This is a genomic window from Sphingobacterium sp. SGG-5, assembly GCF_011043525.1.
GTDB lineage: Bacteria > Bacteroidota > Bacteroidia > Sphingobacteriales > Sphingobacteriaceae > Sphingobacterium.
Window position 1 is genome coordinate 115,344 of sequence record NZ_JAAKGO010000005.1, and the last position, 115,343, is coordinate 230,686.

Sequence of the window (115,343 nt, forward strand, 5' to 3'; positions counted from 1 at the left end):
TAAACAGGGGCAAATGTACGTCCGAGATCACATGAAAAATCAAACAACTGCTCTTCGGACAGGCCCGTTTTTTCTGGTGTTAACTTATCGTAGAACACCCCGCCTATTCCTCGCGTTTCATTACGGTGCTTAATAAAGAAATAGCGGTCTGCCCAAGCTTTGAAGTCCGGATAGAAATCCGAATGATGCCTATCGCAAACGGCCTTCAAGGCAGTATGAAAATACCGGGCGTCTTCATCGACAACATAATGTGGTGTCAGATCTATACCTCCGCCAAACCATCGGATCTGTTCGTTCAGTTCGAAATAACGGATATTCATATGGATGATGGGTACATGTGGATTATGGGGATGGAGCACAATAGAAACCCCCGTTGCAAAAAATTCATCTTCGTCTACACCGAAAGACTTTTTAACGATCTCAGGGAGCTGACCGTGTACGGCCGAAAAGTTGACACCACCCTTTTCCAACACATCTCCACCCTGGATAACACGCGTACGCCCCCCGCCGCCGCCTTCACGTTCCCAAACTTCTTCCTTGAACTTTGCTTTACCATCAAGTGTTTCGAGGGCTGCACATATTTCATCCTGAATTCGCTGATATGCTTCTGCTATTCGTTCCTTATCTATCATCTTACGTAAAATTTTGAGCTAACAGAGCCACAGCTTCACCTGCCGGCTTCTGTTTATATAAAACGTCATACACCATGGTACAGATCGGCATATCCAGCTGCTGTTGTCGAATAATGGTCTGAATACATCCCGAAGCGTAATACCCTTCGGCAACCATATTCATTTCCAGCTGTGCCGACTGCACGGTATATCCCTTACCGATCATTTTGCCGAAAGTCCGGTTCCGGCTAAACTGCGAATAAGCTGTCACCAACAGATCTCCTAAGTAGGCGGAAGCTTTGATATCCCGATCGTGGGTTTCTATGACATGGACAAACTGTTCCATCTCCCGAACTGCATTGGACACCAATACGGCTTGAAAGTTGTCCCCGTATCCCAATCCGTGACATATCCCCCCCGCTAAGGCATAAATATTCTTCAACACCGCGCAATATTCAATACCAACAGCATCTTGGGAAAGAACAGATTGAATATAGTGTGTTTCATACAGATCAGCCACTGTAGCCGCATGTTTTTCCGTCGGGCAGGCGAAAGTCAGGTAAGATAATTTTTCCTGCGCCACTTCTTCGGCATGACAGGGTCCGCCAATAACAACAATCTGTTCAACCGGGACGCCAAATTCCTGCATGAGGTAATCGCCCACCAATAGATTTTCATCCGGGACAATACCTTTTATGGCCGAAACGATGATCTTTCCTTGGAGATCTTGTCGATCTATACCCGACAGCGCCGCTTTTAGATAAGCCGCAGGCGTATTGAGCACCACGATATCCGATTGTTGTACGATCCATTTGACATCCGAACGAATATGTGCTGGGTCGATTTTTACTTCGACGGCACGAAGATAAGCGGGATTATGTTTATATTTCTGAATGAAGTCAATGTCCTCTTTTTTACGTACCCACCAAAAGATTTGCTTGGGGTTGGCATTATCCGTCAGCATCTTTATCATCGCCGTGGCCCAACTGCCGCTACCGATTATGCCGATGTGTGCATGTCTCTTTTTCTCCATGTTGGCCAAAGATAATTAATAATAAATTAACGTATATTTCCGCCAGGATATAATTAAATAAAAATGACTTTTGTATTTTACTACATATTGAAACGGACATACCATGAAAAGTGAAAAAGAGAAAATGATAGCAGGGGAACCTTATTACGCCAATGAAAAAGAACTCACCGCTCTACGGCTACACGCACAGCGGTCCTGTCATCGGTATAACCAGATAGATCCCAAACACCATAAGGAACGTAAAGCCATAATTAGAGGGTTATTTGGCAGTACTGGAAAGATGTTTTGTATCGAGCAGCCCTTTTACTGTGATTATGGCTTTAACATCACCGTGGGGGAGAATTTCTTTTCGAATTATCACTTGACCATCTTGGATTGTGCTCCTGTTAAAATCGGAAACAATGTGATGTTCGGGCCGAACGTGGCCATTTATACAGTGGGGCATCCCATCCATGCGGATCTGCGCAATACCGGAATAGAGTATGCACTACCCGTTTCTATCGGCGACAATGTGTGGATCGGTGGAAATACAGTTATCAATCCGAATGTAACCATAGGCGAGAATACCGTTATCGGATCCGGATCCGTCGTGACGAAAGATATTCCAGCAAATGTCATCGCCGTCGGAAACCCTTGCCGGGTATTACGCGAAATTACAGAAGAAGATAAAATATGGGTTCGTAAATAATAAAAAGAGCGTCCGATTTTCTCTCGGACGCTCTTTTTTGGTCAGCCAATATGCAAAAAGCTTAGTTCTGCATCGCTTCTTTTACCTTATTCATTTTATCTTCTGCTTTCTGACCGGCTTCTTTCATTTCATTGACCGCATCTTCTCCTGCATCTTTTACCGCAGCACCAGTTTCCTTAGCGGCATCCTTTGTTGCGTCAATGGCATTGTTCACGCCTTCAGCAACTTTTGTACCTGCATGTTGTACAGCTTCTTTCGTGTTGTTCCAAGCTATTTCTGCGTTATCCAAAGCTTTACGGGCGGTCTCTTCCGCTTTCTTATCTCCTCGGGCAATCGCATCTTCCAGATCCGCTTTCGCTTGTTTGTAATCGGCCTCTGCTTTTGCTAAAGCATCCTGCGATGCTTGATCCACTTGATCGACAGCATGGTCCAAATGTTCTCCTACTGTGGTCAATGTGTCCGCATTGTTTTCAGTTTTAGTGGTATTACTGTTGCATGACGCAAAAACAAACGCCCCTGCAACGACACCTAATAATGCAATTCTCTTCATGTTAATATAGTTTTTGTTCCATGAATAGACGCAATATTTATGCCAAAACAATTTTTAACCTATGCGTATATTGTTCCCTTAGCCGCTTCAAGTGTATTTTTAAGTAGACCTACAATCGTCATTAAGCCGACACCGCCAGGTACGGGTGTGATCCAAGAGGCTTTCTTAGAAACCTCTTCAAAATCGACATCGCCATATAACTTATAACCGGATTTTGTTGCTGTCGATTCCTCTCTATTGATTCCCACATCAATGACAATAGCCCCTTCTTTCACCATATCGGCCGTCACGAAATTTTTCTTTCCGATAGCAGCGACGACGATATCTGCACGGAGGACTTCCGCTTTCAGATCTTTGGTCCGGCTATGCGTCAACGTTACGGTACAATTGCCCGGGTTACTGTTCCGCGCCAATAAAATGCTCATCGGCGAACCGACGATATTACTACGTCCCACCACCACAGCATGCAGTCCGGAAGTATCTATCCCATAATACTCCAGCATCAATAGAATACCATAAGGCGTAGCCGGGATAAAACACGGTAAGTTGCGCTGCATCCGCCCCAGATTAATCGGGTGAAAACCATCGACATCTTTCCGGTAATCGATAGCTTCCGTGATGCGTTCGGGATCGATATGTTTGGGTAAAGGAAGTTGTACAATCAGCCCATCGATACTATCATCCGCATTAATCTCCTGTATTTTGGCAATCAATTGCGCTTCGGTAATACTTTCATCATAGCGTATATTGGTAGAATCGAAGCCAACAAGTTCACAATTCCGCATCTTACTGGCAACGTATGTTTCGCTACCACCGTCGTTACCCACTAAAATCGCGACAAGATGGGGCTTACGACCCGATTTTGCTGTAAACTCGGCAGCATCTCTTTTAATATCCTCTTTTATGCGAGCAGAAACCTCTTTACCGTCTAATAATTTCATTCTTTTTCCTTTAATCCAATTTAAGTACAGCCATAAACGCAGACTGTGGTATTTCCACATTCCCGACCTGGCGCATCCGTTTCTTACCCTTCTTCTGCTTTTCCAACAATTTACGTTTACGGGAAATATCTCCGCCGTAACATTTTGCCGTTACATCTTTACGCAAAGCTGAAATCGTTTCCCGTGCGATAATTTTGGCACCGATGGAAGCCTGTATACGAATTTCAAATTGCTGACGCGGTAAAAGCTCTTTCAGCTTTTCACAGATCTTCTTTCCGAAATCATAAGCATTGCTGCGGTGTATCAGTGACGATAAAGCATCAACAGGTTCGTCATTAAGACGGATGTCCAATCGGACCAGATCTGACGTCCGATAGCCAATCTGGTGGTAGTCAAACGAAGCATAACCTTTGGAAATCGTCTTCAACTTATCGTAAAAGTCGAATACAATCTCACCCATCGGCATCTCAAAAACTAATTCTACACGGTCTGATGTTAAATACGATTGATTAACGATCGTTCCCCGCTTTTGAATACAGAGCGACATCACCGGACCTACAAATTCGGCTTTGGTGATAATATTAGCTTTGATATAAGGTTCTTCAATCGAATCCAACTTACTCGGATCGGGTAGGTCTGACGGATTGTGTACGACAACTTCTTCCTTGTTTTTTGTCATGAAAGCCCGATAAGAAACGTTCGGAACTGTCGTAATCACAGTCATGTCGAATTCGCGCTCCAGACGTTCCTGAATGATCTCCATGTGCAGCATCCCCAGGAAGCCACAACGGAAACCGAAGCCTAACGCCGCGGACGATTCAGGCTCAAATACCAGCGATGCATCATTCAATTGGAGCCGGTGCATCGATTCACGCAGTTCTTCGTAATCTTCCGTATCGACAGGATAAATTCCTGCAAATACCATCGGTTTAACTTCCTCAAAACCTTGGATAGCTTGTGTACAAGGACGGTCCTTATGGGTAATGGTATCTCCCACCTTCACCTCACGTGCTTCCTTGATGCCCGAAATAATATAACCGACATCACCCGTTTTAATCACCTCTTTCGGCACTTGGTTCAGCTTTAAAGTCCCGATCTCGTCCGCATAATACTCCTTACCTGTCGCCACAAACTTTACCCGATCCCCTTTGCGTATTTCGCCGTTTTCCACTTTGAAATAAGCCATAATTCCCCGAAACGAATTGAAAACAGAGTCGAATATCAGCGCTTGGAGCGGAGCCTCGGGATCCCCTACCGGCGCCGGAATACGCTCGACAATGGCACGCAGAATATCCGGTATTCCCAATCCCGTCTTGCCGGAAGCAGGGATAATATCTTCCCGCTTTCCACCGATCAGTTCGATGATCTGGTCTTTAACCTCCTCCGGCATAGCCCCCGGTAAGTCCATTTTATTCAAAATCGGAATAATTTCCAGATCATGCTCCAACGCCAGGTACAGGTTCGAGATCGTCTGCGCCTGAATACCTTGAGAGGCATCTACAATAAGCAATGCGCCCTCACATGCGGCTATGGAACGGGACACTTCATACGAAAAATCGACATGCCCGGGCGTGTCGATAAGATTCAACACAAAGGTTTGTCCATCTTGCACATATTCCATCTGAATAGCGTGGCTCTTGATCGTAATCCCCCGCTCGCGCTCCAGATCCATATTGTCCAGCAGCTGCGCCTGCGCCTCACGTTGGGAAATCGTGTTGGTATATTCTAATAATCTATCGGCCAGGGTACTCTTGCCATGATCGATGTGTGCGATGATACAAAAATTGCGTATATGCTTCATACAGGTGTGTTGCCTTCTACTCTAAACGGCAAAGATACACACTTCTTGTAAAAGAAAATTACTTTCTTTCAATTTGTATTGCATAATATCAACGATGTTCTTGGTACTGTAATTTAGGTAGCATCGAAAAATGCCCTTCGATGCGTTCATCCGCAATACCTGCCAGTTCCGTATGGCTCTGCAGGAGCTGTTCCAACTGCTCCATCGTCCTTATTCCAGACAACACACTGCTGATCGCAGGCTTGTCTAAACAATATTTCAAAACAATAGCTTGAGCGGATACACCAAGCTTCTTACCCACGTCATCGACGAGAGACTTTGCCTGCTGAATATCCGCAACAGTATGATCCAGATAATTCTTTGTCGAAACTTTATCCAATAATAGGCCTTGCGCCATACTGCCCCGGGCGATGACGCCAACTTCGTTGTCTACAAACTCACCGAAAAACTCCTCTGGTCGGGTATCCAAGATACTATATTGCATCATATTGGAGACAATAGCAGATTGCTGCAGATATTTTCGAAATACATTGGGACGGATCGAAGAAATACCGTAATATCGTATTTTGCCGTGCTGGACCAACAGTTCAAAGGTTTCGACAATTTCATCAAAATTGTCCGTCAAGGTTCCGCCGTGTAACTGATACAGGTCAATGTAGTCTGTATTCAGCCGCTTCAGCGATTGTTCAACAGCCTGCAAGATATAGCTCTTACGCGGATTCCACGTCCATCCTTCTATCCCATCCTGCCATTGATTGCCCACCTTCGTGGCCAGGATCACCTTATCACGCCATCCTTCGAGCACCTTACCGAACAAGATTTCATTCGCACCCCGACCATACAGATCCGCCGTGTCAAAATAATTTATCCCATAATCAAATGCCTTCCGGATGATCCGTTCACTCGTATCAATAGAATCATTGGGCAATGACATCCCACCCAATCCGATTTCAGCGATCAACAAATCCGAATTTCCCAGCCGGTTATACTTCATGAGGTTGTATAATATCCAACAATTCGATCTCGAAAATCAAGGCACTAAAGGCTGGGATAGTTCCCGTTTCCCGTTCGCCGTAAGCCAGATTATACGGCACGTATAGTTTATATTTTGACCCGACCTTCATCAGCGGTACGGCAATTTTCCATCCTTCGATGACCTGGTCAAGATGCAGGTTTATCGGTTCACCGCGATCGTATGAGCTATCAAACTTCTCGCCGTTGATCAGGTAGCCCGCATAATGTACTTTGATCTCGTCTGTGGCCTTGGGCTGGCTTCCTGTTCCCTCCACAAGCACTTCGTACAATACACCCTCCGGTGTTGCTTTTATGGTCGGTTTGCTCTTTAAAGCCGCTAAAAATTCTTCCCCTGGCTTTCTTAGTTCCGCCCCCCTCTTCTCCATCATCATTCGGATATTTCGTTGAATGACGGTAGCGACCAGCTCTTCATTAAACAAGACATCCTTCCCTTGATAGGCCGCTGTCAATGCTTTAGAAAGCACGTTCAGATCGATGTCAAAATTACTCGATTTCAAGGATCTTGCAATATCCACTCCCAAAGCGTAGGACAATGAATCTTGCGGAGTTGATAAGGCGACTGGCTTCTGCTCGGCGACCTGGGCTTGCGCAACCGTCATGAAGCAGAGTACCCCAAGGCCTATAAAGGCCATTTTTTTTGTATATATCATGGATGATTTTTTAGAATGTTTGCTATAATGTGAAATGTATTGTCCGGATAATCGACCTGGACCCGGCTGGACTCATTCAGCCAGAGTTCGATTTCAAACTCATATTTTCTTTTTAGACTTTTGATTACCGGCACGCCCATTTCTTTTAGCGCGGCCGCATTCAAATGCTGTTCGTACTGATTCTTCATGGGAATCACCAATAGCCTTTTTTTGAGATACAGCGCTTCCGCCGGCGTCTCAAAGCCCGCTCCGCACAATACCCCCTGCGATGTTGCCATACTCCGGATAAACTCCGCACTATTGATCGGATTTATCGTAATATTCTTGACTGTGATCGGTGCTACATTGTGTTTTGAAAACACCTCCCACTGTACATCCTTAAATCTGGAAAGATGACGAAGCAAATGGGCATCATCATAAGCCGGAAGGTAGACCGTATAATGGTCGCCTTCAGAGGCTTCAATTTCACGGATTTCTTTGCGTATTACCGGCGTAAACACAGTATCATGATAGGCTTTGAAATGAAAGCCATAGCCCGTTGTTACAGGCGCATAATTTTTCATAATAAACCGTCCCATAACATCTGTTTCTTCTGGCTTGGGACTATTCGGGTGCAACGCCCCTATCTGGTGGCTCAATCCAATACATGGTATTTCACGTGTATGGCAAGCCCAGGCTGTGATAGGCTCAAAGTCGTTTAATACAATATCGTACTTATCGACGGGAACGCTGTTGATTTCCTGGATGAATTTTCGGATAGTTGAACTCATGAAAGTTTTCCAGAAATCGACCCCACCGGATTTACCGAAAATAAAACTCATCCCATGGAGCCTGTACTTTATCGGAAAAGGAAGATCAATATCGGCCTGTATACCGCTGATGAGTACATCCACTTCCCCAAGCTGCTGCAAACAGGGAATTACGTCCATGGCCCGGCACAAATGACCGTTTCCTGTGCCTTGTATGGCATAAAGTATCTTCATATCTAAAACCAGTATCCGAAAGTAACAATTATTTATGAAGTACAAGTGTAGTGTATATAAATATTTTGTTAAGGTTGAGTTTATAAGTATAAATGGTGATATTAATTTTAGATTAATTATATTTACAAAATATATCAACAAAACATATGGTAAAAGCAAAAATATTCATATTGACAATTATTGTTTTCTTTATCTGTTCAGCTTGGGGCTTCTATGCCCACAAAAAAATTAACGAGACGGCGGTATTTCTATTACCGGCAGAAATGGCGGTCTTTTACAAAAAACATATCCGTACCATCACGGAGCGCGCAACAGATCCAGACAAGCGCTGTTATGTCGACACTGCAGAAGGTCCACGCCACTTTATTGATCTGGACCGATTTGAAGAAAATATCGATTCCATTCCCATCCATTGGTCCAAGGCCAAGGAAAAATATACCGAGCGACGTCTCCTAACACAAGGTGTAGTACCTTGGCAGATCTGGCGTTCGTATCAAAACCTTGTACAAGCGTTCATCAAACGTGATCAGAACAAGATTATCAAATATAGTGCGGATATCGGTCACTATATCGCCGATGCACATGTACCGTTGCACACCACAAGCAACTACAACGGACAGTTTACCGATCAGATCGGTATACATGCCTTTTGGGAAACCCGTTTACCGGAAATGTTCAGCGCACAATATGACTTGTTTATCGGTCCAGCCGTATATATTGCAGATCCATTACAGGCAGCCTGGGATATTGTCAAAGAAAGCCACGCACGCGTCGATTCGGTCTTACATGTGGAAAAAAGACTTTCCGAAGAATTAAAAGAAAGCGACCGCAAAACATACCTGACCCGAAACGGGCAGCTCATATTTACCTATTCCGACAGCTATGCTACAGCATATCATCATGCGCTAAACGGTATGGTGGAACGGCGGCTGCGATCGTCGATATACAACGTGGCTTCGTACTGGTATTCCGCTTGGATCGATGCCGGACAGCCGAAGCTGATACCTTCTTTGCCGGAAAATATAACGGTAGAAGAACCAACACCTGTTTCGGGACAAAAATCCCTGGGACGGGAAGAATGGCATTAGTATTTAAACCGCTCACGTTTAATCAGCACGGTCCCTTTCTCTACGATCGGTTTTTCGTTACCTCGTGTACCTTTAAAAATATAAAAATAAGTACCCTCGGGAAGATTTTCAGGCACAACCCAATCGTTATTATATTCCGAAGCGTAGAAAACCCGCTGACCAAACCTGTTGATAATTTCCAGTTCTGCCTGATCAAATTTGTAAATACCGATGATATGAAAGGTATCATTTTTCCCGTCCCCATTCGGTGTAATCGTGTTGGGGAAGAACAAACCGACAATTTCGATCGTCACCGTCGCTTCCGCTGACTCGTTGCCGTTCTTGTCGCCGATGACATATGTAAACGTATCGAAGCCACTATAATTAAAGTGTGGTTTATATTCAAACGCCCCATTACCCAACGCCTTCAGTTCCCCATGTGCGGGGTAAGACGTGACACGTAATGTTTCCCTGCGAAGTTCACTATGTTCGACATAATCGTTTTCATACGGCTTGAACGTAAACTGGTAATTATAACCCACATAATAACGATCATCTACCGCAACGGGAATCGTTCGCAGAATCGTAATTTTGACTTCCGCCGGTACACTCCTTAAACGGCTATTGTCCGAAAACCGATAGACCAGCCTATCTTCACCCCAGGTGAAATTATCGGTCGGTACATACAGCAGTTGTCCATTTTCGATCGTTACCGAACCACGTGTTGGCTGCTCCAGAATCTCGATTGAATGATTACTGAAAGTACTTGAACCCATATCATCGTTAGCCAGAACATCCATTAGCTTGGTATACCCTTGGTAGAGTTCGTAGCTATCCGGCACACCTTTTGGTCGTCGGGCAACTTCTACAATAGTTGGCTCGTCATCTTCAAAGGTTAAGCCACTGATATCGGTGAGCACATTGCCGTATTTTTGATCCCGCCCTGAAAGCGTAGCCGTGTTCACCACACGGCCAAGATCCACATCGCTCTCGGTGACGACATACTCCAACCGATACGAGAGAATCTGGTTGTCAACGACGTGCGGCGGAACAGCATAACTCGTAGAAGAAATAAGAGAATCCGTCAGCTGTATATCTTCTACAGGCATATCGCCCTCATGTTTGATATCAAACTGGTAGATCATCTTATCCCCGACCGTAAACTGCTTTCGCTCACCGGTACCCTGATTGATGATCTTCTTGATTACCGCAAAGGTCGGTTTCGCATTAATGTCTATGCGGGTGGGTATATCATTGTCGAACTGCGTCCCCGATATGTCTTTCACCTCAAAATGACGTGGATTTCGCCCGTGTACTATAGCCGTATTCTCCACATGTTTCCGTTCGGCATCAGCTTCGGTAATGGTATACCTTTGGATGGCAACGCCCTCCTCGCCCTGTAAAAGCACAGATTGAGCCGGTACAAAAGAGTAGTTATCCAATAGCGAATCCGTAATGGCGATATCGCTTACTGTGACTTTTCCCGTATTTCGAATGACAAACGTATATTCCAACACATCGCCCGCCTCCTGAAATCCAGATTGGTTCACATCAATATGTTTTACCGTTTTTAACAGTGCCAGCTGTCCCCGTTCATCGAAGGGCTCCAGTAAAAACACTTCGGCATTCACTTTTATATTATTACAATCGGTCCGACATTCATCAACCGCACTGCCCGGTGTTATCCGGGTGATATCCAAAGAAGTCGCATCCGGATCAGTCACTCCCGGCGGACGGACAATTCCGGCGACAGCCGGCACAAATCCATATGTCGACCCCGGAGCGGTGCGTCCTGTTGCTGCTTTAATTTCGTACACGATCGTGCATCCCGTTGGCAGATCAAGATAAGACCGCAGGGTGTTATCAACAATTTGAATATCCGTCACCCCACCACAGTTCGTCGCAAGGGATCTGGCTTGCTGTATAAAAAAACCCGCCGGCAAGTTATATTCAAACCGGCTACCCACCGCATCCGAAGGACCATTGTTGCGCACGGTAATCCGATAGGTCACCACCTCTTCCGGTTCTATCGTATCCTTGTCGGCCGTGATGCGCACGGTCTCCAAATCCGCACGCATCACGGTAATATTTTTTTCGACGACCTCCTGCATATCCGCAGCATAGGACCAGGTATCCATCGCCCGTTCGTTTCCAAAACTAAACACCCCATAATTTCCGTTGTAACTGCTTCCATATATGGCATAAAGTTCTCTATCCGCTGCGACAGTATCTATCGGCACATTTCGAGTATTTCTCCGATAAGTTCCCCATTTATGGCCATTGATATCACTCCTGATCCCTTCGAGGTTAACCAATGGATTAGTCTCTTCTCCTGGCGCACCTGGCGTAATCGCACTATCATCCCACCGTACCTTCGCATATTCCCTGAACGTGGCATCCCGATTCATACGTTCTATCAGAATTCCCTGTGGATTGATCTCCATATCAAAGTAAGGAAAATGTATCTCCCCTTCCACAAGCGCGACAGAAATGGAAACGGGATAATTCCCCACAGGCAGAAAATTTCCGGCACTATCCAAGCCATCCCATTTCACACGCGCCGCATCCGTGGTATCGCTTACGTTCACCAAATACCGCTTCTTTGGAAAAAAGGGAGCACCCGACTTTGGCGCGATAATCACTTCGTATCGCCCCTCATAGTTGGTTTCAAACTCCACAAATGCGCCTTTGGTCGTAATATAATTCTTTCCCCCGCCGGGATCTTCGGGATAAAGAACGGAAATATTCTGTATCTCCGCAATCTGTGTCTTCCGATAAAGCCAGGTACTGTCACCGGGAACCGCTCCCGTACTCCAGCTGGGCATAAGCGTATCCGGAAAGGTATAAAACATCTTATGGGTGACGTGCTGCTCACCGTCATCCGGTTCATTGGGGTTATGATAGGCGATATCCGTCTTTTTATGCGCAGCACCTATGCCTTTATTTGAACTTTTATAAGAGGGATTACCTTCTGCATCCAGCAGACCGGAACTATTCACAAAATAAAAGAAATTGATACCATTACTCCCATTACCATCAACCCGGTAAATGTACCCATCTTTCGTGAGTACATAGTTTTGTCCATAGAATGTCCCTTGATCGTCGGCCAGGCCGCTTGTACCTGGCCTACCTGCCTGCACATAGAGATTCAGCACAGGAGCAAATACCCTTCCCCTTATCCACTTTGTGTTGTTAATATCACGAACAGATACATCCCACGCTGCAATAAGATAGCTTGTATCTCTATCTGTGCGCGTCCAATCGGCATCTGCCTTTTGGTTCCCCGGCGGAGCATCTTGCTTACTCGCCTGACCCTCTACACGGGTAGGCATAAACTTCACTTTCCATATTCCCGCCTGTCCAGGCAATACCGGTACCTCATAAGGTTGGTACCCTATCCTAGGCCCGTTCAGCTCCGCGTTACGGTTGGGTATATATCCGAGATTACTTCCTGCTGTCGAATACTCATTTCCGTCCGGATCGATCACGACCATATGACCATTTCCGACTCCCTGAGCACTGGAAGCAACCGCAATCGTCTCTCCTGCACGCGCATACACATAATGCGCTGCGGAATTAAATAAAACATTACTCGTTCGGGCAGTTCTGGAAATCAGAAAGGCACGATTTCCCTTAACGCCTAAGGGATACATATCTTTTGATCCGTCGGCATAGCTCACCGTTATGCCCGCAAAAGCGGCAATCATGAAAACGACAATCCTGACCAACGATGCCATATTTAGTTTTATAATTGTAGAAAACAAAGTTAATATTTCCATTCAAAAATACAAGTACATTCCGAAGTTATCGGTACGCTATAATTTCGTACCTTTGCACCATAAAAGAGAAAGAATGTCCCATCAAGTTCCCGAAGACGGCTCGCGGCTTCCTTTAATGGAAGAATTCTACACCATCCAGGGTGAAGGATATCACACCGGTAAGGCGGCTTATTTTATCCGTCTCGGCGGTTGCGACATCGGTTGCCACTGGTGTGATGTGAAAGAGAGCTGGAATGCCGAGCTGCACCCCCTGACATCCGCGGAAACTATCGTCGAACATGCAGGCCGTTACCCGGCCAAAACGGTTGTCGTCACCGGTGGCGAACCTCTACTTTATAACCTGGATCTCCTCACGAGCCGTTTACAAGAGGAAGGAATAAAAACGTTCATGGAGACGTCTGGTGCATATCCACTTAGTGGCCACTGGGACTGGGTCTGTCTTTCACCAAAAAAGTTCAAAGCGCCCCGAAAAGATGTGTTGGATGTGGCCGGCGAACTCAAGGTTATTGTCTTTAATAAAAGTGATTTCGCCTGGGCAGAAGAACATGCGGCACGTGTCCGCCCGGACTGTAAGCTTTATCTGCAACCTGAATGGTCTAAAATGCAGGAAATGACGCCCCTCATCATTGAATATGTGAAGGCGCATCCGCAATGGGAAATATCGTTGCAAACGCATAAATATCTGAATATTCCGTAGCCTTTATGGGGTCGTTCTTAAGATGCCTTACCCCGTTTGGCTTTTGGGTTAGGCGTTTTAGAAAAATGGCTTAGGTCTTTTTGAAAAGTCGCCTAAGTGTGTTTATAAAATTGAGTACTCAATTTGGGTAAAATGAGTACTCATTTTATGCAAAACGAGTACTCGTTTTGGAAAAGTAAGCTAACCCATTTTCCAGACTCGGTTAATCGACTTATAGATAACGGTTAAGCAAAAATCCAGTATAACATAGATTTTTACAAAATCAACGATTTTGTCACAAAACTTTTCTACTTTTAAGGGGCAAAATGCTTCCCCATGAACCAAGTATTACGCATAGGACTGTTCTTCTGCTGCATCGGCATCTTCTTCACCCCGGCTTCGGGTCAGCAGAAATCGAGCAACAGAAAAGCCCAACAATACTATGAAAAGGGGCTTCAAAGTCTGCAGTTTCACGATTATGAGGCAGCTACGACGCTGCTCCGACAAGCTGTCTCCGAAGACCCTACATTCGCCACGGCTTATCAGCAGTTAGGGGATATACAGCGCAAACGACAACATTTCCGCGAAGCCGTTCCTTACTATGAGCACGTCATGCGACTCAACCCCAGTTTGACCACACTAACTATATTTGGTTTGGGCGAATCACTGTTACATGTCGGACGGTATGCCGAGGCGCTCCCTTATCTGAAGCGCTATCGGGAGGGAAATATTACAGAAAAGACAAAAAATCTTGTCGACAAATATATCACGGATTGCAATTTTGCCTTACGTATGGATCAGATTAACCCAATCGACAGGCATAAACTGCCCTCCTCGATCAATACGGCAAATGATGAATATTTTCCGAAGCTAACGGCCGATAACAGCACGATTATTTTTACGCGGAAGGAAAACAACCGGGAGAATTTTTACGAAAGCAGGCTGATCGAGTCGAACGATTGGACAGAAGCAAAAAAGCTTATCGGGGAGGTTAATTCAGAAAATTTCAATGAGGGTGCGCACTGTATTTCACCGGATGGCAAGTACCTTTTCTTTACGGGTTGTAATCGCCCCAACGGACAGGGCAGCTGTGACATTTATGTAGCCAAGAAAGAAAATGGCCTGTGGTCTACGCCGATGCAATTGGGCGCTCCTGTCAACACCAAAGGGTGGGAAGCCCAACCGGCGATCTCTGCCGATGGGCGGACACTTTATTTTGTGAGCAACCGTGCGGGCGGAATGGGCGGCAACGATATCTGGAAGAGTGAGCTGAATCATAACGGCCAATGGAAAGAACCGGTCAATCTGGGTAAAAATATCAACACGCCGTATGACGAGAGCGCACCTTATATCCATGCAGACAACAAGACGCTGTACTTCGCCTCGAACGGTTGGCCGGGTTATGGCGGGCAGGATCTTTATATGAGCAAAGTGGATAGCAGCGGTCGTTGGACAACACCGATAAATTTGGGCAAACCGATTAATGACAGCTATAACCAGACGGCCATACATGTGAGCATGAACGGGGCGATAGGATATTTCTCTTCGCAGGATACCGCAACATATCGGCTGGATATCTACACGTTCCAACTACCGGAGGCAATTAAGCCCCATCCCGTAGCATACATCGCAGGTACCGTACGTGACGCGGGCAGCAAACACCCTTTAGCGGCACGGGTATCAGTAACGAATACCACCTCTCAGGATATTGTATTTGAAGATCAGTCGGATGTACAGGATGGAAAGTTTATCGCCACGCTTCCTATCGGGCAAAATTATGCAGTACATGTACAACGTGAGGGATATCTCTTCGATTCACGACAATATGATCTCACTGATACGCTTTTGGCCAACGAAAGATTCCTCACGGAAATTCTGCTTTCGACGATCGCGCCCGGTAATACCACCCAACTGGGCAATGTCTATTTCGACACGAACAAATATAATCTGCTGCCAACGTCGAAAAGTGACCTTCATGTCTTATTAAAATTTTTGAAAATAAATCCAACGACCCGAGTCGAAGTTGGCGGCCACACGGACAACACGGGAAATAAGGAACTGAATGATAAGTTGTCGGAGAATCGGGCCAACGCGGTCAGGCAGTATCTGCTTCAACACGGCATCGCTTCATCACGGATAACGTATAAGGGATATGGTGATCGACTCCCTGTCGCCAACAACAATACCGCCGAAGGCAGGCAATTGAATCGTCGGACGGAAATCAAAATTATCCGATAGAATCGCGGTCTAAAGCCCTTTTGAAGGGATAAAAAATAAGTTATTAAATTTTTTTAAAATAAATTTGGAAGATGTGTCATAAATACACTATATTTGCAGTATCATAATTTAGGTTTATAATTGGTTAGTAAAGGTTTTCATTCTCCCCGTTTGAAAACCTTTTTTTATTGCCCTTTATTGATCTTTTTCCGATCCGATGTTCCAGCTTGGGAGGTATCTTAAGAAAGACATAATCTTTTCTTTATACACGTCCTTATCCAGTTTAAAGTAATAGGCCCCACGTTTGGAGCTTGTCTTATCTTTTTCCTGCAGTTTGATAAGAAGTCCCGAATGCAGTAACTTTCTATTGAAATTCCTTCTATCCAACACAATATCATAGGTTTTTTCGTAGAGCAACGCAATCTGTGGGAGTGTAAACTTCTCGGGAAGCAATTCAAATAACACCGGATAAAGGGCAGCCTTGGAGCGCAATTTACGTTTCGCGACTTCAATCATGTGCTGATGGTCAAAAATCAACGGCGGATAATCGCTTAATGGAAACCACTTTGCTTCATACTCATGGGTAATGATGTGTTCATATTTATGGATATCGATCAGCGCATAATAGGTGATGCTTACCACGCGTCTATAGGTCTCCCGATCGGGCGCTCCAAAAACCTGCGATTCCTCAATATAGATATCTGCTAATCCTGTTAGCTTTTTTAATACCCGTGCAGCAGCGGTCTCCGGCGATTCATCCGCCTGTACAAATCCACCCGGTAAGCTCCACTTGTTGATTTCCGGTTCTATCGCCCTTTTAAACAACAGAATGTTTAACGATTCACCATCAAAACCAAAAATAACACAGTCTACGGCTAATAATACGCTCGGCTCATTTTTGTAAAAATCCATACCTATATCCTTGCAACCCTCGCAAAGATAAAATTGTTTCCCTCATTTCACGAAAAATCACGTTATTTTCGGCCAGATCAGAAATCAAATTTGACCCGCGCACGCAGACCCCATTCCGACACGGAGGGATGATCCAGGTAATTCAGACGCTTGACCATATCGATACGCAGAATTTTGAAGATATTGGATAGTCCTACACTGGCTTCCATGTAAGGCTCTGTACCAAATGTAAATGAAGAAACTTCTCCCTTGGAGTTGGTCTGCCAGGCAAAAACATCGTCGTTGTAGCTCGGGTTATTCTCCCTACGCAGTCCACCGTACACCCCTTTTACACTAAACACCTCCCGCAGCTGCAGTCGTTTTAAGAGCGGGATTTTATTCAATAAGAACCCGTTCATATAATACTGGACATTTAGCGCCGCATGATGATCGGACACAAATTCCAAAAAATTCATCAGGTTATATGATTGCAATTGATAGGCATATGTTTGATTCGCCCGGTGTATCGTCAACAAAGGAAAAGGCAGGTTGCTCCCCAAAATATAAGCACCATCCAGATTGACATCCGCGTAGCCGAACTGCGACAGGTATACACGTTTGAAGACACCTGCGTTCAGGTTATGGTAACTGTACTGCCCGTCTAAAAACCCTTTGATACCTGCCGTATAATTCAGGGTGAAAATCGGGTATTTGTTAAAAAAAGGTTTACGGTATGATTTTCCCTGATAATATTCCTCGTGGGGTGCCCACCGTAGGCCTACTGAGGCTTCGGTCGTATGAAGATCGTGTACAAAAGACGGCATTCCTCCTTCTATACCCGGCAATTTATATTTTAATACACCGGCAGGCTGCTGTTTCCATTTGCTTAAACCTGCAGCGACGGAAAAGTTGTTTTTAAACTCCACCTTATAGTCGACGCGATAGATGTCGTTATAGAGGTAACTTTCATTTTCTCCCCGTTTCAGGGACAAGAATATATTATCTTCTTGTACAAACTCAAGATTTTGACCAGGTATCTTGGTGTCCCGCTGAAACGAAGCCCGGATGTAATGTTGTGGAAAGGTGTATATGGACTTGTTATTCAACGAGTAGGTACCGCTGAGGAAATATTTCCATTTTTGGTCCAAGAAACCATACGCGGCATAGGCTTCTGAATAAAAACGTGTACTTAGTACATCCGTTGTACGTCCGCCCACACGAAGACGAAATCCCTCGACAGGATTGTAACTGTAAAACGTGTTTACTGGCCCTATTTCTACAGGTCCGGCTTGCTTATAGCCCGCAAGCACCAACGAACCAATATCCATAATTCGACGGAAGGAGGACATCAGTTGCAAGGAGTCAATGTTACGATAGATGTTTTGTTCTTCCGGACTGAGCGGTTCAAATCTTAAATTTGCCCAATAGCTTTCATTACTTTCCTCAACAGCGGGGAGTGGCATTTTCACGACAGCTTCACCCGCATATATACTGTCGGGCTGCTGCTTTCCGCTGATATAATCTTTATAATAGACAATCCGATTTCCGCGAATACCTTTCCCTTTTTCTGTTAATGCAAAATCGATTCCCAGGCTGCTTTTATTCAGGTAGTATTTGTTCCGGTTATCTCTTGCAAAGGCAAGCTCGATCTGAAGATCCCGGACAAAATTGAGGTTGATATCCTCGTTGACCTCCATCTTGACTTCCTGCACCGCATACTGCCCGTCGAGCGTGATGTATAATTTACCTTGGAACAATAGATCTGCCTTATTCCGCGGGAAAAAACTCAGTTCCACCAGCTCCTGCGCTGCTGTCTTTATAGTATCCGTGATATAAAACCGATAAAAGGTAGGTGCTGAATTTGCGATAGGGCTCAAGAACTGATTCGTCAGTAAGGTGATATCATTATCATAAATATCAATGTGTTCATACAGTTTGTTGAAATAGTTGGATATTCCATTGTTGTCCACAAATTTCGGATCAAACTCGGCACGCTGCTCTGCCAGAATATATTGCTTCGTTTTTTGGGGGTCTTTGCGGTAGTAGATCTTTGAAACCTTCTCTTCGATATAAGCCGGCAAAATATATTTGTCCTCCGTCGACTCGCTGTCTTTTTTGAAAAGGAACTGGTATTTCTTAAAGATTTTCTTGTTTTTAAATGTTGAAGTCAGGTTACTCAAACCCAAGGAAATTTTTTCGTATTGTTCGTACTGGACAAATTCCTGCCCCGCCATTCTATTGGAGTCACGGTGAGCGATAACCTGCCGGATCAATTCTACAGCAGGATTATTTTTATTGGAATATTTCAGTCGCGGCTTTTTTACTACAACCTCCTCAATAACATTCTCGGATTGGAGTAGAATCTGAAAATTTGTGTTTTTTGGGGAGATGGCTAAATCCTGGCTGATATAGCCGACATATGAAACCCGCACCGTGGATTTGGAATCGGATATGACCAAGTTAAAATTACCATTGTCGTCGGTATAAGTGCTGTGACTACTACCTACAACAGCTACGGTCGCAAAGGAAATAGCCTCTTTTGTCTGTGCGTCCAATACGCGTCCTCGGATATCTAAGGTTTGGCCAAACGCTTGGGTACAAACAAATAGGGTTAATACATATAATACAGCACGTAAATTTATCTTCATACATCACCACCTTTTTACTTTTGACTATTACATGAAATAGTTCAAAAGTTGTGATGCAAAGTAAAAAGATATTTTGCATAAAATAAAATCCAAAAAAGCAGTTTGACTTTTACATGATAATAGTGGATGTGGTAATATTTGCGTAATTTTGAGTGTCCACTAAAGAGAAGCTATGTATATCATATTTGATACCGAAACTACAGGATTACCCAAACGCTGGGACGCGCCTATTACCGATACAGACAATTGGCCGAGATGTATTCAGATCGCCTGGCAGTTGCATGACGATATGGGACGTCTTATCGAACATCAGGATTACCTCATTAAACCTGACGGTTTTAATATCCCTTATGATTCAGAGAAAATACATGGCATTTCTACGGAATTAGCGCTTGAGCAAGGGGTGCCACTACCCGAAGTCCTGACAAAATTCAACGAAGCTTTAGCTAAGGCCAAGTTTGTCGTCGGCCAAAATATTGGCTTTGACCTCAACATCATGGGCTGCGAATTTTATCGCTATGGCGTGGAAAGCCCGATGGCTAAAATGCCTGTGCTGGACACCTGTACGGAAGTTACTGCTGAGCTGTTACAGTTGCCCGGCGGACGTGGGGGACGTTTTAAATTACCCAACCTGACGGAGCTCCACTCCTACCTGTTTGGGGTACCCTTCGCGGAAGCACACAATGCTACGGCCGACGTTGAAGCGACCACACGTTGTTTCTTCGAGCTTGTTCGCCGGGAGATTTTCACGCCCGAAGAGTTGCAGGTCGATACGGGTTATTTCATCACATTTAAAGAGCAAAACCCTGGGACGATAGCGACAGTAGGGCTGACACATATCAACCTCAAAGCGGCTTCTGATGCGATACGCAAGCGCGAGCAACCTGTAGACACAACGGTTGTTGATGATACGTTATTAGCCGCTTTACAAGATGCACCTTTTGCGCATTTACACAATCACTCCCAGTTTTCGGTATTGCAATCGACGATATCTATCGGTAGCCTGGTATCGGCTGCTATCGAATATAATATGCCCGCAGTGGCCTTAACCGATCATGGCAATATGATGGGTGCTTTTCAGTTCGTCAGCCGGATCATTGGTCACAATAAGGAAGTCGAGGCCAAGCAAAAAGAAGCCTTGGAGACGGGTGAAGCGTTTACAGAGCAGGTCATAAAACCCATCGTGGGGTGTGAATTCTACGTCTGTGAAGATAGAAAGGACAAGACAAGAAAGGACAATGGCTACCAAGTCGTATTCTTAGCGAAAAACAAAACCGGTTATCATAATCTCGCAAAGATGGCCTCTATTGCTTACACCGAAGGTTTTTATTACGTACCCCGTATCGACAAAGAGGTTATACAGCGGTATACGGAAGGGATTATCGTGCTGTCGGGAAACTTGTACGGGGAAATTCCGAACAAAGTGCTGAATATTGGTGAAAATCAAGCAGAAGAAGCTTTATTATGGTGGAAAGAAACTTTTGGAGGTGATTTCTACATGGAAATCATGCGACATGGCCAAGAGGATGAAAACCGTGTGAATGAAACCCTGGTACGATTGGCAGCGAAACATGATGTCAAACTGATTGCCACCAACAATACCTATTATGTCCGGAAGGCAGATGCCCATGCGCACGACATCCTTCTGTGCGTCAAAGATGGGGAGAAGCTGTCGACACCGATAGGTAGAGGACGAGGTTTTCGCTATGGGATGCCCAACCAAGAATATTACTTCAAATCTGCCGAAGAAATGAAAATGGCCTTTGCAGATCTCCCCGAAGCTGTTCTGAATATCCAGGAAGTTCTGGACAAAATCGAGATATATTCTTTAAACAGGGACGTCTTGCTTCCGAAGTTTGAAATTCCCGTAGAATTCCAGGATTCACAAGATGATGCCGATGGTGGCAAACGCGGTGAAAATGCTTATTTACGTCACTTGACATACGTTGGAGCAGAGAAGCGATATCCAGAAATAACGCCAGAAATCCGCGAAAGACTTGATTTTGAACTGGCAACCATCGAGCGTACAGGCTACCCGGGATATTTCTTGATTGTGCAGGATTTCATTGCCGCTGCTCGTGATATGGGGGTATCGGTAGGACCGGGACGTGGATCAGCAGCAGGATCAGCAGTAGCCTATTGTTTAGGGATAACCAACTTAGATCCCATCCAATATGATCTCCTGTTTGAGCGTTTCCTAAATCCGGATCGTGTATCGATGCCCGATATTGATATCGATTTTGACGATGAAGGACGGGGACGTGTCATGCAGTATGTGATCGATAAATACGGTGCATCACAGGTGGCACAGATTATCACGTACGGTACAATGGCCGCAAAATCTTCGATTAAAGACACGGCACGTGTCTTGGACTTACCTTTATCGGATGCTAACGAGATCGCTAAACTTATCCCCAACTTAAAACTGAGCAAGATCTTCAACATGGAGGAGAAGGCCTTGAAGGAAGTATTGCGGTCAGAAGAGATGGAATCCGTAAACCGGTTAAAATCGTTGGCGGATGGTGCCGGCCTGGAAGCGGAGACCATCAAGCAGGCTCGTGTGCTGGAGGGTTCGATGCGAAACACCGGTATACATGCCTGTGGGGTTATCATCACGCCGGATGACATCACCAATTTTGTACCCGTGTCTTTAGCGAAAGATTCGGATCTGTATGTCACCCAGTTCGACAACTCGGTGGTAGAAAGTGCGGGATTATTGAAAATGGACTTTCTGGGTCTGAAGACCTTGACTTTGATTAAGGATACTGTTGTAAATGTCAGATTACGTCATGGGATTGAACTCGATCCGGATAATTTTCCGATCGATGATACCTTGACCTACGAGCTTTTTCAACGTGGCGAAACGATAGGTGTGTTCCAATACGAGTCGCCCGGCATGCAAAAATACATGAAAGAGCTGAAGCCGACGGTTTTCGCCGACCTCATTGCGATGAACGCGTTATACCGCCCGGGGCCGATGGAATATATACCTTCTTTCGTTAAACGTAAACATGGCATAGAACCGATCACCTATGACCTAGATGCCTGTGAAGAATATTTAAAAGAAACGTACGGTATTACCGTCTATCAGGAGCAGGTCATGCTGCTGTCCCAAAAACTGGCAGGCTTCTCCAAAGGTGATGCCGACGTACTGCGTAAGGCGATGGGTAAGAAGCAGAAAGCAGTATTGGATAAGATGAAGCCTAAATTTGTCGGACAAGCGGCAGAAAATGGCCATGATCCGAAAATATTGGAGAAAATATGGACGGACTGGGAAGCGTTTGCGAGTTATGCTTTTAACAAGTCACACTCGACATGTTACGCTTGGGTAGCTTACCAGACGGCCTACTTAAAAGCACACTACCCGGCGGAATATATGGCGGCCGTGCTGTCCAACAATATGAACGACATCAAACAGGTGACTTTCTTTATGGAAGAATGTAAGCATATGGGATTGGAGGTATTGGGGCCTGACGTCAATGAGTCGCATTACAAATTCACCGTAAATGATAATGGGGCTATTCGTTTTGGAATAGGCGCTGTAAAGGGTGTGGGTGCCGGTGCGGTGGACACGATCGTACAAACACGTACAGCTGAACCCTACAAATCCATTTTCGATTTTGCAAAACGGGTAGATCTGCGTGCAGCAAACAAGAAAGCTTTTGAAAGCTTGGCCTATGCGGGCGGATTCGACAGTTTTAAAGATACACATCGGGCGCAGTACTTTTTTAAAGATAGTGATGGACTTACCGGCATTGAGAAAGCGGTCAGATTTGGACAACGTTTTAAAGAAAACGAGCAATCCGCACAAGCGAGTCTGTTCGGTGGTGGTGCGGCAGTTTCTTTGCCCGAGCCTTTGCTTCCCTCCTGTCCACCATGGGGATTGATCGAAAAGTTAAAATACGAAAAGGATGTTATCGGGATTTACCTCACGAGTCATCCTTTGGACAACTATAAGCTTGAAATTGACCACTTTTGTCCGAACAGGGTAGTCGACTTACAGCTCATCAATAAGGTCAAAGCGTCTGAAGTCGATGAAGAGGTGTTGAAGGATTTTAACCGCATCAAAAACAGGGAGATCACTATAGGTGGCATCATCTCGAATGTGGCCCATCGGATATCGAAGGCGGGCAAGCCATTCGGTTCATTCATAATAGAAGATTATTCTGATTCTTTTGATATTGCCATTTTTGGTGAAGATTATGTCAGATTTAAAGGCTATCTCCAAGAGGGATACTTTGTACAGATCAAAGGTTTGGTACAAGAGCGGTTCAAACAGGTGGGCAACTGGGGATTTGAACTGAAAAATATTCAGCTTTTGTCGGAACTGCGCGATAAGTTAGCCAAAAGCTTTACCATCCAGATTGCGCTGCAAAGGCTGGATGAAGAAGTTATCACACATATTGAAGAGTTGATCCAATCTACCCAGCAGGAAGGAGAACAAGCAAGCTGTGCTTTAAAATTCCAGGTCGTGGATGTGCAAGAGGAAATATCGGTCGAAATGCCTGCGAAGGCCACGAAAATTAGATTAACAAACGAACTGTTAGCGGGGCTGGAGGAGCTTGAAGGGATTAAATATAGATTAAATTGATAGCCCATAAATAATATCACATGGGAAGACAAATCCAATGTGGTAGGTTTTATTTATATTTGTGTAATTTACAAGAGAGGAAATAATTATGGCATTAGAAATTACAGATAGCACTTTTGATGAGGTTGTGCTAAAATCCGATAAACCCGTCTTGGTCGATTTTTGGGCCGAATGGTGCGGACCATGTCGTATGGTCGGTCCAATTGTCGAAGAAATTGCAAAAGAATATGAAGGTAAAGCCGTGGTCGGCAAAGTGAACGTGGACCATAACGCGGACATTTCGGTGAAATATGGAATCCGTAACATCCCTGCTTTACTTTTCTTCAAAAACGGTGAGATCGTGGACAAACAAATTGGTGCTGTACCTAAATCTGTTTTGGTAGATAAATTAGAAAAACAGTTGTAGAAGACATTACCGATGTATTAAAAAAGCCTTTGGATGGAAGTCCAAAGGCTTTTTTAATAGGGCTGTAGTATTTTAATAATAATCCTCATAATCCCCTCGCAGGAACAGCCATTGCAGAATAGGATATCCCTTGCTGTTGGTTGTTGCCGCCCATGGGTGAGACGGACCTAATTGCCAACCTAATATACTTTGGTAATTATTAATGTCGCTTAAGAAAGCTTTTGTCTTGGTTTCACCATCATAAGCCGTCTGCATGACCGTAACTTCTCCCGTGACGTAGCTTGAAGATGGTACTAACACACCATTTTTGTACACTTTGACGTCTTCAGAAGCCCAGCAGTTTTCACCCTGTGCGATAATTCCACCGACTTGCCCCATCGTCGATGCAATACGACCTGCAGTTCCTGTAGCTCCTGCATTGCTGATCGATGTGTTGAACGCTATCAGCCCCTTTATTTTGCTATCAGTCCACCCGACAACCCCACCTGCTCCTTTACCACTTCCCGTATTGGAAACGATATTACCTGTGGCAAAGCAATGATCCACCGCGCCACCATCGTAGATAATTCCGGCAATCCCTCCAACCCTGCTATTTCCACCGGTACTGGTTGCCGTTACGTCGGCTGTTGAAAAACAATTGACAATCGTGCTTACCACATTGCCGCTTGGCTTACCAACATTGCCTATCAACCCACCGACACCATCTGTACCCACAACTTTGCCCGTAGAAAAGCAATTCTCCAGGCGGCCTGTCTTGGCCGGAACGTCAGGCGTCTTAACACCCAGATATCCGCCAAAGGCTCCCCCACCATTTGACGATTCCATATCTACATTGACGAGCCCAAGATTTTTACACGATCCGACGAGTATTCCGAAGAAACTACCATAGGAAGTCTTAGCAACTTTTAAATTCTTAATGATATGTCCGTTGCCATCGAAATGCAAGAACCGTTCATAAGGATCTGCGCTGTTCAACGGTGTCCAGCTCCGGCCGATCATATCAATATCAGCCGTCAATTTAAAATAATAAGGATTGGTTTTGGTTCCACTCCAATTCAGACTATGCATATTTTGCAACTGATTAGCCGTGGAAATGAGGAACGGATTATTTTCCGTACCATCCCCACCTGCAAAGTCACCGTCACCGCTCTTCTTTTTCACCAGAATAAAAGTCCGCAATTTCCGTTGCCCATAATGATCTCTCTTTTCGTTATCCGTGGGGTAATTGACTACGCCTTTATATCCTTTATCTTTGATAAACATGGTTGTCGAACCGCCACCATCCATATTTAAGGCATATTGTGGTGCAAAATAATTGGCCATAAATTGTGTCACTTCCTTCGCCGTCATACCCGCCGACTCCGGAAATCTTCCGTCGATCGTAACCAACAAAAGCTTATTATTCTCCGTCAAGGCTACAGCTGTTCGCGGGTGACGCACACCCTGATGCCTTCTGTAATCCTCATAATCCAAGGTATTAAGGTTAATACCTGTTACATCGCCGATAAAGTCCTCTCCAACTTTCTTATAATCATCAATCAAGACGGGAGCACCTGAAAAAATGTTAAGGTAGGAAGAAGACTGATATCCCTCTTTGGTACCATAACCAATGGTGAGATCCTGCCCGGCATTATAGGATATCGCACCCTCATGTTTCCAAAACCGTAAATGTGGATCTGTCAGCGTAATGGGAGAAATAACATTTCCATTCACCTTAATAAAGCTGGCATCCATTTCGTAGGTACCGTTGATACCCGCAATTGCATCCCGATCGGCCGCTACGGCCGATAAAGTATCATTCGCTGCTAAAGAGACAAACTCCAATTCATAATCGGAATCAGTCAAATCCACCTCGACGACATTCACGAACTGATTAGCCGTCTGTGTCTGAATGTATTTTGAAAACTGATAATGTATTAAACCATTTTCCATCGTATCAATGGCCCAACCTTCCTTATCCTTTAGTGTTTCGTGGATTACGGGTGGAACTGGTTCTTTAATTTCCGGTAGCAGATGACCGTACTCCGAATTATCTAATAAGGTCTTGCTGCACCCCAGAATGGTAAATGACAGCAGCAAGAACCAAATATATGTTATACGAATGTTGTTCTTTTTCATGACTAATTCCAATAAGGGTTTTGTTCTAAAATCTCATTCGACAAATGAATCTCTTCCGAAGGTATGGGATACAGGTAATCCCTCTCCTCCCGAAAGCTCCGGGGGATATTACCATGGGCAACGACATTACCATGATCCCCTTCCGATAAAATAATATCCTGTCCGACCTCAAGGAAGAGGCTTGCGGATGAACTTGGCTTCGTACCCTGATATAAGCAGACATCAAGACTTCCGCTATTATCCAAATCATAATCGCCTAAACCTGCGAAATACATACCTAAAAATGGCTTTTCGAATAATTTCCCTACTTTCCAGCGCATGACATCGTAATACCGATGACCCTCCATCACAAGCTCCACAGCACGCTCTCTCCGTATTTCTAAGATCACTCCTTGATTTGGACCCGAAACATTCGGATATCCGGTTTCGGTACTCAATAAATAAGGATCCGGATTTGCGTTAGCTACGGCTAATTTCAAGTCAGGCATCTGTACTCTTCGGCGCAACATATTGACCGACTTATCCAGATCTTCTTGGGTCAGCACGGTCCCTAACTCAGCTTTTGCTTCTGCAAAGTTCAAATAGGTTTCGGCAATCCGGAACAGCGGTATATCTGTCATACTTTTCCCTGCTGCATCATATATCGGTTCCATGCTGTATTTCGTCAAATGATACCCCGTAATCGCATGGGTCAGATTGGGGGCTACCTTTGTCGAACTCCCGATCCGTGTGTAACCAGGTGTGCGGATAGTCTGAGCCATACGGGGATCCCTATTTTGGGTCTCTTCCGTAAACTCCTTCGTCGCATATCCGGGAAGGTCTGTGAACCTTCCTCCGTCTGCCCGCAAGTAGGTATTCACAAAAGTCTTCGAAAGTCCTGGCCGGCCCCGGGTACTGGTGTTCTCGTAATTCTGCACATCATGGAATAAGCCCAGATCAGCGTTATAGTCTCTCGCCAAAATAACCTCCTGACCGATCGCATTTGTATTCGCAAAAAGATCCCGGTATGGCGCGGAGCCTGCCGTATAGAGCGAATATCCGCCATCGTCTATCAGCTTTTCCGAAACCTCCACGCATAAAGTCAGGTATTTTTCAGCATCCGCCAAACCGTGGTATTTCCGGAAGGTTCCCTCAAAAAGCGTTGCTCGCGATTTGAGAGCCATGGCTGTCCATTTATTAACGCGATAAATATTCTTGTCGGTTGATAAATGGGCGATAGCAAAATCTAAATCCCGTACAATAGAGTCGGCAATAAGATCTCTGGAATCCCTCGGCTTGAACAATAATTCATCATTGGATCCGATTACCGTATTAAACCAAGGCACTCCTCCGAATCTTTTTAATTTCTCGAAATAAAAGTACGCACGAAAGAATTTCGCGACTGCATCATATTGATTACGCACCGCAATATCCTTCGTGTTGTGCGAATTGGCCAGCATATAATTAATACGCCGCAGTGCAGTCCACGACCAGCCACCACCGGTAGACGGCACGCTCCGTTGGCCAGAAACGGACTCATTTAAAGGCGTAATAATGATTACGTCGGCGTTGTCACTATAAACGCTCGGGCCGGTAGGCAATATATCCTGATAGAACTTATTGCTATACAGTTGCAATTCTTCTTCATTAGAAAAATACGTATCAGGCGACAACGCCGCCAACGGTATTTTATCCAAATCGCAGGACACCAGAAAGAATACACATCCTCCCAGTATCGTCATTATCATATTCAATTTCGTCATCATAACTATTAGATTTAAAGGCTAATATCTAATCCAAACATAAAAGTCTTTGCCCACGGATAAATTTTGGCATTACTCGTAGCGTCCTTGTATGTATTTTCTGTGGATGCTTGTTCAGGATCAATATATTTGCTTTTTAACTTGGTAAGTGTCAACATATTTTCTCCACTAAAATATAATCGCACCCGCGAAAGGCCTGCTTTGGAGGAAATATTAGCGGGAAGTGTGTACCCCACAGTAATATTCTTTAGCCGGGCATACATCAGGTTCTGTAAATACATCGAATTGGCAACGCCTAATGAACGGTTACCATCGTTTAAGGCAATGTACCCACGGGGCCTTGGAAGATAAGCATTCGGGTTTTCCTCACTCCAGACACGACTTAGGAAATCACTCGGTATAAAAGTAGCGTATGGTCTTGAATAGGGTCCCCAAAAATTCTCCGCATTTATCCCTGGATACCAATGTTGCCTTCCTACGCCTTGTACAAAGACAGCGAGATCAATATTATTCCAGCTTCCACCAAGGTGAATGTTGAAATTATAGCGTGGTAGTGAATTTCCGATTATTCGTCTGTCACCTGGATTATCGACGGTATTATCACCTTGGGATATTTTCTTATCGTCATCTAAATCTTCAAATTTTAGATCCCCAGCATGGAGCCCCTGATCGATAGCAGACGTATTGATAATGGAATTTACAGATTTTTGGTCTACGTCGTAATTGGTTGCTTCTTCATCCGAAAGGAAAAAACGATTCACTTCATAACCCCATATTTCACCAAGCTCCTGACCTTCGTAAAAGTTAGCTAAATTTCTATTAGGGTTATCAAAACGTGTAATTTTTGACGTATTGTCTCCCAATCCTACTCCAAAATAATAATTTAAAGGCTTGCCTGCGAGCCCCAGATTATCTTTCCAATTCACACTCATTTCCCAACCTTTCGTCAAGAGATCCGAAGCATTTTCCTTGGGTATGGATGCTCCATAATAAGCAGGAATAGCCTTGCCTGCGGTAAGCATATTTAAGGTTTCTCGTCGATAAATATCTCCGGTGAAACTTAATCGGTTATTTAATAATTCTAAATCTAACCCGAAGTTGGTCGTATTTACGGTCTCCCAGGTCAGCTTACTGGAATTGGGCGCACTTTCGGTTGCATACGATCCCACAGTACCCTCACCGAATGAATAGGAGAGCGTACCTCCCGCATTAATGGTCTGTAAATAATCATAGTACCCGACCTGTTGATTACCTAAAGACCCATAAGATGCTCTAATCTTTAAACCACTGATTAGCTGTTGATCAAGCTGTTGAAAGAAATCTTCCTTATCTATTCGCCAGGCTGCCGAAAAAGACGGAAAGAATCCAAACCGGCTACCTTTGGCAAAACGAGAAGTGCCGTCATAACGTCCAGCAGCTTCAACAAGATATTTATCTTTGTAGCCGTAATTTGCCCGATAAAAAACACCAAACAACGCATATTCATTCTGCCCACCGTTGATTTCCATCACATCACCCGTCGCTACCTCAAAGTCAGTTAACTGATCGCTTAATAGGCCTGTACGTGCAACTTTGATATCTTTTAAATATTTCGTCTCATAATTATATCCGCCCATTAATTTAATGTCATGTGTATCCTTCAAATTCTTGGTGTACGTCGCATACATATTAACCGCTTGATACTGATGATTTGTTTGAATCTCATATAAACGGTTATTTCCTATTCCGGACGTAATGCTGAGCTCCTCGCCGGGATATTTGGAATAGCCAATATTCGCCGATTTGTTCATCGTCTGATAATTATAATGAATAAACCGGTAACTCGCTCGTACATCAAATCCTTCAAATGGTTTGATAACAGCTTCGATAGTCGGACTAAATTCGCCGATCTTATCCAGATTTTTATGCAAATCCTGTGTCAACAGGGCAGAATAACCATCCATTAACGAATAATTGCTTATCGTGGTGGTATAGACGTTTGTTCCATCCGGATTTACCGGAACGATACTTGCAAGTCCATGTGTCACCGAGCTGTTGAATGTATTTTCGATGCCCCCTATTCCTGGATAAGCATAAGCAGAATTGAAATAAGAGATATTGGTATTGATATCCAACCAATCTTTCACTTTAAAATCAACCCGTGATCTTAAGTTATAGCGTTTGATATTATCGGTGTTTCGGCGAAAGATACCGTCCTGATCGAAGTAATTGCCCGAGAGGCTATAGCTGATCGCATCTGAAGATCCATTGATATTGATATTGTGGGTCTGCATGGGTCTCTTCGAATTAAACAGATAGTTGTACCAGTCGGTATTGCCGTAGTATACGTAACTATCACGACCATCTCTGTTATCGACAACCACCCATGGCCTCTCCGGATTCTCGGTTTTGTCATTCCGCCTTATCCATAATTGATAATAGTCATCATCGGTATATGTGGTATAGTTGGTTCCCGCGTAATGGGAAAAAAACAAGTCATTAATGGCTGCAGAATAATATCCACGTGTTTCAAAATCGGTAGAAGTTGTCGGCGCACTCACCGACATTTGTCCAGAATATGAAATGGAAGACGCATTTTTGCTACCTGTTTTGGTCGTAACCAAAATTACACCATAAGAGGCGCGTGCACCATATACTGCAGCAGCAGAGGCATCCTTCAACACGGTAATAGACGCCACATCGTTGGGATTTATCCGGTTGATATCTCCTTCAAAACCATCAATGATGACCAAAGGGGCAGCATTATTGGATATAGAATTAACCCCACGGATATTGAACCGGCCTGATGCACCTGGACGTCCGGAGGTAAACTTCACTTCCAGATTGGGCACAGTACCTTGCAGTAGCGATGACACATTTGCCGCAGGTCTACTCTGCAAGAGCTTCGAATCGACAACAGTCGTCGCTCCGGTCAGATTCTCCTTCTTTTGCGTCCCATACCCCACCACCACAATGTTGTCCATTTCTTGTATTGCCGGTGCTAAATGAACGTTAAGAGTAGTGTTGTCGCTTACGGATACTTCTTTAGTCTCGTATCCTAAAAAGGAAAAACGCAGTTTTGTATTTGTACCCTGTAATGTTATCGTGAATTTCCCAGCTCCATCGGTTATTGCACCATTGGCATATCCTACTTCGGTGATCGTTACGCCGGCCAGCGGCTGTCCATTTTCATCTGACACCTGGCCCGATACCATGCGCTGCTGTATGATTTCTTCACGAACCATATGAGCCGAAGCTGTTGCTGTTCGCTGCTTGCCAAGGATGATATTCTTATCGACAATTTTGTAAGTGAGCTGATATTTCGCTGTAACATCTTTCAAGACAGCAGCTAAGCTTTCCCCATCATAAGAGACATCCAGACGAGCGTGTACAGGAATCATCGATTCGTTGTAAAAAACATTATAGCCCGTCTGTCTATAGACTTCGTTAAATAACTGCTCTACCTTGATATTACGTTTTTGCAGGGTGACCGTCTGTCCAAAAGTCAGCGCACAGACGTGTAGATTAGCCACCAAGAGTAAAGGAACAACTAAAGACAATTTCATGAAAACTGAAATTTTAGGTGGAAAGCCCTCCTTATAAGAAAGGTACTTCCCGAGTTTTTTTTCATACATTTGTATTCGATTGATTATTAATTGATAACAGGTTATTTTCAATCCCAGGTCATTTTGACCAAAAATCAGGAGCGGTCGCAACGCTCCTGTTTTTTGCTCATAACGAATTCCGTGTACATATTACTTATCCACGATAATCCTCCTTCCTTCTATTTTAAAATGAACACTTCCGGTTAATTCGATCGATTTGAGTAACTTGTCAATTTGCTCAAATCGGGATATCGTTCCGGTAAAATAATCATTAGAAAAAGTATCTCTATAGTCAATTTCTACATCGTACCAGCGGGATATACTTTCCATCACTTCCCGTATGGTGGATCTATGAAACGAAAAATTCCCGTCTTTCCAAGCCGTGGCATATAACGGATCCACCTGATTGATTGCAAATGTCTGCTTATCATCACTAAAGATCGACTGCTCATTGGGTTTCAACACTACACTTTTCCCCGGATTATCCCATACGCCTAACCGTACTTTCCCTTCCACCAATGTCGTCTTGATCCGACTGTGATAGCTATCAATATTAAATATCGTCCCCAAAACCTCCAGTCTCTGGTTTCGTGCCTGCACAATAAAAGGTATAGACTTGCCTTCTTTTGTCCGTTTTGCAACTTCAAAATAACCTTCACCTTTCAATTCCACTTGCCGCATATCATCCTCAAAAAACACAGGATATTTTAAGCTACTTTCAGCATTCAACCACACGTGGGTACCATCTGGAAGCATAATTTGGTATTGTCCTCCTTTTGGTGTAATTATCGTGTTGTAGGCTAATGGCCTGTTGACAGTTTTCCGATGGTCGTATCTGTAATACACCGATCCATCGCTATTTTTTACGATAGCAAAGCCCTTCTCCTGAATGATTGTGTCCCCTTCTATTTGCTCCAGATCAATTGCCCGGCCGTCTTCAAGTACAATATGGGCACGATCTCCACCGGGAACAATAGCATATTGGAGGGAATCAGTTTGCGTTTGCTGAGCGATCTGAACATAAAATACTTCTTTATAGTAAATAAATGGGAGGGTCAATATCAAAATAACAGCAGCTGCAACCATCCACTGCCTCTTGAGTACGCGTGCAGCTACTTCCGTGGTATTATTTTCCGTACGTTGAATAATCCGTGGGTCATGTATAATTTGTTTATACAGATCTTCTTTACGGTTGGGTGAAGATATTATATTTTCTTCGGGAAGATCGTCATAGATATCTTCGAGGATATATTGGTTATCTGGGTCATGTAAGAGGGAACGTAACAACGTCACTTCTTCAACGCTACATCGTCCCTGATGATAACGTATTATTAACTCCTTCAACTGTTCGTGGTTACTCATATTAGGCTTTGTCTTCTATATAGATACACGCCTAAGCAGCCCGATAGTACTAATCAAAAGATATCTTTTATAAAAAAAAGCAGAAAAAATAGGTTATCCAGCTTGAAACGGACAATTTTTGATGCATTGGCGATGTGGTTGCGCACCGTATTCTTGGAAAGCCCCACGGCATCGGCAATTTCATGATATGATTTTTCGTCGAACTTGTTCATTTTGTAAACGAGACGTTGTTGGGTGGGTAGTTGGTCAATGATATCATAGATTACACGGGTGATATCCTTTCCTTCCATACTTTGCTGACTTTCGTCACTCTGTTCCTCCCATTGGTGACGCAAGTCTTCTCTGAATCGTTCGCGGGATATCTTTCGACGAAAATAAGAGATAGCTTGCCTTTTGGAAATGATATAAAGATAGGGGTATATTCCTGCTGCATCTCTCAGCTTCTCTTTATGTAAAAACAATTGCACAAAGGACTCCTGCACGATCTCTTCCGCAACTTCAATTTCCCGACATAGACGATATACTTTTTGGATAATCAGATCATAATAGACACCATAGACATATTTGAAAATATGTTCATCGCCCGATTGGAAGCTCAAAAACTCATCTGCCGTCAATTGTTTTATACTGGACTCCATCTTATGACTCTGTATGTCTTAATTTATTCCTTTTAAAGGGTTTGAACTTCTTAAAAAAAGCTAAAGGTTAGTATTCGCCAACTTTATTTTAAACACAAATAGAATTTAAATTCACAAACTGGTTTTACTAAGGTAGGGAAATTTTAGGAAAATCAAAAGAAATGTTGGGTGTATGCTATCGCCCCCGACCAAAACGCTTGATTTCAAGCTTCTTCGACCGTACTTTGAGCCGGAATGGTTGTAGTTTTATCGGTTCATTTTCTTTAACCGTGATTGATTGCAAATTATCTTCCATATAGATATTAGCGGATAAATCGCTTTCTCGTATAAAAACAGCGTATCTGCCTTGTGGAAGATGAAACTCAAATTCACCCGTCCGATCGCTACGCACTTCAAACAATCTTCCATTTTCGCTCCTTGCGACAACTGTATACCGGTCTAACGATAAATCTGCCGCAACGCTCAGTTTTTCATCAAAGTCGATCCATAAATATCCTTTGACGGAGCTTACTTTTTGCAAAGGAACAGCTATATCCATTGATCTACTGTGGATAGATACAGACCGCGAAACACCCCGGTATCCCTTGGATGCAGGTAAGAAAAGCATATAGTCACCATATGGTATCTTCTTAAAGGAAGATCGTCCGTTATGGTCGGTGACGAAGTGAATATTCCGCACCATAAAACCATACCCAGTGGCTACTTCATCTCCTTGATCGAATACTTCGTTATTATTGTTATCGTAATAACAAAATATCCGAAATGTACCGGTGGGCACGGACGGTTTATCTAAATTCTGACTTTTCAGATTTTGGCGTATGCCCAAACGCACATTGGCAAACTCATACGGATAACCCGTCGGCCCACTAGAATAATTGTATCTAAACGCACCTGTTATCAATGTATTTTTTGTTATCCGATAATTTGCGCCAATATTTGTCGTATAGGCGTTTCCGAAATTTGATGTCAGACTTGTCGATAGACCCGTGTTCCAAGAAAGTTTCTTTTGTATTAGCGCACCATTGTAAGATACGCCAAAGGAGGTTCTGGTATCAAAAGGCAAATCCAGCAGCTGACTATTAAGAATCTCAAATACCTGAAAAGCTCCACGTTGGAAGAGGCCAAATGCACCGAAAGAACCATAATTATATGAAAAGTTGCTTCTGAATATAAAATGATCTTTGTCTTCAGTATCGACCGTGATCACCCCTGACTCTACAGTCAGAAACATATTGTGTTTGTAATTTTTAGAACGGATATTAGCAGAACTCAATATTTGCCAGGAAGTAGTCGATAAATCCTGAAGTCCTTGCTGCATAAGATAACCTGCACCTTCGCGGTTATAACTGGGCTGTATATTGATTCCTATAAAAGATGATAACGGTTTGCTTATTGTCAGATCGATTTTTGTCTGTCTTGTATGATAAGGCGTTAATCGTGTGTTGATATATTCAGGCGTGTAGCTGGAATACATGAGGCCCATTCCATAACTTGCCGTCCCTTTTCTCCGGCTCAGGCGTTGTGTAAGCTGCAAGGCACCCCTCCTATTGCCGGGGTAATAAGCCGTACTGTAAAAGTTATCGCTTGAATAAGCCCATTGTGTACTGTGCCCTATTAATTTAATCCCCACGGCTGCCGAAGGTTGTGCTACACTGGGCTCCGTTTGATTTGCGATGGCATAATTTACACCCCCGCCGACATATCCTCTGAGCTGAATTTTGTCCGCCACTTGCGGTTTTAACAAATCGAACATATTCGTCCATAATAAGCTACCGGTGCTATCTATCTTATTATTATCAAAGTATACCTGCCCTTCATAGCGCTGACGGTCGACATCCTGATCTGCCATAACAAGCCTTATAAAGCCGGTCATACCTGGGGACCCAGCATTATAAAGCCCCAATAAATCGTTTGTCTTTTCTACAATTCCGGCAGAAAAGTGATTGCGGTTTACGGTATCCTGAAAACTGAACCGGAGTCCCCGGCCATAGAAGGGTGCTTCCAGATTTTCCTGAATATTGCCCAGGACAACTGCTTTATTATCTCGCTCGTATTCAATATAGGTGTTATTGATGTTTGGTCGATTCCATGTGGTACTCCATTGACTCGCATAGAGGCTGTACCTCAACTTGCCATCGGACAAGCGGTATGCACCTTCTGAACGCATATTATAGAGCTGGGTTCCTCCGATATTATGGTCCAGTTCCAGATCGATATAGTTTTTAGAATAACCGGACAAATAGTTGTCTACAGCGTACATCCGACTATAGTTACGACTGGAAGATACATTCGGAAAAACCAGCGTGGTATTACCAAAAACATCGTTATTTGCATATATACCACTTATACTTACTGTATATCGGGGCAAATGAAGCATATATTTTTCAACAAGAAATCCCATTTGCACCAACGTATCCCTGCCGGAACGTAAAGACAGCGATATCGATCGGAATTCGCGATCTCCTAGGCGGTCGGGCGATGAAAATATTAACCGGACCGGTTCATCTGTCGTACCGTTATTGAATATCCGCAATCGCATATATACCGAGTCGCCTACATGTTGTAGATATTGCAGTTCAGAATGGTCTTGTATGACTACCGATCTTTTCTCAGGCACTTCTATATCGACCGTCTTTTGTACCATATCTTGATCTTGCTCATCTACTAACGAGACTATCAGCTGTTGCCCCTGTAATGAAGTGAGTACTGTACTTCTCAACTTTATGGACAAAAAACGATTTTTACCCGCCACAATGTGAATAGGCATTTTCGTTTCACCTAAGCTCAATAATCCATTTGGCAACGAGAGTTTGATATAGCCCTTGAAATCCGCATGTGTTGTATTATGTAATCCAACATCCAATGTATTGAGTCCTGTATTCAGGAAAATGACCGAATCCATATGCACATTTATTCCTGACGATAACTTCTGTGCGGAAGCAATGTTACCGTAGAAAAAAGCTATAATAAAAAATAGCACATGATAGAGTCTATTTTTCAAGAGCATCGTCAACGGGGGATTAGCAAATAGAGCAACGACACTGTATAGGTACCTGGTTTCGAAGTAAGCACCTGGTGCCTAGTCAGGTTTGCCTTATATTCTAAATTAAAATACTGGGCATGTTTTTTATCGTCTGATAGACCTGACAGCGCCACTTGCTCATTGGATGATAATACAATAGCCGGATTTGACACGACCGTCTTAGCATCTCGTCCCGGCGTGAGACGTAAAGATAAAATAGACAAAGGCATAATTTCTCCGTCACTATGAACAAACTCCGGCTCCATAGATTTAATACGAAGTTCAAAGTCGGTCATTGCATGTACTTTGACCGCATCAGTCAGCACCTGCGACACGCCCTGTACGTAGTCTTGGTCTGAGGCAAAGCTTAAGGTGGCATTTGCGGCCTCCGTACCTATCTGCAGGCTGTAATCCGGCTCTACATCGACTAAATTACCATCGGTAAGACGAGGTAAAACACGTATCATGTAGAAAATCTGTTGCGTCCCGATTATTCTTCCCTGTTCATCGTATAGGGTATATAAAAGCGGTACGCGATAGGTAACGGATTTATATTGATTGGGGCTGGTATAATCGTCGAGATATTTGCCGGAACTTATTTTTAGGGATCCAAACAGCGTAAAGACGGAATAATGGCTTCCATAGGAATTTATGGGGGCTTTGGAGCGGTTTATCAGCAAAACCTCATTGGCGTTTTGCAAAATAATATCATTTAGGCTCACGCCTATGCTCCGTAGATTCGTCTGTGTATGATTGTCATCCGTTCGCCATCGCAGGCTGATTTTGTCTGCCGGGAAAGGCTTTCCACTTCTATTCGGGCCTCCTTCGACGACTTCAATCGGTGCAAGGATACGCGCTGACAGCGACCAATTTTTAACAGCAATATTGTTACCGTTGAGCTGGAATTGGAATGTATTAAAACGTTCATGACTCTCGATTCCCAAATACGAGGTAATCTCCAGGTATTCGTTAGACCAGGCGACAAACCTCAACTGTGCGGTCACGGGCAGGGCTACCAGCAAGCTGAAGAGCAAATAGATGAGTGGCTGCACCCTATTCATACTTAAATTCTAATTCCGCGGCCTTAACCAGGTTTTGATCACCATAAAATAACATAACCGTCGCGATGTAGTCTCCTGCAACAAGCTCTTGAGGCACCGAAATATACTGTTTCCGTTTGTCATGTGGCAGACAATAAAAACCGATATCCTCAACGATCGTCTTTTTACCGTTATCTTGATTAATAAATTCGGCACGTATCTGTCCTTCCATCCAAGTGTTACCGGTCACGTCATACGACAGCTCTAAAAATTTGCCGGCCTGATCAAGAGTCGTATACTTGAGATTGGTAATCTCCAAATCGGTATTCGCCTGCCTGTTAAATCCATGGTAGATCTTTATTCCTGCCCGGACAGCCAAACGGATGTTAGCCCCCTCCTGTTCTGCACCCGCCCGAGGGTTTAGCTGCGTAACAAAAAGCATAGCCGTATGTACCGGAATCGAATCGGAATAAGAAACTTCTTTAGGCACCTGCATATTGACCTGCAATCTTTTGGATTCGCCCGGCTTCAATGCAAAAAAAGGTTCAGAGATCGACAGCCAGTCTACACAACTCGTCTGTAAACTTCCTCCGGGCTTGATCATATTATCGCCCATCTCTGAATATTCCCAATCTTCCAATGAAACGGCAAGCTCTAAGGTATAGTCCTTGCTCGGATTGGTGACATCAACATACTGGGTCTGGCTCTGACCCGCATCCACGATATAAAAGACACGGGGCGGTCCCACGGTTAGTCCGGTCTGCCCCACAACCCTATGCATCAGACACATCGCAAAAAAAACAACGACAATATGTAATGTGGTTTTCATAGATAATCTCTTTTTTTAAACAGCGAAAAAGCAAGTACCTCAAAGATACTTGCTTCTATATATTAATTAACTGTTATCTTTAAATTTAGTTTGCAGCGATGGTATATACGACATCCACGGTATAGGTTGCAGTCGAAGTTTTAGTGGCATTGTCACCCAACAGTTGTTTGATCTGACCTTCGTTTAACTCTTTTGCTCTGTAGTATACATCTACATCTTTGTTCAGCACCGAAGAAGATGCGTTGCTACCGCCCACATTATCGAAGTCCATGGCTGCTGCACCTGTTTTTTTGTTCGCAGCACTTCCGACACCAATTTCCAATAATTGACTGGCATCCATATTATCAATACCTGATCCGTCTTTTTTCGCGAATTTACCACCGTTTGAAAGTTCGGCTCTAACCCGATAACCGGAACCGATCGAAGTTACTTTCAATTGATCTGCCACCAAAGTATCCACACCCTTCGTATAGTCCTCTGCACTCTTGTACTCTAAAGTCACTTCGTCAAATGCTGAACCGTCATTTGCGCCTTCTCCTAAAGAAATGGACAATGTGGGATTAAGAACGACATTTACTTTTACGTTGGCCGATGACTGCGCTTTTGCACCCAAAACTGATACTGCTACAAATACGATTGCTAAAATTGTGTTTTTCATTTTTTATTTTCCTTTTTTCTTATTTCTATTTTTTTGTTCGGTTATTCCCCTTATCCGACAGGACAAAGTTCAGCAGAATAGCGACCTCAAAAAAGATGAAAAAGGGCATAAAAAATATAAATGTGTTCAAACATGTAGTTATTTTACTACAACATGTAGTTGTTCTACTACATTAACGAACCTCTAAGCTATAAATAATGGTATTGGTAAAGGTGGTAGCTCCCTGTTTTGAGGCATATTTTAGAAACGCCCCATCTCCGGGCCCATGAAAAGACACATCAAAAACTTTATTCAAAGCAGGTTGATCTTCCAAGATAAAACTTTTGTCTTCTGTCGTCAGTAGTGAGGTTTCGAGGTGGGAAGTGCCTCCATCCTCGGTCGGTAGAGCTGCAATGCTCACATCGGGCAAATGCATAGCTTCGTCGGTTTCTCCTGTTATTTTAGCATATTCTTCATTGGCCAGGCGGGCATTTACCACATATGGCCCTGTACTAAATACAGTAAGGTGTCCCTTATTTGTCACCTCCACACCATCCTGATAATCTTCTGCGGTATTGTATACCAAAGAAGAGGTTGTCTGTTCGGGGTTAACTGTTAAGTTTAATAAAGGTCTCAGAACAATACTCAAACTTACTGCGGCATTCTCAGATTGTGCTCTTACGGCAGGCATTCCTAATATGCATGCGAGAACTAAACCGATGATGCCCGTTGTTTTCATAAGTTAATGTTATATCATACTACTAAAGTAACAACTTTATTCGATTCCGCCAACAGCATCCCGATAAAAAATAAGGTATAAACTCTAAAAGGAGCTATCCATGCTTAGTTCGGTGCAATTTGCGGTATTCGGTAGGCGTCATACCTACTTCTTTCGAAAAAAAAGAGCTGAAGTTGTTTTCATCAAAAAAACCATATTCTCGGCCGATTTCTTTAATCGTTTGATCCGTATATATTAGTTGCCATTTGAATTGCGTGATCACATAATCTGTTAATATTTCTTTCGGTGTTTTTCCCAGCACCTGTTGTGTTGCTTTTAACAACCGTTTTCCGGTGATATTCAACTTATCTGCATAATATTTGACTGCTCTACTCTGCTGAATATGCCGGACTATCAAATCTTTAAATAATGTCGTAAGAATGTGATCCGCATCGTCGATATAGCCAAAAGTCTTTCCTTCCGTTCCGTGTATCGTGCACTGGAGCATAATCTGTTCTATTAGATTATGTGCCAAATCACGGTAAAGGGCGTTGTCGCAATTTTTAGATGAAACGTATAACATCGTGACAATATAATTTACATAGGCCTGAAACTCGGTTGGAACCGTGAAGCAAAAATAGCCGGCATCCGGAAAAAGCATACTAGTTTGTAAAAATTCGGTATCATGATGACTTCGATTGTAAAAGATATTCGTAAATGTCAATATATTGTTATCTTCCGTATCTTCGTCGATAGCAAAAAGACAATTCGGTGAAACAAAGACAATGGTATTTTCAGGGATCGCCGTCCGTTTCTTATTAAAATAAAAATGATTGTTCTTATCTACCAAAAGAATGCTATATACACCCTTGCGCTGATGGTTAATAGACATACCATCTAGCGGTAATAATGTTTTCACCTTACCTATACTAAACTCTATCTGCATTTCATCCTCCCTTTCTATATTAATAGCTAAAAATGATAATTTTCTATGGGGTATAGAAAACTTACTATTCTCGAATATACTAAAAAAAAGAGAAATTCTAAAAAGAACAGGATAATCAGAAATGAGAAATTTTCCGCATCAACAACACATATCCTTTATCGCGATGCACTGTGCCTGTCCAATCTTCAATTTCGAGATAATAGAAGTACGTGCCTTCATTTAGATTTTCACCCGACCAATCATTTCGGTAATCTATGGATTTAAAGACTTCATTACCAAATCGATTAAAGATAATCAGCTTATTCCTTTTAAACGCCTTCAATCCAATGATTTCAAAGGTATCATTCTTTCCGTCTCCATTTGGCGTGATTACATTCGGCACAAAAAGCGTGATAATATTGACGGTGGCCTCGTCTTTATTGTTTGTTAGATCAATATCCTGTTGTCGACTCGTAGCGTGAGCAGTCGTAATGGCTTGGCCGGAAAATTCCCCACGTACTTTTATCCATCGTGAGGCCGACTCTTTTGCCTCCAACCTCGGCAGCTTCCAGATCAGTTCCTTTTTACCCGAATTATATTGCAAGTCTGAATTCATCCCTTGTGCTTCTCCTATATAGGTCAGCTGTCGTGGCAGTTTAAATGTTATTAACAGTTCGTCTGCCGCGGTATTACTGTTATTAAGGACTAGGAGTTGATAGTTGAATTCCTGCGAAATTAAAGCTTGTTCTCTATCCGGCAAATTACGTATTTCAATATCTACGTGTACATCTTCCGCCAATGGATCAACAATGATTTCTACAGGATCCGAAATATCCGAATTACATCCATCGCCCAAAGCGATGACATTGTATGTCCCTCCTTCGGTAACCACGATACGGGATTCATGTGCGCCATTCATGCTTTCACCATTATGGAACCAGATGTAAGATAGGGCATGTTGCGAGTCTGCACGAAGCGTCACCTTTTTCCCTTTCACAATACGCAAGGCCTGCTGTTGCTGTGCCACAGTCTGCTGTAACGCAAATAGCAACACAACAACAACAGAAATGCTGTTTATCAAACTCCAACCTTGCATATTTCTGAATAATATTACGGATAGACTGCAAATATTAGTCTGTAATATTTTCGATCGTAATATGTGGCTTGCCTGGTTTTGGTGTTACCGTCAAAACCATATCGCTACCACTATCCTGTGTAAATCCTCTGTAAATCACATGGGGACGAACACGAACACCTCCTGCATCCGCCGCCGAGTAGTTTCTGTCTTTCACAGCATACTCTGCCTCTACAAATATTTTATATTTTCCTATTTTGCTGATTTGAGGGAAGAAATCAGGTAATATTCCACCTGTAGCATTCGAGGAGGATGTTTCCAACAGTTCAATATCCGAAATAGTTGTTGGATCAGTAGCAATAGCGCTTACATCCGGCCAGGTTAAACCATCCGCAGCTTGTTTAACTGCATACCATCTGTACTTTACGTCAAAATCGCCAACTGCCGGTGTGTTGGGTCGTACAAAGCCGTAAGTGGCATTAATCTCTACTTTGGCCTGTGTACCTCCTTCACTTACATCGCTTTCACAATATTGAAAAGCAGTGCCCCCATTCACGGTCCCTGTTGCCGCCACTTGCAGTTCAGGCAGCACGTAGATAACATACTCTTCCTCTTGTATGTTACAGAGCTCTTCTTCTGCAATATTGTCGGGATTGACAATACCACGTACTTTAAAATAATGGTAACCTTCAGTGAGGTTGGTAACGACCAGCTTTTCGTCACCCGCAGCATTGTAAGTCTTTAAAAGCCCTTCTGCAACAAGCTCCGCCCCCCCAAACGCTGTCCCATCCACCGCTCCTGCCCCATCCTGTCCCATATAGAACCAGCGGTAATGCGTAAATTCCTGAGCCGTACGAGAAGGAGCTGGAGTAATTACACTTAGATCCTCTGTCCTACTCGCGACTAACGTTAAGCCGGGCTTACTAGCATCGTTGTAAAAAAGGATGACATCCCGTCTCTCATTCGCAAGATTTAAACCCGGCAGTGCTGTTGCTCTACTTGCATTATCAGCGGCAGTAAAAGGACCAACATTCACTTTAGCCCCATCGTTCGTTTTATCGATCGATTGCCCGAAAACACTTGTTGCTGCTGCTAAAAACAAAGCTGCTAGCCCTGTTTTTAGCATTTTTGATTTGCTTTTCATTTGGTTTGATTTAGTTTATATTAATTAATTACATTTCGGATTGTTAAATGCGGTTTTCCGGGGCGTGGCAACATTGTAATTGTCAACGGAGTTCGCCCAGAAGGGTAAATATTTCCCTCTCTGGCTTCCAACCAATAGGAACCATTCCAATTGTCTTGTATTATAAAGGTGTTCGTGGTAATATCAGATCCTACTTGCGTACCACCCAGTTGCGTTGTGTATAATTGATAGGTATAACCGGGTTGGAAATTAGAAATGGTCACTGCACGATTTGCTCCTTCACAGACTGTTAAATTACTTTCAGACAGTATGGGCATAGCAATATAAAAGGCATAATAATAGTTGGCTGTTAAAGCTAAATTTAATAAACTGTTTACTTCGAATCGTATACCGTCAAAATCGTTCCCATCCGGTAAAAACACAAGAGTACCAATCTGACCACTGCCAAATAGGTTTAATAAATTCAACAGCTCACTTCCCGAATAGCCTGGTGCAACCGTACTGTTTATTCCTCCCTTAGTCCGCTGCACAGCAAAACCACCCAGCAAAGTTAATAAGGACGAATTACTACCAATTTTTGCAATTATCGGTGAATAACGAGTGGGTTTCGGATTATCTATAAATTGTAAATTCTGACGTGCATAGATTAGACCCAAAGCACCCAGCGTTACATTCAATGTTGAGAAATTGGTGGTATCCGGCAGATCTACGGCCTCTGCGGGATTGGATACCGAAGCCAATAAAAATGTCGCATCAGACTTTTGAGTATCGGCATATATCCGCTGCCCCAAACATACTTGGACCGTCGGCCAAAGCGACAGTAATCCACAAAAGATCTGCAAAAAGCAAAGTCGATTCATAAATAGATGGTTCACAACGCCACAAGTCCACATTCCAGTCGTTAATATCGACAGATGTTACATTAATACGCTAATACTTCGATTTCCGTTCTTCTGTTAGCTTGGTGCTCGGTCTCGGTACATTTCAGTCCATTGATACATCTATTAACTAGGCGGCTTTCACCGTAACCTTTTGCCACCATCCGTTCGCGGGCGACTCCACGGCTGACAATATAATCTACCGCTGCCTGCGCCCTTTTCTGAGAGAGCGTCATATTATATGCATCACTTCCTCTACTATCCGTATGGCTCGAAAGCTCAATTTTTAATGTCGGATTATCCCGCAAAGTAGCTACCAATTTTTCCAATACCAATGCCGCATCAGGACGGATCTCGTATTTATCAAAGTCATAATAGATATCCTCCAGTACAAATTTTTCACCGACCTTTTGTACGGATTGCAAACGGAGGGTCACATATACCGTAGTATCATGTTTGGCTATAATGGGTTCGATAAACAATGTTTCAGACATATAGCCAATTTTCTCGCCCTGCAGTTTTAAGCGTTGCCCCTTTTCCAAATCGAAGGTAATTACTCCATCCACGTCCGTATTATTTCTACTCAATAGCTGTCCATTTTGATCAAATAGACTCACAGTCGCCTCCGACAACAATTCGTTTGTTTTTTTATCTTTTACCGTGCTGGTAAGCTTAATGCCGATTTTTGGTTTTTGATAGGTAAACGAATAAATATCATCCGACCCTATTCCCCCGGTACGATTGGAAGATAGATAACCCTTACTTCCATCTTCATTATCTTCGAACACAACAAAAGCAAAATCGTCGGACGGAGAGTTAACAGGAAAACCCAGATTGACAGGTGTAGCGAAAGATGATTTAGTTCCTGCGGCTTTAAAAATATCCAGCCCTCCCATTCCGGGATGTCCCGTACTGGAAAAGTATAAAGTATCGGCATACACCGAAGGAAACATTTCATCTCCAAATGTATTGATAGCTGTTCCCGCATTCTGCGGTTTTCCCCAATTTCCATCTGCTCCGATCTCACAATACCATATATCTACGCCACCTAATCCGCCGGGCATATCTGACGCAAAATACAGCACTTTATTATCACTACTCAACGCTGCGTGGCCAACCGAATATTCTTTTACATTATTATAAGGAAAGTCTTCTTCCTCCCAATTATTGCCGGTCTTTTTAAATACCGTCAACTCCAAATTCTGTTCTTTCCAATATTGTCCTTCTGCTTTGATTTTTTCTGCAGAATTCCCAGCATACGTCCGGGTAATATACAATGTCTCTTCGCCCTTATCAGATGCTACTGGTCCGATATGATAGGAAGATTGGTTAAAGCTATCGGTCATGATATCCGGATAGCTTAGTGTAGCGTCTTCGTGCCGAGAGGCCGAATATATACGCAAATAGGGCTGTCCGGTCATACCACTCGTATGACCAAGGAATGTATTGGGTTCCCCCACAAAGATGGCCCCGCCAGAAGTTGGAACAAGAGCGAACTCTGCCCGCGCGGTATTTATGCCTTGTTCATTCCTCAGTTTGTGTTTAGAAGGCTTTTTGAGCCACACCTCAGCCGAATCAGTACCTTGAATAGCATTTTCAAGCAGCGAAGTCGTGCCGTATTTTTCTATATAAAGCTTATATCGTTCCTTCGCCGCACTATATTTCCCTTGCTGTTTCAACACTTCGGCATACTGTAAATGAGACTGTGGATCCGCGTCAGGCCTTTCTATAACACGGGCATACCAATTCTCGGCAAGGTTGTATTCTTTTATATAGTAATAGCTGTTGGCTAACCGTTCCATATCGATAGTACGGGGATTTTTGGTATCTACAAGTGTTTCGTATACCTTTGCCGCATTGGCATATTCGTACATCGTATAAAATTTCTCCGCACGGGACAACCGACTTGGCTGTTCCTGCCCTTGAACAACTTCAAAATGCAGTAGGAGACTTAAAGCTGTCATGCCCATGCAGATAAGATATTTTCTTTTCATAACTGTACTTTCCTGGTTTGTGTTCAATAAATTATGTGCTCACCTTGGTATCGTTACTTTCCAAATTATGTATCCGGCTTAAAAATATCGTGGACTCAAAACCCGTCTATCTAAACGGCCGAATGTCACGCCCAAGGTTACTTCATGAGAACCTTGTTGTATTCCTCCGACCTGATTGAGCATGTGGTCATAGGAATAACCTATACGAAATTTAGGTGTAACATAAAACTGGGCTATACCACTCACCGAATTGAGTGAACTCAACCTATTTTCAGAATAACTTGTATAATCCCGATTAAATATCTTTGCACGTGTGCGATAACCTCCACCGATCCAGAATTTATCATGGAAGACAAACATAGCATTGATATCTAAGGAAGTGGGTCCCATAAAATCATCCTTAATTAATATACTCGGTCTCAACAATAGTGCTTGTTCCAACTCAAACAATGCACCTGCGATAAAAAAGCCATGAATATTGCGGTATAAGGTCTCCAACGAATTCTGATTGAATTGAAAATCCTCATCACTATCTGTACCGGCAAAGAGATCTTGTACGGAAACACCCGCGTACCAACGCGAGTTATTATAGTATACACCGAGTCGAATGTCGGGTCGCCAGGTCGATACCTTTCCATCCGGCAATATGCTATCATCACTTTCTAATGGATTCAACTTATTACCATCCAACCCATATTGGGTGACGCCTCCGGCTATCCCTAAGCTCAGCCGATGCTCATCCGATCGATCCAGCTGCAAGCGAAGAGCATAATTTGCATATACACTTGTAGCCGCCTGTGCTCCCAATGCATCTGCTGTAACGGTTAGCCCTACCCCGTGTCTTCGGTATACCGGATCTAAGACGCCGTCTATAGAAAGAGTGCCGGTTTTTGGAGCTCCATCCAAACCCGTCCACTGGCTTCGCAACCCCAACTGTCCAAACCACTCTTCCTTATATCCTGCATAGGCAGGATTAATACTGATCGAGTTGAATATATATTGTGTCAACTGAATATTCTGTTGGCCATATCCTGCTGTTGTCAAAAGGAGGATGATCGATACAATCATCCAACTTTTTAATCTATACTGTTCCATAATATGTCTTAGTAGTACGTCCGAAAATTAGTTTCTTTTAATAAGTATCGATCCTGTATATTTTGTGACCTTGCCATTCCTAGACAATTGCAACACATAGAAATAAGTACCTTCATTCAATCCTCTTCCATCCCATTCATTATTATAGATACTATTTTTATATACTTCACTTCCCCAACGATTCATGATGGTTAGATGTACCGAATCATACAGCTCCAAACCTCGGATGACAAAATAATCGTTGACATTATCTCCATTTGGCGTGATGACATTTGGTATCTCCAATGGATTATCGATTACATTTACAGTCACGATCGCCTCATTACTTGTGCGCCCCTTTATATCCTTCACCGTATATTTAAATGACACTTCACCCAAAGACGCGGTTTCTGCCGTGTAGATTACTTCCCCGTCCGGCAATACTTCTACCTTTCCAAAGGTCGGCTGTTGGGCAATTTGTACCTTTGCCGGATCGATATCCCATTTTGTCTTGATGTCATTATTCAATACCGCAATTTTAACTTCTAACCCAGCCTTGACCTCTGCAAAATCATCAACGGCCTCGATCAATGGATAATCGACAGGAATTTCCGGCGTATCATCATCATCGTCCGGATCCTCATCAGGTGGTGTATCCGGTCCCCACACGTCTATGCCGTTCGTAATCGTTGCAGGAGCATCGTCATCTACTTTTGCGATGATCCGAACAACTATCGTTTCCTGCACACCAATCTTTGCATTAGTCGTTAATGTGGCCTGATTGCCTGTTCCGCTTAGGGTAGCATTCGTGCTGATCATCTCATATCCAGTGATGGTAACACCGTTGCCCGGTCTTTCTCCTAAAAGAATAGCTTTACCTATTTCGATGACAGCAGGGCCGTTATTGGTGATCGTAACCGTAAAGGTTGTGCTTTCACCTGCCTTCACCCGAGCCTCATCAGCAACCTTGGTGATGGTCAGGTTATATTCCCGATCCACTGGTATCGGCGGCGTCTCATCCTCGTCATCCGGATCATCATCAGGTGGCGTATCTGGACCCCATACTTTTATAGCATTGCTGATAGTAGCCGGGGCATCAGCCGAGACCAACGCTGTCACTTTCACCACGATATCGGCTCCTACATCCATCACCTGGGTCGTCGTGAGTGTCGCACTATTACCTGTACCGACAATACTTGCCGATCCAGATGTTATTGCATACCCCGTAATCGTCAGTCCTGTACTTGGCAGCTCACCCAATTGGATGACCTTACCCGTTGCAATCGCCGATGGGCCATCATTGCGCACTGTCACCGTAAAGGTCGTGTTCTCACCAGCCTTCACCCTTGCCTCATCCGCAACCTTGGTGATGGTCAAGTTATATTCCCGATCCACGGGTATCGGCGGTGTCTCATCCTCATCGTCTGGATCCTCATCAGGTGGTGTGTCTGGCCCCCATACTTTTATGGCATTGCTAATAGTAGCTGGTGCGTCGGTAGCGACTGTCGCCAGCACTTTGACAATAATACTGCCATTCACCGGTACTATATTATCAACCGTGATAGTAGCCTTATTGTCGGTAACACTGATACTTCCGTAATTACTCGCTATCGTGAAATCGGTAATTTCTAAGCCCGCACGAGGTATATCTTCAAGGAGAATAACATCTCCTACTTCGACAATGCCTGGCCCATTATTGGTAATTGTCAATGTAAAGCTGGTATTCTGTCCCGCTACCACCCTATCGTCATCCGCTTGTTTCTTAATGCTCAGCTTTACGGTGCAATCTTTGACAATCGGTGTGACCGCCAAGCGGGCAACACTTTCGCAGTTCGATCCCCTCTGGCTGGCGTAGTAGGTCACACCATCTTGTAGTAGTGTCGAATTTGCCAATGCCGTTCCTCCCGTTGCAGCTGCATACCATTTAATAGTCGTTCCCACTACCGGTAAATCGGCCAAGGTCTTACGGTCGCTGATACAGAATTCAGGAGCAGCATCAGTTATCGTAGGTGCTGCAGTTACAACAACATTTACATGTAAAATTGCAGCTTGGCCCGGCGTATTCTCACAGACCCCATCTCCACTTACAGTAACATAATAGCTCGTGGACGTCGTCGGTGCAACGGTAACGTTGGTAATTTGTGTAGTTAACGAAGCGTCAGTATAGAATTTAAATACCGGATTGCTGACGGTCGAGCTACCAGCTGACAATGTCAGACTTTCACCTTCACAGATGGTGACATCATTCACAATAATATCAGCGGTCGTAGCTGTACGGGTTACCGTTATCCGTACAGGAATACGAATGCTTTCACATCCTTCAGCACTGCGCTGGCTAACATATACTGTGTAGATCCCCACATTAGCACTGTTTGCCGTCGGTACCGCTACCAAAGGTGTCGTTGAATTTTGATCGGCGTAAAAGATCAGATTATGACCCGGCAATGCAGTGACTTGATAAGACACGGTAGACGCTGATGGGGTCTGACATATCACCTGATCTACTACGATTGGAGGGACGGGTAAAGCATTGATTGTAACCTCTATAGCCGTCCGTTCACCAACTTCACAGGTTCCAAAACGTACGGTCTGTACATAAAAAGTATATATACCCGCTCCCAGGTTCTTCACATCGACGATATTTCCGGCAGTAGCACTTGAATAAATCCGGTATGTTGTACAATTGTCTGCCGGTACGATGGTTATGTCTCCTCCCTCACAAATCTCAAATTTATTATCATTATTGTCCCCCGTAATGATTGCCGGCACCTGCCGACTTATATCGTGTACTCTTAGCTGTGTCAACACATCTGCCACACCTCCATACAATATTTTGATACGATCAAACGCATGTCCCGCCGTATAGGTCACCACGGCTTCTGTCCCACCAGACAATATATCTACCTTCAACACAATTCCATCCTGACTGACAGGTTGGCCCACAGGCACATCACCCAAATAGGGTTGTACAGTAAACGATTGCAAAGCTTGTACGCTAAGCAAAGCCCCTGGCGTCGATAAATTGATCAACAACTTGTCGCCCACTAACGCAGGAATGTTATATAATACCTCCAAACGCGTCTTTGCATTTACTGCAGCTATATTGTTCATCACTGCATATGTCGCCGGATCATTGTCCACGGCATTTTCTGCTTGGTCCACGCCGGCCAATATATTTGCGACACCCAGCACGCTAATTGGATTTTCGATACCATGTAAAACATCAAATATTTCTTCCGATCCACAGTCGACAGTACCCGACTGATGGTAGTATGCTTCATAGATATAAGCCGTCTGTAAGATAGAGGCCACTCCGGCGAAATAAACTTTTACACCAGAGTACGGTACCGCTTGCCCGTTCTGATTGACCGGAGTGAATGTATATTCGTAGACATTTAATCCACCTAATACTTCCACCAGCTTCGGCTCCACATCATGGACTGTACTCACGGCAATACCATTACCATCAACAGCAACTACTCTCAACGTACCAACGGCGTTCACCGTACTCAGGTTTTTACCCAATTTTACACTAACAGGCGTACCTGCTGCCACGGCACTATTCCATTTCAACGTCTGATAAGTCTGTCCCGTCAATAGCCCTCCAAGTAAATTCAGTCCTTCTGTCAACGTACTGTGCGTTTCTACATCACCATCTGCCGCCTGACCGATGTCAGTTGCCGCTCCCAAAGGCACAACTAAACGAGACACACCATAGGAAGAAGCGTCAGTCGCATAAATGCGGCTATACACCGGTGGACATGCATCCTCAGAAAATACATGGATCACAACAGATACCGAAACGGTACAGTGATCAGCTTCTGAAATGACCGCTGTATAGGTATAAGTACCTACTGCATCGAACGAGCGTGTCGTGGTGATAGCACCCATATTTGTTCCCGCATCGTCATACCATGTCACTATCGCGCTAGAAGTTGATATAGTAGGTAAAGTCACTGACTGACCGACTTCAATACCATAGCTCAATGCGCCGTTGATAGTATAAATCGGGGTTGGATTGACGTTTATCGTAACTTCTTTCGCCGTGCCGGGCGCATTCTCACAAACAGCATCTCCATCTACTGTCACATAATATGTGATGGTTGTCGCCGGATGAATACTTAATGTCGAACCTGTATATACTCTATTCGTTAAAGCGGCATCACTATACCAGTGGAATACCGGATTGGACACTATTGTACTTGGACTGGCCACCAAAGAGGCTTGTAAAGTCACAGACGCTCCTTCGCAAACTGCACTTTCATGACCTATTACCTGAATGTCATTGGCGACCGGGCGAGGATAAACCGTCAAGTCTACACCAACAGAAGGCTCACTCGGGCAAGCACCGAGAGAAGCTCGCACGGTATATACACCAGTTGCATCTGCGTCATATGAAGTGCCTGTACCTACCGATGTTCCATTTCTAAACCAAGTATATGTTGCCCCTGCCTGTACATTGGAAATAGTAAGCGGGACGACCTCTCCAGTACAGAACTGATCTGTTACCACCGAAGCAATAATCGGTCTAACGGGCACATCATTCACCACCACATTAATTGTTGCAGGAGGATTTTGGAAGCAATAATCCGTTGAGACGACCGCTGCATAATAAGTAGTCACAAGACTTGTTGGAATAACGTCTATACTTTGCCCTACGCCAATTTCACCACTTAATGTACCGGTACCGGCATTATATGAACTATACCATATAATGCTGGATAGGACTGTAGGATCTAAGCCAGACAAACCTGATAAATTAGCGGTCAGTGTTATACTTTCTCCTAAACAAATTGGACCGGAGTCAGCTAACTGAAGATCTGTTGCCAACACTGGCGTACACGCAGTAGGCATGCTATGCGTATCGCTTTTGGTTATTGGAGCACCTTGAGGATTTTCAAAATTGACCACAGCTTCATTGGTAATAGGCGTGGGCGGTGTAATCGAACTAGCGCCTACAATATATTGGAAAGTTTTGGTTTCCCCTACCGCTAAATCGAATGGAGGAAAAACGACGTCATTTGCACTTAGCACTCCACCCGACGGACTCTCATCAAAAATGGTCGTAGCAGGAACATCACCGACGACAGTAAGCGCGGTCAAGTTTTTATTTCCGCTATTGGTGACTGTAATGGTATACGTAATCTTATCATTTAGCACTGCCATTCCACTATTCACTCCATCACTGACACCATTCAATTCAATATTTACATCATGTATATGAGTTACCGCTATAAGAGTACCTATCTTTGTTTCGTCCGGTACTGTAGGATTCAGATTATCTACAGGCGGATGACTTTCTCGCGCCGTACTGATTTCATTACTGACGATGGTGGCCACATTCCGTATTTCTTGTATGCCTGTCAGATCGGCATCTACTTTCACCCTAAAGGCGTATGATTTGGTCTCACCAACTCCCAAGGTAGCAATCGTTGTCGATGCTGTATATCCCGGCTCCAATATTATTCCCGGAGTAAGCGGATCGGCCAACGTCACATTCGTCAATGCTTTATTCCCCCTATTTTTCACATATAACGTATATTCTACTTGTTCGCCACCGGATACACTTGTAATCGCGGGATCAAATGTACTTGTACCGACCATTTGTACTTTGTAGGCTTTCCAGAGTACAACATCAAAATTGTCGTCAACCGGGATAGAAGTAGGATCACCCGGATTGGCAGCCGGATCTGGGCCTGCAGAAGGATCTGTAGGGTCTGCAGGAGTCGTCGGTGTTCCTGGATCATCCGGAGTTTCTTTGACATAAGCAATGTTATCGATGGTATTCCGCCCCGTCAGATCCTCATTCACTGTGACGACAAAGCTTACAGAAGTCGTGCCCCCTACAGGCAAGTCGATTCCCGAGAAAGAAACAGCGCCGTCTTGGTGAATACCTCCATTATTTGCCGACTGGAAAGTTGTGCCACCTGGAATTGCATCAGACACAGTAAGCCCAGTAAGATCTTGATTTCCAACATTTCGTATATATAGCGTATACGTGACATTTTCTCCGCCACGCACCGATGTCGTAGACAGCCCGCCGGTCACCGCATAGGCTTTCCATGTCGTCACAGTCTTGATCTGTTGTACAGGGATATCGGTTGTTGTTCCCGGATCTACAGTAGGATCAGGATCTACCGGATTAGATGGATCTGCCGGTGGGACCGTGCCCGTACCTGGATCTGTCGCATCCTTTTTCACAAAGGCCACGTTACTGATTTTGTTAACGCCAGTCAAATTGTCTGCGACCTTCACCCGGAATGTTAATACCTGCGTGGCTCCGGCCGGTACATTTACATTTTGGAAAGTGACTTCTCCATCTGCAAAAGCTCCTCCGTTAGAATCAGCTGAGCCGGGCACATACGTTGTATGGGTCGGGATGGCATCTGTCACGATGTAATTTTCTAAATCTACCGTACCCGTATTACGAATATGGATGTTATACACTACTTCCTCTCCCCCCTTGACCTGTGCGATGGCAGTACCTGTACCAGCTTCTTGATACGATTTCCAAGCTTCGAAATTCGCCACTTGACAATCTGGTGTGATATAATAGAGGCGTACATTCGGTACAAGCAACGACGCGCCTGCCAATGCATCCAAACGCAATGCCACCTCATCAAATACGACAGTTGGTGAAAAAGTAATCTCACTAGCTGCACCGTTATCAAATAATTGCGCCAAGTTCACATTGCCAATTACAGCGTTCTGTATAGTTTGATTGTAAACTTCGACGCCCGCATTATAGGCTATCAATCGCATTCTTCCAAATACGGCCGCGTCCACACTACCTTGGCCCACGGACATCTTTAATTTTATCAGGCTATTCGCCTCTATAGTCTTATTAAACTGTATATTTTGTTGGATATGACCAGTCACATTGAGTGTGCCTAAACTCAAGGTCGAAAAATCTCCATTATTGTTATTATCCAGCACCTGGAATGCATCCCGTACGCCGTACTCACCAATTCCTGTTACACCGACACTCAAACCTGAGCCGTCCCATGAGGTCGTAACTGCTTCTGCACATCCATCAAAATTGGTTTCATAGCACATGCCATAGACATGCAATGCATTATCTTGTGCCGTGATGCCGACGACCGATTCTGTGAACGTCTTTATGACGACTTTTCGATAGGCTTGATCCGCTGTCAAAGCGATGTAATAACGTCCAGCTTTATCTTGAACGATCTTGATATTTCCATTCGCTCCAGTAAAAGACGATTGACTGTTGCCGGACACCAAGTTATTACCTACAGCATCTTGAACATCAATCGTGAAATAATGATTACCTAAGAGAATCCCGTCGACAACTCCACCCACAACGTTGCCTAAGCTTCCAGAAAGCAAAGCTTCCAGCAATCCGCTATTTTCGGCTATACGGATATATGATATACGACCAGCCGGAACATCCGCCTGATATCCAAATGTCAGTTTTCCGCTTACGTTGTTGACTCCCAAAATAACCCCCGCCCCTGAACGTATTGAAGCATAGCTATTATGATTACCATCCACTGCATTACTAATATCATCAACAGCATAGGTATCATATTCATCAGCAACAGAAGTACCTGTTTCTACTACATCGGCACAAACCGAGCTCCGGTACGGGGGAGCCATAAAGTCAGGGTCCGGGCAACCGGTAGTAACACGGCTCATACCGTATAAATGTATAGGCGCGCTGGCATTTAGACCCGCTACAGAACTGATTTCTATTTTCGCTCGATCATACACTACATTCGGAAAGAATGTCAGCGCTTGAACTCCCCCACTGTTAAACAGTGCCAATAGATCAAGGTTGTTGATCAAACCTGTTGCTAACGTCTCATTATAAACTAAATGTTCACCGTTATACAATTTAAGCCTTGACTGTCCTAAGAGATCTACATTGAGTATTCCCGGATTCCGCAGTTGCAAACGTACCCTTAATGAATCGTTAGTCGTTGATTTGCTTTTAAAATAAACGGTTTGGGAAACAGAAGCTCCGATGCCTGCTAACCCCAGGTTTAACGCCGAATAATTTGACGAATTATCATCGATTGCAAAATCAGGATTAACCACCCCTCCATTGGTAATATCAGCAATATCTACAGCGATCCCGGTTCCATCCCAGGAAGTAAAGGCCGCCTGTTCACACAAGTCAACCTGAGTTTCCCGGCACATACTGTAAACCTTGATACTGGAAGATCCCATCCCACCAACCAACGCGCGATGGTAATATTCAAGTCGAATAGACTGATAAGGATATGCGGCGGTCACCGCCAAATAAAAGCGCCCATCGACATCCTGCACCAGCTTCACAAACTCCGTATTCAAACCAAGCTGACTGTTATACGTTGCTCCTATTTGATTACCTGCTGCATCCTTTATCTTAACCTGTATATATTGATCCCCTAATGCAACAGACCCCAAAACACCGGCCAATGCGTCGCCTAAGGATCCACCCAACAAGGACTTAAATAAATTCGTTTCCGAATCTACCCGAATATACGAAACCTCATGTGCAGCAACTGGTGCAGCATATTTCAATTCAAGATGACTATTATACGTTCCTAAGCCCCCTACTAATCCTGCTCCTGCGGAAAGGATAGCATAGGTATCCGCATCAGGACTATCCGTGATCGCTTCAAAAGGAAAATTAACATGTTCGAAACTGGTTACCATGGTGCCACAATCTTGCTGATTGAAAGGAGAGACTGTTTTCCCCTCCCAAGTTAGTTCCGGATCAGGGCATGAATCCGAGAAACGTTCTATACTATAGACTTCCAATGGATTAGCAAACACATTGGCTTCTACTAACGAAGCTATTCCTACCGCTACACGGTCAAAAGCTTTGCCGGGAGCAATGGGGACGTTAATCATCTGTCCGTTGGAAAGCAATTGTAGCACATCTACTCCGGGTAACAACTTTTCGTTTAGCCTTTGTGAGTAGACCTCGTCTGTACCTTGATAAGCTTTGATGATAATGCTTCCAATTATATCAGCCGTCACCGTACCTTGTACTTGCATCTTCATTTTGATACGGAAATGATCTCTCTCTGATGATACTCCATGGAACTGCACGGATTGTAACATATTTCCCCCTACTCCTACGGCGCCTATACTAATCTTTGAACTTGTGTTGATATCGCCGTCAATGACGTGATGGGCATCTGTAACACCCGCTTTCCCAACACCCAATAAATCCAAAGAAATACCCTCCGACTCCGAATATGTCGCAAAAGACTGTTCACAATCCAACGCACCTGTTGAATAGCAAGCATGATAGACGTTCATTGTTTCTATGGTACCCAGACCTACGGTAGCAGACAACCGCTCGGTAATCCGAATACTTGAAAAAGGAGTACCCGATCTGATCGCTAGATAATAATAGCCGTTTTTGTCTTGTACTATCTTGACATCGCCCGTACCTGTCGCACCCACAGCCGTATTGCTAAACCGGCTACTACTTGATCTGGAAAGCACAACTGTATTTCCGCTTTTTGCTTCTACCACAAAATAATGGTTGCCAAACAGGAGATCATCTACCGTATTCCCCAACAGGGAACCGACAGAACCATCCAATAGCTTGCCCAACTGATTAGAATCAAAATCTATACGAACATAAGTCGTCGTTCCAGCCGACACCGATGAACCAAACCCCATCTCTATATGGGCAGAATAGGCCCCGGATCCAGCAATAAAACCTGAACTTGCTTGTAGTGTTGCGTATGTATCATTTTTTCCATCCACCGTATGCTGGGCAAAATCAGCATTTCCGGACGATACGACCTGAATCGCACAACTCTTCTGAGACAACATGGCTGGTGTTTCAGTCGGTACAACAATATTCGGATTATTACATCCCGACTCCCCGCTATAACGTTGAACATCATAAATACGGATCCCATTACCGACCAAATCCAGTCCGACAATAGCATTCAAGCGAACTTCCACCCGGTCAAATATTTTACCTGGGGCAAATGTGAGTGTTGCTGCAGTTTGTGGATTATCGAATAATTCCACAATATTGACGCCATTCAACAGTCCATCGGACAAGGTTCTCGTATAAACCGCCTGGTTGCCATTCCATGCCACCACTTGTAGCCCCCCTAGCAAATCCAAATTTGCTACACCGCCTGAGGCCAGGCCAAGTTTAATATTGAAGGTATGATTAGTGGACGAAGGATTGTTAAAATAGAAAAACTGAGAAAGGCTTCGACCTACAGTTAGATCTAGCACACCAGATGACTTCAGCTCCGAGTACGTATCCACATCTTGGTCAATCGCTCTTTCCAGCCGCTGATTATCCAAGTCAGCCACCTTTAGCCCCAACCCACTTCCCCCATCGAAAGAAGTAAAAGTAGGCCGCCCACACGCCAATGGATCTTCGGTATAAGATACAGCAGAATAGGCATCTAAAACATACTCTTGAAACAACCCGGCTACCGATGTGGACTGATTGGTCAATCTGATCTTATTATATGGACCAGCCGGCCTGATGGCAATAAAGTAATTGCTATTCGCATCTTTTATCAGCCTAACCCTATCGGTATCAAACCCTTGTGTATTCGTCCTTTTTAAACGAGAAGTTGAATTCTCCAACGCCTCAATCTCGATTTCCTGGTTACCCAATAAAACCGCACCCAATACTGTCCCCAGTGATTTTCCCAATGAACCACCTAACAGTGATCGCAGAAGGCTGTTGTCCGCTCCTATTCTTACGTAAGACCATTTATTTGCTACCAGTGTCTGTGGAAATGTAAACTCAATTCCTCCTTTGTATCTTCCCAAACTCGCCAATAGCCCCGGTGACGCGTACATCCTTGCATATTTATTATCGTCATTTTCGGCATACGTAACATCAACAACGGTCGGTCCAAAATTGCACGGTATTACGCCCAAACAGAGGTCATATCGATTATTCCCCGATGTGGTGATTGCAGCTTGGTCAGCTACGGTCTTTGTTTGTCCATTTATCGAACCGGAAAAAAACATAAACAGAAAACAAACCAATGACCAGGTTATATAGTCATAGTTATAGCCCTTTAATGATTCAGGGCATGGGCTTATTTTTTTCATAGTGTATCAAAGGTTAGTTATGTAGATTAATAGCCACAATAATGTTAAATGTCAAACAAATGTATGACATGTCGTACATGAATCAAAATTTATTATGATAATTTTTGTCGTATATGGCAACAAAAAATCCCAGAAACGAAGAGCTCATCACTCTATTCGGGAAAAATGTCAGAAAATACCGATTAGAAAAAGGGTTGACCATGGTCGAATTAGCGCTGATATGTAATGTAGAATACGGCGCTATAAGTACTGTCGAGCGGGGGGTTGTCAACTGCTCCATCAGCACTGCCTATGAAATTGCCAATGCCTTAAATGTAACACTCGACAAACTGGTCGAAAAATAACGGAAAAAATAAAAAGGCTATTCGATGGGAATAGCCTTTTTTAAATATCAAAGGGTGTGTTTTCTTATTGGACGCCTAATTTTGTTTTTACATCGGCTGAGATATCTTCACCTCCTTGGAAATAAACCACACCACCGGCAGCGATATCTAACACATAGGCGTATCCCTTTTCTTTTGCTACCGTATTGATCGCATTCATCACCTTAGTCTGAATGGGAGCCATCAACTCTTGTTGTTTCTTCTCGAATTCTTCACGTGCAACCTTTTGTACCTCTTGAATTCGGGTTTGCATTTGTTGAAGCTCTTGCCCCAATGCGTTTACTTCCGCATCGATCTGATCCTTGTTTGCCTCACTTCTGTTTCTGAGCTTCTCATTTGCTGCAGTTTCTTTCTTCTGGAACTCGGTATACATCCCTTCTAATTCCTTTTGCTTCGTCTCACCCAACGTTTTCAACTGTTCCTGAGCTGCCTTAAATTCCGGAGTGAGCTGAAAAATCTCTTCCACATTGACATGTCCGATTTTTTGCTGTGCTTGTGTCGTACTTATTAGTCCAAATAATCCTAATGCTACTACCGCTCCTTTTACTAAATTTTTCATTCTTTTCATGTTAATACGCTGCAATTACTGCTGTAATTTGAATTGTTTTTGTGTTAATAAATCAGTTGTTACTTATTGTTGTTTACTTTCAGCCAAAGACGGATCAGGCTTAAAACCTAACTTTGTAATCACGTCATCACTCTTGTCCAGCCGTGGGTTCGCATATAGAAATGTAACTTCGCTGCCTTTATCCAATATAAGGTCGAGTCCCTGAGCCGCTGCAATGTCCTGAATGGCTTTGGCAACCCGGTCCTGTATAGGTTGGATCAACCGTACCCTTTCTTGAAAAAGTTCACCTTCATAACCAAATTTCTGGCGTTGGAATTCTTTCACTTCTTTTTCCTTATTCACGATTTCATCTTCCCGTCTACGACGCATATCATCATTCAGAAGAACCTGATCATTCTGATAAGCCTTATATAATCTTTCGATTTCACCATACTGCTTATCCACTTCCTCCTGCCATTGAACCGATAGATCATCCATTCTTTTCTGCGCAGAAACATATTCCGGAACATGTTTCAAAATATATTCAGAATCGACATACGCCAACCGCTGCGCAACTACGGCACTTGTTGCAAATGCTGTGATAATAAATAATATTAATAGTTTTTTCATGACTTCTCTTTTTTTTATGACAACAAAAGTAACAAAAAGTTTAATGCTTAAAAACCTCCCATATTTTGTAATATACTAAAGGTAAAACTTTGCTTCCAATTATTGGATGACATGCCCGGTATCGGATCAAAGGCATGTCCATAATCGATACCCAACATACCGAATATCGGCAGGAAGATACGGGCACCTACACCGGCAGAGCGTCTTACTTTGAAAGGATTGACCTCGGAAAATTTATTCCATGTGTTTCCAGCCTCAGCAAAAGCTAACACAAATACTGTGGCTTGTTCATTTAACATCACCGGATGCCTTAGTTCTACCTGATATTTGCTGTAGATCGGGCTACCCGAGTTAATAGCAATTTGCTGATATCCATTTCCCGTCGACTCGGGAATAATCGTACCATTTGCGTATCCACGCATGGCAATAATCTCCGACCCCTGTAAGAAGTCAAAACCCTGCATACCGTCTCCCCCAAGCTTGAAGCGTTCAAATGTCGACGTTGGTGTCCGATCGGTATAGTTACCGAGATAACCAAACTGTGCCTGTGTTTTAAGAACAAGTTTGCCTGCTATTTTCGTATACCATTGCGAATCGAACTTCCATTTGTGATATTCTGTCCATTTATAACGCACATTATCTTCTGCTGTCTGATAGTTGATATTATTCCAAGCGGAATAAGGAGGTGTCAACTGTATGGAAAGTCGGATATGTGATCCGGACGTCGGATATATAGGCGCGTCCACCGAATTGCGGCTAATCTCTTGCGTGAAATTGATGTTATACGCCGTACCATCGGAAAACAAGAAGTAATTTCCATAATTCTGCAGCTTATACCGCTGGAAAGAAAGCGAACTGCTAATCTGGAAATAATTGTCCGGCCAACGCAAGCGCTTACCCAAACTCGCTGTGACACCGGTCATCCAGATACGATTGAGCTCCGAATCCTTCACCATTTGCTCACCGGTATAATAATTAAACCCTCCATAAGACGAATTCGATGTATAGGCGCTTAATCCAAAATATACCGGTTTTTTACCCCCTAACCACGGCTCAGAAAATGAAAAGCTATACGATTGATACCTTTTACCCGATGTCTGCCCACGGACGCTTAATTTTTGACCGTCTCCACGCGGCAATGGTTTCCATGCATCTTTCTTGAAGAAGTTGCTCGTCGAAAAATTATTGAATGATAATCCCAACGTACCGATAATCTGTCCGGCACCATACCCACCGGATAGTTCGACCTGGTCGGAAGGTTTTTCGACCACATTAAATACAATATCGGTCGTACCTTCCTCATGATTCATGCTTGAGGATGGAATATCAGGTGTAATCTTTTGTTCATCAAACATACCCAGCTGCGAAATCTCACGGATACTACGCATAATCAGTTCCCGGGAATACTTCTGCCCAGGTTTCGTATATATAGAACGAAGGACAACGCGGTCGTTGGTGACATCATTACCTTTTACAATCACGTTGTTGATGGTATATTGCTTACCCTCGCTGACCTGTATCTCTAAATCAATCGTATCGTTGTATATCTTTTTGATAATCGGATTAATGGTAAATGTTAAGTAGCCATCATTTTGATACAGTGCGCTGATATCATCACTGTTGCGTGTTGGCCCTATTAATTTGGTGTGTAACTTTTCTTCGCTATATACGTCTCCTGTTTCGACCCCTAACAATATATTTAAAATGGAATCTTTATACCGCGTGTTGCCTACCCAATCAATAGCTCCGACGTAATATTTTGGCCCTTCATATATCTTGAAATCAATAGCAACTTCGTTATCATCATAACGATAGACACTGTCTGATAAGATTTGTGCATCACGATATCCCCTATCTTGCAGCTTCGCTACCATTTTCTCTTTGGCCTCTTTATATTTATCATCTTTAAACTTTCCCGGCCCAAATATTCTATACCATTTGCGTGGTTTTATACCTTTTAAGTATTTAGTAAGCTGTTTATCTGAAAAAACCTCATTGCCGCTGAAGTTGACTTCTCTCACTTTTATCTTCTTATTGCGGTCAACATCTACTTCCACTATTTCATTATTGGGCTGGGTCGTATCTTTCTTGGTCGTTATTTTAATATCCGGATATAAGAATGATTTCTCTCTTAAAAACCGCTTTATCGTAGCCCGTGTGGATTGTATTAGGTTTTCATTGACGATGCGCCCGGAACCTTCATTTAATCGCTTCTTGATTTCTTCTGTCTGTGACTTACTTAGGCCATTGATGTCTATTCGTGTCAATCGGGGGCGTTCTTGTACTTTGATTTCAAGATAAATATTTTCCCCGTCGATACGGTTGGCCCATAGCTGTACATCTTCAAAAAGATTTTGTTCCATGAGATTCTTTATCACATTCGCGGTCGCCTCACTCGGTACTTCAATATAATCCCCTACAGTCAGTTTGGAAATAGTCAACAGCACATCTTCGACTAAATACTGAGCTCCTGTAATAGTTACGCCGGCGATAATATAATCTTTCGGTTGTAAATAGTTTATCTCATTAGGATCGGAAAGGTTTATAGGACCACGATTTCTGATTTGTGAAAATCCATCTGTCCCTATCAATAAAAAAAATACAGTCGTCAGAAAATATATTTGCTTCATTATTTTTTATTATGGATGCTAAAGTACATCAAACTCTTGTTAATTTTTGTTAAATAGAAAAAACGGTTAATACACTTAATACCAACCTCTTAATCCGTCTGATCACCAGTCTTCCCAAACCTTCTTTCGCGCTTCTGATAGCTACATACCGCCTCAAACAAATCTTCCTTTTCAAATTCGGGCCACATTTTATCGGTAAACCACAGCTCACAATAGGCTAATTGCCAAAGTAAATAGTTGCTGATCCGGTATTCACCACTGGTACGAATCATCAGATCAGGGTCGGGGATATCATGTGTATATAGGTGTTTGGCAAATTCTTCCTCTGTGATATCCTCGACATCGAGTGTCCCCGCTTTCACTTTTTCTGCAATAGCTTTTGTGGCATGTATGATCTCCTTCCTCGATCCGTAACTCAATGCCAGTGTAAGTGTACACTTCGTGTGATTTCGCGTCGCTTCCATGGCATTAAACAACGTGGTTCGGCAATTGGCAGGCAAATCGTCAAGTTGACCTATGGCATTCAGCCTAATGTCGTGTTTATGAAGTGTATCAAGCTCTTTATTCAGCGAATTAATCAGCAAGGTCATCAGCGCCTGTACTTCCTTCTTCGGCCGATTCCAGTTTTCCGACGAAAAAGCATACAGCGTCAGATACGGAACGCCGATTTCAATCGTTGCTTCCAAAGTTGCCCGAACAGCTTTCACACCATTTTGGTGTCCAAAGATACGCAACTTGCCTAACCCTTTGGCCCAACGACCATTTCCATCCATAATGACAGCAATATGTCTTGGCAACTTATCTGTATCTATTTTCTCTTTAAAAGCCATTGTCGATAAAACCTCTAATATAGCCGTGATGTACTATCGCCATCCATAGCATTTACTGCTGATTAATGTATATGTCAATGTAATACCTGCTGTCATATAACCATCTCTGTTTTTGCCGTCCCCACGCGATGTCCCCCCCTTCCGAGCGAGCTGACCTGTAGGGTTTGCCATATAAGCCCACGCCTCAGGCAGTCTGTTTACATCATAACGATAAAACTTACTGACATTGTCTATTCGATCCGAAAACACCGTCCTGTAATTAATCTCTGCCCCTATACTCCAAGGTCCTGAAATATTATATTTAAAGCCTGCCCCCACAGGAATACTCAAAGCCCATCTCGAAGGCTTTACCAATACATCGCTAGCATCGATTTCCAAAGGATAGTCGTTCAGATATACTTTTTGATCATTGTGATAAACATAGGGGTTATGATAAGCTATTGCTAATCCGGCGAGAATATAGGGTGTGTATCTATTTATCTCTCTGCCGGCAATAAACTTAAAAAAATTGAAATCAGCCGTTACCGAGAGTTCTTTCACATCATTATTAAACAGCAAGCCTCTATTTAATTGGTTAGCATTCGTAAAATCGTGATCGTTGGCATAGAGAGACAGGTAGTTTAGCGATCCCCGTATACCCCAAGTTGGATTTAGGTTATATTTCACGAACAATCCCCCTCCTGCATTTTTATAATAAAGCGGATCTGCAGGATTCAGGTCACCCATATATCCTGTTGCCACTCCGGAAATACCGAACTCGTATTGCTGAGCACTAGCCTTCTCACACAATAAAAATAACAGCAATGCCATCAATGAAAATTGAATTCTAGTCAACTTTTACGAATTTGGCGTAAATATATGGTTTTTAACAGAATTGTGTGCGCTTAAATTTTGTTAAAGTGAGATCATATGCATTTTCCTGTTCTGAACATAGCTAATAAGCTCAAACAAAGCATTAACCGAGGATAGCGCCCCAAACACCTAAAAATCCATCACAGACGCAATTGCTTCCGAAGCGGTTTTTGGGGATTCCCAGATTTGCACTATTTAAGTCTCTCGATTTCTTCGACAGACATTCCAAGTATCTCAGAAATCAGCTTTACTTCAAAACCTCTTCCCAACATTTTGATAGCTGATTCTTTTTTCTCGGCTTCGGCTTTGGCTTTGCCCTTTTCTTCGCCTTCTAAACGAGCATAATCCAAAGCCGCTTTGTTATCCCATTTACGTTTTAAACTTACATCGTACATCTTGCGTTCCTCCTTCGTCAATTTGCTGTATTCAGCTACGCGAAACAATTTCTCAAATATCGGTTTCCTTAGATAAACAGAAAATTTATTCATCTTTGACAGATTCTTCAGCACATAAAACCACTGATCCAAATCGGTCTCCAAGTTTGCCTCGACTTTGACAAAGTTAATCAATTTATCATGAGTGTTTTTCTTTTTTTAATGGAATGATAGAATCCATTTCTGCTCATCCTGTACGCAGCACATAAGTCTCTCATACCTCGCATTGACAGGAATCATATCCCATTGAGCACTGTTCAGTTTTCTGTTTCGCAGATTCATCGGAAAGGGCATCTGCGGATCGAATGGGTCAATTATTGTTACTGCCATATCATAATTAGTTTATGTTTACGGGGTATTTACCTTTGTATAATGTCCGTCAGGAACGGGCCTTGGAACGAGAGGAACAGAACCATCATAAATGCAGTGAATTCGTATATCTTCCTTGTTTATTATATTTATTTCTAATGAGTTTCCTACCGGTGAATCTTCAGAAAGGAAGATTAACGGTGGATATCCGTCTGGATTTAAAAAACCTACTATATCTACAATATCCTCAACATTTCCGTTCTCTCTGGTTATGAGTTTTCCAGTTTTCATATCCTTTCCATAGTCCGGGATAAACTCAATCGTAAACTCACTATCTCCGTTGAATTTCCACGTACCCGCTATGCCACGCAAGTCGATCCAATCTTGGTCTATAGTGTCTTTGTCTTTGCACGAAGACAATGCAAATAATGTCAGTAAAATAAGATATAGTTTCTTCATGATTTAAGGTGCGTTGTTTGTTACTTGAAAAGACAAATATATCTATAATTACCTTTTCAAGAGATTTTTAACGTGAATACCACTGTCGCCCGAGAAATGTTCCCTCACTGTTATACACAAACCATTGTCTCCCTGTAGAAGATAGTTTAGCGGCATTCCATCACTTGATCTCCCAATGTTCTTGGTTAATCACTAAAAAGGGGCTAATAATTCCGCACATCCATTCCCCAAAGCAGTTTTTCCCGCAATGTCCGAAAGTATCCATCGCCCTCTAAGCGGATCAGGTTCACAGTAAATGGGGCTTTTTTAATGATAAGACGGGTAGAAGTCGGTAAGGTTTCGCTACGCGAATCACAGGTCAACACAAACTGTCCGGTCCGGCTTTCCACCTGCAATTCCAGCTCCATTCCTTCTGAAACCACCAACGGCCGTACATTCAGATTGTGGGGTGAAACGGGTGTAATCACAAAATTCCCACTCCCGGGCATCATAATGGGACCACCGCAGCTCAAGGAGTAAGCTGTCGATCCCGTGGGCGTCGCAATAATCAAACCATCAGACCAGTAGGAATTCAGCTCTTCCCCATTCAATTTTGCATGAATGGTAATCATAGAGGAGGTATCGAAACGGAGCACAGAGATATCATTCAGGGCTACATTCTCTCCGTTAAAAAATGTTTGCCCTTCTGCCTCCACCGTCAACAAGGCCCGTTTCTGAATATGGTATTGACGATCTAAAATCTGATCCAAAGCTTTTTTGATCTCCGATTTTTGAATATTGGCCAAAAACCCCAACCTACCGAAATTAATACCGGCAACAGGTATATTGGTATCCTTCACGATAGAAACAGTAGAGAGCATAGTACCGTCCCCTCCTAAACTGAGCATAAAATCGACATCTCGGGGGAAGTCTTCATAAGAAGAGAAAGTAGACAGGCCTTCCGGAAATGGCCCTTGTGTTTTCAAAAATTGGTAAAACTCGCTATGAATACATATCTCTACCTGTCGGTGCTGAAGATAATGAAATAGGGTTTCCACAAAAGGGTTGACCGAGGAATTAAAAAGTCGGCCATATAGGGCTATACGTATAGGATTCATTCTTATCGAAGCAACTGTTTCCAAACAAAAATGCGAAGAATTGGTTATATATCTAAATAATTCATCAAAAGATCATATCTGTCCTGTATATCGGATTGATCTCCTCCATCTCTAAATGTCGCCTTCACAGTATAATCGTTGCGCCACAGCGACGATACAACCGAAGCAATATTGGTTTTGTTTACCTTAATCGTCATTTCCAACTTGGCCGAATCCGGAATATGTCGTATGGCCGTGTTGAGGATGCCGGTATTCTCCGATTCGATAATCCGTGCAACATGGGACAATGCATTGTCTCGTATACCAAGCTCCAGGACGATAATCGCACCTTCCTCCTGTCCCAGAATTTCATTTAAGCCTATCAGGATATCCTGTTTGGTTAACACGCCGAGATATTCATGCAGCTTATTAAGCACAGGTATAACACAATAATCACGCGAAGACATCAACTGTAGGGCGTCGTATATATGCTGATAGTCAAACAAATAAATATGATTCAATTTATAGGAAATAGTGTGCACTGCAAGATCCGTTTGATCTTGATCCAATAGCACTTCCTGCGAAATCATACCATAATAAACTTTTTGGTCTACCACAGGCAAATAATTGCACTGGTATTCGTCCATCTTATCCAATATATAACCGATGGTATCGGTATGAAGAACTTGGTAATTGCTGGATATGTATTGGCCGACGAACATAATGCTGTTTTATTAATAAGACAATAAAAATAGGAAATCGTTTAGTCTTTACCCAAAAAAGTATCACTTATACGCCAAAACATATGACATATTACCTACTTTATAGTTTTCAGTTCAAATATTTTATTTATTTTTACCCGAGTGGATTTTTGCTAAGATGCGCTACCATTACTATGTCGGTTGAAGAGAAAAAATTTATACAAGTTGGGGAGATAATTAGGCAAAAAAGCCCTAAAGCAGCGAAATGGATCCCTTCGTTTTTTATTTCATATTTAAAAAAGACCATTCACGAAGATGATATAAATGACATCATGTTCAGGCTAAGAAACCTACAAGGTCTTGATTTTGTGGATGCACTGATTAAAGATCTTGGGGTCGAAGTAGTGCTGGATGGCAGTGAACATATACCTTTGGATGAAAGTGTGATTTTCGCTTCAAACCATCCTTTAGGGGGATTAGACGGTATTGCTTTTATGCATGCTATCGGGCGTTATAGAAGAGATGTGAAATTTCTGGTCAATGACATTCTTTTGAATATTGGTAATTTAGAACCGTTATTTGTTGGTGTCAATAAGGTTGGTGGTCAGAATAAATCGGCAATAGCGGCGATTGAAGAAGCTTATGCCGATGAACACGCTTTATTGGTATTTCCGGCAGGGTTAGTCTCCCGAAAAACAAAAGGCGAGGTAATCGACCTCGAATGGAAAAAAAGTTTTATAGCAAAAGCCAAAAAATATAAAAAAGATATTATTCCTGTATATATTGAGGGTAAAAATTCCAACTTCTTTTATAACCTGGCCAATTGGCGGAATAAACTCGGTATTAAGTTTAATGTGGAAATGTTATACTTAGCGGACGAGTTCTTTAAGCAAAGAAATCAACGAGTTATAATTAAAATTGGTAAAAAAATTCCTTATTCGTATTTTGATAGCTCAAAAACCGAAAAACAATGGGCTGCGGAAATAAAACGGATTGTTTATAGGATGAAGTAGTAAAAAAAATATGGAAGAAATTATAGCTCCGGTAGCAAGAGATTTGATAAAAGCTGAACTGACGAAAGAAGCTTTTTTACGATATACAAATAATGGTAATAACGAGGTATACCTTATCAATTACCATACTGCTCCTCATATCATGCGTGAAATCGGTCGATTGCGCGAATTGACTTTCCGGGGTGCAGGTGGAGGAACGGGCCTACCGCTCGATATTGATGAAAATGACACTTGCGAGCACAATTATGATCAGCTCATCGCTTGGAATCCGGAAGATGAAGAGATCATTGCGGGCTATCGGGTAATACGATGTAAAGATGCCTTAGACAACAACGGTAATATATACTTGTCGACATCCCACTATTTTGAATTTTCGGAAAAATTTAAAAACGATTATCTGCCATATGCGATTGAATTAGGCCGTTCATGGGTACAACCGCGGTACCAACCTGCGGTGGACAACAGAAAGGGCTTATTCTCTTTAGATAATCTGTGGGACGGACTTGGCGCACTCGTTGTACTGAATCCGGAAATCAAGTATCTCTTCGGTAAAGTAACGATGTATCCGAAATTTAATGCGCAGGCGAGAGATTTGCTCATTTATTTTATGGAATACTATTTTCCGGATAAAACAAATCTGCTTAAGCCACTGGACAAACTGTACCTGGGCTACAAGACCGATGTCTCCGTGTTTCAACATATTTTTGATGGCTTAGATTATAAGGAAGGCTATAAAGTACTGAATAAACACGTCAGAGAACTGGGTGAAAATATTCCACCGCTCATCAACACCTATATGAATTTATCCCCGACAATGATGACTTTCGGAACAGCAATGAACGATGAATTCGGTGAGGTCGAAGAAACTGGAATACTGATTACTATAGCGGACATTTATGACGCAAAAAAGGAACGCCATATCAAGACGTTCGAACGTGACAAAACATATGGCAGCCGTATAAAACAAGAGGGTGTCTAAGAAGCATCATTTTTCGTCATTTCGAACGAAGAGAGAACCCCGAAGGGCTCTCCGCAGGAAAATCTATGGATGAATTTTAATTAACTTATTTTCAACAATTTGAAAAATTGCTTAACTATAGATTTCTCGTCGTACCTCCTCGAAATGACGGCATAATAGGCTTTTTAGACAGCCCCATATACGTATTCCTTCTTTTCTTTTAAGATAGTGACGACTTGACTAATTCAGATATTGTTTTACCGTCAGCCTGCCCGGCAAGCTTTTGATTGGCCAACCCCATGACTTTACCCATATCCTTCATCCCTACAGCACCAGTTTCCTGAATAATATCTTTTACGACTTTCTCAATTTCCGAGCGTTCAAGTTGTTTCGGCAAAAACTGCTCAATAACCTGCTGTTCTTCAACTTCGATTTGATAGAGATCGTCACGTCCTTGGTTTTTATATATTTCTGCCGACTCTTTTCGCTGTTTAACCAATTTTTGTAATACTTTATTCTCGGTATCCGGTGTCAACTGATCTATTCCGGCTTTTTCTGTTTTTGCCAAAAGAATAGCCGCTTTAATAGCGCGCAACCCACGGAGTGCCACGCTGTCTTTTGCTATCATAGCAGACTTAATTTCCTGATTTATTTTTTCTTCTAATTGCATAGTTCTTATATATTTATTTGTCCCTGCTTCATCTGTCGGCACGTACTTTTAATTTTTTCTATCGACAATTGTACCATTAGCCTGCGCGGTAGGCATCACCAGAATATCATTTATATTCACATGAGACGGTCTCGACAGAACAAAGCTAATGATTTCCGCAATATCATGACCATTCAAAGGAGTCAGCCCCTGATACACCGCTTTTGCTCGCTCCTTATCTCCTTTAAAGCGTACTTCGGAAAATTCAGTTTCCACCATCCCGGGATTCACTGCGGTCACTTTAATACCGAAAGGTAAAAGATCAATCCGCATGGCCTTATTTAGAGCATCTACCGCATGCTTGGTCGCACAGTATACATTTCCATTCGGATAAACTTCCTTCCCCGCGATTGATCCGATGTTAATAATATGCGGTTCTGTACTTCGTTTCAGCAAAGGTACTACCGCTTTCGTGACATACAGCAGCCCTTTGACATTGGTATCTATCATGGTATCCCAATCCGCTATATTTCCATCGGCAATATTATCCAATCCTTGGCTCAGCCCCGCATTGTTGATCAGAACATCGACCTGTTGCCAGTTCTCTGGCAAATGGGATACGGCCTCAAACACTTCTTTTTCCTGGCGCACATCCAATGCGAATGCATGGATAGCACAGTCCGGATATGTCCTTCCGATCTTTTCCGCTAATTCAGTCACTTTGTTTATCCGGCGCGCACACAATATTAACCGGTATTTGCCCTCCCGGGCAAACATTTCAGCACATGCGGCGCCAATTCCTGAACTTGCGCCGGTAATTAGCACGGTACGTTTCATATTATTGAAATATTAAGCTTATATACACACTTCTGAGCCACGCCTTTTCTATGGGAGCCATAAATTTATTATCTCGAGACAAGGCATGGTTGTGATCTAAGATAGAACCAAAACTCTGATTAAACTTAATTTCAGGTGACATTTTGAAATAGGGAAAGAAAATATCAGCGCCTATACCGACCTCCCAGGAAAGAAAACTCGGCTGCAGAATTAGCGATTGAGGGATAACAGAATTTTCCCGCTCTTTCAGCAACAATTCGTATTCTTTTTGAATGCCGATGAAACGGGAGACTCGGGCACCACCGATCAGATACCCCCGGTACCTATTGATTTTATTCTTTAAGATCTTTTCGTCTGAACGAAATTTAATGGAGAACGGAAATTCAAAAGAGTTGAAATTGGAACCGTCTGCCGATCCAGAGATGTGTCGGGAACGACGGAGCAGTGTTCTCGGAGACGTCTCTCCCCCCACCGGATCCCTTCCTGAAAAAGATATTCCGGAATTGTTTATGAACTGAAAAGTGGGATTAAACGTAAAATACAGGTTATCATCCACCCGCACATCCACCGGGATACCTACAGCAAAGTTGTGGCCGTTTGCCGAATGAATACCTTTTAGGCTTCCTACATCATGCACATTCTCACCAGTATAATCGATGGCATAGTCACTCTCCCAATTCTCCTGCAAACTGAGCCGATAATTCTGATAAATGTAACTGTACTGTAGGCCGACGAGAATAACTGCTTCTTCATCATAGCTGGATGAGAACGGTAAGGAGACCCGCATCTGTCCTTGTACTACCATACCCAGTAGGTAAAATGCTATTCCTAAGGCGAACTTCTTCATTTGATAGCTTCATAAATGGTACAAAAGCCAAAGGTCTGCGGCATAACATGTGTTGTTGTAAACCCCGCTTCCTTCGTAAAAGCCGCAAAACGCTGACCATCCGGAAATTTGGAAACCGACTCGGGCAAATAAGAGTAAGCACTGGCGTCCTTCGAGATAAAACGCCCGATAAAAGGGACAATTTTATGAAAATAAAGGTGGAAAAGCTGCTTCACCGGGAATTTCTTGGGATTGGAAAGTTCCAATATAATTGCACGTCCCCCCGGCTTCAAAACGCGTCTAATCTCCGCCAATCCGCGGTCGAGATTTTCGAAATTACGGACACCAAACGCTACGGTAACCGCATCAAATGTATTGTCGTCAAACTGGAGGTTTTCCGAATCACCGACCTGTACTTCAAACTGAGATGTTAATCCCTTTTTCTGGATTTTCTCCTTTGCGACCTCCAACATACCTGCGGAGATGTCCACACCAATAATTTTTTTGGGCTGAAGCAGTTGAATAGCCTCTATAGCAAAGTCACCCGTTCCGGTGGCCACATCCAATATCAATTGAGGCTGTGATGATTTTAAAAGCCGAATAGCTTTTTTTCGCCAGATCACATCGATCCGTAAAGTCATGATACGATTTAATAAATCATATTTAGGCGATATGTTGTTGAACATATCGGAGACCTGCTCTTTTTTCCCTCCCAACTTGGTTTTGTAGGGTTTCAATGTGGAAGCTTCGTTGGACATAGGACAAAGGTAATATAATAATTAAAAAGTTGAAAAGACAAAAAGAAGTGGCTATTTATTAACAGTACACAAAGTTATCCACACTTACACAACTTTATGATTACCAAATCGTTTAAAATTTAGTTAACAGGTTTTCAACACTGCATGTGAATGATGTATCATGGTTTGATTACCGTAGTGACGCCCATGTTTGAACACTTATCCACTGATGTTTAGAATTTGTCCATTCTTTGAAGAGCTATTTTTTATACATTTGTTTTCGCAACGACAAAGGTTTAGGTCGGATGCTCAATTAGGAATTTAATCTCGGAACTTTAGCTATAATGAATCAGGAATTTTCAGGTCAGTCGTCCAATTTGGGAAGAGGGAGTTTAAACAAAAAAAGAACGAGCCTGAATAATCTTGTGTCGGGTTTAGGAAAGCTTCCTCCTCAGGCTGTGGATCTCGAAGAAGCGGTATTGGGAGCTCTTATGCTCGAAAAAAATGCCCTTAGTGAGGTTATTGATATCCTAAAACCGGAATCATTCTATAAAGAAGCTCATCAAAAGATATTTGAGGCGATCTACAATCTGTTCCAGAAGACCATGCCCATAGATTTATTGACCGTAACGGCCGAGTTACGGCAGATGGGTGCTTTGGAAATGGTTGGAGGCGCATATTATATTACGGAACTAACCGACCGTGTCGTATCTGCTGCGAATATTGAATACCATGCCCGGATTATCTCACAAAAATATATACAACGGGAGTTAATCCAGGTTTCCACCGAGATCATCAACGCATCGTACGACGAGACGAGCGATATATTTGATTTGCTGGATCACGCCGAAAAAAGTCTATTTGACATTGCTCAAAATAATTTACGACGTGATTCCCGAAAGATGGACGATATCATGCGGGAAGCGATATCCTCTCTGGAGATGTTACGCGACCGTACTGATGGGCTCACAGGAATACCATCAGGTCTGACGGCATTGGACCGGATGACTTCCGGATGGCAACCCTCGGACCTTGTCATTATTGCAGCGCGGCCAGCGATGGGTAAGACAGCTTTTGTGCTTTCTGTAGCACGGAATGCTGCTGTTGATCACGACCGTCCCGTTGCTGTATTCTCCTTGGAGATGTCCTCTGTACAGCTTGTCAATCGTCTCATTGCAGGCGAAACTGAAATCGAACAGGAAAAACTGAAGAAAGGAGATCTTGCCGATCATGAATGGCAACAGCTCCATTCGAGAATAGGTCGGTTGACCGAAGCCCCCATTATTATCGACGACACACCGGCACTAAACGTATTTGAGTTCCGTGCCAAATGCCGGAGATTGAAAGCTCAGCATGATATACAAATGGTCATCGTCGATTATTTGCAACTGATGCAAGGAAAAAGTGACGGAAAGGGTGGCGGTAACCGTGAACAGGAAATAGGTAGTATTTCCCGTGCACTAAAGTCAGTCGCTAAAGAGCTCAACATACCGGTATTGGCACTATCTCAGCTGAGTCGGGCTGTCGAATCACGCCCTGGAAACAGCAAGCGACCCATGTTATCGGATTTACGTGAATCGGGTTCGATCGAACAGGACGCGGATATGGTGTTGTTTTTGTACCGTCCAGAATATTACGGTCTGACAGAAGATGAGGAAGGAAGATCTACAGCAGGCGTAGGTGAAGTAATTATCGCCAAGCATCGTAATGGGGAGACAGGTATTGTACAGACGCGGTTTATCGGTAAGTATGTCAAGTTCGTCGATCTGGAAGATGATTTTGCAGGGATGAGTGATTCCTTCTCCGGAGATTCTCCTTTTGGCGGATCAGCTATGGCACCCTCCTCTTCTTTTAACGATTTTTCGGGTGGAGGGATTACGATGCCTTCCCGAATGAACGACATGCCCGACGACTCCCCTTTCTAAAAGTTTGTACTGTTTCTAAAATAGATAGTATGCAAACATAATACTGGCTTATTTACTATATTTGTTTAACATCCAAATAAACCACTATGGTAAGTCAGGTTATCTTCGGTATCCTATTATTCGTTGCAGGATTTCTCTTTTACAGAAATGCCCGAAAAATATACCGGAATATCCGTCTTGGCCATCCCATCAATCGATCCGATCATCCTTGGCAGCGGTTAAAAGTGATGCTCTTAGTCGCTTTCGGACAGAAGAAAATGTTCAAACGACCGGTTCCGGCACTTCTTCATCTGCTGGTATACTTAGGTTTTTGCATTATCAATATCGAAATGCTGGAAATCATTATAGACGGCTTGTCGGGCACCCACCGTGTATTCTCCTTTCTCGGTGGTTTCTACATTTTTCTGATTTATAGTTTTGAGCTACTGGCCATTTTGGTTTTAGCATCTTGCCTGATTTTCCTGATCCGACGGAACATTCTCCACGTACGCCGGCTTAACCAAAAAGAGCTTCAAAATTGGCCAAAGACGGACGCAAACCTTATTCTCCTTGTGGAAATACTATTGATGAGCGCATTCTTACTGATGAATGCAGCCGACCAGAAACTGCAACTCCTCAACGTCTCCCCCTACATTCAGGCCGGAGCTTTTCCAATCAGTTCTCTTCTGTCCATGCTGCTGCCCGCAAACATCAACGCCTTAATCCTTATCGAACGCTTCTCTTGGTGGTTCCACATTGTTGGGGTACTCGCCTTCCTCAATTATTTACCCATATCAAAACACCTGCACATTATCCTCGCCTTTCCCAATACCTACTTTTCTATACTGGATGTCAAAGGAAAATTCGAGAATATGGAAGCCGTTACCGCGGAGGTGAAAGCAATGCTCGATCCCGCTCTGCCTCCACCTGATACAACTGTCAGCCGTTTCGGTGTTAAGGATATACATGACCTCACTTGGAAAAACTTGTTGGATGCGTATACCTGTACAGAATGTGGCCGATGTACCGCCGTCTGTCCGGCCAATATTACCGGCAAAATACTCTCTCCTCGGAAAATTATGATGGACACCCGGGACAGACTGGAAGAAACTGGAAGAAATATCGATCACAACGCTTCTTTTGTGGAGGATGGAAAATCCCTTTTAGATCATTACATCACCCGGGAAGAAATCTGGGCATGCACCACCTGCAATGCCTGTGTGGAAGCATGTCCGGTCAATATCAACCCTTTGGAAATTATCATGGGTCTGCGCCAATATATCGTCATGGAAGAATCAAAGGCTCCGGCAAGCCTTAACAACATGTTGAGCAACATCGAAAACAATGGTGCACCGTGGAAATATGCACAGGCAGACCGCGCCAACTGGACACAGCAGTAGATCAATAAAATCATGGAAAATCAACTTCACATACCGACCGTTGCCGAACTTGTTGCACAGGGCGAAAGCCCCGACCTCTTGTTTTGGGTAGGCTGTGCGGGCTCGTTCGACGAAAGAGCGCAACGTATCACCCGGGCTATCTGTAAGATATTACAGCACGTGGGGATCAAATACGCCATTTTGGGGACGGAGGAAAGCTGTACCGGCGATCCTGCCAAACGTGCCGGCAACGAATTTCTCTTCCAAATGCAAGCCATGATGAATATACAGGTTTTGGATGGCTATGCGATCAAGAAGATCGTCACCGCCTGTCCGCATTGCTTCAATACCTTGAAAAATGAATATCCCAACTTAGGCGGACATTATGAAGTTATCCACCATACCCAACTGATCCATTCCTTGATTGATGAAGGTAAATTAAAACCGGCAGATGGTCATGCGTTCCGGGGTAAGCGTATTACGTATCACGACCCTTGTTATTTGGGTCGGGGGAATGACGTATACGAAGCCCCAAGAAAAGCATTGGAAGTGCTGGATGCTGACCTCGTCGAACTCAAAAGATGTAGGAGCAACGGACTTTGCTGTGGCGCTGGCGGAGCCCAGCTATTCAAGGAACCGGAAGCAGGAAACAAGGATATTCAGGTAGAACGTATCGAAGATGTCATGGAATCTAAGGCTGAAATCGTCGCATCTGCCTGTCCTTTTTGTATGACCATGCTGCGTGATGGTGTGAAAGCGAAAGAAAAAGAACAGGATATTGAGGTGCTGGATATCGCCGAAATCACGGCCAAAGCAAATAGGTTATAAAAAGTGCCCAGGAGCAGATTCGAACTGCCACGCCCGTACAGGCGCCACCCCCTCAAGATGGTGCGTCTACCAATTTCGCCACCTGGGCATCTTGACTGACAAAAATAGAGCTTTTTTCGAAACCTACAACGGTTTTTCTGATTATTTCTGAAAGTTTTTATCGATCAAGGTTTGGATAATTCCATCTGCCAATCCCACACGCGGTGCGACCATATTTTTTAAATGTCCCACCTTCATGATCGTCAGAAATATTTCCGCTGCAGGGACAATCACGTCGGCTCTATCCGAGCGTAACCCCAACTCATGAATCCGGTCCCGTAGCGAGAAAGAATTCAGGTAATTATAAAGCGCCTTTAGCTTGGCGTAGGTCATCGGCTTATCTCCTTTATCATTGGCCAGCCTCGACAGCTTGTTCATATTACCGCCTGTTCCTATGCCATATATATCTTTATAGCCCTGGGTAATCTCTTTTACCCACCGTTTCATTTCGTCCCACAACTCGGGTGCATCCTGATTATCCAGCACCCGGATGGTACCCAGATTGAATGACCGCGATGCCACTACATGTCCCTTGGCAAACAGCGAAATCTCGGTACTACCTCCTCCCACATCGACGTAGAGATAGACCTTATTCCTGTCAATCTTATTTTCAAAATAAGCGGTATAGACAATCTGAGCTTCAGTCCTCCCGTCTATAATCTGAATGTCTACCCCGCTCTCCTTGCACACGGCTACCACCTCGTCACCGTTATCAGCCTCACGCATCGCTGACGTCGCACAGGCCATATAATCGCTGACCTTGTACACGTCCATCAGGTTACGGAATGCTCCCATCGTCTTCACCAGATCTTGAAACTTTCCTTCTGAAATATGTTTATCGATAAATGCATCGTCACCCAAACGAAGCGGGACACGAAGAAGTGTATTTTTTGTGTAGGTAATGGTATCATTCTTTTCTATGACGTCTGCTATAAGCAAACGTATAGCGTTGGAACCTATGTCTATTGCCGCGTATCTCACCGATATACTTGATTATAATTTGCCGTAATAATAACCTTTTTATATGAACAGAATGTTAAGGATCAAATAACTATCGGACGCTGGAAAGTATATCTAACTGCCAAATAATCTGTTCCGGAGTAACATAATAAGGCGCGTTATTGCGGATAGTTTCAAAGGCATGCGCAAACACCAACATATAATCTCCTTTTAATGAAGGAACAATTATATCCTCACGCTGTCCTTTTTCTATAATGGTCAGCAACCCCTCAGCTTGTTCATCTTCCAGACCATACATAGCATCATCTGGTTTCATACCGACCATGAGCTGCCTTTCCTGTGTATCTGTACGATCCTTAATATAGCTACCTCGGTCTCCATGCAGCACAAAGCTTTTTTGTGGATTTGCCACCAAAAGACTGGTGGTGATAAACACGTTCAAACCTTGTTCATAACTCAATAGCAAAGTCGCATAATCATCTACACGCGAATGAGGTCTGTGCTTAGATTTTATTTTAACAACAGATTTCGGCTTTCCAAACAGCGCGATACTCTGATCCAACAGATGAGAGCCCAGGTCATATAACACACCACTGGCTGCACGCTTACTGGTTTCTTTAAATATTTTTGGGCTCAACTCGGGCTTAAACCGATCGAACCGCAAATGCAGCTCAATAGGTTTGCCCACAAACCCTTTGTCCAACACATATTTTAATGACAAGAAGTCGGAGTCAAACCGCCGGTTATGATAGGGTAACACCTTTTTTCCGACTTTCTCTCCCAATGCAAACAGTTCCTCTGCTTCTTTCTTTGTAGGTGCAAAAGGCTTTTCGATCAGTACATGTTTGCCTGCCAATAAAGCTTGCTTTGCATAGGCTACATGCGTATCATTTGGCGTATTCACGATAATCAGTTCAATATCCGGATCAGCGAGAATAGCCTCAACGCTGTCATAGCTTATAATATCCGGATAATCGGCCTTCGCTTGCTTACGGCTCCGCTCCACAATCGCCCTCAACTCAAAATAACGGCTCTGCGCTATAAATGGCGCATGGAATACCCTTCCGGACATTCCATACGACAATATACCTGTTATAATGGGCTGCATCATCAATTCACCGGATTAATGGTGGGCATGATCATGCGCATCTTCTTGACCACCTATCTGTGTATACAGCGCGCTAACAGCTGGCAGATGTTCATGAGCAAAATTCTGCAAGTCCTTATTGGTATTACGTGACAAACGGGTAAGCTGTTCCTTGACAAAGGCCACATCATGCTGTGTCGTATGCACATAATCTTCCTTCGCGTGTACCTGCACGTCTTCTTCGACCACTAAGGTGGTATCCGAGGTACTTTCAAGGGCTGCCGTGTCGGCTTCCGTTAATGCCGGAATTCCTCGGATTGGAAAATCAATATGAAACGCCGTGGCCACACTATCCAAACTTGGAATAAACTGGGTATAAAAAGCCTTCACCTGAGCAGCAACTTCCTTCGATTGCATATCACCTGATGATGCGATCTGCTCGGCACGGGCAGCGCCTGTAAGCACGGTCTCACCCACCCGTTGAATGATTGCAAATGCATCTCCGTCGGCTAATGAAGTATGTGTATATTTCAATTGACGCTCTTGCGCAGTTTGGTGTACACAAGAAGTAAATAACGTTCCAGCGCAGATCGTAGCTGCAAAAAATGTGTTGATTTTCATTGATCTTATTTTTTAACAAACATATAAAATATCTCGCACATACAGCGAAAGTCAGCTCAATTAAGCCAAATTACGTCCGGCGTTGACCACACCATAAATCGTGCGACCTATCAATTTACGATAGACTTCTTCCTGCTCCGCATCCAACTTTCCACTCAGAATTTTACGTATGGCATCATGTTGAATGATAAGCAACGGTAGTACAATTTTCTCCCGCTCCAAGACAGAGGATCGCTCTACAGGATAGTTCTCCATCAAACAGCTGGCACCACTCAGTTTAAGCAAATACTCTTTTGTCTTCACATATTCCTCATGCAATATTTTCCAGAACTCACCAAAAACCTTGTCGTCTTTCATGTACGCGGTGATATCAAAATTAGATTTTGTCATAGACATCATACAGTTATCAATTAACGTATTAAAGAACCCCGAAGTTTGATAAAGGTTGCGGACATAAGACCACATATTGTTCTCCTCCGCCCATTGCAAAGCCGTACCGACCCCAAAGAAGCCCGGAATATTTTGCTTCAACTGGCTCCAGGACGTAACAAACGATATCGCGCGCAAGTCCTCCAACCGCAACTCCCGATCGGAGTTTCGTTTCACTGGTCTACTGCTTATGTTAATAGACGATAACGCTTTCAGTGGACTTAAAGTCTCCAGATATTTCAAGAATAGAGGATGGTGGCGAAGTTCCATAAACTTACGGTGACTTTCCGCTGCCAGATCACCGATCACCTGCTTTTGCTTGGCTGTCAACGTGTCTCCATTGTTTTGTTTCACTTCAGAAATCAATCCGGCGTGCAACAGTTGCTCAATATTGTATTGCGCCGTATCTAATGAGCCATACTGACTACTAATGGTCTGTCCCTGTATCGTCAGCTGAATGTGGTTATTATCAATTTCACTGCCCATAGAGGCATAAAAACGTTGTGTTTTTCCACCACCCCGAGCCGGAGGGCCACCCCTACCGTCAAAAAAGACCAGATCTACATCGTACTCACGTGCTAATGCGGTCAATTCAATCTTAGCTTTATATATCGACCAGTTGGCCATCAAATATCCACCGTCCTTGGTGCTATCCGAATAGCCTAACATAATCGTCTGCCTGTTTCCTCGCATCTTCAGATGCGCTGCATAAGCTTTATTCGTATACAGGGTCCGCATCACATCCGAAGCCCGTGAAAGATCATCTACCGTTTCAAACAACGGCACGAAGTCCATGGTCAATTCTTTTTTCTTCCACCCCCCCCACAAAAACAACTGCATCAGACCTAAAATATCCGATGCCTGCTGGCAGTTGGAAATAATAAAGCGTTGAGCTGCCCGCTCACTTCCTGATTTTTGAATGCTTTTGATTAATCGGATGACATCGACAATATCTTTGACCAACGGATCGGCATCTTCCTTATAATCCAGCGTGTGTTCTTCAAATTTCAATGCTTTCTGCTTGCTTTCTTCCGACTTGGTTAGCTGTTCCGTCGTGACAGCAAGCTGATCGCCGTAAATCTCCGCGAGATAGTTCGTTGCTTTTCGCAGCACACTGCTATCTTGGCGCAAATCCAAGGTTGTAAAATAACAGCCGAATGTATTGACCTTCCGTATCAGATCTTCAACGATTTCTACGAATAAACCATCATGATGTGTGTTGAGCACCTGTTTTATCGCTTGCAGGTTCTCCAATATCTTACTCGTCTCATCTACCGGATTTTCAACCGGATTAAAGCTATTGTCATAAAATAAGGTCTGCAGATTGTCCAGATACTTCTCTACTCCTCTGAATGTGATCCGACGTTTTACCATCCTAAAATCACGATAATAACATCTAAACAGTATCGTCCGCAACATGGAGGCTACCCGTTTGGTTCCTTCCACCGTGACATTGGGATTCCCATCCCGGTCACCCCCCGGCCAGAAACCCAGTTCAATAAGCTGTTTCACATCCTCTGCCGGTACTTCCAACTCCTTATCGATCTTAGACTGTATACCCGAGGCTACTTTATAAAATACATTTTCCAGATACCAAGCTAAGCTGACCGCTTCATCCACCGGCGTTGGCTTTTCCTTATTAATAAAAGGTGTTTTTCCAAGCTGCTGCAACAGTAAATGAATATTCGAAATGTCATTTGCTTTAATGGCCTCGATCAAGTCGTTTATAATCCCCAGAACCGGCCCCGGATAAAATTGAGTCGGGTGCGCCGTCAGCACCAACCGTACCGAAAAATTCCTTAATTTTTCAATAATCTGTTTCTTTAGGTTAGGATTATTCTGTGCCAGTCTAAACAGTGATTTTAACCCACCTGTTTCATCCATTTTCCCTACGGTCTGGAAAGCCGAATCTTCTATCGCATCAAATAACACGACTTGACGTTCAATGTATTGAACGATCCGGAACAACAAATCGACACGATCTTCTTCCTGGATATATTGCGCATATTGACCAAAAAAACTATCAATAATATCTTCCGGCGGCAAATGTTCTGACACCCCGGTCTCGCAATGTGTGGAAAAGAACGGCAGGATGGTACCCGTATGCCTTACTCTTTGAAATGGAAGCGTTAGAAATAAACTTTTAAAAAGATCAAAACGCGTTAAAACTTCTTTTTCAAATACAGCTTGTTTTTGACTTAGTTTCATCTGTCTATTTTTTGTTTTTATCTGTTCCCGATACATCGGGATCGGTGTCATTTATTTATTCAATGCTTATGAGGATTTGTCACAAGTCTCATTCCCGTCATTTCGAACGACGTTAGGAGGAGAAATCTATGGACTCATCTTTAATGTTATTACCCTAAGTGGATAAGAGCTCGATGAGAAAGGAACATCGCTATTGCTCGGACAAAGATACAATATTTTTATTGAAAACGTCAATTCGTTATGAAAATCATATTTTTAATCGTTGTTTTTCAAGATTATTTTAAAATAAGTAAAATCAGACATCTGCTTTGCGTGCTTCTCTATAGAAACAACGGTCTCAAATTACAAAAAAAAGCCCGCTTTGGATAGTCCAAGCAGGCTTTTTTTCGATATCACCGCATTATCCCCGGCTGTTATAATTCGGCGCTTCCTTTGTAATCTGAATATTGTGTGGGTGTGATTCCCGCAATCCTGCACCTGTAATCCGCACAAACTGTGCTTCCTGGAGCTTTTCGATCGTCGCCGCACCACAATAGCCCATAGACGCCTTCAAGCCTCCAATATACTGGTAGACAACCTCCGCTAAGGTACCTTTATACGGTACACGTCCGACGATACCTTCCGGAACAAGCTTCTTAATATCGTCCTCTACGTCTTGGAAATAACGATCCTTAGACCCTTTTTCCATTGCCTCCACCGAACCCATGCCGCGGTAAGACTTAAATTTACGCCCTTCCAACAGAATAGTTTCTCCCGGAGCCTCTTCTACGCCTGCGAATAAAGACCCAGCCATCACGGTATGTGCACCTGCAGCTATGGCCTTGGCAATGTCACCTGTCTGCTTGATACCGCCATCTGCAACCAAAGGAACACCCGTTCCTTTTAGTGCCTTGGCCACCTCGTAGACTGCATATAATTGAGGCACCCCTACCCCGGCAATAATCCGTGTCGTACAAATGGAGCCCGGCCCAATACCCACTTTTACAGCATCTGCACCTGCGTCGGCCAATGCCTTAGCAGCAGCACCCGTCGCTATATTACCGACGATAACCTGTAAATCCGGATGTTTAGATTTTACTTCTTTCAGCTTATTGATAACGCCCAATGAATGGCCATGTGCCGTATCGATGGTAATGACATCTACTCCCGCCTTTACCAAAGCATCTACCCGATCCAGTGTATCCATCGTTACGCCCACTGCAGCACCTACTAAAAGACGTCCATGCGCATCCTTCGCGGCATTTGGATAATGCTTATACTTTTGAATATCTTTAAATGTAATCAATCCTTTCAATAAATAATTCGAATCGACTACAGGTAGCTTCTCAATCTTATAATTCTGCAGAATTTCTTCGGCTTTCAATAAGTCCGTTCCCTCCGGCGCAACGACCAGATTATTTTTGGTCATCAGCTCACTGATCGGTTTGGCCATATCTTTTTGGAAACGCAGATCCCTGTTTGTTACGATCCCCACCAATTTTCCATCGATGTCAATGATAGGAATCCCCCCTATCTTATGCTCTCGCATAATGCTAAACGCATCGCCCACGGTAGCCGATTGCAAGAGCGTCACCGGGTCCTGAATCATGCCACTTTCTGATCGCTTTACCTTACGCACTTCCGCGGCCTGTTCTTCGATCGTCATATTCTTGTGCAACATGCCCATTCCTCCAGCCTGCGCAATCGCAATAGCCAGATCCGCGCCCGTCACGGTATCCATCGCCGCCGATACCAATGGTATATTTAATTTGATTTTCCGTGTCAGATAAGTGCTGGTGTCTACATCTCGCGGTAGAACTTCCGAATAAGCCGGGATCAACAATACATCGTCGTATGTAAGACCTTCAGCTACGAATTTTTGTGGATCTAATTGCATAGCAAACATGTTCTGGGGTTTCTATTTGCCGGTCAAAGTTACGATTTTTTTAAATACGCACCGATTTAAATTGTCAAAAAAATGTTTTTATTTTTCCTCTTCAAAATGGGATGGTCTTTAAAGACCCAACGGAGGCTCAGGGGCTAAGCCTTCCAAAGGCGAAATGATAAGTTCTTTATATGCAATCAATTATATTGCATAAAAAAGAATTATCTAAGTTTGGCAAGAAATTTGCTAACTTTTCAATATTATTAAAAAACACATAAACAAATCTATGACGTTATGAAAAAAGTATTACTTTCAATTGCTGCCGTAGCTTTACTGACTATCGGAGCACAAGAAGCTAAGGCACAGACTCCTTACAAATCGGCATTAGGCCTTGTATTCGATGGTGACGATGGTTCGAACGTAGGTATACAGTATAAGACCGCTATTGCTCCTACTCAAGCCGCACAGTTCCAAGTTGCATTTCGCGATCACTGGGTTTCTTTCGGTGCTGACTGGCAATATGAAAAAGCTATTAGCGGTGCAGAGGGATTGGCTTGGTATGCCGGTGTAGGTGCACAGGTAGGAATTGCCAGCTACAACGACGATTCGATGACATTTTTTGGTTTACGTCCGCAGATAGGTTTGGAATACAAAATCCCAACTATTCCTATTGGCCTGCATTTGGACTACAAACCTTATTTAGGTCTTAACAATGACTCAGGTTTCCATGGCGACGGTTTCACATTCGGTGTGAAATTCGTGCTAAAGTAATCTGATTACGTTAGAAATACAGAAAAGGGCTTCGTGGAAACATGAAGCCCATCTTTTTTTATGCATTCAACAAACTATGCTGCGTAGCCGTAAAAATATTCCGAAACACGATATTCAATGCATTGTCCCGTTGTGCCCCCGCTATACCGACCCAAGGATATAACGCAACCGTCTGCTCTCTTATCGCTTTGACCATCGACCTTGATAATGCTGCAATTTCCTGAATAACCGTATCCTCCGCCAACAACGTACCCGCAACACATTTGTCCCACAGATCAGCGACTAACACCTGCGTGTTATCCCAATTTGCCGCGAGTTCAACCCGCAAGCTATCCAATAACGTAAACCGCTCCCGACCAAATCGGGCATTCCACTGTGCATCTTTCGATTTACCGATAAAATGCTTCTCGACCAGATCTAAAAATCGACGGTACATACCGACATAATTGGCGAGTAAGGTCACCTCCGCAAAAGGCATAAACGGCAGCCTATACAATGGACTATTGCTCTGGCGCTTCTCCGGAAGAATCTGAAAGCCATAACGAGGATCGACCGGCACTTCATCTACAGAAAAACTATGACTTGCCGTACACTCCAACCCAAACGTATCCCAATCATAATGTATCAAGACATATTCTCTCGGCACAAAAAAAGAAAGCACCAAAGGCTCGCCATTTTCCCCCAGTCTCCGAATATCCCCGTCATATACATGACAGTTCAGCGTAAAATGCGACAAATGCGGAGCACCGGTAGCAAATTGCCATACGCCGGATAAAATATATTTCTGACCATCCCACACCGCCTTTCCCCCCACTCTTCCGCTTCCGCCAAAACAAACCTCTGGATCGGAAAAAACCTTCCCTGCAAGTTGAGGATCAATATAACCGGCAAACATATTTGCACCAGCACATAAAGTCACCGTCCAACCCAGTCCGCCATCCCAATAGGCGAGTTCTTCCAAGAGGGAGATGCCGTCCATCAGATCCATCTCTTTTCCACCGTAGGCTTTCGGCACCCAGATATTAAACCAATTGTTTTCGTATATCATTTGCAGTTGCGCTTCTACCAGCGATTTCTGCGCTATGCTTTGTGTTTGGCTATCCTGTATAACTTGGATATGCTGAAATGTTAACATGATGGAGAAGATTTTAGATTTTGTATATGAATTAATCGGCGCCATTTTAAAAAACCGAAAATGGCCACAATAAATAAGAAGAGCGTCAAGGCGGCAAACAAATACAAATCCTTATGGATCAGTAAAGGAATGGCGAAAGCGTTACTGACGTTCAATAACAACCAGTTTTCCAATTTCCTTTTCGCAAGCAACCACATGCCTGCCCACGCCGTAGAGGACACCCAGGCATCCCAGGCCGGAACATCCGAATCGGTCACATGTTCCAATATCAGGTACAGGAAAACAAAGCCGAGCAAGGATATCCCCATGGTAACTGCCCAATCCTTTCGGTCGCAGACCGTAATCGGCTGATTCTTCATGGATGTATTTGTCACCCAATACCACCAACCGTATATGCTCATGACGAGATAATACATATTCAATGCAATTTCGGCGTACAATTTTGCACCAAATAGCACATACATTCCCGAGAGTATCCCCAGGATACCAAAGAAATAATTCGAAACTTTATTGTTTTTAGAAAGCAGGACCTGTATGATACCACATAGGACCGAAAATCGCTCCAGCCAGGAGGTCTGTTGAAGAGCGGTGATGACTTGTTCAAAGATAATTTCCATAAAAGTGCGTTTAACTCAAAAACTACACTTATAGAAATGCTATAAAGACGTTGTTTAGAAATTAATCCCTACGCCAGCATTACCTGGATCAGGTTCCTCCCACCGAAGTGGGTGTGGGTATAATCTCAGCCTTATAAATAGATACATGATCTATTTTTTAGCACCCCATAAGTATTCGATATACTATATATTAATTCAAATTCAATTTCAATACCCGATGCGTATGTTCACGGGTCTCCGCGCACAACTTCTCATCTTTATTGAGTGACTGCCCCCAGGTCGGGATCATCTCCCGCAACTTCCGTCTATACTCCTCCGACTTCGCCCGTTCCGGAAAACACCTTTTCAGCAACTCAATCATAATTTCCACTGACGTTGAGGCTCCCGGAGAAGCACCCAACAGCGCGGCAATCGAACCATCTGCACTCGACACCACTTCCGTACCGAATTCAAGTATTCCGCCGTGTTCCGGATCTTTTTTTATGACTTGTACACGTTGACCGGCCTTCTCAATCTCCCAATCCTCCAGTTTAGCTGTCGGCATAAACTGTTTCAATGCATCCAGCTTATCTTTCGGTTTTTTCATCACCTCCGTAATCAGATATTTTGTCAGCGGTAAATTATCCAAGCCTGCAGAAAGCATAGGCTTAATGTTCGACAATTTGATTGACGCAGGCAAATCAAAATAAGATCCTTTTTTCAAGAATTTCGTCGAGAAACCGGCATATGGACCGAATAATAGCGCTTGTTTACCGTCGATATAGCGCGTATCCAGGTGCGGCACCGACATCGGTGGCGCGCCGACCGAGGCCTTGCCATAAACTTTCGCATGATGCTGCTCAATAATGGCCGGATTGGTACACCGCAACCATTGCCCGCCCACAGGAAAGCCACCATAACCCTTAGCCTCCGGTATACCCGATTTTTCAAGCAGCAGAAGTGAATGTCCTCCGGCTCCTATAAATACAAATTTCGCTTTAATCTCCCGCTTCTCTCCCGTCTTCAGATTCTTCACTTCCACTTCCCATCGGCCGTCATCTTCCCGTTCTATATCTTTTACTTCTTCATTTAAGGACAGTTTAATATTATCTTTTTTATCCAGGTAAGTAATCAAATCCCGTGTCAGTGCACCAAAATTTACATCCGTACCGATATCCATTCGCGTCGCTGCCATGGGCTCATTTTGCTTCCGCCCTTTCATCATCAACGGCACCCATTCTTTCAGCACGGCCTTGTCTTCGGTGTATTCCATGCCGCGGAATAAGACCTGTTTCGTCATGGCTTCGTAGCGGGTTTTCAGAAATTTCACGTCTTTTTCGCCAAAAACGGCACTCATATGTGGGATCGAACGGATAAAATGTTCGGGGTTCTGAATGACTCCTTTTTCAACGAAATAGGCCCAAAACTGCTTTGATACTTCAAATTGCTCGGCAATTCTAACGGCTTTATCGATCTTCACCGAACCATCGGGTTGTTCCGGTGTATAATTTAACTCACAAAGGGCCGAGTGTCCCGTGCCCGCATTATTCCAAGCATCCGAGCTCTCTGCCGCGACAACGTCCAGACGTTCTATAATCTCGATATGAATATCCGGGTTGAGTTCATTGATAAGCGCACCTAAGGTCGCACTCATAATTCCCCCACCGATAAGAACGACATCAACTTCCGATTTTTGTTTTTTCTTACCCATTTTATTAAATTCCCTGCAAAATTAACATTCATAATCCGTTATAGCTAATGCTTTTGTAAAAATTGTTTCATTTATGACCATTGATTATAATATACCTGACGTAGCGAAATCACATTTAACAACAGACCACATTATCCCCAAGGGAAGGTACCTCAACTTTCATCAAAAAGAAAATATACACCTCGGCTCAAAAAACCATTATATCGCCAGCCGGAAAGTTGGCCAACACCTATTCCTGGAGATCAAGAGCACTGTTGAAAAAGGCTGGGATCTTACGCTTCGTGACACACCGGGGACGTTTTGGATCGCTTTCCAATTTTTGGGAAGTTCGTCGATAGACGCGCGAGAAAATTCCACATTAGCCTCCCAACACTATCTCGGATTTTTTAATCCCGGCAGCGACATTTCTTATCTCTTCAAAGGAGGTAAAACCTGGATGGTTCTGATCGGTACGGAATTGGAGAATCCGGAACAATTAAGTCGGGAATGGCCCACACTCACCTGCGCGGGAAACAACACCTTTCATCCCTTGCCTGCGGTAAAAACAGCTTTTAGAAATAAGAAGATACTGGAGCAGATCCAGCGTATTAAAGACACACCGTTTTCGCTTAGCTATAAATTAAACTATCAGGCCATACAGCTCATGGAAACGTATCATGGCGACCTTTTGCAGCACCGCAAATCTACGCAAAGAGACGACATTTCACTTTTCCATCGTGCCAAAGACTATATTATAGAGCACTATATGGATGCGGATATCGACATCAAGCAGATGGCACTTGAGCTCCTGACCAGCGAGCGCACATTGTATCGGATTTTTCAGGAAAACGGTCTGACCGTTAATTCGGCCATAAAGGCTATACGAATACACAAAGGGCGTGAAATGCTCCGCAAAACGAACGAATCGGTGGATATGATCGCCTTTCATCTCCAATTTTCGACCGCCAAATACTTCATCAGACAATATGTCAAATATTTCGGGCATACGCCAGCCATGGAAAGAAAGATGATGCCGCAATGGCCGTTGGAGGAAGAGGAATGATAGGAATGAGGAAATGGGGTTAGGAACTTGGAATATTTATTGCTAAATTTGGGTATGACAACATTCAAAGTATCAGTTCCAGAAGATAAAACTTCTTTTTTCCTCGAAGTACTCGAACTCATCGGAGCTACATACGAGCCAAAAGAGAGCGGATTTGAACTAACCGATGCACAAAAGCAGTTTCTTTTATCGCAGAATGATGTGCCATTAGAAGATTGTCAACCAGCCAATCTCGTTTTTGAGGAATTAAAGGTCAAATATGGCCTATAAAATACTGGTCACACCTGATGCAAGTAAACAGATTGAAGAAGCGGTTAGTTATTACATAGAGCATGCTTCTAAAAAAGTTGCATCAAAGTTTCTCCAAGACTATAAAAAGGCTGTTGCTGATATTCTAAAGGTTCGTTATTTTCAGGTTTGCTACCTTAACTTTCGTGGCCGAATGATGAGGACATTTCCTTACATCGTTTTCTACACGATAGACGAAGAACAACAGATCATCGTCGTCAAAGCGGTGTTCCATACTGCACAAAACCCAATCAAACATCCTACTAAGTAAAATTTCATCCTAAATTACCAAAACACCAAGGGACATAAACATAAGTCCAGACGACTCATACCTTCGCCCTCAGGATTTATTACATACACTCCGGACAGAGTGTCTTCGCCTTGAGAGTACGCACATCCCTCCTGGGGATACGGGAAATATACCAAGGGATATCTCGGTCGCCCCAAAGGATATTCTGATCTGCCCAGAGCCCACTTTGGCTCATCCGAGGGCTGTCTTACTCCTTCCAAGGAATATACCCGACTTCCCTGAGTACCCACAACGTATACCAAGGTAAATACGATGAACCCCAAGGAGTGAACGAACTTCCCTCTCCTGTCTGCCACATAATCCGAAGGGACTATACTTTCCCCTCTGAAGAAAACAACATCCCCCTAAGTGTCTGTCAAATACCCCAAGTACTCAGCAAATCATTCCACGGAGACAAACAATTCTCCCTTCGAGAAAATGCCTTTTTCCGAAGGAAATCTTGAACCCCCCGATGGGAAAGCAAAATTTACCACGGTTTTTTTTCGACGCCAAATCCAACACTTTCATTCAGAAATACTGCATAAAGATATCGATAATCCCGTTTTTCGGGATACAACGACAAGATAACAAATGACAAAAGGGGTAAAATCCTGCCAAAAAGTTTTTTAACCTTTGCGAATTTTGGCAGGATTTTACCCCATCCATTAATTTCTTGTGCCGTATGTTTGTATCGTTGCTAGCACAAATATTATTTTTTAACTTTTAAATTTTTAAAACATGAGCAAATTAACATTAAATGAAAAAGAACAAACTGACGTGCAGTTCATGCAGACTGCCGAACAGATCCTGACAAAGATGACAGCGGAATCCACCCTCTTCGCTACTCCGATTCCGGAATTGTCGGTATTGGAAACTGCTTTGACAGCATTCCGCGCCGCGGCTACAGAAGCAGCTTACCGGGACACGCGAGCCATCCTTATCCGCAATCAAAAAAGGAAAGAATTGGTGTACGTCCTCAAAGAACTCGCTAAGTATGTGGATACCGTTGCCGGTGATGACGACAGCACCATATTGGCTGCAGGGTTTAGCATACGTAAGGCAGATGACTCCTACAAGGGATTGGTGCCTAAAGCACAACAACCTGTTGCCGAACCGGATCAGATAGGCAGTGGCCGCATAACACTCCGGACTAAAGCTTGGACGGGGGCACGTATGTACAACTTTCAGTACCGTCTGAAAGGAAGCACAGAAGAATGGAAGTCACAACTGAGCTCGAAAAGCAGCTGTGTCATCGAAGGACTGGAAACCTTCAAAGAATATGAGTTCCGCGCGACCTACATGGGCATAGACCCGACGCCGAATTTCAGCGATATTTCCAGTAGCTACGTCCTTTAGACAACAACAGAAACAGGCTGTGCCCTAATGGGTTCCGGGTAACTCATCGAACAGGGCAACATTTCTTGGAATTAAAAAGAACTTCCGGCGACGGAGGTCATCACAAAGCGTATCATAATCGCTAAAAAATGAATCAATTTGAAAATAACACCGTCATTTCCTATCTTGACTGCGCAGGAAACAAAAAGTACAACGCCAGATCGAGCTTTGGGAATGACGGTTGTTTTTTTTCTCCGACATTAAATCATCGATTATCATGAAAGAAATTGTCAACGAACATCCATTGCGCCCCATCATACTACAGTTTGAATTCGACAAACCCCAGATGGAGTTTGAAAAAAAAGGTCTTGACGCCCATTATCTCATGCACGACCTGACCTGGGATATGCTGCAACAGCTTAAGGCGCACAACCAAGCGTTGGAAGAAGTCGATCTGGGGATTGCCGAACTGGATTATATGCTATTGCCTCTCGAGCAGGACCTGGATATTCTCGAGGTATTTCTCCAGATTCAAGATCCGTCTGTACTGCCTTTTGACGAAAAGGATGGTGAGGGGGAGATCAATATTGATCTGGGCAGCTTCTACGAAAGCGTACGTCAGCACAACAAGAAGCTGCAGGAACTGCATGCGGAGATGCTTCGCGAAAATCAGTGGTTTGAACAACATTTTGACATGATCTACGAGAAGGAGAGCTGGATCGACAGTGATCTTTGGAATGACATTCATCAGATTTACCGCAACTACCTACAGGCACAGGTCGATATCGTCACGCTCGACCGGGACCAAGAAGAGTTCCGCGGCACATTGTCCGAAGTATTCGATTACCAAGATGGCTATCGGGAATACGGCGAAGCCATCTTCGAAGCCTACACGAGGCTGCATGAACGATCGGAAAAAAACTACCGCCGTGCGGAAGTCGTCAACGAAGCATTGAATAAGATGCAGCGTTAGGTTCCCTACGGCGCAATATTCCGAATATAATCTAAAAATTAGGCGTAATATTTCGATTAGCGTACTTCCTTTCGTAATTTTGACCGCTTACATCTCGTATCATGATAGAACGTGAGTGGCAGCAAAAGATTTAACACGCATAAAATAATTATTTACATATGAAATTACTCGAAGGAAAAACAGCATTAGTCACAGGTGCTTCTAAAGGTATCGGACGCAAGATTGCTGAAGTTTTCGCACAGCACGGCGCTAATGTTGCGTTCACTTATTTATCTTCCGTAGAAAAAGGCCAGGCCTTAGAGCAGGAGCTGCAGGCTTACGGAACCCAAGTCAAAGGCTACCGCTCAGATGCTTCAAAATTTGAGGAGGCCGAAAAGCTGATCAATGACATCGTTGCGGATTTTGGGACGTTAGAAGTTGTCGTGAACAACGCCGGCATTACCAAAGATGGCCTGTTGATGCGTATGACAGAAGAGAATTGGGACGATGTCATCAATATCAACCTTAAATCGATCTTCAATATCACCAAAGCGGCGTCTAAAATCATGATGAAAAACCGCAAAGGCTCCTTCATCAATATGTCTTCTGTCGTCGGTGTGCAAGGCAATGCCGGACAAGCAAATTACGCCGCTTCCAAAGCTGGTATCATCGGCTTCACCAAATCTGTCGCGAAGGAATTAGGCTCACGTAATATCCGGGCCAACGTGATTGCCCCAGGCTTTATCCGTACGGAGATGACCGATGTTCTTGACCCGAAGGTAGTTGAAGGTTGGGAAGCAGGTATTCCGCTGAAACGTGCAGGAGAACCCGAAGATGTAGCCAATGCCTGCCTTTATCTGGCATCGGATCTATCTTCTTATGTTACCGGACAGATTCTCCCTGTCGACGGTGGTATGTTATAATCATGCTTACGAAAGAACAGATTTTTACGATAGATAATGAGGAAGACTTCAATGCTATGGCATTGGAGTCTTTCCATTATCAAGCTCATCATACACCAGTATACCAACAGTATCTTTCTCTGCTTCATGCCGATATTTCTTCTATATCACATTATACCCAAATCCCATTTTTACCTATACAATTTTTCAAGACTCAGGAGGTTTTGGCCTCAGGGTCTTCACCTCACGTTACTTTTAGCAGCTCGGGCACAACCGGTATGATAAACAGTAAACATCCCGTGGCTGACATCTCCTGGTACGAAGAAAGTTTCCGGCTGGCATTCCATCAGTTTTATGGAGATGTCAAGGATATGGCCATACTGGCCCTGCTTCCTTCCTATTTAGAACGCGAAGGTTCTTCCTTAATTTATATGGTGGATGATCTGATCAAATCGTCGCAGCAACCCGAAAGCAATTATTTTCTGTACAATCATGATGAGCTTTATACCAGTCTGCTGACCCTTCGCGATAAAGGTACCAAGACAATCCTGATCGGAGTCACCTATGCCTTACTGGATTTTATCGAGCGCTACCACCTTGATTTCCCTGATCTCATTGTTATGGAGACAGGTGGCATGAAAGGTAAGCGTAAAGAGATGGTCCGCGAAGAACTTCATAACGCCTTAAAAAAAGGCTTTGGCGTGTCGGCCATTCATTCGGAATACGGCATGACCGAATTGCTGTCGCAAGGATACTCGCATGGAGAGGGCGTATTCCAAACACCGCCCTGGATGAAAATATTGTTTCGAGACACCAATGATCCGTTGACCCTGTTGGACAGCAAAAAGACAGGAGCAATAAATGTCATTGATCTAGCCAATTATTACTCCTGTTCGTTCATTGCCACCCAGGATTTGGGAAAGCTTTATCCCGACGGCTCCTTCGAAGTTTTAGGTCGCTTCGATAATGCCGACATCCGGGGCTGTAATCTGCTTGTGCAGTGAGCTCGAATTTAAAACAAGTCTGACGGTTCCATCGATAAAAAATCCGCCCAAGGAATGCCCGAAGCCCCTACGAGTAACACTTTGTCTGGCACAACAGCTTTAGAAAAGGCAGGCATAGCAACGCCAGTTTGTTTATTCCCACTTTTTACCTCCAGACCGATCACCTTACCCCGACGTTCCAGAACAAAATCGACTTCATATCTGCCTTCCCTCCAATAGTGTATATTGTATCCTCCGGAATAGGCACTATTGAGCAAATGCGCCCCAACAGCCGACTCAACAATGCGTCCCCACTGTCCCGGCTGTCTCCGGATTTCATCAAAATTGTCATCACGCTGAGCACTAATAAGAGCCGTGTTATGTACCTGAAATTTTGGGCTGGAAGAGCGCTTTCTAATCAGTTTGGAATCATATTTCTCCAACCCTGCGAGCAGACCTGCTGTGTCCAGCAAGCCGAGATAATGCGCCAATGTCGTCGTATTTCCGGCATCCACAAGTTGCCCTAACATTTTGGAATAAGCCATAATTTGCCCCGAATAATTACAGCCCAGCTCAAACAACCTTCTCATCAAAGCCGGTTTATCCACCCGGGTCAACATCAGGATATCTCTCGAAATACTTGTATCTATCAACGAATCACGCACATACCGTTTCCAACGATCTTCTTCATCGACGAGTGCAGCAGCGCCGGGGTATCCTCCGAACCATGCATACTTATGGGCGTCCCAACCAAAAGCCCCCTGCATTTCACGGAAAGACCAATGCCCCATATACATCGTCTCAAACCGTCCTGCCAACGACTCGGTAAGACCTTGCTGCAACAAAAGGCGTGATGAGCCCAACAAGATCACTTTTACTGTATTCCCCTCTCGTGTATCTGTATCCCACAATAGTTTGACAGTTTCGCTCCAATTTGCAATTTTCTGGATCTCATCAATAATTAGTAAAAATTCTTGCCCCTCTTGCTGTTTCATTAACAGACGTGCCGTCTCCCACTGTTGTTCTAACCATACTGTTCCGGCTGCAGAAACAGCGTCGGCACTCACAAAATGATAAGAATACGAATACTGAGCTACTAATTGTGTTACCAAGGTGGTTTTACCCACTTGGCGTGGCCCCATCAGTACCTGAATAAACCTGCGAGGCTCTTTTATCCTCTTTATAATTTCCTGTAAATAAGATCTTTCAAACATGTAAAGCAATTTACTCAATGTATTGAGTAAAATTAATCAATACATTGAGTAAATAAAAATATTTTGGTATCCAAAACTCTAATGCCGATATCCGGGGCTGTAATCTGCTTGTGCAGTGAAAGGGAAACGTCCCTTACTGATGCCAAGAGAAAACCGGATAGCCATCTACAGTCTTACTCCATAAGGCTGCATCCCAGCCGGTAACGATCGCCCGAAGTTCTGTATCCGATTTACCTACACCATGGAAAGATACTGCCGTACCTGGCAATGCACTTTGATCGGGCCCTGGCACTGTTGTACCAGCTGATTTCAACACCATCCCTGAATAGGCATAGCAATTGGTAGCAGACACAAGATTATTCGCATTCGCACCAACAATACGCCCCACATTCGTTCCCGAGTTGACCGATACAGATGCATTCCAAGCCACACAGTTCCGGATTGTCAAGGTATTCGCACCGTCAGCCCTTCCAAATAGCCCGCCTGCACTACCACTGCCCCCTATCGTACTGACATCGCCTGCGGCATAGCAGTTCTCCATATACCCTGTACCTCCAGCCTTGCGCCCCAATATCCCTCCAGCTCTTTCAGTCGGATCAATCACAGTCGCAAAAGAATAACAGTTTTTGATATAACTCTCCTGTCCACCAAACGACCCGCCCATCACGCCGGCGATTCCTCCTGAAGCTCCTTTACCTTGTATGGTACCCGTCGTATAGCAGTTGATAATCCTTCCCGTAGAATTGCCCGTAGCGCCGGAAGCTAAACCTACGTATCCGGCAATAATGCCGATACCCGTTGTCGTAGAGGATACATCCGCATCAACAAATCCTACATTGCGAACTTCACCACACAAAATACCGAAGAAACTGGCATATACACCTGATGTAGTCGAATGAAAGCTAAAATTCCTAATCACGTGATTGCGCCCATCAAAATCTATCCACTTAGGTCCAGCATTATTTAAAGGTGCCCACGTCGTTATACTCGCCATATCAATATCTGCGCCTAATACAAAATACACCTTGTGATTATCAACGAGTACCTTACTCATATTACTTATATGTTCCGCTTTTGTGATCACGTATGGATCAGCTGCTGCTCCCGTTCCGTTGGCAAAATCACCTTCCGGTTCATTATCATGCCCTGCCAGGGATGCATAATCCCCTCGTACATGTTGCCAGGCCAATATAGGAAATCCAAGGTCGGCATTCCCTACATCATACCACTCTGGGCCCCATGTCGACACCGTATTCTGCAGGGCAGACAGCGTTGCACTTTCGCCGTGGTATGTACCACTATTCATCGAGCTGGTCTGACTTTGTGGAGTAAAACCCGTACAAACGATATCTTGCCAGGCATACGAATCCGATGCCAGCGGGTCGGCTTGATGTCCGGATTCCCCTTGTTCAAGACTACCTACTACGCGCCCCGATTTGGCAGCGGGACCTGTCAACTTCCAGTTCCACGCCACACAATTGGTGACTTTAGCACCTTCCATCACCTTAGCCGCAATTCCCCCTACGGCGTTTCCTCCATATATTACGCCCGTAGCATAGCTAAATGAAATCTCACCTTGCTCAAACATCGTCCCGACAATCCCCCCTGCTTCGTCACTCGTCGACGTTACTTCTACTGTAGAATATGAATTCTTGATATAACAAATCTGTCCGCCATAAGGCCTACCCATACGGGCAGCCATCCCACCCGCATATTTTCCCTTTACAGTACCCGACACGTAACAATTTTCGACCTGCCCGGTCTTCTCCATTGCATTTGGTGCTTTTACACCAATATATCCGCCGATAACTCCTGCTCCACTATTTGCACTAGCTTCCACATCTGCGTTGTAAAAGCCTACATTCTTACAGACACCGGCCAATATGCCAAAAAAGCTGGCGTAATCTTTATTTTTACACGTAAAATTCTTAATGACGTGGCTGTTGCCATCAAAATGAACATAGCGATCATTTGGACTAGCATTATTCAGTGGTTCCCAATCGGTAATAGCCTGCATATCGATATCTGCCCCCAATTGGAAATAAATCATTTTTCCCGAAACCAAGCCTTTACTCATATTCTCAATCTGTACGGCCGTCATAATGATGTACGGCTTTTCAGCTGTCCCGTACCCCTTTTCGAACAGACCGCCCTTTCCGTCACCTTCTCCCTCTTCATCTGTTTGGCTGTTTCTATCCGGCGGTATACGAGTATACGAATCCAACGGATCTGTTTTTGAGCATCCGGCAAAAACACTTATCATGAACAGGACGAAGCAGCATTTTACTATCCCCCTAAAACCAGTTTTATTCCTTATATTCTTCATAATTATCTGGATTAATATTATAATTCGGCAACAATGACAACAGGATAATGATCCGACAAAGAACTCATAATAACCCGGGTGGATAGCACTTCAGCATCCTTTACAAAGATGAAATCTATCCGGGTTTTGCGCGTCGGATAGGTATAAGCCGGGCCGGTCTTTTGTGGAGCCAGATCATACGAGTCTTTGAGTACGCCACTTTCTCCGATAGTTGATTCGATCTCCGGAGCATCAGGGGTGGCATTAAAATCTCCGGTGCAAAATACAGGCGTATCATCCGTTACCATTTCAGATACCCTTTCGACCAACATTTTACAGGCTTCTTTCCGTGCAACATCCGCCAAAGGCATATGGGATTGAAAGACATAAAAATTCTTCTGCGTTTTCACATCCTTAAATTTACCCCAGACACAAAACCGCTTAAAGTTAGTTTCGTCCCAACCATTGGATGGTACACTAGGGGTCTGCGAATACCAAAAACGTCCGCTTTCCAATAATTCAAAGCGGGCTTTGTCGTACAGGATTCCACTAATTTCCCCTGCATTGGTGGCATCACCACCTGTATCACGTCCGAAAGCCACGATATTATACTCACCTTGCAGCGCTGTGCCCAGGTAAGACCGTTGCTCCCAGCTGGCTTCTTCAAACCCACATATCTCAAACTTGTTGTCCTGAATAAGTTTTGCTACATCACTTTTCCGTTGGTCCCATGCCGCTCCGGTCTGTACCCACAGATTATAGGTAGATACCCGCAATGATGTAGCAGTTTCAGGATCTTCTTGATCTGGATTCTCTATAGAAAAATCCGGAAAAAACAAAGAATTGTCGGTATTGTTCTTTTTGCAGCCACTTGTCAACGACAAGAGCAAACAAAAAGAGAATATATTTATTAGCATATTTTTCATATTTAAATATTTCTTAAGTCCATTCATCATTATCACGTCGATATCCTTCCAAAAATTGATTATTCGCCCCATTCCGGGTTTTGTTTGACAACTCCCTGTGACAAGCTGATCTCTTGCCTTGGTACGGGGAACAAATAATCTCTATCCTCATTCCAGGTACGATCGATCCAGGCATAGCACAGCAAATTGCCATGATCGCCATTGGACAACGTCGTCCCTGTACCGGTCGGAGACAATTGCACATAACTCACGTTACCGGCATTCGGCTGCGTTGCAGTGGTATAAAAACAGACATCCTTCGTACCATCACCATCTATATCGTATCCTACATTGATCGCTGTTTCCGGGAGATAAATCCCTTCAAAGGCTTGCGCCATAGCCTGTCCTTCCTTCCACCGCATCAAATCGTAATAGCGAAATCCTTCCATAATCAATTCGATAGTACGTTCTCTTCGTATTTCCAATATGATGCCTTGATTGGCACCGGACACATGGATGTAGCCGCTTTCTGAAGCAGTCATATAAGGATCGGGGTTCTGATTGGCATCATTTAAGTTCAGTTTGCCCGTTACGCCTGCCCGGGTACGCAACCTGTTAATCGTATTGTCCAGGTCAGACTGTGTCAATGTTCCTAATTCCGCTTTTGCTTCTGCATAATTCAGATATACCTCCGCTAACCTAAAAAGAGGCAGATCATTGCTAGAACCACCGGTATAATTCGCATTGTCGTTGGCATATTTTATCAAGTGATAACCTGTCATCGTCACATTGATATTGATATTAGAGGTGCGAATGGTCTGTTCCAAACGAGGATCTCGATTTTTGACCTCATCCTTAAATTCCACGGTCTCATAGTCCGCCTGATCCGTAAAGCGTGTGCCGTCCTTCATCAGGTAATAATTGACCAATTTTTTAGATAATCCGGGGCGGCCTAAGGTGGGTGAATTCTCAAAGGCTTGGGCTTGATGTGTCAGGTTCAAACTACTATTGTAATTCCTGGCCAGGATCACCTCGGTCTGCACCGCATTATCCGATTTAAACAAATTACGATAAGATAAAGCTCCCGATTGGTACAGCGCATATCCGCCCGAGGCTTTCATGATCTCGTCGGAAGCGTTGACACAGTCCGTAAGGTACTTTTCGTATCCAGACAACCCGTGGTATTTTCGATAAGTGCCTTCAAACAGGCCGACACGAGATTTGAGCGCAAGCGCTGTCCACCAAGTGACACGATACAGGTCTTTCGCCCTGTTACTTTCTTTGAAGACCGAAATAGCATAGTTCAGATCTTCCATAATCTTTTCCATCACAAACTCGCGCGAATCTCTGGCTTTGTACAGCTCGGGTGAATCGGAGCCCAATACCTCATCGTACCAAGGGACATCTCCAAATCGCTTGACTTTCTCAAAATAAAAATAGGCACGGAAAAAACGGGCAACAGCATTATATTTTTCGCGAACCTGTATGTCCTCACAATTGTGACTGTGCTCCAGCAGAAAATTGATATTTCGCAATGGTGCCCAATCCCATCCCCCACCTGTTTCCGGCACCAAACGCTGTCCACTGGTCTGCTCATCCAATGGTGATACGATCAACGCGTCCGCATTATCCCGATAAATATTGCCATCTCCGGGAAGGATATCCAGATAAAATTTATTGCTGTACAGCTCCAGCTGTTCTTCATTCTTAAAGTAGTCACCGCCGGTCAGGCGATCCTGAGGCGTTAGGTCAAGCAAGTTTTCACATGACATAAACAATGTCGAAACTATCAAACCTACACCGACTATATATGCTATTCTTTTCATAAGTTGTTTGCTATTCATCTTTCAACTTTTTATTATTTTCTACTAGAAACGTATATCCAAACCTACCGCATATGTCTTGGACCATGGATAAACCCGGGCATCACTTCTCGATGTTTTCCAGTCGTTTTTGGTTGCCGCCTGCTCGGGGTCTATATACTTTGTATCCAACTTGGAGAAAGTCAATAAATTCTCTCCATTAAAGTAAATACGCAGATGATTGATCCCCTGTCTTGAAAGCCATCTCTCCGGCAAGGTATAGCCGACTGTCAAGCTTTTCAAACGACAGTATGCCAGATCCTGCAGATACCGATTATTCACCACAGCAAGCTCTCTATTGTTATTCAAAGCAACATATCCCCTGGGCCGTGGAAAATAGGCGTTCGGATTATCTTCGCTCCAGACCCTGCTCATAAAGTCGGTCGGAATAAAACTTGCATAAGGCCGTGTATAAGGTCCCCAGAAAACCAAAGATTCTTGACCCGGATACCAATGCTGACGGCCTATCCCTTGGAAGAAGGCGGAGACATCTATCCCATTCCAACTCGCCGACAAGCCTAAGCTATAATTATACCGCGGCAACGAGTTGCCTATTACTTTCATATCTTTCGGATCATTAGCGTTGGTGGTTTGCTCAATCTTATCATTGCCATCCAGATCGACAAACTTCAGATCTCCGGCATGCACACCATTGTCTATAGCACTGGCATTAATCATCTGATTGACAAACGTCTGGTCGACGGAATAGTCCATTGCTTCCTGATCGGTTTTGAAAAAGCCATCTACGACATATCCCCATATCTCGCCGAGCTGCTGCCCTTCATAAGGATCTGTTAAGATCCTATTGGGATTGTCATATTTTGTGACCCGGGAGAGATTATCGCCAAGACCGACCGTCACGCCATATTTCAGAGGCTTGCCCGCCAGACCAAAATCATCATTCCAGGCGATCGACGTTTCCCATCCTCGAGTCGTCAGATCGGCGACATTCATCTTGGGTGATGCGGCACCATATACAGCCGGCAATGTTTTGCCAGCCATCAGCATGCCTTCCGTATCCCGGATATAGGCATCGGCCGTGATATTCAGCCTATTGTTCATTAAACCGATATCAAGCCCTAAATTTTTTGTCGTGACAGTTTCCCAAGTCAAGTCTGTAGAATTGGGCGCTGATTCTCTCGCATATTCGGCTTTTGTAGCTTCGCCAAACGAGTAGTTTAATGTAGATCCGGTGTTGATCAGCTGCAGGTAGTCGTAATAGCCTACCGTTTTTTGATTTCCCAAAGAGCCATACGAAGCTCTGACTTTCAGATTATCCACATATTTTTTTGCATTTTCAAAAAAGGACTCTTCGCTTATCCGCCATCCTGCTGAAAAAGAAGGAAAAAATCCAAACCGGTGTCCTTGGCGGAAACGTGAACTTCCATCATAGCGGCCGCTCCCTTCCAATAGGTACCTGTCGTTAAATGCATAGTTGAAACGGTAGAAAAAACCCAAGATGGCGTAATCATCCACGCCGCCGGTTATACTAATATCATCGCCTTTGGCTATATTAAAATCGTCCAGGTCTTCCGAAAGAAGACCATTTCTTTTCATCTTGAGATTTTTGGAGTTTTTATAATCGTAGTTAGTTCCCAACATGACTTTTACATCATGCTTCTCAGCAAAGACATTATCATAAGTACCATATAAGTTGAACGTCCGACGCACCTGACGAGTCTGGGTTTCTGTCAGATAGTTGCCCCCAGTACGTCCCTCATCCATTACAATTGTTTCGCCGGGTATACGAGAGTAAGACACGTCCACCGAGCGATTCAGATCGGGCTGATAGACGTGTGCCCAACTGTAATTTGTTCGAATATCGACGTGTTTGGCAGGCTTAAACACAGCCTCGAACGTAGTGACAAATTCATAATCACGGTCTTGATTGCGATGACCTCTGTTCAACAATACAGCACCAATACCATCTGATACTTCACCCGTATCAGTCAACCCTGTCCTATATACGAGTGTTCCATCGGGATTTATCGGAACTATGCTGGCCAAAGCATGATTGGTCGCCCGCGAAAAGATATTGTTTACACCCGCCATACCCGGATAGGTATACCGCGAATAGAAATAAGCCGTTTTATTGCTAATTTCAAGCCAGGGCGTAACATCTGCTGATATTTTTGATTGAAAATTATATTTCTTATAATTATCCCGATCAATCCGGATAATACCTTTCTGATCGTAATAATTGCCAGACAATACATATTTGACCTTATCCGATCCTCCTGTTAGACTGAGATTATGTTCCCAAGTCGGCCGGGTATGGTCATACAACATGTTGTACCAGTCAAAGTTGCCATAATATTTATATTCCCCGTTTTCCTCGAGCACCCACGGACGAGAAGGGTCCTCTACCTTATCGTTCCGACGTAGCCATAGTTGATAATAGTCCTCCTGGGTATACTTGGTGTAGGGTACACCTTGGTAGGTTTGGTAAAACATATCGTTAATTCCCGCTGAATAATACCCTCTGGTTTCATAATCGGTTGAAGTCGTGCTGCCTCCGGCACTAAAACGCCCATTATAGGTCAGCGAAGTCTTACCCTCCTTACCACTTTTAGTCGTTACCAATATCACCCCATACGAAGCACGCGCACCATACACTGCGGCTGAAGAAGCATCTTTCAACACAGTCACTGACTCCACGTCGTTTGGATTGACACGATTGATGTCCCCCTCAATACCGTCTATAATGACTAATGGCGCGGCATCAGCACTGATGCTATTGACACCACGGATATTAAAACTTCCGCCCTGCCCTGGTCTACCCGAACTGAAACTTACATTCATATTCGGAACAGTTCCCTGCAACAGCTGAGATACATTTGCTGCCGAGCGGGAGGCCAATTGATCACTGGAAACCACAGAAACCGCACCAGTGAGATTTACTTTCTTCTGTGTTCCATATCCTACGACAACAACCTCATTAAGCGCTATATTTTCTTCCTGCAATACTATCCTGGCCACTTGCTCTTTGTCGGTTGCCTTCACGGTTACACTTTCATATCCAACAAAGGAAATAAATAAGGTCGCATTTTCCGAAACACCTGCTAAAGAGAATCTTCCGGAATCATCTGTGATGGTCGTTATATCTTCCTGCAATGATTTAACACTCACACCACGGATAGGCATGCCACTTGCATCGACCACGCTGCCATTGATGATAATTGATCGTCTGCTTTGCGAACCCGAATCTTCTTTCGCCCGTCGTGAAATAATTATCATCCGGTTTCTAAGTATAAATTCTAGATTTTCTCCGAGGATAGCATTCAATACTTGATCGATAGCCGTACGATTAAAGCTTTTCGTAACGGGTGCTTTTTCATCTACTTCATCCTTTCTGTAGAATATCGAGTAATTCGTCTGTCTTTCGATTTCTTTTAATACTTCCCCTAACGGTTGGTTCTTGAATTCTTTCGTCAAGGTTTGCGCTTTGATTTGTGATATCCCAAAGCACAGCAGCATAAAGAGTATCAGTTTGATACATTGGTTTTTGCGGTCATTCATATTTATTACGTTTACAAAATATTGGTCAACAATATATATTGTTATGGACTTATTCGGTGATATATACATCTTTATCCCGTCGCTCAATACTGATCGGAACAACTTCCTTTAAGGCAAAGAGAACTTCATCAATAGTTTCTTTATTTCGAAGAGAAATACGGAATCGTGTTGCTTTTACTTTTTGTGAAGACAGGTGAATGTTTACGTTATATTGACGGGATAATTTTTTAACAATTTCTTCGAGTGTCATATTGTCAAATTCCAGACGATCCTCGACCCAGGCATTTGATGGTCCGGGATCTACTTTTACGGTATTGATTTTTTGTGTTACCCAGTCCAGTTTTGTGGATTCGCCCGGGGTCATCCGGATAAGCTGGTTTTGATAATCAAGATCGACTGCTCCCTCAATCAAGGTCGTCGTTATAAAAGAATCATCCGGATATGCCGAAACATTGAATTTTGTCCCTCGCACAACGACATTATATCCTCGGGTTTCGACGGTGAACAACTTATTCTCTGGTTGTTTGGTCACTTCAAAATAACCCTCTCCATCCAGTTTTACTCTGCGATCGGACACATCAAAATGATCCGAATACGTTAGAACCGATCCTGCATTCAGCCATACGACAGTACTATCGGATAATATAATTTTGCTTTTACCTCCGTATGGTGCTTCAAATACAATATATTTCTCGGCGGGCAGTGACCTATATTTCCACAATAGCAGCGATACTCCGAATAAGACCGTTAAAATGGCCGCCACTGCGGCTATTTTTTTCCATGAAGATTTTTTTCGCTTCGCTAATAATGGTCTTATCGCTTCTTGCGTGCGGATCTTATTTTGCAACATAGCCCACGCTTGGTCTGTATCTCGGGACGACTTATTCGTCCGCTTCCATTCTTTTTCCCATTGTCTGAATAGTGCATTGTGATGAGGACTTTGATCGATATAATCAAAAAGCACTTTTTCATCCTGCTTTGCGATCTGCCCTTCAAAATATTGTATGGCTAATGTCCGGATATCTGTCTTATTCTCCATATACTTGCTTCTATATGATGTAACAATTAATTTTCGTTTTACCCAACCTCTATAAAAAACAAAAAAGCAGAAAATTTTCATTTCCTGCTTTTTTGATAGTCAAACTACGTTTTATTATGCGATAAATAACATTATCTTCCAATGATCCAGGCCAAAATCATGATATAAACATCCATAGGATATTTATGCTTGAAATAAGCAGAAAACTGCTGCAATGCCTTGGATATATGTTTTTCTACCGCTGTCGTTGAAATCTGAAGCGCCTCGGCAATTTCTCTGTTTTTCAGCCCTTCAAAACGGCTCATCAAAAAAACCTCCCGACAACGCTTGGGCAACTGATCGATGACCATGTCTATCTGTTCCTGCAATTCTTTGTACAATAACTTATGTTCGGTATCCAGTAAAAAATCGGTATAGTAAAGTCTTTCCTCCCCGCCCGCTTTTGCTAAATATTCTATCCGATGTTTCTCTACAACCGTCAAATGCTTTAGATAATTTAAACAACTGTTGCGTACCATGGTAAAGAGCAATGATGAGACGGATATGGCCGACAACATATCTTTCTTTTCCCAAAAACGGATGAAACATTCCTGAATAATGTCCTCTACTACAGCTTGGTCGTCTATAAAACGAGCGGCGTATCGCTGCAACCGGGGGTAATAACTTTTGAATATATACTCAAACGCCTCATTATTACCGTTCTTAATTTCCGCTAACAAAAGCTTTTCATCGAAAAACTCCATGCTTTCAGTCGATTTTTTATAAAAAAACACATTCATGGGAAATAAGCTTAAATTCAATTGGTAAAAATATACAAGCTAAATAACGGTAATATTAACAATATATGAAAAGCAGGTAAATAATATACAAGGACAAGATTACATGTTTTAAATGATAATCACAAGGATACTATTTCATATTCAATACTTCATAGTTTGTCATTTCATATATTCTTAAAGCAAAAAGAGTGATTTATTTATATTAATATACTTATTTTGCAACAAAATAACAACTGCAACTATGAATTTAAAATTTACCATCTTCCTTGGACTTCTTGTTTCAAACCTATCTTATGGACAAGAAATTGCACAGGGGATAGTTTACGAAGACATCAACCAGAATGGCCGAAAAGAACGCAAAGAAAAAGGTGTTGCACAAGTTGCAGTTAGCAATGGCGTGGAAGTTGTCCTTACTGACATTTCCGGGAAATACCAGCTCCCGGCCCGAGAAAACAGCATTTTCTTCGTCATCAAACCCAACGGATATCATTTTCCGTTGAATGAAAATAACAATCCACAGTTTTATTATATCCACAAGCCGGAAGGTTCTCCTAAGCTAAAGTTTACAGGAAGCGAACCGACTGGAAAATTGCCTAAATCGTTAGATTTTGCCTTAATGAAGGACAACAAAGAACAAAAAAACTTTCGTGCTCTGGTATTTGGAGATCCGCAGGCCTACACCATGGAGGAGGTCGATTATTTTGATAAAGGCATTGTTCAAGACATCACTGATCCCGAGCAATTTTCCTTCGGTCTTAGTCTCGGTGATTTAGTCGGTAATGATCCCACACTCTTTATCCCCTATAACAAGGCTGTAGCACAACTTGGTATGCCTTGGTTCAACGTGATGGGCAACCACGATATGAACTTCGATGTCCAGGATGACATCTACGCCGACGAGACGTTTGAAAAAACATTCGGGCCTAATAATTATGCTTTCCATTACGGAGATGCTTACTTTATTGTGCTGGACAATATCCTATACCCTAACCCACAAACAGGAAAAGGATATTTGGGCGGTTTTCGGAAAGACCAACTGGATTTTGTCGAAAACAGCTTAAAATTTGTTCCAAAAGACAAGCTTATCGTATTGGCCTTTCATATTCCGTTGCGAAGTGCCTTTCGAAAGGAAGACCGTCAACGCCTTTTTGACCTGTTGGTTGAATACCCCAACACCCTTTCCTTGTCTGCCCACACGCACCTCCAACGGCATAATTTTTATACCAAAGAGGAGGGCTGGCAGCAGGATCGTCCCCATCATGAGTATAATGTCGGCACGACATCCGGTGATTGGTATTCAGGCTTGACAAACAAACAGGGTGTGCCGGCATCGACTATGCGTGATGGAACACCTAAGGGCTATGCCATATTGAATGTCCAAGGCAATACGTATACCTTGGATTACAAAGTAGCTGGTGAATCCGAAGATTATCAAATGAACATTATTTTTCCCGCAGTATTGAAACGTAGCAACGTATCACGGCACACCCTGTACACCAACTTTTTTATGGGCTCGGCCAAGGATGTTGTGGAATATAGCCTGGATGGAAAAAAATGGGTAAAAATGAAATATGCGGAAGTGGAAGATCCCAAGTACCAATATGAAGTCTTGAAATTCGATAATGCGGATATGTTGATGGATGCACGGAGACCATCAACACCAGTGACCTCTACGCATATCTGGACGATTAAACTACCGAAGAAGAAATTAGCAGCGGGCCGCCACACCATACATGTCAGAGCAACGGACCTATTTGGTAAGACACATCTTCAGTCTAAAGAAGTAGAGATTGTTGAGTAGAAAAAAAGGGGCGCTAACCAGGCGCCCTCTCATTAAAAAGCTATGTAGACTGTATCTACAATTATAAAATCAGCAAACTGATTTTATTCGATAATGGCGAACGATCTTGTATTAATAGATCCGATCCGCTTATTTCCCCTGAACGTGGCTGCCTTAACAGTGATTGGCAATTTTATCTCAAAGGGTTTAATATATAAGACCGAATTTACGGTAGGCTCTGTACCATCCAAGGTGTACCGTATCTCAGGTTCATAACTATACGCCTCTAAGTTTACATGAGCGATAGCAGATACCGTATCAACATCCGCTGCAAACCATACATTATAGTGGCTTTTTGCATAATGGATACCCATCCTGTCGTAATTAGCAAGTTCATATTCCAAACGTCTCGAAAACCCCTTCCAATCTTTCAACGAAGGATGTGTCCAACTGACTTCTGCCAGCGCGGTTATACGTGGAAAAACCATATATTCCACCGCTTCAGGAGAATGGATATGCTCAGTCCATACATTGCCTTGCACACCTTTTATATATTTATGATCAGCACTTTCCAATTCCTCGGGTACAGGTTCGTAAGCATATAATTTTTGTATAGGTAGTATTCTCCTGGTATGCGCGTACGGTTCTAAGTGAGCTTCTCCTTGGGGAAAATCAAGATACATGAAATCGCTTGGACTCATCACGACCTCATGCTGCTGTTTTGCTGCTTCGATCCCGCCCTTTATGCCTCTCCACGACATGACCATAGCATTGGGAGCCAGTCCTCCTTCCAAAATCTCGTCCCAACCGATAATATTCTTTTGCTTGGTAAGGAGAAATTTCTCAATTCTCTTGATAAAATAACTCTGTAACTCGTGTTCATCTTTCAAACCTTCTTCATGTATCCTTGCCTGACATTTTGGGCAGGCCTTCCACCTATCTTTGGGACATTCATCACCACCGATATGGATGACGCTTCCCGGAAACAATGCCGTCACTTCTGTCAGCACGTCTTCTAAAAACTGAAACGTCTTTTCATTGCCTGCGCAATAGACATCCTTTTCGACTCTCCACTGTCCTGGAATCTTAAAAGGACCGCCGGTACAGGAAAGATCAGGAAAAACAGAAAGTGCCGCTAAGGAGTGTCCGGGCATCTCGATCTCGGGTATAATTGTAATAAATTTAGATTGCGCATATTTTACAACCTCTTTGATCTGCTCCTGTGTATAATAGCCACCGTGTGGATGTTTATCTATCCCGATCGGCCCTCTGATGTATTGCGTTTCGGAACGCCAAGCCCCTTTTGCAGTGAGCTCTGGATACTTCTTTATTTCTATTCGCCAACCCTGATCTTCAGTCAAATGCCAGTGAAAGGTATTCATCTTATACATCGCCATACGATCGATCATCTTCTTGATAAATTCTACAGAATAAAAATACCTCCCCACATCCAGCATCAACCCTCGCCACTCAAATCTCGGCTTGTCATATATTTCCACAGCAGGAACGACAGATTTAACCGTCGAATTATTCATTAACTGTACAAGAGACTGCATGCCATAAAAAATACAATGAGCACTTTCTCCGGTGATCGTAATAGAATTCCTATCAGAAATTAGTTTATATCCCTCGATCCCTAAGGAATCTGTTACCCCCGCAGTCATCAAACGAATAGAATTGCTTCCGGAGCTTACAACTTTTTCTATCAACTGAAGTCTTAAACCTGTAATGTCATAAATCTTATCTAACAATTGGTTCCCCACTGCTTTTATATCTCCTTTCCCCGGCTCGATATATATTACAGTGTGACTATTAATCTTAAAATTCCCCGGCACACTTTTAAAATATAATGGTTTAGGTATAATGGTATTTAATGTGTCCCTATTGCCAATAGCATCTTTTGCAAAAAACACTATTAACGCAAACATCACTACTATAATCTTCATACTTTCTATTTAATATAGTTTTTTAATTTCCTAAAGTTCTTGATCCGGTGGAAAGTCAGATAATTCGCATCGTGCTGTCGATGTGCCCCGCCATACGCATCATCAAAAGCTGTTCTGGATACAAATACAATATTTTTTGCACCTTCAAACTGCCAGTCTACATACTGAAATCCATGTTTATTCCTATCGGAATGATGAAGTATATACTTATGTATCCGCCAGTTTCGAAGATCTTTAGACGAACATAATGCTATCGTATTTCGTATTCTGCCCGTTTCCTTTATATGCATCAAATCAGGTGCAATAACATTCGACAACGTCCAATATAAATTCGTGATACTGTCGTACCGAACTGAAAACTTCTTAGACCCTCCCGGAAAATTTATAAAGTCCTTTTCTTTGTCAAATGTTGCCCTCAAACCATCATCTGAAACGGGCACAACTGCTGCTTTTTCCACACCGGCAACCTGTGTACTTACCCGCAGCAGATTAACAACATTTCCGTTTGTATCTAATACCGCATTGCCTTCCAGCCATCCGACAAATGCACCCTTCAAGTATGTAGAATCATAGGGCAGACTATTCGTTTTTCTCCACGTCGACGCTTTCATCAGGTCGCCGGACAGATTTGCCGAAAACATACTGCTCATAAACATTTTTCCCCATTTCTTTTGCCTACGGTCTATTTCTTCTACGGCCCGCCACATATAACCATTATGTCGAATAATAGGTACAGGCGCGGTATGGTATTTCCCCGCAAATAATAATCCTGAATTCTTATCTAAAGGTTCTGTCCAGGTATATCCCCCATCGGTGGATTTTCTGATAATAAGATTACCGTATTCTCTATCAGTACCAAATAGATATAACACATCGTTATGTTCAAAAAGCGTTGACCAAAACTGCCCATGTACCACACTAATCTGTTCCCACGTCTTCCCCTTATTGATCGATTTAAAAACAACCGTTATTCCAATATTCTTTTCAACAGCTCCGGGTCCAAAAAAATCATGCGATGCGACATAGTCTTCATTGCTTCTCAAACATAGTGAGGGAGAGCCAATATATTTACCTGTCGATGCCGAACTATAATCAATAATAACTCCCGGAGGCCTTTTGGATTTAGTTTTCTGCGCGTACAAACCCGACAATGCACTTACTAGCATACACGCAACCAAACTACATAGTCGTAGTTTCAGCATGACCTCAATTAACATATTTCGCATAGTCTTTCAGGACATAAGAGGTAAATCTGTTTGCATCATGATAATTTGCAGCCCCACCCCACGCTTCTCTTACCACGAAGACGATATTATCACCGTCAAAAACAAAATCGACGTATTGGTAGCCTACGAGTAGCATTGTATCCTCCCAAAAATGGATATTATCGTCATATAGAACAGTCTCGACGATTTTCCAATTTAATAAATCATCGGATACCACCAACGAAAGCACGCACCGATGCCCTGCAAAAGTTGCATCCACGCTGTTGTTTACCAACGAATAGTATTTCTTTGTCTTGGTGTCATATTTGATAGAAAACTTAGTGGTCCCTCCCGGAAAATCAATAATATCTTGTGGATACCTGAACAACAGTTTTTGACCATCCGGTGAGAGTTTCATTATTGCTGCTTTGTCGGGGTATGGCCTTGCATTAAATCGGATAAAATTCCAGACATTCCCGTCAGGTGCCTGGACAGCGTTCCCTTCCAACCATCCCGGAGCCAAAAAGTTATAGGGTTCCTTCCAGTTTTGATAATCATAGGATAGTTTTTCGGTGGCAACCCAATTTGACGCATCCAGTAAGTCACTATCTTCCGGAGCAGAAATCATAAATGCTTTCATTTTAGGAAACTCATGCGGTGTGTTATCTTCAAAAGCTCTATATATCCTACCATTTGCCTTTAATACTGGTGTTGGCGCTGTGTGATGGTTTGGAGGGGTATCATAGGGATTCGTCCCTCCTTTAAATAAAACACCCGTTTGACTATCAGTCGCATTTGTCCATGTCGTCCCTTTGTCTGTACTTTTCCGAATGATAATGTCTCCTAAGCTACTTTTTGTACCCATCAAATACAGCGCATCATCATGGTAAAAGAGAGTTGCCCACATAATGCCTGTCAGTTCGGTCACCAACTGCCATGACTTTGCCCCATCCGTGGAACGGAATATATAATTCACCAAACCTACACCACTGTTTGTACAACTTGCTATAAATGTACCATCCGGCAGACGTTCGATACTGGGATTCGAGACATATCGTTTCTTAGCCGGATCCAGATACAAAAGCTCTTGTCTTGTGCGTCTCACGTCTCTTTTCGGGGCCAGATATTTGTCTGGGAGAAAGTAGTCCGGCATAATCGCTATTATTTCTTTTGATGATGTTTGTTTAAACGCATCAATATTATCTCCATACACCACTAACTTCCCATTCAACCCTTGAAATATTTTTTTGTCCAAAGCGAAGGATACCGCCTCTGCAGGCACAAACAAGGTCTCATACCTGAGCTGTATAGTGCTATTTAATGATGTCTGTTGACCATTGATAGTGATGAAATCATCTCCCTCTTTCATTGTGATGTTTCGTACCCCATCTTTGATATGCACAATTTTGGTTTGTGCATTCCAATCCACATCAGCTCCAAACTTGTCTGCTACGAACGCCACGGGTATATACATAGTCCCCTGTTCCATAAACGGCATTACAGTCGCATGATCTCCATCTATAAAATACCGCTTACTACCTGCTATGGCATGATTTTTCCCAGTATATAGCGCGATATTGTTTTGCATCAACGTCCTTATACCTTTTACTTTTTCACGTTCAGCATCTTGCACACTTACTAAATTGGGATTCCGATCCGGTCGTGCAAGTGCATAAATTTCATCTTCATTTAACCTTCTATTATATAACCTCACATCATCAATCGCCCCGTTGAATGTATAATTACGTCCTTTGAAACCTCCAATGAAATCATTTACACGTTGGCTTGGAACCTCATATTTGTCACTGCTAAAGTGAGGTACATTCCCGACCTTTACTGGTATTTTTTCGGCATTTACATACAACAAAAACTCATTCTTTACATAATCAACTGTAGCTGTAATGTGTACCCAGGTCTGCGAAAAAGTATAATTGAAGCCATTAGACTTAAAGGTTTCCGTTGCTGTGCTCCGCCCTCCTATCCGGAGTTCTCCTTTCGGTGCCAGATATACAGTAAAACCCGATCCGGAACCATTAAACGTATTGAATATATCATAACGTAAATCTGGATGATCGGTATTTTTGATCCAACACGATAACGTGATCTGGCTAGCGCCATCCAATTTCTCATATAGCTTTTTTCCTAAATCGATGTAGCCATTCGTACTCGTCGTAAAAGAAACTGCATGCCGGTAATATCCACTCCCCCATGCACTTTCAATCAGCGTTCCATTAGCGGTGGTGGAAGAGCTGTCACCGGCTATACTTCCTTTTCCCTCATCCATAGCCCAGTACCCAACCAAACCTTCTTGTAAACTTACTGGTAATGGCGGAACACCCTCCGAACTATCCCGATCTACTTGTTTACTACAACTCGCATAGGCGACTGATACCGTAAGTAACAACGTAATATAGGTATGAATTAATTTATTCATCGTTTTCATATTTATGCGTAACATCTGATCTCGAATATTCGGGCCAACTTGTCTCCATTTGTTTTCTGTACCGTTATCCGTACCGCATCCGCCGTTATTTTTTCAGGCAGTTGGTGGACGAACTTGCGCAGATAGTTTCCTTTTATTAGATTTTTGTAGACGGATTTTCCTTTGTGGAGGACATCGATCAGAAAATCGGAGATAGTCTCCGGTTGCGGCCCTCTAACCTGCCCTTTCAATACTACTGCCTCACCCGATATTCTTAAGAAACGATGCAAACCGGTATCAAATGTAAATTCTATTTGATTTAAAGATACCGCATCCTTCCAACGCAATTCTACCCAAGGAGATACATCACCCATCTCGGCTTGCCACTGATGGACCTGTCCGTCCTGTATATCTCGGTTAATACCATCTATCACACGAATAGCTTTCCCTTTTTCTGTTTCTGAAGAGGCTTTTACACTCGCTTTTCGAGCTAAATCTTTGTCGTCAGTATTGACGACATGCAATATCGGTTGATCCTGTCTGAGTAGAATCTGCCTAAACTCTTTGATATTGTCTCCCTCTGCACACAACGCCGCCGGGGTAATATTTTTGTTTATACAATAATTAGCCGCTGTTCCTACGGCTTGCCCCATGGCTGCACAGGTTGCCATCACCCGAGTCGAAGAAAGTGCGATATGTGAGCCACTCATATTCCTACCTGCCATCAATAAGTTATCAAAACTTTTGCTATATAACGATCGCATGGGGATAGGATAAGGCCCTTTCAAAGGTACTGCCCGAAATGGCTTTGCGGCCGTGTCATCCATTCCCAAAGGTAAATGATCGTCTAATGCCCATCCTCCATACGCCACACCATCATATAATTTTTCGGGCGATTGAATATCCTTTTGCGTCATAATGTAATCGCCAGTTATCCTTCTGCTTTCTCGTTTTCCAGGGATAGCTCCAAACCAGGAAAGCGCCCAATTTTCGGACTCGGGGTGGTTGCCTGAGTTTTTGATATAATCCCAAACGCCAAACAACACCGCCATCAGATCATGCCTGATTTTTTGGCCATCTTTAATGATATCTTCCATACCGCCCAACTCCAGCCACCAATAACCGTATTCCCATGACGTGATTTTCCGATGCTGAAAGTCTTTTAATGTATATTTTCTCGCCCATGAAGGTGCTTTAAATGGCATAGGCTTATCGTATTCTTCTGCCATAAACAGCAAACTGTTTCCCATCGTGATATCGTCAGGCTTTTCATGTCCCAGTGATTCATTCCACTTTGACCTCGCCTCCCTTCCTATCATAAATTCTGCACCGACTAATGCGGCCAGCGTACCATCACCTGTACAATCGACGAAATATTTACCTTGTACCTCATATAATTCCTCTGTTTGCGAACAATAGGCCTTCACATGAGTTATTGTCCGTCCCCTTGCAGTTGCATCATACACACTGGCATCGAACAAAAGTGTTATATTGGGCTCAGACATCACCTTGTCATACAACACGTAGTCTAAAATCTCATAAGACTTTTGTTGATTCACTACCGCTTCCTCCAACATCAACTCTTCTAATATCCCCGTTTCTCTCCAAACCTGCCTCAAAACGGTTGCGCCCGATATGTGCATCCTCACTTCACTACTTGCGTTTCCGCCTAATCTCGAGCGATTTTGAATCAGCACGACTTTCGCACCATTTCTCGCTGCTGCTATGGCCGCACAAACACCCGACATGCCTCCTCCTGCCACCACAACATCAGTTTCCATCTTACGTGTGATATAAGTATCTTCATTATCGATCACGTCAACCAGCTTCTTTTTTTCTACATTTCCTTGATAAGCTGCTACCGGATTAATAAAAAATGCGCTGGTTCCCAAACCAATAGCCTTCAAAAAATTACGTCTATTATCTTTCATTTCCTTTTATCTTTTTATTCACAGTTGTTTTAATAAATCTTCTGTATATTCACGTATATCTGCGTTATTGACTGTAAGAAGCGAATGAACATCTTGCAACAGTTGATCTTTTACGATCAGTCTATTACCTTTTAATATATCAAATGCCAAGTCCAACTGTTTCCCGGACAGTACAGGAATGGATTGAATTAATAACCTTAAGTTATCGGTAGGTATAGCAAGTTTCGATAGCTTTTCCAGTATAAAGACTCGTACGGCATTCTTAAGTTCAGGCATTTGCTTAAATACCCTCGCTTGCAACTCTTCCTTTGACCAAACTCCTTGCGGCAGTTTCTCCAGTGCATATAACGGTACGAAATCATCCTTATCTCCTATCAGCTGAATCAGCTGATCCTTAAATACCTCTACCTTAGCTTCTGGAATGTTGTCGATTAAATAGTATTGATAATCCCTATTTCCCGAAAGCAAGAGTCTTTTTATCTCGGCATCTGTAAACACATTTTTTTGAGAGTTTGCTAAAATTTTCCTTCTAATATCACTGTTTACGAAATGCCACAATCTATAAACGGTATATACCGCACCTGGAACGACAGCACTTTCAAACGTTTTACTCGTCGCTCTTGTAACCGCGTCAGCTTTTATGAGCGACGCTACCCTAACGGTAGTATCCAAGAGCTCTTCCATGGCATAATCCCGTAATAAAGACTCCGTATCCGCCAATATTTCTTTTAGCTTAAGATGATCTTCGGGAGTAAAGGCAACATGATCAAATTTTGTCAAACGATTCTCCTCAGTTGTTGCATAATCTGCGAAGTTTCCCAGCAGGTCCCAATA

84 protein-coding genes, 1 tRNA gene and 1 riboswitch (2 of these 86 cut by a window edge) are annotated in these 115,343 nt (G+C 43.4%); of the genes, 21 read left to right on the top strand and 64 right to left on the bottom strand.

From position 1 onward, the window contains the following. Both hemF and G5B30_RS09075 read right to left on the bottom strand, forming a co-directional pair. Positions 1 to 632 carry the 5' portion of an oxygen-dependent coproporphyrinogen oxidase gene (hemF, locus tag G5B30_RS09070; protein WP_165319667.1) on the bottom strand. 265 nt of this gene lie to the left of the window's left edge, so the window shows 632 of its 897 coding nt (coding positions 1-632); its start codon is at positions 630 to 632; its stop codon lies beyond the left edge, outside the window. A gap of 1 nt (position 633) precedes the next feature. Then, positions 634 to 1,644, bottom strand: a complete 1,011-nt coding sequence (locus G5B30_RS09075; protein ID WP_165319668.1) for an NAD(P)H-dependent glycerol-3-phosphate dehydrogenase — start codon at positions 1,642 to 1,644, stop codon at positions 634 to 636. 103 nt (positions 1,645 to 1,747) lie between these two features. Here G5B30_RS09075 and G5B30_RS09080 point away from each other — a divergent pair, with 103 nt between their 5' ends. Beyond that, entirely contained in the window at positions 1,748 to 2,332 is a 585-nt protein-coding gene (locus G5B30_RS09080; RefSeq protein ID WP_165319669.1) for a sugar O-acetyltransferase, read from the top strand. A 61-nt stretch (positions 2,333 to 2,393) separates the two neighbouring features. Here G5B30_RS09080 and G5B30_RS09085 read toward each other — a convergent pair whose 3' ends face one another. From G5B30_RS09085 to G5B30_RS09110, 6 genes are all read right to left on the bottom strand, one after another. Further along, positions 2,394 to 2,882: a hypothetical protein gene (locus tag G5B30_RS09085; RefSeq protein WP_165319670.1), complete on the bottom strand. Its 489-nt coding sequence runs from the start codon at positions 2,880 to 2,882 to the stop codon at positions 2,394 to 2,396. Between the two features lie 59 nt (positions 2,883 to 2,941). Then, the gene (locus tag G5B30_RS09090) at positions 2,942 to 3,823 is read right to left on the bottom strand and encodes a bifunctional 5,10-methylenetetrahydrofolate dehydrogenase/5,10-methenyltetrahydrofolate cyclohydrolase (protein ID WP_165319671.1); all 882 of its coding nucleotides are present in this window, start codon (positions 3,821 to 3,823) and stop codon (positions 2,942 to 2,944) included. Positions 3,824 to 3,833: 10 nt separating this feature from the next. Then, complete coding sequence (gene lepA, locus G5B30_RS09095) at positions 3,834 to 5,624, bottom strand: translation elongation factor 4 (protein WP_165319672.1); 1,791 nt, start codon at positions 5,622 to 5,624, stop codon at positions 3,834 to 3,836. An 88-nt stretch (positions 5,625 to 5,712) separates the two neighbouring features. After that, the gene (locus G5B30_RS09100) at positions 5,713 to 6,618 is read right to left on the bottom strand and encodes an aldo/keto reductase (protein WP_165319673.1); all 906 of its coding nucleotides are present in this window, start codon (positions 6,616 to 6,618) and stop codon (positions 5,713 to 5,715) included. After that, on the bottom strand, positions 6,608 to 7,309 hold the full coding sequence (locus G5B30_RS09105; RefSeq protein ID WP_165319674.1) for an FKBP-type peptidyl-prolyl cis-trans isomerase: 702 nt from the start codon (positions 7,307 to 7,309) through the stop codon (positions 6,608 to 6,610). Before G5B30_RS09105 ends, G5B30_RS09100 begins: the two co-directional genes overlap by 11 nt. Continuing rightward, positions 7,306 to 8,292, bottom strand: a complete 987-nt coding sequence (locus G5B30_RS09110) for a glycosyltransferase family protein (RefSeq protein WP_165319675.1) — start codon at positions 8,290 to 8,292, stop codon at positions 7,306 to 7,308. Before G5B30_RS09110 ends, G5B30_RS09105 begins: the two co-directional genes overlap by 4 nt. A gap of 146 nt (positions 8,293 to 8,438) precedes the next feature. Between G5B30_RS09110 and G5B30_RS09115 the strand changes: the two genes are divergently transcribed. Beyond that, complete coding sequence (locus G5B30_RS09115; protein ID WP_206367066.1) at positions 8,439 to 9,380, top strand: zinc dependent phospholipase C family protein; 942 nt, start codon at positions 8,439 to 8,441, stop codon at positions 9,378 to 9,380. On the opposite strand, the gene G5B30_RS09120 is transcribed toward G5B30_RS09115, so the two are convergent. Beyond that, positions 9,377 to 13,096, bottom strand: coding sequence for a gliding motility-associated C-terminal domain-containing protein (locus G5B30_RS09120; RefSeq protein WP_165319676.1), 3,720 nt, complete (start codon positions 13,094 to 13,096; stop codon positions 9,377 to 9,379). The genes G5B30_RS09115 and G5B30_RS09120 overlap by 4 nt on opposite strands. 115 nt (positions 13,097 to 13,211) lie before the next feature. Here G5B30_RS09120 and G5B30_RS09125 point away from each other — a divergent pair, with 115 nt between their 5' ends. Both G5B30_RS09125 and G5B30_RS09130 read left to right on the top strand, forming a co-directional pair. After that, positions 13,212 to 13,835 carry a 7-carboxy-7-deazaguanine synthase QueE gene (locus G5B30_RS09125; RefSeq protein ID WP_165319905.1) on the top strand — a complete coding sequence of 208 codons (624 nt, stop codon included), beginning with the start codon at positions 13,212 to 13,214 and terminating at the stop codon, positions 13,833 to 13,835. A 315-nt stretch (positions 13,836 to 14,150) separates the two neighbouring features. After that, positions 14,151 to 16,052, top strand: a complete 1,902-nt coding sequence (locus tag G5B30_RS09130; RefSeq protein ID WP_165319677.1) for an OmpA family protein — start codon at positions 14,151 to 14,153, stop codon at positions 16,050 to 16,052. A gap of 174 nt (positions 16,053 to 16,226) precedes the next feature. Here G5B30_RS09130 and G5B30_RS09135 read toward each other — a convergent pair whose 3' ends face one another. Then, positions 16,227 to 16,943, bottom strand: a complete 717-nt coding sequence (locus G5B30_RS09135; protein WP_165319678.1) for an NUDIX hydrolase — start codon at positions 16,941 to 16,943, stop codon at positions 16,227 to 16,229. Positions 16,944 to 17,020: 77 nt separating this feature from the next. Beyond that, positions 17,021 to 19,570, bottom strand: coding sequence for a DUF5686 and carboxypeptidase-like regulatory domain-containing protein (locus G5B30_RS09140; RefSeq protein WP_165319679.1), 2,550 nt, complete (start codon positions 19,568 to 19,570; stop codon positions 17,021 to 17,023). Positions 19,571 to 19,742: 172 nt separating this feature from the next. Between G5B30_RS09140 and dnaE the strand changes: the two genes are divergently transcribed. Together dnaE and trxA are read left to right on the top strand one after the other, a co-directional pair. After that, positions 19,743 to 24,161, top strand: a complete 4,419-nt coding sequence (gene dnaE, locus G5B30_RS09145; protein WP_165319680.1) for a DNA polymerase III subunit alpha — start codon at positions 19,743 to 19,745, stop codon at positions 24,159 to 24,161. Between the two features lie 88 nt (positions 24,162 to 24,249). Then, on the top strand, positions 24,250 to 24,567 hold the full coding sequence (gene trxA, locus G5B30_RS09150; RefSeq protein WP_165319681.1) for a thioredoxin: 318 nt from the start codon (positions 24,250 to 24,252) through the stop codon (positions 24,565 to 24,567). Between the two features lie 72 nt (positions 24,568 to 24,639). Here trxA and G5B30_RS09155 read toward each other — a convergent pair whose 3' ends face one another. From G5B30_RS09155 to G5B30_RS09235, 17 genes are all read right to left on the bottom strand, one after another. Continuing rightward, the gene (locus G5B30_RS09155) at positions 24,640 to 26,685 is read right to left on the bottom strand and encodes a phosphodiester glycosidase family protein (protein ID WP_165319682.1); all 2,046 of its coding nucleotides are present in this window, start codon (positions 26,683 to 26,685) and stop codon (positions 24,640 to 24,642) included. Positions 26,686 to 26,687: 2 nt separating this feature from the next. Then, on the bottom strand, positions 26,688 to 28,430 hold the full coding sequence (locus tag G5B30_RS09160) for a RagB/SusD family nutrient uptake outer membrane protein (protein ID WP_240903164.1): 1,743 nt from the start codon (positions 28,428 to 28,430) through the stop codon (positions 26,688 to 26,690). 11 nt (positions 28,431 to 28,441) lie between these two features. Beyond that, entirely contained in the window at positions 28,442 to 31,972 is a 3,531-nt protein-coding gene (locus tag G5B30_RS09165) for a SusC/RagA family TonB-linked outer membrane protein (protein WP_165319683.1), read from the bottom strand. Between the two features lie 189 nt (positions 31,973 to 32,161). After that, on the bottom strand, positions 32,162 to 33,373 hold the full coding sequence (locus tag G5B30_RS09170; RefSeq protein ID WP_165319684.1) for a FecR family protein: 1,212 nt from the start codon (positions 33,371 to 33,373) through the stop codon (positions 32,162 to 32,164). A gap of 53 nt (positions 33,374 to 33,426) precedes the next feature. Next, positions 33,427 to 34,011 carry an RNA polymerase sigma factor gene (locus G5B30_RS09175; protein WP_165319685.1) on the bottom strand — a complete coding sequence of 195 codons (585 nt, stop codon included), beginning with the start codon at positions 34,009 to 34,011 and terminating at the stop codon, positions 33,427 to 33,429. A 175-nt stretch (positions 34,012 to 34,186) separates the two neighbouring features. Next, positions 34,187 to 37,012 (bottom strand): hypothetical protein, encoded by a 2,826-nt coding sequence (locus G5B30_RS09180; protein ID WP_165319686.1) that lies wholly within the window; start codon positions 37,010 to 37,012, stop codon positions 34,187 to 34,189. An 8-nt stretch (positions 37,013 to 37,020) separates the two neighbouring features. Beyond that, the gene (locus tag G5B30_RS09185) at positions 37,021 to 38,094 is read right to left on the bottom strand and encodes a hypothetical protein (protein ID WP_165319687.1); all 1,074 of its coding nucleotides are present in this window, start codon (positions 38,092 to 38,094) and stop codon (positions 37,021 to 37,023) included. Then, a complete protein-coding gene (locus G5B30_RS09190; protein ID WP_240903165.1) occupies positions 38,087 to 38,902 on the bottom strand; it encodes a hypothetical protein in 816 nt (271 codons plus the stop codon). Before G5B30_RS09190 ends, G5B30_RS09185 begins: the two co-directional genes overlap by 8 nt. Before the next feature lie 85 nt (positions 38,903 to 38,987). Then, on the bottom strand, positions 38,988 to 39,560 hold the full coding sequence (locus G5B30_RS09195; RefSeq protein WP_165319688.1) for a hypothetical protein: 573 nt from the start codon (positions 39,558 to 39,560) through the stop codon (positions 38,988 to 38,990). Positions 39,561 to 39,732: 172 nt separating this feature from the next. Beyond that, positions 39,733 to 40,278 carry a hypothetical protein gene (locus G5B30_RS09200; protein ID WP_165319689.1) on the bottom strand — a complete coding sequence of 182 codons (546 nt, stop codon included), beginning with the start codon at positions 40,276 to 40,278 and terminating at the stop codon, positions 39,733 to 39,735. A 94-nt stretch (positions 40,279 to 40,372) separates the two neighbouring features. Beyond that, positions 40,373 to 41,203 (bottom strand): helix-turn-helix domain-containing protein, encoded by an 831-nt coding sequence (locus G5B30_RS09205; RefSeq protein WP_165319690.1) that lies wholly within the window; start codon positions 41,201 to 41,203, stop codon positions 40,373 to 40,375. 115 nt (positions 41,204 to 41,318) lie between these two features. Next, on the bottom strand, positions 41,319 to 42,278 hold the full coding sequence (locus G5B30_RS09210) for a gliding motility-associated C-terminal domain-containing protein (protein WP_165319691.1): 960 nt from the start codon (positions 42,276 to 42,278) through the stop codon (positions 41,319 to 41,321). A gap of 34 nt (positions 42,279 to 42,312) precedes the next feature. Next, positions 42,313 to 43,401 carry a hypothetical protein gene (locus tag G5B30_RS09215; RefSeq protein WP_165319692.1) on the bottom strand — a complete coding sequence of 363 codons (1,089 nt, stop codon included), beginning with the start codon at positions 43,399 to 43,401 and terminating at the stop codon, positions 42,313 to 42,315. 20 nt (positions 43,402 to 43,421) lie between these two features. Next, on the bottom strand, positions 43,422 to 44,261 hold the full coding sequence (locus tag G5B30_RS09220; RefSeq protein ID WP_165319693.1) for a hypothetical protein: 840 nt from the start codon (positions 44,259 to 44,261) through the stop codon (positions 43,422 to 43,424). A 62-nt stretch (positions 44,262 to 44,323) separates the two neighbouring features. Next, a complete protein-coding gene (locus G5B30_RS09225) occupies positions 44,324 to 46,273 on the bottom strand; it encodes an OmpA family protein (protein ID WP_165319694.1) in 1,950 nt (649 codons plus the stop codon). 78 nt (positions 46,274 to 46,351) lie between these two features. After that, on the bottom strand, positions 46,352 to 47,368 hold the full coding sequence (locus G5B30_RS09230; protein WP_165319695.1) for a type IX secretion system membrane protein PorP/SprF: 1,017 nt from the start codon (positions 47,366 to 47,368) through the stop codon (positions 46,352 to 46,354). 27 nt (positions 47,369 to 47,395) lie between these two features. Beyond that, positions 47,396 to 58,408, bottom strand: a complete 11,013-nt coding sequence (locus G5B30_RS09235) for a gliding motility-associated C-terminal domain-containing protein (RefSeq protein WP_165319696.1) — start codon at positions 58,406 to 58,408, stop codon at positions 47,396 to 47,398. Between the two features lie 113 nt (positions 58,409 to 58,521). Here G5B30_RS09235 and G5B30_RS09240 point away from each other — a divergent pair, with 113 nt between their 5' ends. Further along, on the top strand, positions 58,522 to 58,752 hold the full coding sequence (locus tag G5B30_RS09240; protein ID WP_165319697.1) for a helix-turn-helix domain-containing protein: 231 nt from the start codon (positions 58,522 to 58,524) through the stop codon (positions 58,750 to 58,752). 64 nt (positions 58,753 to 58,816) lie between these two features. Here the strand turns inward: G5B30_RS09240 and G5B30_RS09245 are convergent, their stop codons facing one another. The 10 genes from G5B30_RS09245 to G5B30_RS09290 form a co-directional block, all read right to left on the bottom strand. Then, positions 58,817 to 59,350, bottom strand: coding sequence for an OmpH family outer membrane protein (locus G5B30_RS09245; RefSeq protein ID WP_165319698.1), 534 nt, complete (start codon positions 59,348 to 59,350; stop codon positions 58,817 to 58,819). 72 nt (positions 59,351 to 59,422) lie between these two features. Then, positions 59,423 to 59,968, bottom strand: a complete 546-nt coding sequence (locus tag G5B30_RS09250; RefSeq protein ID WP_165319699.1) for an OmpH family outer membrane protein — start codon at positions 59,966 to 59,968, stop codon at positions 59,423 to 59,425. 47 nt (positions 59,969 to 60,015) lie between these two features. After that, positions 60,016 to 62,598 carry an outer membrane protein assembly factor BamA gene (bamA, locus tag G5B30_RS09255; protein ID WP_165319700.1) on the bottom strand — a complete coding sequence of 861 codons (2,583 nt, stop codon included), beginning with the start codon at positions 62,596 to 62,598 and terminating at the stop codon, positions 60,016 to 60,018. Positions 62,599 to 62,687: 89 nt separating this feature from the next. Continuing rightward, positions 62,688 to 63,428, bottom strand: a complete 741-nt coding sequence (locus G5B30_RS09260) for an isoprenyl transferase (RefSeq protein ID WP_165319701.1) — start codon at positions 63,426 to 63,428, stop codon at positions 62,688 to 62,690. Between the two features lie 33 nt (positions 63,429 to 63,461). Continuing rightward, positions 63,462 to 64,262, bottom strand: a complete 801-nt coding sequence (locus G5B30_RS09265; RefSeq protein WP_240903166.1) for a DUF6089 family protein — start codon at positions 64,260 to 64,262, stop codon at positions 63,462 to 63,464. A 209-nt stretch (positions 64,263 to 64,471) separates the two neighbouring features. Beyond that, positions 64,472 to 64,789 carry a PD-(D/E)XK nuclease family transposase gene (locus G5B30_RS09270; protein ID WP_410528441.1) on the bottom strand — a complete coding sequence of 106 codons (318 nt, stop codon included), beginning with the start codon at positions 64,787 to 64,789 and terminating at the stop codon, positions 64,472 to 64,474. Positions 64,790 to 64,873: 84 nt separating this feature from the next. After that, positions 64,874 to 65,044 (bottom strand): hypothetical protein, encoded by a 171-nt coding sequence (locus G5B30_RS09275; protein WP_165319703.1) that lies wholly within the window; start codon positions 65,042 to 65,044, stop codon positions 64,874 to 64,876. An 18-nt stretch (positions 65,045 to 65,062) separates the two neighbouring features. Continuing rightward, a complete protein-coding gene (locus G5B30_RS09280) occupies positions 65,063 to 65,482 on the bottom strand; it encodes a hypothetical protein (RefSeq protein WP_165319704.1) in 420 nt (139 codons plus the stop codon). A gap of 203 nt (positions 65,483 to 65,685) precedes the next feature. Further along, entirely contained in the window at positions 65,686 to 66,579 is an 894-nt protein-coding gene (locus tag G5B30_RS09285; RefSeq protein ID WP_206367067.1) for an NAD kinase, read from the bottom strand. Between the two features lie 44 nt (positions 66,580 to 66,623). Further along, positions 66,624 to 67,280 carry a CBS domain-containing protein gene (locus tag G5B30_RS09290; RefSeq protein ID WP_165319705.1) on the bottom strand — a complete coding sequence of 219 codons (657 nt, stop codon included), beginning with the start codon at positions 67,278 to 67,280 and terminating at the stop codon, positions 66,624 to 66,626. Positions 67,281 to 67,453: 173 nt separating this feature from the next. Here G5B30_RS09290 and G5B30_RS09295 point away from each other — a divergent pair, with 173 nt between their 5' ends. Both G5B30_RS09295 and G5B30_RS09300 read left to right on the top strand, forming a co-directional pair. Beyond that, on the top strand, positions 67,454 to 68,272 hold the full coding sequence (locus tag G5B30_RS09295; protein ID WP_165319706.1) for a 1-acyl-sn-glycerol-3-phosphate acyltransferase: 819 nt from the start codon (positions 67,454 to 67,456) through the stop codon (positions 68,270 to 68,272). Positions 68,273 to 68,282: 10 nt separating this feature from the next. After that, the gene (locus tag G5B30_RS09300) at positions 68,283 to 69,251 is read left to right on the top strand and encodes a GNAT family N-acetyltransferase (RefSeq protein WP_165319707.1); all 969 of its coding nucleotides are present in this window, start codon (positions 68,283 to 68,285) and stop codon (positions 69,249 to 69,251) included. A gap of 199 nt (positions 69,252 to 69,450) precedes the next feature. Here G5B30_RS09300 and G5B30_RS09305 read toward each other — a convergent pair whose 3' ends face one another. From G5B30_RS09305 to ubiE, 4 genes are read right to left on the bottom strand one after another with little or no spacing between them, the layout of a single operon-like run. Beyond that, entirely contained in the window at positions 69,451 to 69,900 is a 450-nt protein-coding gene (locus tag G5B30_RS09305; protein ID WP_165319708.1) for a GatB/YqeY domain-containing protein, read from the bottom strand. A gap of 48 nt (positions 69,901 to 69,948) precedes the next feature. Next, complete coding sequence (locus G5B30_RS09310) at positions 69,949 to 70,716, bottom strand: SDR family NAD(P)-dependent oxidoreductase (RefSeq protein ID WP_165319709.1); 768 nt, start codon at positions 70,714 to 70,716, stop codon at positions 69,949 to 69,951. A 1-nt stretch (position 70,717) separates the two neighbouring features. Further along, on the bottom strand, positions 70,718 to 71,563 hold the full coding sequence (locus G5B30_RS09315) for a PorT (RefSeq protein WP_165319710.1): 846 nt from the start codon (positions 71,561 to 71,563) through the stop codon (positions 70,718 to 70,720). Next, a complete protein-coding gene (gene ubiE, locus G5B30_RS09320) occupies positions 71,560 to 72,300 on the bottom strand; it encodes a bifunctional demethylmenaquinone methyltransferase/2-methoxy-6-polyprenyl-1,4-benzoquinol methylase UbiE (RefSeq protein WP_165319711.1) in 741 nt (246 codons plus the stop codon). Before ubiE ends, G5B30_RS09315 begins: the two co-directional genes overlap by 4 nt. Before the next feature lie 323 nt (positions 72,301 to 72,623). On the opposite strand from ubiE, the gene dnaB reads away from it, so the two are divergent. From dnaB to G5B30_RS09335, 3 genes are all read left to right on the top strand, one after another. Next, positions 72,624 to 74,204 carry a replicative DNA helicase gene (dnaB, locus tag G5B30_RS09325; protein WP_165319712.1) on the top strand — a complete coding sequence of 527 codons (1,581 nt, stop codon included), beginning with the start codon at positions 72,624 to 72,626 and terminating at the stop codon, positions 74,202 to 74,204. 86 nt (positions 74,205 to 74,290) lie between these two features. Next, entirely contained in the window at positions 74,291 to 75,583 is a 1,293-nt protein-coding gene (locus G5B30_RS09330) for a (Fe-S)-binding protein (RefSeq protein ID WP_165319713.1), read from the top strand. A 12-nt stretch (positions 75,584 to 75,595) separates the two neighbouring features. Then, positions 75,596 to 76,390 carry a (Fe-S)-binding protein gene (locus G5B30_RS09335; protein WP_165319714.1) on the top strand — a complete coding sequence of 265 codons (795 nt, stop codon included), beginning with the start codon at positions 75,596 to 75,598 and terminating at the stop codon, positions 76,388 to 76,390. Between the two features lie 4 nt (positions 76,391 to 76,394). Here the strand turns inward: G5B30_RS09335 and G5B30_RS09340 are convergent. The 6 genes from G5B30_RS09340 to guaB form a co-directional block, all read right to left on the bottom strand. Beyond that, positions 76,395 to 76,478: transfer RNA gene (locus tag G5B30_RS09340), tRNA-Leu, on the bottom strand. A gap of 53 nt (positions 76,479 to 76,531) precedes the next feature. After that, positions 76,532 to 77,410 carry an exopolyphosphatase gene (locus tag G5B30_RS09345; RefSeq protein WP_165319715.1) on the bottom strand — a complete coding sequence of 293 codons (879 nt, stop codon included), beginning with the start codon at positions 77,408 to 77,410 and terminating at the stop codon, positions 76,532 to 76,534. Between the two features lie 70 nt (positions 77,411 to 77,480). Further along, positions 77,481 to 78,500, bottom strand: a complete 1,020-nt coding sequence (locus G5B30_RS09350) for a Gfo/Idh/MocA family oxidoreductase (RefSeq protein ID WP_206367068.1) — start codon at positions 78,498 to 78,500, stop codon at positions 77,481 to 77,483. Between the two features lie 12 nt (positions 78,501 to 78,512). Beyond that, positions 78,513 to 79,097 (bottom strand): hypothetical protein, encoded by a 585-nt coding sequence (locus tag G5B30_RS09355; protein WP_165319717.1) that lies wholly within the window; start codon positions 79,095 to 79,097, stop codon positions 78,513 to 78,515. Between the two features lie 60 nt (positions 79,098 to 79,157). Then, complete coding sequence (locus G5B30_RS09360) at positions 79,158 to 81,734, bottom strand: phosphoenolpyruvate carboxylase (protein WP_165319718.1); 2,577 nt, start codon at positions 81,732 to 81,734, stop codon at positions 79,158 to 79,160. Positions 81,735 to 82,134: 400 nt separating this feature from the next. Further along, a complete protein-coding gene (gene guaB, locus G5B30_RS09365; protein ID WP_165319910.1) occupies positions 82,135 to 83,610 on the bottom strand; it encodes an IMP dehydrogenase in 1,476 nt (491 codons plus the stop codon). Between the two features lie 282 nt (positions 83,611 to 83,892). On the opposite strand from guaB, the gene G5B30_RS09370 reads away from it, so the two are divergent. Next, positions 83,893 to 84,369 carry a hypothetical protein gene (locus G5B30_RS09370; RefSeq protein ID WP_165319719.1) on the top strand — a complete coding sequence of 159 codons (477 nt, stop codon included), beginning with the start codon at positions 83,893 to 83,895 and terminating at the stop codon, positions 84,367 to 84,369. Positions 84,370 to 84,427: 58 nt separating this feature from the next. Here G5B30_RS09370 and G5B30_RS09375 read toward each other — a convergent pair whose 3' ends face one another. From G5B30_RS09375 to G5B30_RS09385, 3 genes are all read right to left on the bottom strand, one after another. Continuing rightward, complete coding sequence (locus G5B30_RS09375) at positions 84,428 to 85,504, bottom strand: acyl-CoA dehydrogenase family protein (RefSeq protein ID WP_165319720.1); 1,077 nt, start codon at positions 85,502 to 85,504, stop codon at positions 84,428 to 84,430. Beyond that, positions 85,498 to 86,121, bottom strand: a complete 624-nt coding sequence (gene pnuC, locus G5B30_RS09380; RefSeq protein ID WP_165319721.1) for a nicotinamide riboside transporter PnuC — start codon at positions 86,119 to 86,121, stop codon at positions 85,498 to 85,500. The genes G5B30_RS09375 and pnuC overlap by 7 nt, the downstream gene beginning before the upstream one ends. A gap of 48 nt (positions 86,122 to 86,169) precedes the next feature. Next, positions 86,170 to 86,280, bottom strand: a riboswitch (TPP riboswitch). 31 nt (positions 86,281 to 86,311) lie between these two features. After that, positions 86,312 to 87,811, bottom strand: coding sequence for a malate:quinone oxidoreductase (locus tag G5B30_RS09385; protein WP_165319722.1), 1,500 nt, complete (start codon positions 87,809 to 87,811; stop codon positions 86,312 to 86,314). A gap of 73 nt (positions 87,812 to 87,884) precedes the next feature. On the opposite strand from G5B30_RS09385, the gene G5B30_RS09390 reads away from it, so the two are divergent. The 3 genes from G5B30_RS09390 to G5B30_RS09400 are packed head-to-tail and all read left to right on the top strand — an operon-like array spanning position 87,885 to position 89,412. Next, positions 87,885 to 88,853 carry a helix-turn-helix transcriptional regulator gene (locus tag G5B30_RS09390; RefSeq protein WP_165319723.1) on the top strand — a complete coding sequence of 323 codons (969 nt, stop codon included), beginning with the start codon at positions 87,885 to 87,887 and terminating at the stop codon, positions 88,851 to 88,853. A gap of 54 nt (positions 88,854 to 88,907) precedes the next feature. Next, positions 88,908 to 89,123 (top strand): hypothetical protein, encoded by a 216-nt coding sequence (locus G5B30_RS09395; protein WP_165319724.1) that lies wholly within the window; start codon positions 88,908 to 88,910, stop codon positions 89,121 to 89,123. Next, positions 89,113 to 89,412, top strand: coding sequence for a type II toxin-antitoxin system RelE/ParE family toxin (locus G5B30_RS09400; RefSeq protein WP_165319725.1), 300 nt, complete (start codon positions 89,113 to 89,115; stop codon positions 89,410 to 89,412). Before G5B30_RS09395 ends, G5B30_RS09400 begins: the two co-directional genes overlap by 11 nt. Positions 89,413 to 89,491: 79 nt before the next feature. On the opposite strand, the gene G5B30_RS17470 is transcribed toward G5B30_RS09400, so the two are convergent. Then, entirely contained in the window at positions 89,492 to 89,626 is a 135-nt protein-coding gene (locus G5B30_RS17470) for a hypothetical protein (RefSeq protein WP_262886593.1), read from the bottom strand. 542 nt (positions 89,627 to 90,168) lie between these two features. Between G5B30_RS17470 and G5B30_RS09405 the strand changes: the two genes are divergently transcribed. The 4 genes from G5B30_RS09405 to G5B30_RS09420 all read left to right on the top strand — a co-directional run bounded on the left by G5B30_RS09405 (position 90,169) and on the right by G5B30_RS09420 (position 93,623). Further along, on the top strand, positions 90,169 to 90,786 hold the full coding sequence (locus tag G5B30_RS09405) for a hypothetical protein (protein ID WP_165319726.1): 618 nt from the start codon (positions 90,169 to 90,171) through the stop codon (positions 90,784 to 90,786). 256 nt (positions 90,787 to 91,042) lie between these two features. Next, the gene (locus tag G5B30_RS09410) at positions 91,043 to 91,738 is read left to right on the top strand and encodes a hypothetical protein (protein ID WP_165319727.1); all 696 of its coding nucleotides are present in this window, start codon (positions 91,043 to 91,045) and stop codon (positions 91,736 to 91,738) included. Between the two features lie 158 nt (positions 91,739 to 91,896). Further along, a complete protein-coding gene (gene fabG, locus G5B30_RS09415; RefSeq protein ID WP_165319728.1) occupies positions 91,897 to 92,640 on the top strand; it encodes a 3-oxoacyl-[acyl-carrier-protein] reductase in 744 nt (247 codons plus the stop codon). A gap of 2 nt (positions 92,641 to 92,642) precedes the next feature. Then, positions 92,643 to 93,623 carry an acyl transferase gene (locus G5B30_RS09420; RefSeq protein ID WP_165319729.1) on the top strand — a complete coding sequence of 327 codons (981 nt, stop codon included), beginning with the start codon at positions 92,643 to 92,645 and terminating at the stop codon, positions 93,621 to 93,623. 8 nt (positions 93,624 to 93,631) lie between these two features. Here G5B30_RS09420 and G5B30_RS09425 read toward each other — a convergent pair whose 3' ends face one another. From G5B30_RS09425 to G5B30_RS09455, 7 genes are all read right to left on the bottom strand, one after another. Then, positions 93,632 to 94,816 carry an ATP-binding protein gene (locus G5B30_RS09425; RefSeq protein WP_165319730.1) on the bottom strand — a complete coding sequence of 395 codons (1,185 nt, stop codon included), beginning with the start codon at positions 94,814 to 94,816 and terminating at the stop codon, positions 93,632 to 93,634. A gap of 133 nt (positions 94,817 to 94,949) precedes the next feature. Beyond that, on the bottom strand, positions 94,950 to 97,142 hold the full coding sequence (locus tag G5B30_RS09430) for a hypothetical protein (protein WP_165319731.1): 2,193 nt from the start codon (positions 97,140 to 97,142) through the stop codon (positions 94,950 to 94,952). 17 nt (positions 97,143 to 97,159) lie between these two features. Beyond that, positions 97,160 to 98,047 carry an endonuclease/exonuclease/phosphatase family protein gene (locus G5B30_RS09435; protein ID WP_165319732.1) on the bottom strand — a complete coding sequence of 296 codons (888 nt, stop codon included), beginning with the start codon at positions 98,045 to 98,047 and terminating at the stop codon, positions 97,160 to 97,162. Positions 98,048 to 98,106: 59 nt separating this feature from the next. Continuing rightward, the gene (locus tag G5B30_RS09440) at positions 98,107 to 99,852 is read right to left on the bottom strand and encodes a RagB/SusD family nutrient uptake outer membrane protein (protein ID WP_165319733.1); all 1,746 of its coding nucleotides are present in this window, start codon (positions 99,850 to 99,852) and stop codon (positions 98,107 to 98,109) included. A 42-nt stretch (positions 99,853 to 99,894) separates the two neighbouring features. Beyond that, positions 99,895 to 103,407, bottom strand: coding sequence for a SusC/RagA family TonB-linked outer membrane protein (locus G5B30_RS09445; protein WP_165319734.1), 3,513 nt, complete (start codon positions 103,405 to 103,407; stop codon positions 99,895 to 99,897). A gap of 49 nt (positions 103,408 to 103,456) precedes the next feature. Then, entirely contained in the window at positions 103,457 to 104,446 is a 990-nt protein-coding gene (locus tag G5B30_RS09450; protein ID WP_165319735.1) for a FecR family protein, read from the bottom strand. Positions 104,447 to 104,577: 131 nt separating this feature from the next. Next, positions 104,578 to 105,225 carry an RNA polymerase sigma-70 factor gene (locus G5B30_RS09455; RefSeq protein ID WP_206367069.1) on the bottom strand — a complete coding sequence of 216 codons (648 nt, stop codon included), beginning with the start codon at positions 105,223 to 105,225 and terminating at the stop codon, positions 104,578 to 104,580. Positions 105,226 to 105,466: 241 nt separating this feature from the next. On the opposite strand from G5B30_RS09455, the gene G5B30_RS09460 reads away from it, so the two are divergent. Continuing rightward, positions 105,467 to 107,026 (top strand): calcineurin-like phosphoesterase C-terminal domain-containing protein, encoded by a 1,560-nt coding sequence (locus G5B30_RS09460; protein WP_165319736.1) that lies wholly within the window; start codon positions 105,467 to 105,469, stop codon positions 107,024 to 107,026. Between the two features lie 83 nt (positions 107,027 to 107,109). Here G5B30_RS09460 and G5B30_RS09465 read toward each other — a convergent pair whose 3' ends face one another. The 5 genes in view from G5B30_RS09465 to G5B30_RS09485 are tightly spaced (at most 18 nt apart) and all read right to left on the bottom strand, a layout consistent with a single transcriptional unit that may run on beyond the window. Then, positions 107,110 to 108,951, bottom strand: a complete 1,842-nt coding sequence (locus G5B30_RS09465) for a beta-N-acetylhexosaminidase (protein ID WP_165319737.1) — start codon at positions 108,949 to 108,951, stop codon at positions 107,110 to 107,112. 5 nt (positions 108,952 to 108,956) lie between these two features. Then, entirely contained in the window at positions 108,957 to 110,177 is a 1,221-nt protein-coding gene (locus tag G5B30_RS09470) for a glycoside hydrolase (RefSeq protein ID WP_240903167.1), read from the bottom strand. Continuing rightward, the gene (locus tag G5B30_RS09475; RefSeq protein WP_165319738.1) at positions 110,158 to 112,590 is read right to left on the bottom strand and encodes a LamG-like jellyroll fold domain-containing protein; all 2,433 of its coding nucleotides are present in this window, start codon (positions 112,588 to 112,590) and stop codon (positions 110,158 to 110,160) included. Before G5B30_RS09475 ends, G5B30_RS09470 begins: the two co-directional genes overlap by 20 nt. An 11-nt stretch (positions 112,591 to 112,601) precedes the next feature. Next, positions 112,602 to 114,509, bottom strand: coding sequence for an FAD-dependent oxidoreductase (locus G5B30_RS09480; protein WP_165319739.1), 1,908 nt, complete (start codon positions 114,507 to 114,509; stop codon positions 112,602 to 112,604). An 18-nt stretch (positions 114,510 to 114,527) separates the two neighbouring features. Beyond that, positions 114,528 to 115,343, bottom strand: the 3' portion of a protein-coding gene (locus G5B30_RS09485; protein WP_165319740.1) for a hypothetical protein. 243 nt of this gene lie beyond the right edge of the window; only the last 816 of its 1,059 coding nucleotides appear in the window; its start codon lies beyond the right edge, outside the window — the gene reads right to left on this strand; its stop codon occupies positions 114,528 to 114,530.

Coding starts and splice junctions, on each gene's coding strand:
- G5B30_RS09075 (WP_165319668.1), bottom strand. CDS start 1,644: ATGGAGAAAAAGAGACATGCACACATCGGCATAATCGGTAGCGGCAGT.
- G5B30_RS09080 (WP_165319669.1), top strand. CDS start 1,748: ATGAAAAGTGAAAAAGAGAAAATGATAGCAGGGGAACCTTATTACGCC.
- G5B30_RS09085 (WP_165319670.1), bottom strand. CDS start 2,882: ATGAAGAGAATTGCATTATTAGGTGTCGTTGCAGGGGCGTTTGTTTTT.
- G5B30_RS09090 (WP_165319671.1), bottom strand. CDS start 3,823: ATGAAATTATTAGACGGTAAAGAGGTTTCTGCTCGCATAAAAGAGGAT.
- lepA (WP_165319672.1), bottom strand. CDS start 5,624: ATGAAGCATATACGCAATTTTTGTATCATCGCACACATCGATCATGGC.
- G5B30_RS09100 (WP_165319673.1), bottom strand. CDS start 6,618: ATGAAGTATAACCGGCTGGGAAATTCGGATTTGTTGATCGCTGAAATC.
- G5B30_RS09105 (WP_165319674.1), bottom strand. CDS start 7,309: ATGATATATACAAAAAAAATGGCCTTTATAGGCCTTGGGGTACTCTGC.
- G5B30_RS09110 (WP_165319675.1), bottom strand. CDS start 8,292: ATGAAGATACTTTATGCCATACAAGGCACAGGAAACGGTCATTTGTGC.
- G5B30_RS09115 (WP_206367066.1), top strand. CDS start 8,439: ATGGTAAAAGCAAAAATATTCATATTGACAATTATTGTTTTCTTTATC.
- G5B30_RS09120 (WP_165319676.1), bottom strand. CDS start 13,096: ATGGCATCGTTGGTCAGGATTGTCGTTTTCATGATTGCCGCTTTTGCG.
- G5B30_RS09125 (WP_165319905.1), top strand. CDS start 13,212: ATGTCCCATCAAGTTCCCGAAGACGGCTCGCGGCTTCCTTTAATGGAA.
- G5B30_RS09130 (WP_165319677.1), top strand. CDS start 14,151: ATGAACCAAGTATTACGCATAGGACTGTTCTTCTGCTGCATCGGCATC.
- G5B30_RS09135 (WP_165319678.1), bottom strand. CDS start 16,943: ATGGATTTTTACAAAAATGAGCCGAGCGTATTATTAGCCGTAGACTGT.
- G5B30_RS09140 (WP_165319679.1), bottom strand. CDS start 19,570: ATGAAGATAAATTTACGTGCTGTATTATATGTATTAACCCTATTTGTT.
- dnaE (WP_165319680.1), top strand. CDS start 19,743: ATGTATATCATATTTGATACCGAAACTACAGGATTACCCAAACGCTGG.
- trxA (WP_165319681.1), top strand. CDS start 24,250: ATGGCATTAGAAATTACAGATAGCACTTTTGATGAGGTTGTGCTAAAA.
- G5B30_RS09155 (WP_165319682.1), bottom strand. CDS start 26,685: ATGAAAAAGAACAACATTCGTATAACATATATTTGGTTCTTGCTGCTG.
- G5B30_RS09160 (WP_240903164.1), bottom strand. CDS start 28,430: ATGATGACGAAATTGAATATGATAATGACGATACTGGGAGGATGTGTA.
- G5B30_RS09165 (WP_165319683.1), bottom strand. CDS start 31,972: ATGAAATTGTCTTTAGTTGTTCCTTTACTCTTGGTGGCTAATCTACAC.
- G5B30_RS09170 (WP_165319684.1), bottom strand. CDS start 33,373: ATGAGTAACCACGAACAGTTGAAGGAGTTAATAATACGTTATCATCAG.
- G5B30_RS09175 (WP_165319685.1), bottom strand. CDS start 34,011: ATGGAGTCCAGTATAAAACAATTGACGGCAGATGAGTTTTTGAGCTTC.
- G5B30_RS09185 (WP_165319687.1), bottom strand. CDS start 38,094: ATGAATAGGGTGCAGCCACTCATCTATTTGCTCTTCAGCTTGCTGGTA.
- G5B30_RS09190 (WP_240903165.1), bottom strand. CDS start 38,902: ATGAAAACCACATTACATATTGTCGTTGTTTTTTTTGCGATGTGTCTG.
- G5B30_RS09195 (WP_165319688.1), bottom strand. CDS start 39,560: ATGAAAAACACAATTTTAGCAATCGTATTTGTAGCAGTATCAGTTTTG.
- G5B30_RS09200 (WP_165319689.1), bottom strand. CDS start 40,278: ATGAAAACAACGGGCATCATCGGTTTAGTTCTCGCATGCATATTAGGA.
- G5B30_RS09205 (WP_165319690.1), bottom strand. CDS start 41,203: ATGCAGATAGAGTTTAGTATAGGTAAGGTGAAAACATTATTACCGCTA.
- G5B30_RS09210 (WP_165319691.1), bottom strand. CDS start 42,278: ATGCAAGGTTGGAGTTTGATAAACAGCATTTCTGTTGTTGTTGTGTTG.
- G5B30_RS09215 (WP_165319692.1), bottom strand. CDS start 43,401: ATGAAAAGCAAATCAAAAATGCTAAAAACAGGGCTAGCAGCTTTGTTT.
- G5B30_RS09220 (WP_165319693.1), bottom strand. CDS start 44,261: ATGAATCGACTTTGCTTTTTGCAGATCTTTTGTGGATTACTGTCGCTT.
- G5B30_RS09225 (WP_165319694.1), bottom strand. CDS start 46,273: ATGAAAAGAAAATATCTTATCTGCATGGGCATGACAGCTTTAAGTCTC.
- G5B30_RS09230 (WP_165319695.1), bottom strand. CDS start 47,368: ATGGAACAGTATAGATTAAAAAGTTGGATGATTGTATCGATCATCCTC.
- G5B30_RS09235 (WP_165319696.1), bottom strand. CDS start 58,408: ATGAAAAAAATAAGCCCATGCCCTGAATCATTAAAGGGCTATAACTAT.
- G5B30_RS09240 (WP_165319697.1), top strand. CDS start 58,522: ATGGCAACAAAAAATCCCAGAAACGAAGAGCTCATCACTCTATTCGGG.
- G5B30_RS09245 (WP_165319698.1), bottom strand. CDS start 59,350: ATGAAAAATTTAGTAAAAGGAGCGGTAGTAGCATTAGGATTATTTGGA.
- G5B30_RS09250 (WP_165319699.1), bottom strand. CDS start 59,968: ATGAAAAAACTATTAATATTATTTATTATCACAGCATTTGCAACAAGT.
- bamA (WP_165319700.1), bottom strand. CDS start 62,598: ATGAAGCAAATATATTTTCTGACGACTGTATTTTTTTTATTGATAGGG.
- G5B30_RS09260 (WP_165319701.1), bottom strand. CDS start 63,428: ATGGCTTTTAAAGAGAAAATAGATACAGATAAGTTGCCAAGACATATT.
- G5B30_RS09275 (WP_165319703.1), bottom strand. CDS start 65,044: ATGGCAGTAACAATAATTGACCCATTCGATCCGCAGATGCCCTTTCCG.
- G5B30_RS09280 (WP_165319704.1), bottom strand. CDS start 65,482: ATGAAGAAACTATATCTTATTTTACTGACATTATTTGCATTGTCTTCG.
- G5B30_RS09285 (WP_206367067.1), bottom strand. CDS start 66,579: ATGAATCCTATACGTATAGCCCTATATGGCCGACTTTTTAATTCCTCG.
- G5B30_RS09290 (WP_165319705.1), bottom strand. CDS start 67,280: ATGTTCGTCGGCCAATACATATCCAGCAATTACCAAGTTCTTCATACC.
- G5B30_RS09295 (WP_165319706.1), top strand. CDS start 67,454: ATGTCGGTTGAAGAGAAAAAATTTATACAAGTTGGGGAGATAATTAGG.
- G5B30_RS09300 (WP_165319707.1), top strand. CDS start 68,283: ATGGAAGAAATTATAGCTCCGGTAGCAAGAGATTTGATAAAAGCTGAA.
- G5B30_RS09305 (WP_165319708.1), bottom strand. CDS start 69,900: ATGCAATTAGAAGAAAAAATAAATCAGGAAATTAAGTCTGCTATGATA.
- G5B30_RS09310 (WP_165319709.1), bottom strand. CDS start 70,716: ATGAAACGTACCGTGCTAATTACCGGCGCAAGTTCAGGAATTGGCGCC.
- G5B30_RS09315 (WP_165319710.1), bottom strand. CDS start 71,563: ATGAAGAAGTTCGCCTTAGGAATAGCATTTTACCTACTGGGTATGGTA.
- ubiE (WP_165319711.1), bottom strand. CDS start 72,300: ATGTCCAACGAAGCTTCCACATTGAAACCCTACAAAACCAAGTTGGGA.
- dnaB (WP_165319712.1), top strand. CDS start 72,624: ATGAATCAGGAATTTTCAGGTCAGTCGTCCAATTTGGGAAGAGGGAGT.
- G5B30_RS09330 (WP_165319713.1), top strand. CDS start 74,291: ATGGTAAGTCAGGTTATCTTCGGTATCCTATTATTCGTTGCAGGATTT.
- G5B30_RS09335 (WP_165319714.1), top strand. CDS start 75,596: ATGGAAAATCAACTTCACATACCGACCGTTGCCGAACTTGTTGCACAG.
- G5B30_RS09350 (WP_206367068.1), bottom strand. CDS start 78,500: ATGATGCAGCCCATTATAACAGGTATATTGTCGTATGGAATGTCCGGA.
- G5B30_RS09355 (WP_165319717.1), bottom strand. CDS start 79,097: ATGAAAATCAACACATTTTTTGCAGCTACGATCTGCGCTGGAACGTTA.
- G5B30_RS09360 (WP_165319718.1), bottom strand. CDS start 81,734: ATGAAACTAAGTCAAAAACAAGCTGTATTTGAAAAAGAAGTTTTAACG.
- guaB (WP_165319910.1), bottom strand. CDS start 83,610: ATGCAATTAGATCCACAAAAATTCGTAGCTGAAGGTCTTACATACGAC.
- G5B30_RS09370 (WP_165319719.1), top strand. CDS start 83,893: ATGAAAAAAGTATTACTTTCAATTGCTGCCGTAGCTTTACTGACTATC.
- G5B30_RS09375 (WP_165319720.1), bottom strand. CDS start 85,504: ATGTTAACATTTCAGCATATCCAAGTTATACAGGATAGCCAAACACAA.
- pnuC (WP_165319721.1), bottom strand. CDS start 86,121: ATGGAAATTATCTTTGAACAAGTCATCACCGCTCTTCAACAGACCTCC.
- G5B30_RS09385 (WP_165319722.1), bottom strand. CDS start 87,811: ATGGGTAAGAAAAAACAAAAATCGGAAGTTGATGTCGTTCTTATCGGT.
- G5B30_RS09390 (WP_165319723.1), top strand. CDS start 87,885: ATGACCATTGATTATAATATACCTGACGTAGCGAAATCACATTTAACA.
- G5B30_RS09395 (WP_165319724.1), top strand. CDS start 88,908: ATGACAACATTCAAAGTATCAGTTCCAGAAGATAAAACTTCTTTTTTC.
- G5B30_RS09400 (WP_165319725.1), top strand. CDS start 89,113: ATGGCCTATAAAATACTGGTCACACCTGATGCAAGTAAACAGATTGAA.
- G5B30_RS17470 (WP_262886593.1), bottom strand. CDS start 89,626: ATGAGCCAAAGTGGGCTCTGGGCAGATCAGAATATCCTTTGGGGCGAC.
- G5B30_RS09405 (WP_165319726.1), top strand. CDS start 90,169: ATGAGCAAATTAACATTAAATGAAAAAGAACAAACTGACGTGCAGTTC.
- G5B30_RS09410 (WP_165319727.1), top strand. CDS start 91,043: ATGAAAGAAATTGTCAACGAACATCCATTGCGCCCCATCATACTACAG.
- fabG (WP_165319728.1), top strand. CDS start 91,897: ATGAAATTACTCGAAGGAAAAACAGCATTAGTCACAGGTGCTTCTAAA.
- G5B30_RS09420 (WP_165319729.1), top strand. CDS start 92,643: ATGCTTACGAAAGAACAGATTTTTACGATAGATAATGAGGAAGACTTC.
- G5B30_RS09425 (WP_165319730.1), bottom strand. CDS start 94,816: ATGTTTGAAAGATCTTATTTACAGGAAATTATAAAGAGGATAAAAGAG.
- G5B30_RS09430 (WP_165319731.1), bottom strand. CDS start 97,142: ATGAAGAATATAAGGAATAAAACTGGTTTTAGGGGGATAGTAAAATGC.
- G5B30_RS09435 (WP_165319732.1), bottom strand. CDS start 98,047: ATGAAAAATATGCTAATAAATATATTCTCTTTTTGTTTGCTCTTGTCG.
- G5B30_RS09440 (WP_165319733.1), bottom strand. CDS start 99,852: ATGAAAAGAATAGCATATATAGTCGGTGTAGGTTTGATAGTTTCGACA.
- G5B30_RS09445 (WP_165319734.1), bottom strand. CDS start 103,407: ATGAATGACCGCAAAAACCAATGTATCAAACTGATACTCTTTATGCTG.
- G5B30_RS09450 (WP_165319735.1), bottom strand. CDS start 104,446: ATGGAGAATAAGACAGATATCCGGACATTAGCCATACAATATTTTGAA.
- G5B30_RS09455 (WP_206367069.1), bottom strand. CDS start 105,225: ATGAATGTGTTTTTTTATAAAAAATCGACTGAAAGCATGGAGTTTTTC.
- G5B30_RS09460 (WP_165319736.1), top strand. CDS start 105,467: ATGAATTTAAAATTTACCATCTTCCTTGGACTTCTTGTTTCAAACCTA.
- G5B30_RS09465 (WP_165319737.1), bottom strand. CDS start 108,951: ATGAAGATTATAGTAGTGATGTTTGCGTTAATAGTGTTTTTTGCAAAA.
- G5B30_RS09470 (WP_240903167.1), bottom strand. CDS start 110,177: ATGCGAAATATGTTAATTGAGGTCATGCTGAAACTACGACTATGTAGT.
- G5B30_RS09475 (WP_165319738.1), bottom strand. CDS start 112,590: ATGAATAAATTAATTCATACCTATATTACGTTGTTACTTACGGTATCA.
- G5B30_RS09480 (WP_165319739.1), bottom strand. CDS start 114,509: ATGAAAGATAATAGACGTAATTTTTTGAAGGCTATTGGTTTGGGAACC.